Below are 112,456 nucleotides of genomic sequence, written 5' to 3' on the forward strand. Positions count from 1 at the left end.
TGTCGATATGAGCAGCGGCATAGGCCATCATCCGGTCGCGCAAGGCGTCCCAATCCATCTCCTTGGCCGGTGCGCCATAGAAGCGCTGGTCGACATCGGCCAGGATCGCCGCATTCTGATAGGCGGCGCGGCCGAGCATGACGCCATCGACATGCGCGAGATGCGCCTGCGCTTCATCCAGCGTCTGGATGCCGCCATTGATGCCGATGAAGACGCCGGGCCAGCGCTCCTTCATGCGATAGACCATCGAATAGTCGAGCGGCGGGATCTCGCGGTTTTCCTTCGGGCTCAGACCCTTCAGCCAGGCCTTGCGGGCATGGATCCAGATCGCATCGGCGCCGGCATCGAGCACGCGTGTGACGAGATCGGGCAGGGCGGCTTCCGGATCCTGCTCGTCGACGCCGATGCGGCACTTGACGGTAACGGGCACCGAGGACACCGCCTTCATGGCACGCACGCAGTCCGCCACCACTTCGGGCGTCAGCATCAGGCAGGCGCCGAACGTGCCGGATTGCACGCGGTCGGAGGGGCAGCCGACATTGAGATTGATCTCGTCATAGCCATAGGGCGCGGCGATCCTGACGGCCTCGGCGAGCTTTGCCGGATCGGAGCCGCCAAGCTGCAGCGCGATCGGATGTTCGGCGGCATCGAAGGAGAGCAGCCGTTCGCGCGGCCCATGAATGATCGCGTCGGCGACGACCATCTCGGTATAGAGGAGGGCATTGTGGCTGATCTGGCGGTGAAAATAGCGGCAATGACGATCGGTCCAGTCGATCATCGGCGCCACGGCAAAGACAGGCCCATTGGAATAATGCGCCTTGCCTTCAGCCAAAGATGTCCCGCCGCCTTGCGCCGCCATGCCGTCTCGATCCTGTTTCGCTGCCGTCCCGCCACAATCTGGCCCATCAGGGATGGGAAGGCGGGGCGCGAAGCGCAACCGCCGGGAACGAGGGTGCTATACAGAACAAAAGCCCGGAAAGCGAGCGGCAAAATCCGGATGCGACACCGGCCCGCCGTCGCGCTTTCCCCATGAAAATGGCGGCGAGTTCACAATTTCGTCCCGACCGGCGGAATAATGTGGGCCGGCGCGGCCGGGGCTTGATGCAGCCGGGGCAAGCGCGTAGGTCTGAAACAAGGATGCTGCAGGGCGTCACCGGCCGGAGACATCGGCCGGAATAGACGCGCTGCGGGAATGCGAATGCGGAAGAGGTGGGCGGTTTGATCGATCCCTATGTGATGCTCGGAATTGACCGCGATGCAGGCGAGCAGGCGATCCGCAGCGCCTGGCGCAAGGCCGCCAAGACCGCGCATCCCGATGCCGGCGGCGATGCCGAGCATTTCGGCAGGCTGCAGGCCGCCTATGATCTCCTGAAGGACCCGGTGCGCCGCCGCGTCTATGACGATACCGGCTATGATCCGCAGCTCGCCGACCCGAAGGATATTGAGGGCGTGCTGATGCTGGAAAAGCTCGTCAACGACATCATCCTCGACGAGCGCGAACCCGGCAGCTTCGACCCCGTCGCCGCCATCCGCCGCAAACTCTCCGACGACATCGTCAAGAACCGCTTCCACATCCTGGAACTGGAACGCCACCGCAACCGCGTGCGCCAGCATATCGACCGCCTCGGCCGCCGCCCCGAAACCGACGTCCTCGGCTCGATGCTGCGGGCGCGGAGCCAGTCGATCACCGACGCGATCCAGAAGGCGCAGGGTCAGATCGAAGCGATCGAGCATGCGTATCAGATGATCGAGGGGTATAGTTATGAGCTGGAGGCGTTGGTGATGGTGGCGGAGCGGGGGAGTGAGGTTGAGGTGAGGCGGGGGGAGGCTGCGGAGTAGCGGCCGCATGACGATTACACTAAACTGGCCCCTAATTTTGTATCTACTGCCAGCTAGCGGCGCGCCTCCCTCCAAAAACTCATGCGTTCGTCGCTGCTAAGTCTCTATACGCCGAAAGCTTGTCACGATTTATTACTTCCAATATTCTTTCTTTTATATTTGAAACTCTCACCGAGTCGTCCGCCTTGTCCAGACGTACCTTGTCTACGCTGACGATTAGCTCAGCGTCTCTACGTTGCTTGGCAATTAAATCTGGAAATTCGCATACGATTTCACACTCGCCCTCGCAGTCAACGTAGCTGAAAGATGCAACGGCTTGCATACTATATACTTCCAGGTATTCGTGGATTGACTCATCTTTGAGGAATACAGATGCGTGCATCTTGTTGCCTCTGAAATCCATTGCTTTAAAATGCTCCTCCATCCATTTTATATTTTCTGGTAGGCTCAAATCTTCTGCCGGTCTCATTCCTAGTTCTTTTAAGTCAGCAAAAGCTAGTTCTGGGCTGGTGCGTTGTTGTATTATTATTTTTAAGAATTTTATTCTGTTTTTATTTGAGAAGTCGGAAAATTTCATACTTACAACTACCGACTCTTTCGATATGTGATTTTTCCGGAATTAGGTAGCAACTGCCACCAGCTCCCTAGAGCGGGACGCTAGCGCGAGAAGAATCCGATCGACTCTTCGCTACGAGCCTGGTAGGGTCCGCGGCATGTTCAGGCCCATAGACATACGACAACGCTGATTTTCTGCCCGCCGACCCCGGCGGTGCCCTGTCGTATCGCGTAATCACCAAGGGACCGAACATGCCAATCAACCTTCCCGCCACCAGTCCGTCGCAGCCCTCTATCTCCTCTGAACTGGAGGCACTTCGGAGGGTAGAAATATTGGGGCAACCAGCACTTCCTGCTCTCGCCCTATTGCCGCACCTTCACGTTTAAGAACCTCAGGACGTTCGACGAGGAAAAAGCCTACAAGGTCTTTTGCTTCCTCCGGTGGCCGGACAGCCACGGGAAGCCGGAGTGCGTGCGTTGCAGTAACAAGAGCTGCTGGGAGATCCGCCGCAAACGCTTCAAGTGCCAAGCATGCCGCCGGGAATTCTCTGTCACCACCGGGACGGTCTTCGCCTTCCGGAAGATGCCCTTTCTCGACATCCTGACGGCGCTGTGGTTCTCGGTGAACTCGGTCAAGGGCAAGAGCGCTCTGCAGCTCTCTCGCGAGCTGGGCGTCCAGTACAAGACGGCCTGGGTCATTCTCATGAAAATGCGCGAGGCGATCTCGTCGAGGCGCTTGGACATGATGCTCGAGGGCGAGATTCATATCGACGGCAAATACGCGGGCGGCCACATCAAGCCGGAGAACCGAAAGGCAGATCGCGTCGATCGACGACGAGCCGAGAACCAGAACAACAAGCGCCTGACAATCCTGACGATGCGCGAGAAGTCGCCGTTCGGCCGCGGCAGAGAGCAGACGCTGACGCGCGTCATCCGGAGCGAGGATTCCAACGAGGCATGGGAGATGGTCAGGAAGCACGTCCGTAGGGGGTCTCGCCTGCACGCAGACGAGCATTTCAGCTACGATGATCTCGAAGGCCTGCAGGAACTCCACCGGGTCAACCACAGCGAGGAATATCAGGCGAAGGGCGGGGTCAACACGAACCACGTCGAGAGCTTCTTCAGCCGTATCCAGCGCGCCTACGTAGGCATCCATCATCGCTTCTCGGTCAGGTATTTCGACTGGTACGCGGCTGAGATGGCCTGGCGCGAAGACAACCGTCGCGTCGACAACGGCATGCAGCTCTGGGGCATGATCTACAAGGGGCTCTCGAGGCCGACATCAAGAAACCTGTGCGGCTACTGGCAGGGGAACCATCCGCCAGATCTCGTTTGGAAGGGCGGCGAAAGCCCTGATGCGTAGCCGGGTTAGGCCGCGACCTCCCACTGGTAGCGGCGCCCGTCGATCATTCCGGCCCGCCTGATGCGGTTGGCCTTCGCGAGCTGATCAAGAACCTGAGAAAAGCGGCTACCGATCTGGCCCAGTCTGGCATCGTCTTCCGCAAGGCCCGTTTCGGTCGCGAAGACGCGAGCGAAGTCTGCTGTAGACATCGGTCGTTCAGCCGTGCGTAGAGTTCTCAGGACAAAGCTTCGCCGATCAAAGCCCTTGAAGAGCTGGGTAATGCTGTTGGGACTGGGAGTTGCCCGCTTCGAGCGGCGAACTGTGCCTGATGTATCGGGCATGTAGTCGGATTCGTAGGTTCGAATGACGAGATCGAAAGCGATCTGCTGCTGCTCCAGCGCGGCAATCTGGATTCTCAGCTCTTCAATCTGCGCGCCGAGATCTGCCCGCTTTCTCTTCAATTCATCCGCAACAAGAACCATACGCAACCACTCCTTTAGGATCGCGTCGATCCTAAGAGTTCAATGGCAGAGAGTCTGGTGGCAGTTGCTACCTAATTCCGAAAAACTCTGAAGGCATCGACAGGCCGTGCGTCGGTATATTTCTATCGGTGAAATTGTCAGAGTATCTCGTATAATTGAAACTAATGTTGTCGGTAGGGAAAATTCTTTTTGCTGCAGCCAGAGAATTGTATATGAATTGCGCTCTGTTGTTATCCACTACTTGTATGGTTTCAAATTTCAGAGATGATGGAATATTTGCATTAGAAATTTTTGAAATAATATCTTGGTCGGAAGATTTTTCTGACGTAAGCCAAAATAATACTCCAACAAAGGACTCGGAATTGACTTCCTTTGTATCCGTAAGCCCCCGAAGAGATTCTCGATGGGCGTCGGAATTTTTGTAGCACTCGATAGTGTGCGCTAAGTCCGTGATGTAACCCTTGAATGTCGAAGATGGGCTTTTGGGATAGGCCTTCTGACTAAACTTAACTGACATAATCACGTGCTCGGCGCGAAAGTCTTCTAGCTGCTTCTTTTGCGGGAAAAGCAAATCAATGCCATGCGTCTGGCGACCTTTTATCTGGTTTTCTGTCGCGTGTTTCTGAGGCCTCATACACGCGATACTGATATTCTCTAGCGCGCGCTCCCACCCGATCATAGCGAGAAAGTTTCGAATTAACTTCTCACCATCGTCGCCAATCTTCTTTGAAAGTTCACCCATTGAAATGATCCGTCCTAAAAGTATCTCGCGACGGTATCTTTCGTTTCGATTAAGTCAACCTATGCTGGATTTATTTTCATCGTTATCCCGCTCTTGCGACTTGGCGAAGGCGTTTGTCACCGCCCCGGCCGCCCGGTCTTGCCCTTCGTCCGGCTCTTACGCTTCTGCTCGCCCGGATCCTCATAGCTCCCAACCCCCGTCTTGCCGCGCACCAGCGGTCGCGGGTCGTCACGCTCCGGTTGCCCCTCCATCAGCGGCGAGAACCGCTTTGTGCTCTTCGATGCGTCGGGCTTTTCCGGCAGCGTGCCTGATACAGGCTTTTCCGTGCGGCCGACGGTCATTTCGTCGAGGTCGTTGCGGCGGAAGAGGGAGGTCGGAGCAAGATCGCCCCCCTCTGGCCTGCCGGCCATCTCCCCCACGGGTGGGGAGATCGACTCGTTGCGGCCGCTCGCTCCACTTTCCGGCTTTGGTGCCGTCGAACGAAGCCTCGAAGCATCCCGCTTGCCGGCTTCCATCGACTTGGCTTCCTCGCGGGCCATCGGGTCGTCCATGACGGCGAGTTCGGCGGCCTTGAGGCGTTTGATTTCGTCGCGCAGGCGGGCGGCTTTTTCGAAGTCGAGGTCGGCGGCGGCGTCGCGCATGGATTTTTCCAGCGCGTTGAGATGGGCCTGCAGGTTGTTGCCGACGAGGTTGCCGCCGTCGGCGAAGCCCTTGCCATTGACGCCCGAAATGTCGGCGCGGACGTGGTCGCGTTCGTAGACCGAGTCGAGGATGTCGGAGATGCGGGCCTTGACGCTCTCTGGCGTGATGCCGTGTTCGGTATTGTAGGCCATCTGCTTTTCGCGGCGCCGCGCGGTCTCGTCCATGGCGCGCTGCATCGAGCCGGTGATGTTGTCGGCATAGAGGATGACCTTGCCGTCGACGTTACGCGCGGCACGGCCGATGGTCTGGATCAGCGAGGTCTCGGAGCGCAGGAAACCTTCCTTGTCGGCGTCGAGAATGGCGACGAAGCCGCATTCGGGAATGTCGAGGCCTTCGCGCAGCAGGTTGATGCCGACGAGGACATCGAAGGCGCCGAGACGCAGGTCGCGGATGATCTCGATGCGCTCCAGCGTGTCGATATCCGAGTGCATGTAGCGGACGCGCACGCCCTGTTCATGCAGGTATTCGGTCAGGTCCTCGGCCATGCGCTTGGTCAGCACGGTGCAGAGGGTGCGGTAGCCCTTGGCGGCAGTCTCGCGGATTTCGCCGAGCACGTCGTCCACCTGGCTGCGGGCGGAGCGGACTTCGACGGGCGGATCGATGAGGCCGGTCGGGCGGATGACCTGTTCGGCGAAGACGCCGCCGGACTGATCCATCTCCCAGCCGCCTGGCGTCGCCGATACGGCGATCGTATCCGGGCGCATCGCATCCCATTCCTCGAAGCGGAGCGGGCGGTTGTCCATGCAGGAGGGCAGGCGGAAGCCGTATTCGGCCAGCGTCGCCTTGCGGCGGAAGTCGCCGCGGTACATGCCGCCGATCTGCGGCACGGTGACATGGCTTTCGTCGATGAAGACGATGGCGTTGTCAGGGACGTATTCGAACAGCGTCGGCGGCGGATCGCCGGGATCGCGGCCGGTCAGGTAGCGCGAATAGTTCTCGATGCCCTGGCAGGAGCCGGTGGCTTCCAGCATCTCGACATCGTAGCGGGTGCGCTGCTCCAGGCGCTGGGCCTCCAGCAGGCGGCCGGCCTTTTCGAGCTCGACGAGGCGGAGCTTCAGCTCTTCCTTGATCGACTTGATGGCGCCGTTCAGCGTCGGGCGCGGCGTCACATAGTGCGAGTTGGCGTAGATCTTCACCGATTTCAGGTCGCCGGTCTTGGCGCCGGTCAGCGGGTCGAATTCGGTGATGGCGTCGATCTCGTCGCCGAACATCGAGATGCGCCAGGCCGCGTCTTCCAGGTGGGCCGGGAAGATTTCGATCGTGTCGCCGCGGACGCGGAAGGAACCGCGGGTAAAATCCATGTCGCGGCGCTTGTATTGCTGGGCCACGAGGTCGGCCAACAGCTGGCGCTGGTCGAGGCGGTCGCCGACATTCATCTGGAACGTCATCGCCGTATAGGTCTCGACCGAGCCGATACCGTAGATGCAGGAGACCGAGGCGACGATGATGCAGTCGTCGCGCTCCAGCAGCGAGCGCGTCGCCGAGTGGCGCATGCGGTCGATCTGCTCGTTGATCGAGCTTTCCTTCTCGATATAGGTGTCGGAGCGCGGGACGTAGGCCTCCGGCTGGTAATAGTCGTAGTAGGAAACGAAATACTCGACGGCGTTGTCGGGGAAGAAGTTCTTGAACTCCGAATAGAGCTGGGCCGCCAGCGTCTTGTTCGGCGCCAGGATCAGCGCCGGGCGCTGGGTTTCCTCGATCACCTTGGCCATGGTGAAGGTCTTGCCCGAGCCGGTGACGCCGAGCAGCACCTGGCTGCGGTCGCCATTCTCCAGTCCCTCGACGAGATCGCGGATCGCCGTCGGCTGGTCGCCGGCGGGCTTGTATTCGCTGTCCATGCGGATGGTGATGCCGCCTTCGGACTTGTCGGGGCGGGCCGGGCGGTGCGGCGTCCAGATCTTGCCGTTCCTGTGCAGCGGGTTGCCGCTCTCGATCAGCTTGGCGAGCGCATCGACCGTGGCGGTGACGGCGGTGCCGGCCGAAAGCGACGAAGCTTCCTCCAAGCCGACATCGAGGCCGGAGACCGGGTTGAGGCCGGCGGCGGCACGGGTCTTCGGATCGGTCGAGCCACCGATCGAGACGCCGCGCGCGGTCTTGGACACCGTCGCCTTCTTGTTGACGCTGACGGCTTCGCTGTGCTTGCGCGCCTCGTTCTCGACCTTCTTGCGGTGCTTGCCCGCCTTGGAGGCGATTTCGCGCTGGCTTTCGACGCCCGCGGCCTCGGCATCACGCTCCAGCTGCTTCACCCAGTCGGCGACGGACCCTTCGAGCGGGGCGCCTTCGAAAGACGACTGGGGAGCTTCCTCGAAGCCATTCGGGGCGGGAGATTTCTTCGGAGTTTTGGCCATGGCCGGAATATGGAGAGAGTCAGCGCGAAAGTGAAGAGGCAAAGAGTACAAAAGGGAAACGAATGAATCGTTCGGATTTCGCCAATAGTCGGACCGAAATAGAAAACCGGCCGGGTTGCCCCGGCCGGTTCATCAGGCGCTGAGTAGGTCTCAGCCGTTCTTCTTGATGACGCCGTAGACGATGTTGCGGTTCTTGCCGAAGAAGACCTTGGATTCGTAGTTCTGGCCGGCCGTCGCCTCGTGGATGATCTTCCACATGTCGGCTTCCGAACGGAGCAGCAGCGCCCAGTTCATGAAGGTCTCGATGTAGCCGTCGACGAGGATCGGGTAGGAATAGTTGGCGAACAGGAATGTGCCGCCCGGCTTGACCATTTCCAGGCAACGCTGGGTCAGCTTGATGGCGACGCGATCGACCAGGTAGTCGTAGAGGCCGGAGGCATAGACGAGGTCGAAGGTGCCCGGGTTGGAGCGGCGCATCAGCAGTTCGCGCACCGAGCCGTCGATCGCCTCGACCGCCGTGCCCTGGAAATCGCGGGCGATGGTGCCGATGCTCATCGGATCCTGGTCGAGAGCGACCCAGCGCTTCAGCGCCTTCTGCTTCATCGCTTCGGAATAGGCGGCTTCGCGCAGGTGGCCGGCGGCGACGCTGAGGACTTCCGTGCCCGGGCCACGCTCGGCGGCTACTTCGTCGACCTGGCGGGCGAGGATGTCGCGGCGGTCCCAGTTGGCCTGCGAGGAGGGGGCGGTGCTGGTATATTCGAACAGCGCCTTGCCGAGATCGGAGGCGGCGTTGACCTTATCCATCACGCTTTCATGGCGGTAGATGAAGTCGAGCAGGGTGGCATCGCCGGAATAACCGCGCGGCTTGTCCCACGACCACTTGGTCAAGGGATCCTCGAGGAAATAGCTGGTGACGGCGTGGTTCTGGATCAGCGGAACCAGTTCCTGCCAGACGCGCGGGTGAATGCGGGCGCGCATTTCATGCAGCTGCACGGTGACGCTGTCGATGATTTTTGTCGGGTCTTCGGATTTCACGAACTGCTGGCGCGCAAGCTCCAGCATGAGGGCGACTTCACCTTTGCTGATGGCCAGATGCTCTTCGAATCGGTCGCTTTTGGGCGCTTCGAGCTCGTTGGCTATGGCTTTGGGCGTAATAAGGCTATGGCCGTCGAAATCCATCTTAGGCTGGGTCACGCGATACGTCCTCTAATCAATTGGGGTTAAATTACCGGGGCACACCTGTACCGTTTTCGGCGATACCTTGAATTGTATATTAGCGAGAAACTTTTCATTAACCATTGAAATCCATAAACATGATTAACGGCGCCGGTTTCGCTGGAATTTAGCAAGCTTTAATGCAGCCCCTCTATTTTGGTGGGGTCGGATTGCCGGTATTGCCGTGTCTCATCACCTGAAGGGGCTAAGCGAACCGCACGAATGCGTCGGTCAATTCCGTCTGGATCAACAGCGGAAATCTCCGGCGGAGATAGTACGGAGCGGTGGAAGAGTGCATGAAGCACGCGATTGCTTATGCGGCAGAGATTGATCTTGAACCCAAGTTGCTGCGGCCAACGCCGGGCGAACTGCGGGATCTCTATCGCATGGAAGGGGAGACTGAGCGAAAGACGGCGACACGGCAGGGGCTGTGGATCGCGGTTATCGTCTATATCCTGTTTTCCGCCACCGACCTGCTGCTGATCCCCGACGTCGCCACCTATACGATCCTGGCCCGCGTCACCGTCGGCACGCTGGCGCTGCTGATGCTGGAGGCCGAGGTCTATTTCGGCAAGAGCATCCAGTGGCTGGACCGGACCAGTGCCACGGCGCTGGTGCTCGGCTTTGCCGTCTGGTGCTTTCCGGCGGTGCGCACCGTGCATGCCGACAGCCTGTCCTATTACATGATCTTCGGCGCCATCTTCATGATGGGCGCCAACCAGTTCTTCAATTTCCGCTTCGGCCTGTCGGTACTGGCCTCCAGCGCCGTGCTGACGACCTTCCTGGGCTCGCTGTTCTTCTTCTGGCCGACCAGCATCTACGCGATGGCCTTCGGCATGTTCTACGTGTCGTGCTTCGTCTTCACTTCCTATGTGAACTGGAAGCTCAATCACGAGCGCTACCACGTGTTTCTCAATGCGCTGGAAGCCCGGATGCAGCAGAAGGAAGCGACGGAGCGCGGCGAAGCGCTGCTGCGCATGTCGAATACCGATTACCTGACCGGCCTCGAAAATCGCCGCGCCGTCGACCAGCGTCTGCGTGATCACTGGAAGGAATGGCAGCGCAAGGGCGTCGGCTTCACCGCCATCCTCGTCGATGTCGACTTCTTCAAAAAATATAATGACGGCTATGGCCACCAGGAAGGTGACCGCTGCCTCATCCATGTGGCGCGCACCATCAAGGACGCGATCGAGGTCTATGGCGCATCGATCGGCCGTTACGGCGGCGAAGAGTTCATCGTGCTGGCGCAATTTGCCGAGCGCGAGCGTGTCGCCGAACTCGCCGAATGCATCCGCGCGACCGTCGAGCAGATGGGCCTGATCCACGAGGAGCGCCGCGACGGCACCTCTATCGTCACGGTCAGCATCGGCGCGGCCTATACGCGCGACCAGAGCGGCAAGCTCGAAAAGATCATCCATGAGGCCGACCGGGCGCTCTACAGCGCCAAGGCAAGCGGCCGCAACTGCGCCCGCCTGTTCGATCCGAACGATCCGTTCAGCAGCGACGAGAGCGAGAATATCGCCGCACTGCTGCGCATCGCGGTGGCGCAGGATCTGTTGTCGCTGGTCTATCAGCCGATCGAGGATATCCGCACCGGCGGCCGCGACGCTGTCGAGGCGCTGATGCGGCTGAAGACGCTGGACGGCAGCTCGATCCCGCCGAGCCTGTTCATTCCGATCGCCGAGCGCACCGGGATGATCCTGGAACTCGGCCGCTGGGTCATCCAAACCGCCTGCCGCGACGTGCTGCTGCCGAACCTGGCGCAGATCGCCAGCGTCAACGTTTCGCCGATCCAGCTGCGCATGCCCGGCTTTGCCGCCAGCGTCGCCGCGATCCTCTACGAGACCGGCGTCTCCGGCAATCGCCTGGCCTTCGAGATCACCGAAGGGCAGGAGATGGAGATGCATGCCGACGTGCTGAAGTGCATCAGCGACTTGAAGACGCTTGGCATCCGCATCTGGCTCGACGATTTCGGCACGGGCTTTGCCGGCCTGTCCTGGCTGCGCCTGATCGACTTCGATACCGTCAAGATCGACCGCTCCTTCCTGCATGGCAGCGCCACGCCGCGCGGCAAGGCGATGCTCGAGGATATCGTCGGGCTGATCCGCAACCGAGGCCCGAAGATCCTCGTCGAGGGTGTCGAGACCGCCGAGCAGCTGACCCTGCTGCGGCAACTGCGTATCGACTATGCCCAGGGCTACCATCTCGGCCGGCCGGCGCCGGTTCAGGCAATCGACTCCACGCCCTCCAAGCCGCCGCGGCCGACGCTTGTCGCCTCGCGTCCGGCAGGCCGCTGACGCCGCCTGCCAAAATGCCGCAGTCTGGCGGCGGAACAATGTCAGGATCGCTGACGTTCTGAAGTGTCACCTCCTGGTGGCACTTCCGCCCGTTTCTGGGCGCTCTCTCCGACGGCATCCGGAATTGCCCCGCCTCGCCGCCGCTTTCGGACGGAGGAACAGACATGTCCGCATTGGCAAGCCTGCGTGCGCTCTCCCCGCAGCAGCGTAATACCCTTGTTGCCAGCTATCTCGGCTGGACCCTTGATGCCTTCGATTTCTTCATTCTCGTCTTCGTTCTCAAACATATCGCCGAAGAATTTCACACGGATGTTCCGGCCGTCTCGGCAGCGATCTTCCTGACGCTTGCGATGCGCGCCGTCGGTGCGCTGATCTTCGGCCTTGCAGCCGACCGCTTCGGGCGGCGCGTGACGCTTATGGCCGACGTGCTGCTCTATTCGATCTTTGAGTTCCTGACGGGATTTTCGACCGGGCTGACGATGTTCCTGATCCTCCGCGCGCTCTATGGGATTGCCATGGGTGGCGAGTGGGGCGTCGGTGCCTCGCTTGTCATGGAGACCGTGCCGGAGGAATCCCGCGGCATCGTTTCAGGCATCCTGCAGGCGGGTTATCCCTCCGGCTATCTGCTGGCCTCGATCGTCTTCTTCCTGCTGTTCCCGGTCATCGGCTGGCGTGGCATGTTCTGCGTAGGCGCGCTGCCGGCGCTGCTGGTGCTCTATATCCGCCGCAATGTGGAGGAGAGCCCGGCGTTCATCGAGAGGCAGCGGAAGGGGCGCAGGCCGTTCCTAACGATCCTGCGCGAAAACATCCCGTTGTTCATCTGGTCGGTGCTCCTGATGACGGCCTTCAATTTCCTCAGCCACGGCACGCAGGACATCTATCCGACCTTCATGGAAACCCAGCGCGGCTACGACAGCTACACGACCGGCGCGATCGCTATCGTCTATAATATCGGCGCGATGTGCGGCGGGCTGTTTTTCGGGGCGCTGTCGCAGCGCATCGGCCGCAAGAAGGCGATCGTCATTGCCTCGCTGCTGGCGGTCCCGGTGGCGCCACTCTGGGTCTATGCGCCCGGTCCCGTGCTGCTCGCCCTCGGCGCCTTCCTGATGCAGTTCTTCGTCCAGGGCGCCTGGGGCATCGTGCCGGTGCATCTCAACGAGCTGTCGCCGGACGAGGTGCGCGGCACATTCCCGGGCTTTGCCTATCAGCTCGGCAATCTGCTGGCCTCGGGCAATGCGACGATGCAGGCCGGTCTCGCCGCCCACTGGAACGGAGACTATGCGACGGCGCTGCTCGTCGTCGCCGCCGTGGTCGCGGCTGTCGTCGCTCTCCTGGCCGGCTTCGGCTACGAGAAGAAGAATGTGCGCTTCGGCACGGAGGAGGCCGAGGCGCCAAGCGGCGCGTATCGCGCCTGAGCGCGAGGGGCGGGTCACTCCGCCCGCCCTTCGCCAGTTTCCGGCTGTAGCTATTTCTTAACCAGCGTCTCCTAATGTTTGCTTTGCGGTGGTCAGGTATTGCGTTCCACTGCAGCTTGATCTGGCTGGCTCACATGATGGCCGGCATCATGAAGGCGATGAATTTCGCCGTTACGGCTCCCGACGCATCCTTGCTCACCAGCGGAAAAACAGATTCCCTCACCGTGCCGGATTGATTGCCGCCGAGCAGCGTAACCGTCGTCTCGCTCGCGGCGATGACGAAGCCGACATGACCGGGACCGCTTTCCCATTTGGGATCACTGAAGGGGGCATAGCGGCGGACTGCGATCGAGCCGGGTATGGGCTTGGGCAGGGAGATGAACTGCCCCTTCTTGTTCCAGAAGAAGGAGCGGGCGCCCGGATGATCCGTGCCCATGTGACCGCTGGTCACCAGGCAATAGTTGACGAAGGCGGCGCACCAGTCGACTTCATCGCCGCCATCAGCTTCGAACCACGCCGAACACACCTTGAAATAGTTGAGGATGCGCGGGTTTTCACCGGGATCGGGCCATTGGCTGCGTTCGTGTGCGGGCAGGGCCGCCTCGCAGCGAGCGATGTCCATCCAGTCCTGCGTTGCAGACGCCGCCGATGATATGATGGCGCTGGTGGTGGTGGATCGCAGTGCTGCCGGCGCGTTGGCGCGGATCAGTCCTGGTTTCCATCCCTCGATCTCCTGGATCCTCCTGGCGAACTTGCGAAACTCGTCGGCCTTGAGTGTTGAGAGCGGCGTATCAAGCGGGATGCCGGTGCGTTCTGCGAGCGCCGCGGCGTAGGCGGCCGAGTTGTTTTCGCTCGGCGGAGCATAACGAAACACGGCATCGCGGAGTGTCAGGTTGATGTATTTCGAGGTCTTTAGCAGCGCGATGATCGCCGCCGTGCCTGTCTGTTCGTCCGGGAATATGGCGAAGCTGCCGTCGTCGCCGATTGCTCCGGCATTCAGGGAGAAATCGCCTTTGCGGATATTGCCGGGATTGCAGTTGCGCCAGGAGCGCGAGCCACCCTCGCGAATTTCGTCGCGGCCTTCGGCGTCAGTATAGAGAACGGTTTTGTAGGCGATCGAGCGGGCGTGGACGAATGGCCTAGCCGCCCCTGGGGGAGGAAGGTCCGGAAGGTCCATATTGGCGACGGGAGCACTGACCGGGAGCGATGCGCTGAGGCTTTTGAATGCCTGCGATACTTCACTCGCGGCCGATGTGTACGTAGTGGAATAGGTGCCGTCGTCAGCGCGCTCTATCGAGACAACACGCATCTTTGCGCGAGCGATGTCTCCAAGGACGTCGTTCAGCTTCGATTCCGGAATATCGGTCATAGTTTCCATAGCATGCTCCTACCATGGCACGGTCATCGCGCCTGATGTTGAGATCGGCTGAGCGAGGCCATCCGGGCTATCCCGGTAAGGACCGCAATTTTGTCAGCAATGTCCTTCGGCTCTGAGCGTAGCGGCCGTTGTTGAGGAAGCTCACCAAGTTTGTTCCCTCGCGCTTGAGCGCCTCTTCAATCGCTAGTCGGGCAGCGGGGCTGCCACTGTCGTAGAAGGCGCGGATCTCGACGGAGGCTTCGTCGGCCGCATATTTGAAGATTTCAGTGACCTTCTCATCCTCGCTAACGGCGAGGTTCTGCGCAGCCTGTTCATCGATCGTCGCCATGCCTGCAGTGATGGTGCCGGCGGCGGCATACTCGTTGACGTCGATCATCGCGAGCTCAAGCGGATAGCTCAGCGTGCTCTCGCTGAGTTTTGCGATGATTGCAGACCGCACGCGGTTGCGGTTTGCCTGCATCTGTTTCTGCAGAGCCTGGATCGTGCGATCGGCAAGGATGCTCTTGTCGTAGGCGGCCACGCCGCCCTTGATCGCAGTATCGACTGCGGCGAGCGTCGTTTTGGCAGCCTCGGAACCGGTGAGTGCGCCCGCCGTACTGAGCGAGATGCTGGTGACGGTCGCGCCGAAGGGCACGATCTGGCTCTCTTGCGTCAACCGGTTGACGAATTTTGCATATCTCAGGTCGATCGTGCCGATAGCGCCAAGGACGATCGAGTTGCGGAGCGACTGGCGCCGCCCGGGATCGGTGACGGTCTCGTATGTAGCAAGTCTCTGAGTGCTGAATGCGCTGGCGAAATAGCGGTCGCTGACAGCCTGGTACTCTGTCAAGTTCGGTGTACCGGCGACCGACGGCGTGCAGCCGGCAAGCGCCGGCAGCAGCGCAAGCGCCACCACAATCTTAAAAATTCTGCTCATGCCCCATCCCCTAAAACCGGGGATATCAAGTCACATCGCAGAGTGATTTGAAACGAATTGCATGCAATCTGTGATGGCGGAACTGGAGGCCGCGGTAGTGTTCACCGAGGTGCGTATTCGGATGCCCGCCGCTCCGGCACAATTTCCCGCCGCCCATAGACAAACACCGCAATCGCCGCAAGCGCGGCGAGGCCATGCACCCAGTAGGCAAGCCCGTATCCGCCTTCCTTGGTCAGCCATCCCGCAACGATATTGCTCAGCGAGGCACCGATGCCCTGGACGGTCATGACGGCCGCGAGGCCGGCGTTGAAGCGGCCGGTGCCGGAGAGGATGCGTTCGGCGGCGAGCGGTGTCGCGATGCCGATCAGGCCGGCGCCGGCGCCATCAAGGAACTGGACCGGATAGATCGCCGCGAAGCTTTCGAAGCTGCCGGCGATGGCGCCGCGCAGTGGCAGGGCGCAGAGCGCGATGATGAAGATCGAGGCGAGGCCGAAGCGGCGGATCAGATAGGGAGCGGCGAGGGCCATGCCAATCATCGACAGCTGCGAGACGCCGGTGACGATCGCCGTCGTGCGGAAGGGCGTGCCGAGCTGGATCGAGAAATCCTGGGCGATCAGCCGGCTCATCGGCGCATTGCCGAAATGGAAGATCAGCAGCGTCACGGCAAGCAGGATGAGGCCGCGGGAGCCGGCGATGACGGAGTAGCCCGATGGACCCGGGCTGCCGTCGTCATGGGCAAGGCCACGGGCGACCTTGTTGTCGATGCGACGGGGATCGATCGCCAGCGTTGCGGCGATCGTGGCGAGCGCGGTGAGGATCATCAGGCCGATGATACCGTTAAGGCCGAAGAACGAGGAGGCGAGATAGACGCCTGCCAGCGAGACGACATTGCCGGCATGGTTCCAGAATTCGTTGCGCGCCACCTGATCCGGAAAGGCCGCTTCGCCGACGAGGCCGAGTGTCAGGCCCATCAGCGCCGGGCCGATCACGGCGCCGACGATCGCCGTCATCGATTGACCGCCGAAGACCGAGGCGTTGCCGGGGCTGGCGAGCGTCCAAAGCGCGGCTGCCGTCACCAGGATCACCGGCACGATGATCAGCAGCCGCTTATGCGGCGACGCATCGACGAGCGCGCCGAACAGCGGCGTGACGATCAGCCCCAGAATGCCGCCGAGCGTGGCGACCACGCCGAGCGCCATCGGCGTCCATCCATGCGTCGCGAGGAAACCGTCGAGAAACGGCCCCAGTCCGTCGCGGGCGTCGGCGAGGAAGAAATTCAGGGTTGCGAGGGCTGCGAGCGAGCGGCCGGAGAGGCGAGATGGGGGCGAGGCGGTCACGGGGCTTCCTTCGGGACGATGCTTTGTCCTGAAGGTAGATCCGCTTTGCTGCGGGCCGCTTCCGGCGCTCGCCATGAACGGTGGACCCGATCGAAAGTTCCCCGGTTTTGCGGCGTGAGCGGCTATTGCGGTGAAAATCCGTTGCGCCGCCGGAGAGGCCTTGAAGAGCGTGGATTTCGGGATACATGGTGGCGCCAGCAGTCACGCCTCAAGGATTCTCCCATGCCGTTTTCGCTGAGCCCCGCCGCCGTCTGGCCGGTCATCATGCTTTTTGCCTCGAACATCTTCATGACCTTTGCCTGGTACGGGCATCTGAAGCACAAGAGCAGCGCCATCTTCCTGGCGATCATCGCCAGCTGGGGTATCGCCTTCTTCGAATATTGCCTGGCGGTTCCGGCCAACCGCATCGGCTCGGCGGTCTATACGACGGCACAGCTGAAGACGATGCAGGAAGTGATCACGCTGATCGTCTTCGCAGGCTTCTCGATCTTCTGGCTCGGCGAAAACCTCACCTGGAACCACGCCATCGGCTTTGCGCTGATCGCCATCGGCGCATCTTTCATCTTCCGCGGCTGAGGAGTGGCCGCCTGCCTTAGGGCAAAAGCGACAGGCGGCCGGCCCTGCGATAGGGGTGGCTGATCCCAGGGCAGGCGGGTCCGTAGCGGATCGACCGGCGGCGCTCCATCAAATCGGTGCCGTCTTTTCAACGGTGCGTTGCCACTTGCCATTCTCCCTGCCTGCATGGAAACTGCACGGATAGGGGGAGTGGACCATGGCAGAGCGCGGCCGCGAGTTTGCAGATATCGCCTATACTGTCCTCGTCGTCGAAAAGAAGCCCGGGGTCGAGACCGTGGCGGCTACCCTCGGCATGACCTATGCGGTGCTGCATTCGCGGCTGATCAACCGCACCTGCTTTTCCGCCGACGAGATCAATGCGCTGGTGCGGGCGGTGCCGGATGTGCGGCTCGTCAACTACCTACTGAAGGAGACAGGTTTCATTGCGGCCGACCGGCCGTCGCCCGAGACGGCTGATATAGACGGCGCGCCTGTCGACCTGCAGCGCAGCGCGACGCGTGTGGTGGTCAACGCGACGGGCATATTGGAGGTCGTCGATGCGGTGCTTGCCGGTGGCGGGATCGACCACCGGCGCGAGGCGCTGGTGCACCGGGAGATCGACGCAACTGAACGGGCGCTCGCCACGTTGCGGCTCCGGCTCACCGGCGAGTGATCAGAGCGCCGTACTGGCGCGGCGCAGCTTGCAGAGCCATCCGTCGCCTTCGGCCTTGAGCGCCTCCATCTCCGCAGCAATATCTTCATGGCGCTGCTCCAAGAGCTGCTTGCGCGCGGCGGTGCCGCCCTTGCGGAGCTTGGATTCGATGGCGAGCAGCTGGAGCTTGTAGAGATTGAGGGTGCGCACGATGCGCATATATTCACGGAGCGGATCAGGATCAGGCATGACAGGCTTTTGGGCACGTGGTTTCACATGCCAGCCGCGTATCGCGGCTCTGCGGCCCGCGACATCAAAACGGCCCCAGTTTTTCAACGGCTGATAGCATTGCTCTTAACGCGCGGTAACATGGAGTGACCGGCGGATGGGGAACGGGTAAGGGCGGCGCGCGTTGGATTTCCACGAACTGGAGATCACAGATGCAGAAGAACAAGCCGCTCGTCGAAGTCGTCGTATCCACCAGCAAAGGCAAGGTGCCGCTCGGGATCATGAATACCGAACAGGCGCTGGCGCTGCCCGATGAGATCGAAGCCAAGGTTTCGCATCCGGATCACAAGCCGGGCGAGACCGATGTCTATATCCCGCTCGAGGAGCTGGAGCGGCATCCGGTGGTGACCGCGACGGAGCGAAAATCCCAATAATTACAAATAGTCCATGTCCGTCCGCCGCCCGATTGCGGTCGCATTTGGCTGAGACCCTGTCACTATCCGGTGATGACGAGGTGATCGGTCATGAGCGTCTCCTTCCAGACAATGGCGGCAATCCGTTTCGGCTATGGCTTCAGGCCGGGCGAGGCGCAGCCTGAGGACAAGCAGGCCCTGCTGGCTCAACTCAAATTGGGGGTGGAGGCTAAGCCGTCCTTTCCCGATGGTGGCGCCGAGGCCTGCCGCAAGCGTATTGGCGACCTGCAGGATCAGCTGAAGGAAATCCGCCAGGAGGCGGGGGATGACGACGAGCAGCGGCGCAACCGGCGCCGTCAGCTGCAGCGGCAGGTTCAGCGTGGATTTCAGCGCGATGCCAATCAGCGGCTGATGCAAGCGGTGCTGTCGCCCAACGGCTTTTACGAGCGCCTCGCGACCTTTTGGACCAATCATTTCTCGACCAGCGCCAACAAGAGCCTGCCGATGCGGCTGATCGTGCCGCTCTACGAGGCAGAGGCGATCCGCCCGAACATCGGCGGCATGTTCCGCGATCTGCTGCGGGCGGCGACCGAGCATCCGGCAATGCTGATCTATCTCGACCAGGCGCAGTCTCAAGGGCCGGATTCGCCGGGCGGCATGCGCCAGAAGAAGGGGCTGAACGAGAATCTGGGCCGCGAGCTGCTGGAGCTGCACACCCTCGGCGCCGGCAGCGGTTATACGCAGGCCGATGTCCGCTCGGCGGCCATGGTTCTCACCGGGCTGACGATCGATCGCGACGATATGGATGTGGCGTTCCGTCCGCGAATTTCCGAGCCCGGCCAGCATACCGTCCTCGGCGTCAGCTATGGCGGCGACCGGCGCACTCGCAAGGACTATCTCGCGATGCTCGACGATCTCGCCGCGCATCCGAAGACGGCCGAGCATATCTGCCGCAAGCTCTGTATTCATTTCATCGCCGACCAGCCGGCGCCCGAGATGATCTCGGCGATGACCGATGTCTGGAAACGGACGGATGGGGATCTGACTGCCGTCTATGGTGCCATGCTCGATCATCCCGCCGCCTGGCGCGACGAGGGCGCCAAGGCGCGGCAGCCCTTCGATTTCGTGGTGGCGGGGCTGAGGGCGCTGAATGCCGGAAGCTTCATGGAGGCCAATCAGGACAACGACGATGATGCCGATGCGATGATGGCGGCACCCGCCACAGATGCGGACAGCGGCAACGGCATGAATGGCATGGCGCCGCCCGGTCCTGCCGATGAGGACAAGGTCAAGCGGCGCAAGGCGTTTCAGACGGCGCGGGCGCTCGGGCAGGGTGCGTTGCGGCGCATGGGCCAGCCAATCTGGCTGCCGCCGAGCCCGGCCGGTTTCGAGGAGACATTCGACGCCTGGATCACCGCCAGCCAGCTCGCCGAGCGACTTGCCTGGGCGCGCCGTGCCTCGGCGCAGTTCGGCAAGGATCAGGATCCGCGCGAGTTTCTGAAGGCCACGCTGGCGGATGCTGCCCGCGACGAGACGATCCGTGTCGTGTCGCAGGCGCCGAACAAGATCAGCGGCCTGACGCTGGTGCTCGCATCCCCCGAATTCAACCGCCGATAAGGAGCCTCGCGATGACAGAGATTGTACTTTCGCGCCGCGGTTTTCTTGCTTCCGCCTGCTGCCTTGCCGCAGCACCCGTTTTCACGCCGGTGACCTTTGCGGCCATGCCGGGGGATAACAGGTTCGTCACCATCGTGCTGCGCGGCGCCATGGACGGGCTCGATCTGGTGCAGCCCTATGGTGACGCGGGTTTCGCCGGTTTGCGGCCGACACTGGCGCTGACGCCCGATAAGGGGCTTATCGATCTCGACGGTCATTTCGGCCTCAATCCGGCCGGCGCCGATCTGCTGCCGCTGTGGAAGTCGAAGGAGCTGGCCTTCGTTCATGCGGTGTCGACGCCCTACCGCGATCAGCGTAGCCATTTCGATGGGCAGGACATGCTGGAATCCGGCGGCGAGCATGTGGCCGAAGAAAAGACCGGCTGGCTCAACCGGGCGCTCGCCGTCATCCCGCGCTCGGATGCGCGCAAGGCGATCGACGTCAATACGTCCACGGAGCTCATCCTCTCCGGCCCGAACAATGTCGATGTCTGGGCATCCGATTCCAATCTCGGCACGGCGAAGGACGAGATGCAGTTCCTGATGCGGCTCTATGCCGGCGATCCGGCTTTCGCCAAGGCCATGGAGGAGGCGACGCGGGCCAATGGCGCGGCGATGATTGCCGAACCCGATGGCAAGCGGGGCGAGAAGATCGCCGATGTCGCGGCGCTCGCCGGCAATATGCTGAAGGGTGATTATCGCATCGCCAGCTTCTCTATCACCGGCTGGGATACGCATGTCGGGCAGGCCGCCCAGTTCAAGCGGCCCGTTCAGGACCTGGCACAGGCGATCACGACGCTGAAGACGGCGCTTGGCCCGGATATCTGGTCGAAGACGGTCGTGCTCGCCATGACCGAGTTCGGCCGTACCGTCCGCCAGAATGGCTCCGGGGGAACGGATCACGGCACGGGTGGCTGCGCGCTGCTTGCAGGCGGGGCGATCAATGGCGGGCGCATCCTCGGCAAATGGCCGGGCATCGGCGATGCCCAGTTGCTGGAGGACCGCGACCTGATGCCGACGGCCGATGTCCGCGAGATCGCGGCGGCGATGCTTTACCGGCAATTCGACGTCAGCCCTGACGACCTGACCGCGAAGATTTTCCCGGGACTGAGCTTTGACAAGTCATCGCAATTCTTGCGCGCTTGACTTCGATCCCGGATGTCACTCGGTGGGGACAGGCTTGGGTGCGCCGTTCTCATCGAGCGCCACCATGATGAAGGTGCCGGCGGTGACTTTTTCCATCTTGTTGTAGCGGGAGCGGTGCGCCCAGGCCTCGACGATCAGGGTGATCGAGGTGCGGCCGACTCGGTCGATGTCGGTGTAGACCGAGAGCGTGTCGCCGATCTTGACCGGCAGTTCGAAGGCCATTTCCTTGACGGCGGCGGTGACGACGCGGCCACGGGCGCGTTCGGCGGCGCGGATGCCGCTTGCCAAGTCCATTTGCGCCATGACCCAGCCGCCGAAAATATCCCCTGCCGGATTGGCGTCGCCGGGCATGGCGAGCGTGCGGAGGGTGAGTTCACCTTTCGGCTTCGGGCTGTCGTTCATTGTCAAGTCCTTGTCATTTCACGAAGCGTGAAGATGGCAGGCTTGACGGCTGGATGGCAAGGGCAATGACGCGGTTATGCAGGGATGGCCGGCGGCGTTCTTTCAGAGACGGCCGAGCGTGAAGAACAGAGCTGCCCAGAAGAGAGCCGACAACTCGGCTGCCACCAGAAAACCGATCGCGCGTTCCGTCATTGAGCTTCTCCTCGTGGGTTAAAAAGGGGGCTCGCGACCCCAGACGCGAGCCCCAATCCTTTCGTGTCCGCCAAGACGCGTTAGGATGGCGAGCGAAATACTCAAAATGGGGGAGGCGCGGTATCATAAGATCTTGGGATAGGGAGGCTGGAGCAGGGCTCTACGTGCCTCTCGTGCCCGGTCACAGATTATTATGCTTACCAGACCGCAAAAAAATCGCTGAGCTTAAATATAATAGAATTCATATGCTTGGCCGATGAGGTGCCGTTGCAAGAGGTTCCTTTCGTTACGTTATGTGATGCCGAACTAATAATGCTTCACCGGCCAGTAAGACATGCGCTGCAGAATTTGCGCCGATCATGACTGCGTGAATGCGAGGGGACTTCGTGCGCAATACAAAGATTTCGACCCGTCTCTACGGGCTTGTCGGGCTGACGCTGGCGATTTTCGTCGGCGTGATGGCTTTCTTCCTGAACTATTCCTACTCGGAGCTTGAAGCGGAGCGGAAAGCCGGGCTGGCGCAGATGGATGCGACGGCCATCAACATCATGAAGAAATACTACAAGATGGAGCAGGACGGCACGCTGACGCGCGAACAGGCGCAGACGGCGGTCAAGGACGTCATCGCCTCCATGCGCTACGGCGACAGCGGCTATTTCTGGATCAACGACATGCATCCCAACATGGTGATGCATCCGATCAAGCCGGAGCTCAACGGCACCGACCTCACGCAAAACAAGGATCCGAACGGCAAGTTCCTGTTCGTCGAATTCGTCAATACGGTGAAGGCGCACGGCCAGGGCTTCGTCGATTACTACTGGCCGAAGCCGGGTGCCGAGCAGCCGGTTCTGAAATACTCGCATGTTGCCGGCTTCGAGCCCTGGGGCTGGGTTGTCGGTACCGGCGTCTATGGTGACGACCTTGCCGCACTTTACCGGCAGAACGCGCTGTGGGCGGCGCTGCTCTGCGGCCTGGGCGCGATCGTCACCCTGCTCATCGCCTATGCGATCGTCCGCAGTGTCACCGGTCCGGTGGCGCGGATCGGTGCTGCCATGCATGCGATTGCCACCGACGACTCTGCTGCCGCCGTGGTCGACAGCGAGCGCCGCGACGAAATCGGCCATATGGCGAAGGCTCTGCTTGTCCTGCGTGACTCGATGGTCGAACGCAGCGAGATGCGTTCGCGCGAAGATTCCCGCCAGCGCGAGCTGGATGGCGAGCGCCGCAGCAGCGAGCAGCGGATGCGCAGCTCTGCCGAACGCCAGAACCACGCGATGATGACGCTCGGCCAGGGGCTGGAACGGCTTGCCGCCGGTGATCTCACCGTCACGGTCGGCGATCTCGGCGAGGAATATTCCAAGCTGCGCTCCGACTTCAACGCTGCTGCCGGTGCGCTTGCCAGCGTCATCCAGGCGATCTCGGAATCGAGCCATGTCGTCAATGACAGCGCCTCCGATATCAGCGAAGCGACCAGCAACCTGTCGAAGCGGACCGAGCAGCAGGCTGCGGCTCTGGAAGAGACGGCAGCGGCTCTCGATGAGATCACCGCAACCGTTCGCACCGCCTCCGAGCGGGCAACAGAAGCGCGCGAGATGGTGTCCGAGACGAAGACCAGCGCCGGCAAGTCCGGCGAGATCGTCCGCAATGCGGTCGCGGCAATGAGCCGGATCGAGGATTCCTCGAGCCGGATCGGCCAGATCATTGGCGTCATCGACGAAATCGCCTTCCAGACCAATCTTCTGGCGCTGAATGCCGGTGTCGAAGCGGCGCGTGCGGGTGAGGCGGGACGCGGTTTCGCTGTCGTTGCGCAGGAAGTGCGCGAGCTGGCACAGCGCTCGGCGAATGCCGCCAAGGAGATCAAGACGCTGATCAGCAATTCGGCGGCCGAAGTCGAAACCGGCGTGTCGCTGGTTCGCTCGACCGGCGATGCGCTGGTCGAGATCGAGGCTCTGGTCAACAAGGTCAACGACCACGTGAATTCCATCGCGACGGCTGCCCGCGAACAGGCGACCGGACTGCAGGAGATCAATACCTCGGTTAACCACATGGACCAGATGACGCAGCAGAATGCCGCGATGGTGGAAGAGACCACGGCCGCCAGCCAGACGCTCGCCACCGAGAGCAACCAGCTGCGCACGCTGCTTTCCAACTTCCGCCTCGGCCAGGGCGAGGCGACGGCTCAGCGCTCCTATAACCGGGCGGCTTGAAGGTATCAGGAGAAGGCGGGAAACTGCCTTCTCCATCACGGGTAAGCTTTCCTTCACCAGTTTTATTTAAATTTGAGGGGAATTCTTCAGGTTGCAAGCAGGGCTGCGGGGCGATGGAGGGTATTGTGTCTGTCTCTCTTTTGCGGCGTATCGTGCTGACCACGCTGGTTTCCACGGCGCTCACGACCTGTTCCGTCAGTGACGGCCTCGTGCCGCCTGCAAGTGTCGATACAGGCACGAAAGTCAGCTCCATTTCTCCGCCAAGACAGTCGGCCATGCGCATGGCGCCGATGGAAACGGCGCAGTCCTATCCGGGATCGGCGCCCGTCTCGCGCGCCGGTGGATCGGTCGATTATCTCGATACGCCGAACCTTGCAGGCGAGGGCCATGCTGCAGGCGATGCCGCTCCGGCGTCCGGCCACAAGCTGCCGATGATTGATAGTGACGAGGCGCTCGCCCAGCAGCAGGTGCCGCGCTCCCAGAACGCGCCCGGCAACTGGGGCGGCACACAGCAGCTTTCTGTGCCCGACGGCGGCGTCAACATGGATTCCGAGCTCGGCGCCGAACCGGTGGTCGGGCTCGCGCAGGAGCAGCAACAGCAGATCGCCGAGGGCGAGACCGCCGAGCCGGTCGTCGATGGCATCGGCACCGATGCGCCGACGCAGCGCAACGCCATGCCGCGACCCGCCGCACAGGCGCAGATGAGCCAGGCCCGCGTCTGGAACGATGGCAGCGCCGTTGTCGCGCCGCAGCGCGTTCCCGAAGAGGACGAGAGCCAGGAAGTGGCGATGCTGCGGCCCTCGAACCCGATGATGAGCACGCCGGCAATGCCTGCCGATCTCGGCATGATGCCCGCCTCCGAGCGCGCCTGCCGCCAGGAGCTGAAGCGTCTCGGCGTGATCTATTCCGACAAGCCGGCGATCTCCAACGGTCCGGCCTGCCAGGTTCCTTATCCGATTTCGTTGCAGGGCCTTTCCGGCAATATCGGCGTGAAGCCAGCGGTGACGCTGAACTGCCAGGTGACGCTTGCCTTTGCCAAGTGGGTGAAGAACGAGCTGGCGCCCTCGGCGCGCTTCCGCTACTGGTCGGGCATCCAGACCATCGAGCCGCTCGGTGGCTATTCCTGCCGGCGCATGAACAACAGCCGCCAGAAATACAATCCGATGTCCGAGCATGCACATGGCAACGCGATCGATGTCGGCAAGTTCGTGCTGAAGAACGGCCACGAGATCGATATCCGCAAGAAGGGTCTTTTCTCCTTCCGGGAGGGGCGCCTGCTGAAGGCGGTGCGCAGCGATAGCTGCCGCTATTTCAATACCGTGCTTGGCCCGGGCAGCAATCCGGAGCACTGGAATCATTTCCATTTCGATCTCAGAGAGCGCAAGAGCGGCCGGGTCTATTGCAGCTAGGCTGATGGCTTGGCCTCGACAGGGGAATCTGATCTGACGGGCTCTTTCTGAGAGGAGAGTCCGGATGGCCGAACGCAAGCGCCCGAATTTCATCATGCTCATTCTTGTCGTTGTCATTGCTGCCGCCGCCGTGTTCGGCGGGCGTTGGTATGCCTATGTCGCCTATGCGAGCGACCCGTTCGATGAGGTCGGCATCAGCCTCAACACCATGATGCCGGCGCCGATTCGCGACATCGGCTGCGGCATGCTGAAGAGCCGTTTCGAGGGCAAGACGCTGCCGCCCTTCGGCTGCGGCGTGAACGGACAGTGGTGAGCGGACAAAAAGAAAGCCGGCGAAACGCCGGCTCAGACTGACCGGCCTTCAGGGGAGATCGACCGGATATTCAAAGTGTTCGTGCTTACAGCGGCATTTCGATACAAATAGAGACAGCGGAAATAAGGGGCGTAACGAGCGCCCGATGACGGTTCCGCAAAGGGATGGGCGGCGGCGCGGGAACCGTTGCTTGCCTCTGTGGCGGTTATCCCCCGCAAAGATCACCGGTTGATGACAAAGGCAGTGGAAAGACGATTTTCGATGAGCCGCTTTGCTTGGCGCCACTATGGGCTGCCCTCTGAATAGTGTGTTCACGGGCTGCGGGATGTCAAAGTGTCATAAAGGGACTATATAGCGGCACAATAAGAGGAAACGTCCAAAAAATCGCATGGCTCCCATCATTTCCATCCGCAATCTCACCAAGCACTACGCCAACGGCTTCGAGGCCCTGAAGGGCATCGATCTCGATGTGGAGAAGGGCGAGATCCTGGCACTGCTCGGCCCGAACGGCGCCGGCAAGACGACGATGATCTCGATCGTCTGCGGCATCGTCAATCCGAGCGGCGGCGAAGTGCTCGTCGGCGGCCATGACGTCGTGAAGGATTTCCGTGCGACCCGCACGATGATCGGTCTTGTGCCGCAGGAGCTGACGACGGACCAGTTCGAAACGGTCTGGAACACCGTCAGCTTCTCGCGCGGGCTGCATGGCAAGAAGCCGAACCCGGCGCATATCGAGAAAGTGCTGCGCGACCTGTCTCTCTGGGACAAGAAGGACAATACGCTGCGCCAGCTTTCGGGCGGCATGAAGCGGCGCGTGCTGATTGCCAAGGCGCTGAGCCATGAACCGGAGATCCTGTTCCTCGACGAGCCGACCGCCGGTGTCGACGTGACGCTGCGCAAGGACATGTGGCGCGTCGTCGAGCAGCTGCGCGAATCCGGCGTGACGATCATCCTGACCACGCATTATATCGAAGAGGCCGAGGAGATCGCCGATCGCGTCGGCGTCATCAATGGCGGTAAGCTGCTATTGGTCGAAGAGAAGGCGGCGCTGATGGCCAAGCTCGGCCGCAAGCAGCTGATCCTCGAACTCGCCGAGCCGCTCGACAAACTGCCGGAGCATTTTGCCGGAAACGGCCTTTCACTCGAACAGGGCGGTGCGCGGCTGGTCTATAACTTCGACGCGCATAACGAACAGGAAAGCATCGCAGCGCTCCTGACCCGGCTTTCGGCCGACAACATCCATTTCAAGGATCTCTCGACGCGGCAGAGCTCGCTCGAAGATATCTTCGTGGCACTCGTGGGAGGCGCCAAGTGAATATCGAAGCCATCAAGTCCATCTATTTCTTTGAGATGGCCCGCACGCGCCGCACGCTGCTGCAGAGCGTGGTGTCTCCCGTCATATCCACTTCGCTCTATTTCATCGTCTTCGGTGCGGCCGTCGGCTCGCGGATCCAGACGGTGGAGGGCGTCTCCTACGGCGCTTTCATCACGCCCGGCCTGATCATGCTGACGCTGCTCGGCCAGTGCATCAGCAACGGCTCCTTCGGCATTTATTTCCCGAAATTCACCGGGACGATCTACGAAGTGCTGTCGGCGCCGGTGGCAATGACCGAGATCCTGCTCGGCTATGTCGGCGCTGCCGCGACCAAGGGATTGCTGATCGGGCTCATCATTTTGCTGACGGCCAACGCTTTCGTGGAGGTGCGCATCGAGCATCCCTTCATGATGATCCTGTTCTTCCTGCTGACGGCGATCACCTTCAGCCTGTTCGGCTTCATGATCGGCATCTGGGCGGGCAATTTCGAGCAGCTGAACCTGATCCCGATGCTGGTCGTGCCGCCGCTGACCTTCCTCGGCGGCAGCTTCTACTCGATCAACATGCTGCCGCCCTTCTGGCAGGCGGTCAGCCATTTCAATCCGGTCCTCTATCTCGTCAGCGGCTTCCGCTGGAGTTTCTACGGGATCGCCGACGTCAATCCGCTGATCAGCCTGTCGATGATCACGCTGTTCCTGGCGATCTGCCTTGGCACGCTTGGGTGGATGTTCAAGACCGGTTACCGGCTTCGCAACTGAGGTGCAATTGCACGCAGGTGTTGAATTCGTCCATCGGCACGTATCGCCGTGATGTAAATGTGCAATGCATGGCTGTGCAATAGCTGAAATCTCAAGGAAGATTTTACCTATGGTGGCGTGATTTCGCGTTTACGTGTGGAAATCTTGCCTTGTCACGCTTCCGTCACGCGACAACCTTATCGTTAGTGTGCTTAATTAGCTTTGCGAAGCGAGGGGATCGCTAGCGTCTCCTTCACTTCTGTCTTCGGACGGCGGTGAAGATTCTACCGCCACTAGAATACGGACGCCGAGAATGATCAGACTGCAAATTTTGTTCGCTGTCGCGTTCATGGTCGCGATGTGCTCGCTGGCCTTTGCCGTCAGCTACAACCATTCGAAGGTGAGCGACAGCCACACGGGAAGCACCGGCTTCCTCTGGCTTTCGGCCTCGAGCTGATGCTTGCCGCCTGCTAACGTGCATATCTCTCGAGGATCGCGCCACCGAAGGCCGGCAGCAATCCGAAGATCAGAAGCTGCAGCGTGCCTTCGATCACGACAAGCCAGTTCAGCAGGAAGGCTGCCGCAAGACCCGCGGCGCAGCCGATGATGAACCTGCCATATCCCCGCATGTCGCTGTCCTCACCGGCTGCCTGATATAGCCAACAAAACTCAGTTCTGCGTCGGGCGGATATTGCCGACGCCGATTTCGCCTTCGAGCACGCCGCGCTGCAGATCGCTGCGGCCATGCTCGATCTCGATGACGCTGTAGAGCTTGTCGTTGCGGAAGGCGCTGGCATTGATCGTCGTGACATCCTCGGCGGGCGCGGAATCGATCTCCATGAAATCGAGCTCCCGGCTTGCCGCCACGATCCGCGCATCGCCTGCCGTGCGGGCCGCGACGATCACTTCGCCCTGTGACGGCGCGTTCTGCCAGTTGGTGTCGGTGGGGGCTGCGATCGGCACCAGCCGATAGACGTTCAGCTCCTCGTCGCCTGTTGCATGCCCGTGCTCTCGGGCGGCATCTTCCATTTGCGCCTGGCTTTCGACGGATTGTCCGAAATGGGTGCGGCTGACGCCATTGAAGGCATCCTTGCCGCCGGTTCTGACGGTATTCGACATGGTGATCTCCTATTCTTCGCGCTGGCAGCCGCTCACTTGGCGTTGATGGTCGGCAGAAAGAGCTCGACCTGCCTGCGACTATCCGTGTCGAGCGTTTCGACGCGCGCCTTCCAGAAAGCCGCCGCCTCCGGGGTGTCGGCTTCCCAGCTGCGGGTGGATACGATGTTATCGTCCACCACCGCCCAGCGATGCCCGCCGAGACGCATATATTCGTCGGCAATGTCCTTGGTCCGGTTGTCCATGACAGCCTCCTTTCAAGGTTTGAACCCTGTTGGAGCGTGCAAGTTCCATGGATATGCCGATAAAGGCGGGGCTCAATCCCGCAGGCGCAGTTCGTCCGTCTGCATCTGCATCGAGCCCAGCGTCTCCAGGAAGCTCATGCCGAGGAGGCTCTGGTCGAGTTTGCCGTCTTCGGCGACGCTGGCGGCGACGCCGGTGCGGGTGATCGGGCCGATGGAGACGCGGTCGAGGGTGACGGGTGCGGCGCGGGTGCGGCCGTTAGCGGTCATCACGGTCATCGAGTATTCGAGGTTCTCGGGAATGATGCCGATGCGTTCGGCGTCGGCATGTGAGAGTGCCACCATGCTGGCGCCGGTATCGACCAGCATCTGGATGGTCTGGCCGTTGACGGCGACATCGGCTTCGAAATGGCCGTTCAGGAGCTTGTGGAGGATGACCTCGCTGCCGCCCTCGCTGGTGGTGACGACAACGGCGCGGCCGGGCACGAGGCCGGCGAGCAACCGGTTGCCGACGCCCTGCAGATCCTGCCGGTAGAGATAGACGGTGGCGAGCGCCAGGATGATGACCAGCCAGATCATCAGGTTGCGCATCGTTTCACCGATATTGCGCCGGCTTGCCCAGACGCCGGCGGACAGCATCAGCGCGATCGGCAGCAGATAGATCATGCGGCCGAAATCATCGGCTTCCATGCCCATGATCCGGTCATTGCCGTTGTTGAAGAGAAGGATTGCAAGACCGATGCCGATGATCAGCAGGAAGACCGTCAGCCGGGTCATGCAGAGTGCCTCGCGTTGGTATTTTGCCGGCTATCGTTCTGCGTGGGGCCATCGAAGATGCGGGCGGGGAGGATCGCCATGAGCCGCGCGCGCTCCGCATCGGAATAGCTCATCCAACCGCCGATTTCCTGGATCGTGCGGCCGCAGCCCATGCAAAAGCCGGTTGCGGGGTCCATCGAGCATACGTTGATGCAGGGTGTTTGCATGAGCGATATATCGTTGTTTCACAAGGCCATGGCAAGGGCGCAGAAGGCGGCGATCTCGGAAATCTGTTCGGCGGCGCCGAGCGTATCGCCGGTATGGCCGTTCAGCTTGCGGCGGATGTAGAGGGTGAAGACGAGAACCGAAATGCCGGCCGCCAGCAGGCTGCAGACGAGCGGCAGCAGGCCCATGGCCGGCCAGACGATCAGCGCTGCGAACAGGCAGGCTGAGACGACGGCGATATGCATGGCGCTTTCGCCGGGTTTGCCTGAAGATGCGGCGAGCCCGTCCGCCTTCGCCGGGGGCAGGCGGTGCCAATGCCAGACGAGGGCGGATCGCCCAAGGCAGGCGGCGACGGGGATCGCGAGTGCGGCTTCCATAGACGGGACTTCGCGGGCGATGGCGGCGAGTGCGGCGGCGCGGAGTGCCACGGAGAGGATGAGGGCGAGGGCGCCGTAGCTGCCGATCCGGCTGTCCTTCATGATCAGAAGGGCATGATCCCGGTCGCGCCCGCCACCAACACCATCGGCGGTGTCCGCCAGTCCATCCTCGTGGAGCGCGCCGCTGATGATAGCGAGCACGGCGATTGCCACGAGCGCTGCCATCAGGCGGTCGGCGCGCAGGCCGAGCAGCAGCAGAAAGATTGCGGCGGGGACGATGCCGATCAGCAGGCCGGCCAGCGGGAAAGCGCGTGCGGTACGGCTGAGCTTGCCGTCATCGCCTGCGAAGACGAAAGAGGGCATGGGGATGCGGCTCAGGAACGCGACGGCGCGGGCGGTGTCGAGCGCATAGGCCTTGATGATCATGTCCCCACTTCATGCATGGAAGCTGCGGCGCTTTTGGAGTTGTTCGCCTCTGCCGCTGGCTTTAAGAGAGTCGCGACGAAAGAAGCCGATTTGCTGCGAAAAGACAAGTTGGCCCCGGCAAGCCGGGAGAAAACAGAATACAAGGAAGTCCCTTCATGAGCGTTTCAGGCCTGCCGTTCGACGATTTCCGCGCGTTGCTGCGCGATCTGCCGGGTCCGGATGCCCGGGCGCTGGTGGCGGCGCGCGAGCGCGACGCGCAGCTGACCAAGCCGCCGGGCGCGCTCGGCCGCCTGGAAGAAATCGCCTTCTGGCTCGCCGCATGGACGGGCAGGGCGCCCGCTGTCAACCGGCCGCTGGTGGCGATCTTCGCCGGCAATCACGGCGTCGCGCGCCAGGGCATCACGCCCTTCCCGCCGTCGGTGACGCAGCAGATGGTCGAGAATTTCGCGGCCGGTGGTGCGGCGATCAACCAGATCTGCGTGGCCTACGATCTCGGCCTCAAGGTCTTCGATCTGGCGCTCGATTACCCGACCGGTGACATCACCCAGGAAGCGGCGCTTTCCGAGCGTGACTGCGCCGCCACCATGGCCTTCGGCATGGAAGCGATTGCAGGTGGTACGGATCTGCTCTGCATCGGCGAGATGGGCATCGGCAACACGACGATCGCAGCGGCGATCAACTACGCGCTTTACGGCGGTTCGGCACGCGATTGGGTCGGCCCCGGCACGGGCTCGGAAGGCGAGATGCTGGAGCGCAAGGTGGCCGCCGTCGAGCGCGCCGTCGAGCTGCACCGCGATCACCTCAACGATCCGCTCGAAATCATGCGCCGCCTTGGCGGCCGTGAGATCGCGGCAATGGCAGGGGCAATCCTGGCCGCCCGCGTCGAGAAGATCCCCGTTCTCATCGATGGCTATGTGGCGACGGCGGCGGGTGCTATCCTGCAGGCTGCCAATCCGTCGGCGCTCGATCACTGCCTGATCGGCCATGTCTCCGGCGAGCCCGGCCATCTGCGCGCCATCGAGATGCTCGGCAAGACGCCGCTTCTGGCGCTTGGCATGCGCCTCGGCGAGGGCACGGGTGCTGCGCTCGCCGCCGGTATCGTCAAGGCCGCGGCCGCCTGCCATTCGGGCATGGCGACCTTCGCGCAGGCCGGCGTCACCAACAAGCATTGAGCGGACGCGTCGCGTTCAGCTTTGTGACAGGTTGATGACAGACGCTTGCGGCGCGGACCGGGAAACGGTATTCGCATTTTCACTGATGGACGGCGGCAAGACGCCGTCCGCGACCGCAAGACGAGGACGCCTTGGAGAAACCTGCCGTTCGTAAGCTGACAGGCGTCAGCCATTTCTTCGCCGCCGCGAGCTATTCCTGGGCCGGGTTCCAGCGCCTGATCAAGGAATCGGCCTTCCGGCAGGAGCTGCTGTTTGCCGCCGTGTCGCTGATCCTGCTGATATCGGTGGGAGCGACGCTTTCCGAGCTGGTCATCGCCGTCATCCTGTTTCTGGCGCTGTTTGCCGTCGAGGCACTGAACACGGCGATCGAGGAAGTCATCGACCGGATCTCCCCCGAAATTTCGATGGTCGGCAAACATGCCAAGGATCTCGGCTCCTTTGCCGTTCTCTGCATGCTCGGTGCCTGCGGGCTTTTCCTGCTGTTCACGATCGGCAAGCATCTGATCGCGATCGTCTTCGGCTGACCTTAGGCGAAGCTCTTCCGCTTACGGGAGACCGCGTGCGCTTCCTCGACGGCAGGAAGGCTCTGCAGGACGCGCTTGCCCGGCAGGATGGCGATGACTTCGGTGCCTTCGCGGAGCTTTGATTTCAGCACGAACTGACCGTCGTGCTTGGCAAGGATCGCCTGGACGATCGGCAGGCCGAGGCCGGTGCCCTGTTCGGCGCTCTTGATGGCGATGGAGCCCTGGCCGAAGGCGGAAAGCACGATCGGGATTTCCTCTTCGGGAATGCCGGGGCCGTTGTCCTTGATCGAGATGTATTGGCCGCCGCCCGCCGTCCAGCCGACCTTGACGTGGATCTCGCCGCCCTGCGGCGTGAATTTCACGGCGTTGGAGAGCAGGTTCAGGACGACCTGGCGCATCGACTTCTCGTCTGCCCAGACCGAGGGAAGCTCGGGCTCGAACTGCTGGCTGATGGTGATGTTCTTGCCGCTGGCGCGCAGCTGCACCATGCCGATGCAGTCCTCGGAAATATCCAGCAGCGAAATCGCCTCTTCGGCGAGCTCATACTTGCCGGCCTCAATGCGCGAGAGGTCGAGGATCTCGTTGATGAGGTTCAGAAGATGCTGGCCGGAGCGATGGATGTCGCCGGTATATTCCTTGTAGGTCGGGTTGTTCAGCGGCCCCATGACCTCGGCCGACATCACTTCGGAGAAGCCGAGGATGGCATTCAGCGGCGTGCGCAGCTCATGCGACATGGAGGCGAGGAAGCGCGACTTGGCAAGGTTTGCCTCCTCGGCGCGGCGGCGCGCCTCGTCGGACATCGATTTTGCCACTTCCAGCTCGGCGATCAGGTCGTCCTTTTCCGACTGGAAGGACAGGATGCGCAGGTTCTGCTTGAACAGGCGGTCGCTGATATAGCTGAAGAAGATGACGGTCGTGGTGAAGAGCGCCGTGAGGCTGACTTCGAGCACGTCGCGGGAAATGCCGGCCTTGACGGCCAGCGCCAGCACGACGGGGCTGAAGGTGATGAGCACCGACGGCGTCAGCATGAAATTCGACATTGCCGTGACCGACAGGGCAATGAGCAGCGTCGCACCCTTGTAGAGGATGAAGCGGGAGGGCTCGCAGGTGGCGCAGCTCTGCAGCGCGAAGAAGGCCCAGCTGAGGCCGATCAGCAGTTGGCCGATCAACAGAGCGCGGCGCCATTTGCGGGCGGATTCCGCCGTCATTTCCTGCTTGCGGGCGCGGCGGACGAGATAGACGTTGGCGGCATAGGCGACCAGCGTCGCGACCGCCCAGAAGAAAATCTCGGTGTCGCCGGTGAAATAGATGCCGAGGGCGGAAATGATGATGACGAACAGCGGCATCAGGGCTGCGCCCTGCGTGAATGCCGTCATATACATGCGAAGGACGTCGCGATCGAAAGCGGCCGTCGAGGAATGGCCCGACTGCAAGCGCTCGCGTGTCTGCCGAACAGCCTTGGAGACAGGCTTGTTGCGGTGACTGCGGGACTTGTCGACGATAATCTTATCTGTCGATGTGCTTACGCCGTTACTCATCTGCACTTGATACTTGATCCGCGGATGGTTCCACCGTAACCGGCAAATCTTAAGAAGGTGTTTGCCATTTCTCTCAACGGTTTGTTTTTGAAGGAGGCGGAAGCGTGACGCGCGGTTTGAGGACGATTCGCGACAGCGTGACCGCCTTTGCGATGCTGGCGCTGATCTGGCTGATCGCCGCCAAGCTCAACAGCGATGCGGAGACCGTGCATAGCGGCGCATTCCATGCGGCCGATGGCGACAGCCTGACGATCGGCGGCGAACGGATGCGGCTGAAGGGCATCGATGCGCCGGAGCTGGTGCAGAACTGCGAGCGTGGCGGGAAGTCATGGGCCTGCGGGCGGGAGGCGCGCGATGCGCTGCAGCGGCTGGTCTCAAATGCCGCAACGCAATGCGGCGGCACGGAGCGCGATCAATATCAGCGGCTGCTGGTGATCTGCCGCAGCGGCACGCTCGATATTAATGGCGAGATGGTCAGAACGGGCTATGCCCTGTCCTATGGCGACTACCGCCGCGAGGAGGACGAGGCCAGGGGCGTGCGCTCGGGTCTGTGGGCCGGAACGTTCGAACGGCCGCGGGATTTTCGCGATGACGAGCGGCTGCATTCCGGCGGTGGCATCGTCAGGATGATCGGGCAGGCGGTCGGATGGAACTGACGCTCGAAGCCTTGCACGAAGAGATTGCCGCCTGCCGCATCTGCCGGGATGCGCCACTCAATCCGGCAAAGCCCTTGCTACATGAGCCGCGTCCTGTCGTCATCCTGTCGCGCACGGCGCGGGTGCTGATCGCCGGGCAGGCGCCGGGGCTGAGGGTGCATGAGAGCGGCATTCCGTTCAACGATGCTTCGGGAGACCGACTGCGCGACTGGCTGCAGGTCGACCGCGAGACCTTCTACGATGCAAGCCGTCTGGCGATCGCGCCAATGGGCTTCTGTTTTCCGGGCTATGACGACAAGGGCAGCGACCTGCCGCCGCGCAGGGAATGCGCGCCGATCTGGCGGGATAGGGCCATGGCCGTCATGCCGCAGATCGAGCTGATCCTGACCGTCGGCCAATATGCGCAGAGCTGGCATATGGGGGCGGCGGCGAAGGGCAATATGACCGACACGGTCAAGGCATGGCGCGAGACGCTGTTTGCAAACCGCTCACCCGCCGTCCTGCCGCTGCCGCATCCGAGCTGGCGCAATAGCGGCTGGCTGAAACGCAATCCATGGTTTGAGGAAGAGCTGCTGCCGGTCCTTAGAAGCAGAATAAAACTGCTTATAAACTGAAACAAAATTCTTTTCGCGCGCCGGAATCGCGGTATACAGAGAATATAATTCGAAAGGGCTTTCGCATATGGACCGTCTCGACCGTAAGATACTGCGCCTGCTGCAAGAAGATTCGACCCTTGCGGTCGCCGATCTCGCCAAGAAGGTCGGCCTTTCGACAACTCCTTGCTGGCGCCGTATCCAGAAGATGGAAGAAGACGGTGTCATCAAGCGCCGCGTTGCCATCCTCGACCCCGAGAAGGTGAATACCAAGGTCACGGTTTTCGTCTCGATCCGCACGGCGACCCATTCGATCGAGTGGCTGAAGCGCTTCTCGGAAGTCGTCGTGGAATTCCCCGAAGTGGTCGAGTTCTACCGCATGAGTGGCGATGTCGATTATCTGCTGCGTGTTGTCGTGCCCGATATCGCCGCCTATGACGCCTTCTACAAGCGGATGATCGCCAAGATCGAAATCCGCGACGTCTCCTCGGCCTTTGCTATGGAGCAAATCAAGTACTCGACGCAGCTGCCGCTCGACTACATGTTGCTCGACAGCGCTAAGTCCAACGAGGACTGAGCTATTTCAGGCGGGCGATGACCGCATCGCTGGTCAGCTCGCGCACCGCATCCTTGCCGATCCATCTCGCCGTCTTGCCGGAACTCTCCGCAAGGCGGCGAGCGAGTTTCAGGGCAGGCGCATGGCACGCCTTGTTGCGCTTGCCGATATTGCGCAGCGCCCAGTTGACGGCCTTGCGGACGAAGCTCCTCTCGTCGCCAGCGTGAGCCTCGATCAGCGGCAACCAGACGAGAATTGTCTCGTCAGGATCCTTCTTGCGATGCACAGCCATAGCGGCGATCATTGCGAAGGCCGTGCGGCGCACGAATTCCTGCTCATCGGCGGCAAAGCTTTCAATGAGAGCGTCCAGCCGTGCCTCGACGAAGAGGTCGGCGGCGGTATCGACGATTTCCCAGGAATTGAAGTCTTCGGCGAAGGCCTTGGCTTCATCCGCCGTCAGCCGTTTCGGCTCAGACGTCATCAAGGCCAGCAGCCGCGCTTCCCTGATGCCGCTTTGCCAGAGCGCCAGGGCGCGCGGATGATCCTTCCTGGCGAGCCTCGCGATGCTCCGCAGTTGCGGATTGGAAATGCCGAGTGCTTGGCCGGTGACGATCCCGAAGCGGGCCATGCCGGCAATGCCGTCCTCGGAGCGCAGCGTCTGCAGATGCGCGATCAGGTCTGCTGCGCTCGAGGACGGGCCGATCATTTTTCCAGGCGGGCTAGGAGCGAGGACGTGTCCCAGCGATTGCCGCCCATGGCCTGGACGTCGCCATAGAACTGATCGACGAGGGCGGTGACGGGGAGCTTGGCGCCGTTGCGGCGGGCTTCGGTCAGGACGATGTCGAGGTCCTTGCGCATCCAGTCGATGGCGAAGCCGAAATCGTATTTGCCCTGGTTCATCGTCTTGTGGCGGTTTTCCATCTGCCAGGAGCCCGCGGCACCCTTGGAGATGACGTCGACGACCTTCTCGATGTCGAGGCCGGCGCGCTTGCCAAAGTGGATGCCTTCGGCGAGGCCCTGGACGAGACCGGCGATGCAGATCTGGTTGATCATCTTGGTGAGCTGGCCGGCACCGGCCGACCCCATCAGGCCGACCATGCGCGCATAGGCGTCGATCACGGGCTTTGCCTTTTCGAAGACCGCTTCATCGCCGCCGCACATCACGGTCAGCACGCCGTTTTCGGCGCCCGCCTGGCCGCCGGACACCGGTGCATCGATGAAATGGCAGCCCTTGGCCCGGGCGGCTTCGTCGAGTTCGCGAGCCACTTCGGCGCTTGCCGTGGTGTTGTCGATCAGGACGGCACCCTTCTTCATGCCTTCGAGAACGCCACCTTTGCCTGTTGTCACCGAGCGGAGATCGTCGTCATTGCCCACGCAGGTGAAGACGAAATCGGCGTCTGCGGCAGCTTCTGCCGGGGTCGGGGCGGATTTGCCGCCGAACTTTGCCGCCCAATCGGCGGCCTTGGCGGCGGTGCGGTTATAGACCGTGACGTCATGGCCGCCCTTCGTCTTCAAATGGCCCGCCATCGGGAAACCCATGACGCCGAGACCGATAAAAGCGACTTTTGCCATATGCCAGATCCTTCTCCTGATGCTGCGGCATGATTAGCGGAAAGTGGGAAGGCTGGAAAGGCACCGCCGGCTGGCGGCGGTACGCCAACGCGGCACCCGGAGAATAAAATTCTGCGGGAGCCCGGCAATCCGGTCAGGAAAATTTCCGCCGCGCCAAAACTCACAAATATAATTGTCGATCTAATTTATAGAGTTTCTCATTATCAGGTCATCGCAACGCAACGGTGATGCGCTTCGTATCGCCGATAAAGGGGAAAGCCATGATCTCACGCCGTCAGACCCTTGGTCTCTTTGGGGCCGCAGCAGCTGCCGCCGTCCTGCCATCCATCAAGCCGGCGCGGGCGGCTGCTGCCACCGAGTTCCGCATCGGCTGGCAGAAGAACGGCGTGCTGGCGCTCGCCAAGCGGCGCGGCGCGCTGGAGGCGCGGCTTGCGGACAAGGGCATTTCGGTCAGCTGGTCGGAATTCACCTCGGGGCCGCCGCTGCTCGAAGCGCTCGGGGCAGGCGCTCTTGATTTCGGCGCGACCGGTGACGTGCCGCCGCTCTTCGCGCAGGCTGCGGGTGGCCATCTCTATTATGTCGGAACCTATCGCGGCAGCCCGGCGGCGTCGGCGATCCTGGTGCACAAGGATTCTCCGATCCAGAAACTCGAAGACCTGAAGGGTGCCAAGCTAGCCTTCAAGCGCGGCTCCAGCGCCCATAACGTCGCCGTCAAGGCGCTGCGCAAGGGTGGGTTGACTATCGATGACGTCCAGGCGCTCGATCTGGCGCCGCCGGATGCTGCTGCCGCCTTCAAGACCGGCAGCATCGATGCCTGGTCGATCTGGGATCCCTACCTCGCCATCGCCCAAGCCGATCCCGATACCCGGGTGCTGACGACCGCCGAAGGGCTCGTCGATTCCTACAGCTTCTTCCTCGCCAATCAGGACTTCACCGACAACAACGGCCAGGTGGTCGTCGATGTGATCGACGAGCTCGCCAAAGTCGGCAAGTCGGCGCAGGGCAAGCTCGATGAGACCGTCAAGGAGCTTTCCGAGATCACCGGTGTTCCCGCCGATGTGACGCGCATCACCCTCAGCCGCCCGGGCGCCGATCTTGGTGCCGTGACGACGATCACCGATGGCGCAGCCGCCTACCAGCAAGCCTTGGCCGACGAGTTCTACGCGCTTGGTATCGTGCCGAAGAAACTGACGACCGGCGATATCGTCTGGCGCCCGAAGGCCAGCTGAGCCGTATTTCACGAAAGGACAATTTGATGAGTTCCAAACCAATCGATTTTCTCTGGTTCATCCCGACCTCCGGCGACGGCGCCTATCTCGGTTCGTCCGACCAGACGCGTGCGCCTGAGATCGGCTACATGACGCAGATCGCCCAGGCAGCCGATCGCCTCGGCTTTTCCGGCGTGTTGCTGCCGACAGGCGTTGCCTGCGAGGAATCCTTCGTCACGGCGGCCGCACTTTCGCAACATACGGAGAAGCTCAAGTTCCTGGTGGCGATCCGTCCCGGCACGGCGTCTCCAGCCTATTACGCACGTCTGGCGACGACGCTCGACCGTGTCTCGAACGGCCGCGTTCTCCTGAACATCGTCGTCGGCGGCAGCCCGGCCGAACTTGCCGGCGACGGCATCTTCCTGCCGCATGACGAGCGCTACGACCATGCCAACGAGTTCTTCGATGTCTGGGAAGAGCTGCTGGAAAAGGGCGTTGCCAGCATCGATGGCAAGCACATCAAGGCGACCAATGCACGCCTCGGCTTCCCGTCCTACCAGAATCCGCGCCCGCCGCTCTATTTCGGCGGTTCTTCGGATGCCGGCATCGACTTTGCCGTCGGCCGCGTCGACAAGTACCTGACCTGGGGCGAACCGCCGGCGCAGGTCGGCGAAAAGATCGGGCGCGTACGCGCCGCTGCCGCCAAGAAGGGCCGCGAAGTCAGCTTCGGCATCCGCCTGCATTTCATCGTCCGCGAGACGGACGACGAGGCATGGGCGGCCGCCGACCGGCTGATCTCGAAGCTCGACGACGCGACCATCGAGGAAGCGCAGCTTCGCTTTGCCAAGGAGTCCGACTCCGTCGGTCAGGCGCGCATGGCAGCGCTTCACGGCGGGCGCCGTGAAAAGCTGGAAGTGTCTCCGAATCTCTGGGCCGGTGTGGGTCTGGTGCGCGCCGGTGCCGGCACGGCGCTCGTGGGTTCGCCGAAGACGGTCGCGGCGCGGCTGCGCGAATATCAGGAACTCGGCATCGAGACGGTGATCGGCTCTGGCTATCCGCATCTGGAAGAGGCCTATCGCGTTGCCGAACTGCTGTTCCCCGAGCTCGGTCTCGGCCAGCCGGAGCAGCGTCATGGTCTGCGCAACGATTTCGGAAACAAGCAGGTGTTCGGTGGCGGTAGCCATGGCGGTAACTTGAAAGTCGTTTCAGGGTCCTGATCCGCGGAAGCGAGGAGATGAGCATGTCGGTATTCGAAACGCCATTCACACGCGTTGCCTCGGGGCAAGCAAAGCGCAAGCGCCGGGCGTTGCCCCGGCTGCCTGACGGCTCTGCCCTGTTACCTTATCTCCTGCCGGTGACAATCGTCATCTGCTGGCAGATCGCCTCGTCGGCCGGGTTCATCTCCTCGCGGATCATGCCGTCTCCAGCCGATGTCGCCGTCGCCTTCTGGTCGACGACGATCTCCGGCCAGCTGCCGCATGACGTCTTGGTCAGCGCCGGGCGCGCCTTTGCGGGCCTGCTGGTCGGCGGCGCGATCGGCTTCCTGCTCGGCATTGCCAACGGCGTTTCGAAGGTCTCGGAGCAGCTGACCGATACGACGCTGCAGATGCTGCGCACCATTCCGCATCTGGCGATGATCCCGCTGGTTATCCTGTGGTTCGGAATCGGCGAGGAATCGAAACTGTTTCTCACCTCGCTTGGCGTGCTCTTCCCCGTCTATCTCAACACCTATCACGGCGTGCGCAATGTCGATCGCGATCTCATCGAAATGGGCCGCGTTTACGGCATGGGCAGCTGGACGCTGTTCCGCAAGGTGATCTTTCCGGGTGCGCTGCCGTCGATCTTCGTCGGTCTGCGCTATGCGCTGGGTATCATGTGGCTGACGCTGATCGTCTCGGAATCGATCGCGGCATCCTCCGGCATCGGCCATATGGCGAACAACGCGCGTGAATTCATGATGACCGATGTCGTGGTGCTGGCGCTGGTGATCTATGCCGTGCTCGGCAAGCTTGCCGATGTCGTCGCCCGGGCGCTGGAGCGGCGGGCGCTGACGTGGAACCCGATCTATCAGAAGTAGGAGCTGGCGATGAGCGTGATCACCCATGAACGTTTCCACGGCTCCATCGAGCCGGATTATGTGGCGCACGGCGAAAAGCCTGCGACACCGCCAGCCGGGGCGGCATCCATCACCCTGACCGGACTGGAGAAGAGCTTTGGCGGCAACCGCGTACTGCGCGGCATCAATCTGCATATTCCGGCCGGTCAGTTCGTCGCCGTCATCGGCAAGAGCGGCTGCGGCAAGAGCACGCTGCTGCGGGTACTGATGGGCCTCGATCAGCCGAGCGCGGGCAGCATCCGCTTCGAGACCGGGGATAGCGGCGGCGAGCGGCCGAATGCGCGCATCGTCTTTCAGGAGCCGCGGCTTTTGCCCTGGCTCAGCGTGGCGGAGAATGTCGCGGTCGGTCTCGGCGACGGGATCGACAAGCGTCTGGCGCTTGCAGAGGCAGCAGCCGTGCTTTCCGAAGTGCAGCTGGTGGAGAAGGCGAAGGAGTGGCCGTCGCGGCTTTCAGGCGGGCAGCGGCAGCGTGTGGCGCTGGCCCGCGCGCTGGTCAGCAAGCCCGGCGTTCTCGCGCTTGACGAGCCGCTCGGCGCGCTCGATGCGCTGACGCGGATCAGCATGCAGGAACTGATCAACCGCGTCTGGCGCGAGCTCGGTTTCACGACGGTTCTCGTCACCCACGACGTCAGCGAAGCGGTGCATCTGGCGGACCGGGTGATCGTGCTGGAAGAAGGGCGGATCGCGCTTGATCTCGACATTCCCCAGCCGCATCCGCGCCGGCATGGCAATCCGGAACTTGCCGAGCTCGAGGGCCGGCTGCTCGGTGCCATTCTCGGCGCCGGACGCTGAGGATATCAGTGGACGCCGCCGGCCTCGCGCTCGAGGAATGCCTCGAAACTGTCAAGGCCGAGCTCGGTGCCTTGGCGGCGCATTCCGTCATCGGGGTAGCCATCGAGGAAGACGACCTGCTCGGTGAAGAGCATGCGGGTGCCTGCCGCTGACGGCTCGAAGGTGACGGTGGCCAGCGACACGGAAATCCTGGTTTCGCCGAGCCGCATCTCGTAGGCGTAGACGATCCTGATGTCCTCGACGACATCGAGATAGTGGGCGTCATAGGCATGCAGCAGGCCGTCGCCATCGGCCGTGTAATTGCGCTCGCTGCCGCCGGCGCGGAAGTCCAGGCGGTATTCCAGCGTCGTCCAGTCGCCGTGGCAGGCAAACCATTTTTGCTTCGAGGCCGGATCGGCCCAGGCGCGGAAGGCGCGCTTCGGGTCGGCCTTAAGCTGCCGCTCGATGGTGAAGGTCGTGTGGACGGCGGAGCCGGGGCTTGCTGGTGTCACGGTCAAGGCTTGGGTTCCTCTTCGGCAAGAAGCAGGTCGAGACGGTCGAAGGCGGAGTTCCAGCCGGCCTTGCGCTCACCGATCCATCGCTCGAGCTCGGCGAGCCGCTCCTGGCGCAGCTGATAGGTGCGCACACGGCCGGCCTTGGCGGATCGCACAAGGCCGCTCGTCTCAAGCACGTTCAGATGTTTCATCACCGTCGGCAGCGCCATCGGGAAGGGGGCGGCAAGCTCCATCACCGAGGCGGGGCCAAGGCCGAGACGGTCGATCATGCCGCGGCGGCTGCTATCCGACAGCGCGTGGAACATCCGGTCGAGAGAGATGGCATCGATCGTCATTCGGCAGGCATCGCCTTGCGGATCGCCTCAGGCAGCTGGTGCTTGTAGGGATAGTACTTGAAATAGGGCAGTGCTTCCTTCAGCACGCGGGCGAAGGAGGGGCGGTGGACGAGCCGCTCGTAATAGGCCGACAGCTTCGGCCGTTCCGCGCCGAAGGGAACCAGCGTTTCGCTGTAGAACAAGGCGGGGGCTGCGGCGCAATCGGCCATGGTGAAGCTGTCGCCGGTGATCCAGAGGCTGTTTGCCAGCTGCCGCTCGATCATGTCATAGGCCATGGCAAGCGTGGCGCGCGCCTCGCTCTCGCCCTGCGGATCCTTGGCATCGGCGGCGCGCATCTTGTCGGCGACGATCTTCTGCATCGGCGTCTGGATATAGAGATCGAAGAAGCGGTCCCACAGCCGCACCTGCAGGGCGCGGTCCGCATCGAGCGGCAGCAGATGCGCTTCGCCCGGATAATGCCGGTCCAGATATTCGATGATGATGCTGGTTTCCGGAATGGTGCTGTCGCGCGCCTCATCCCGCAGGATCGGCATCTTGCCGACCGGCCAGTAGCGGAACAACTCGGCCCGCGAACCCTCATCCGAGAGATCGACCAGCCGGTCCTCGAACGGCGTGCCGTTCTCATAAAGCGCGATCAGAACCTTGTGGCAGAAGGAAGCGAGCGGATGTCCGTAAAGCACGAGCGGCATGGGGCATGGCCTTTCAGCTGTTGGAAACTTTGCTGAAAGGCTAAGTATCAGGGTGTGGCGTTTGTGGCAAGGGATAGTCTGCTGAATGGGTAACTATTGGGTTGGCTCGTCATCTCGATGCTTGGGCTGCGGGTGTTCTGTCGAATCGAGAGTTTTCGAGGCAGGGCCCAAATCCTTGGACATTGACAGATCGCCCATTGAAAAAGCCCCCGGTTTCCCACCGGGAGCTTCCTGTCATCAGCCGATATTGTCTACTAACGACATAAACTCATAGGTTGTTTTCGAAAGACTCAATCAACCCGCCAGCTTCGCGATCACCAGATGCCCGGGGCTCGGTTCGCCTTCCTGCATGCGCACGTTGATGCCGGTCATTTCCACGAGCTCGAAGCCGGTCGCGGTCAGGCGTTCGCGGATGTAGCTTTCTGCGTGGAGGAAGCGCTGGTGGGGGCCGACGGCGTAGGGGCGGGCGTCGGCTTGCGGCAGGCTTTCGGAGGAGAAGATGAACAGGCCGCCGGGCGTCAGGTTTTCGGCGGCGCCGAAGAACAGCGGCTCGAGGGCGCCGAGATAGGGCAGGACGTCGGTGGCGGTGATCAGGTCGAAGGCGTCCTCGTCGTTGTCGTCGAGGAAGTCCTCGACTTCGGCAACGAACAGCGTCTCGTAAACGTCCTTCTCGTGGGCGATCTCGACCATGTTTTCGGAGATGTCGATGCCGGTCATGTCCTCGCAGAGATCGCGCAGCGTGCCGCCGGTGAGGCCTGTGCCGCAGCCGAGGTCGAGCATGCGCTTGAACGGGCCGAGCTTCAGCTCCTGCAGGCGCTGGCGCACCATCATCGGCACGTGATAGCCGAGCTGCTCGACGAGCACGTCCTCGAAGACCTCTGCATGCTGGTCGAAGAGGGTTTCGACATAGGCGTCGGGGGCGCGCACCGGCGTCTCGCCGCGGCCCATCGAGGCGATGCGGACGGCGGCGCCGCCATGATCCTCGGGGTCGATCGCCAGCACTTCCTCATAGGCCTTCACGGCCGCATCGACGTCGCCAGCCTTTTCCAGCGCAAGCGCGCGGTTATAGGCCTCGGCCAATGCCTCTTCGTCGATCTTCTTTGCCATGCCGGTCCACCTTTTCGCTGTCACGCAAGCCTCTAAGGCGGTGAGGCCGCTTTGGCAATGGCGGGCGTTGCCGGCCGGCCTTTCAGTGAATGACGAATTCGCCGCGCAGCGCGCGCCATTCCGTTGCCGAGATCAGCTTGCGGTGGATGTAGCGGACGGAGTGCAGCGGGCCGTCGAGCTTTTCCTGCCAGAATTTCAGGAAGCCGCGCATTTCGGGGAAATCGGGAGCGAGGTCGTATTCCTGCCAGATATAGGTCTGCAGGATCGCGGGATGATCCGGCATGCGATAGAGGATCTGCGCCGTCGTCAGTCCATAGCCCTGCAGCTGCTTTTCCATGTCCTTGTTCATGTGCATCTCGCTTTCGTTCCCACTGTCGCTTATTAGCGGCAGATAAAATGGAAACACGACGCGGTTAACCGAAGCTTGACATGCAGCGGGCAAAAGAACCATTCATTTTTGTTTGATTTCAATAGTTTGGCAGCATCCCGCAGGGAGTGCTGCCAAACCTGTCAGCGCTGCAGGTGACGCGTCAGGCGCCGCTCGATCCAGTTCCAGAAATGGCGGAGCGCTTCAACCATCGTCAGGTAGAAGATCGCAGCCCACAGATAGGTCTGGTAATCGAAAGTACGCGAGAAGGCGTAGCGGGTTTCGCCCATCAGGTCGAAGACCGTGATGATGGCGACGACGGCCGAGCCCTTGATCAGCAGGATGATCTCGTTGCCGTAGGGACGCAGCGCCACGATCAGCGCCTGCGGCAGGATGATCTTGCGGAAGGCGACGGTCTTGGAAACGCCGAGCGAGTCCGCGGCCTCATGTTGGCCCTTCGGCACGCTCTCGATGGCGCCGCGCAGGATTTCGGCCTGATAGGCGGCGGTGTTGATGGTCATCGAGAACAGGCCGCAATACCAGGCGTCGCGGAAGAACCACCAGAGACCGACGGATTCCAGCTGCGGGCGGAAGCCGCCGAGGCCGTAATAGACGAGGAAGAGCTGCGCCAGAAGCGGCGTGCCGCGGAAGACGTAGACGTAGCAATAGGCGAAGCCACTGAGGAACCTGTTCGTCGACATTCTGGCGAATGCCAGCGGCAGGGACAGGACGGCGCCGCAGATGACCGAGATCGTCACCAGGATGATCGTCGTCATCAGGCCGTGCAGATAGCGCGGTCCGTAACGGGTGAACTTTTCGGGATCCCAGCCGGCGACGACCATGTAGATCAGCGTTGCGGCAAGAGCGAGCCAGATCAGCACGAGAACCGAGCCGGTGACGCGCGCCGCCGAGAGAGGCTTGGCGATATGCTTCGGCGCCGGCTGCGGCGGGATAAGGGTTTCTGCAACGCTCACCGGCGGACCTCCGAGCGCTTGGCCCAGCGTTCGATATAGCTGAGGCCGTAGGAAGAAATGACAGCGAGCACCAGATAGATGATACAGGCGAGCAGATAGAAGAAGAAGGCCTGCTTGGTGACGCGCACGGCGACGGCGGTCTGGCGCAGGATGTCGGCTAAGCCGATGATCGAGACGTAAGACGTATCCTTCAGCAGGATCATCCAGAGATTGGTGAGGCCGGGCAGGGCGATGCGCACCAGCTGCGGCAGGATGATGAGGCGGAGCGTACGGCCGCGGTGAAAGCCGAGCGCGTCTCCGGCCTCGTACTGGCCCTTCGGAATGGCGCGAAATGCCGAGAGCAGCACTTCCGAACAATAGGCGGAGAAGACGACGGCAAGGGCGATCATGCCGGCCACGAAGGCGTTGATCTCGATCCGCTCGTCATAGCCGAAGGAGGCGAGCGCCGACTGAATGAGGATCTGCATGCCGTAATAGATGATGAACAGCGTCAGAAGCTCGGGCAGGCCGCGGAAGATCGTGGTGTAGATGCCGGCGGCGAGCCGCACCGACTTTTCTTCGGATTGCTGGCCGAGTGCCACGAGGAAGCCGATGACCAGGCCGACCGGCAAGGTCAGCAGCGCGACGGCGACGGTGGTTTTCAGGCCGACGGCGATTTCATCGCCCCAGCCGGTATCGCCGCAGGCGAGGATCGTCGACTGGCCGAACCAGGTGAAAAGACCGGCAGGTCCGCATAGCGGATCGAAAACATACCCTATCCAGGCCCAGAGCGAGCCCAGCGCGGAAAATAATCCGCCCATCCAACTTTCCCCTCACGGCTTATGCCGTTTTGATCTTTAGCATGTTGTCAGACAAAAATGGCGGAAGAGCAAGCCTTCCGCCATCATCTTTACAGGTCAGTTACAGTTTTTCTCAATCGCCGTAAACGTTGAAATCGAAGTACTTGTCCTGAATTTCCTTGTACTTGCCGTTGGCGCGGATCGCAGCGATCGCGGTGTTCAGCTTGTCCTTCAGCGGATCGCCCTGGCGGACGGCGATACCGGCGCCAACGCCGTTGATTTCCTTGTCGACCGGCAGGGTCGTGAGGATCTTGCAGCAAGCGCCGGCGTCCGACTTGACCCACTGCGAGAGAACGACGACGTCGTCGATTACGGCGTCGATACGGCCGTTCGAAACGTCGAGCTTGTACTCGTCGGCAGTCGGGTAGAGCTTCAGCTCGGTGTCGGCCAGGTGCTTTTCAGCATAGTTGGCGTGGGTGGTCGACGTCTGGGCGCCGATCGTCTTGCCCTTCAGGCCGGCGACGTCGGTGATCGTCGAATCCTTCGGCACGGCGATTGCCGGCGGGGTGTTGTAGTACTTGTTGGTGAAGTCGACGAGCTTCGAGCGCTCCGGCGTGATCGACATGGACGAAACGATCATGTCGAACTTCTTGGCCTGGAGAGCCGGAATGATGCCATCCCAGTCGTTGCTGACGAAGGAGCATTCAGCCTTCATCTCGGCGCAGAGTGCCTTGGCGATGTCGATGTCGAAGCCCTTGATTTCGCCGCTGGCATCGACGAATTCGAAGGGCGGGTAGGTCGAGTCGGTGCCGATCACATACTTTTCGCCATCGGCCATTGCCGAACCGGCGAAGAGGGACAGCGCTGCAAGCGAAGCTGCGGCGAGGAGGTTGGAGATACGCATGAGGATCCTCTCTGTTGGTGACCGCTGCGTCTTTTTCTTATTCGGCAGCGGCCATAATGCGGCGGGCATCAGCACCGCCTTGGCGCGATAATCAAACCTTTTTTTTGCAAATTGCAACTGGAATCGCGCGCCATTGTTGCGTCGCAAACTATGACCAAGATGAACGAAGGCGGACCGGGACGTTCATAGCGGGTTAATCCAGGCGTTTCTAAAAAATGCATGGAACAAATCCGGGCCTCGGAAATTTCGGTCCCGACCCAACATGCGGGTGTCAAAACTGAACACCCCCAATAGCCAATAGGAACGAGGAAACCCAATGGGCATGAAATCAAGATTGTTTGCCAGCGCTGCTTTTCCGCTGCTGTCGCTGACACTGGCCGTTACGCCGGTGCATGCGTCGGCACTCGGGGGAACGAGCGCGGCATCGTCGCCCCAGGTGGTCAGCGGTTCGTATGAGGTCGCGCAGGATGCACCGTCGGATGAAGAGATCCTGAAGAAGCGCCACAAGCAGCCGCAGGCCGAAGAGCAACAGCAGCAGGAAGCGCAGCCGCAGGCCGAGCAGCAGCAGGAACAGCCGCGCCGCAAGCAGCGCGAAGCTCAGCCGCAGGCAGAAGAGGCGGCTCCGCAGGCCGAGCAGGCTCAGCCTTCCGAAGAACAGCAGCCGCGCCGCAAGAAGCGCGAGGCAGCCCCCGAGCCGGAGCAGGCCGCTCCGCAGGTGGAGCAGGCACAGCCGGCCGAAAACCAGGAACAGCCGCGCCGCAAGAAGCGCGAAGCCGCCCCTGAGCCGCAGCAGCAGGCAGCCCCGCAGGCCGAACCCGCCGAGCAGCCGGCCGAAAAGCCGCGCCGCAAGCGCGACCAGCAGCCTGCCCAGCAGGAGGCTGCGCCCGCCCAGAACGAGGCCCAGCCGCAGGGCGAGCAGGCCGCTCCTCAGGTGGAGCAGGCCAAGCCCCAGACCGAAGAGGCCCAGCCCGAGCAGCAGCGTCCGCGCAAGGGCGACAAAAAGCAGCAGCAGGCAACCGAAGGCGAACAGCAGCAGGAACCTGCCGCCAAGCCCGGCCGCAAGAACGCCCAGCAGCAGGGTGAGCAGCCCGCCGAAGGCAAGACGCCGGTTCCGTCGGAATCGCCGGCTCCCGATCAGGCGCCTGTCCCGGCCGAATCTCCGGCGCCCGCAAAGCCGCCGGTTCCGGCAGAGCCTGACCAGGCACAGAAGCCTGCGCCTGAGGGCGAGCAGCAGCTCAAGCCCGGCCTGCAGCCTGGCGCCAACACTGCCGAGCAGCCTGCAGCCAATGGTCAGCAGCCTGTCGTCGAGCAGGCGATCCCGGCACCTGAGAAGGTAACGCCGCAGGAGATGGAGCGCCGCAAGCAGATCGCCGCGGATCCGAGCAAGAGCACGGAAACCGTGGTTCTGCCGGTCGAAAACGGTGCAGCCGTGCTCGACAGCGACAAGGACGCAGACCGCTCCGGTGGCCGCGATGGCCGGCGCCAGCGCGACCGCCAGCGTGCGGCCGAGACACAGCAGGAGATCTTCGTGCCGAAATCGGATGCCGATGCGCAGCGTGCAGCCGGTGGCGAAGCACGTCCGCCGGTCAAGATCGAGGCTGTCACGGCCGAGGAAGGCCGCCGGCTCGACCGCCGTCCGCAGTTCCAGCGCCCTGACGGTGCGCAGGTCGAAGGACGTGTCGGCGACGATAACCGCGTGATCCTGCAGATCAACAACAACATCGTGGTTCGCAGCGACGACGACCGCCGCTTCATCCGCGATGGCGAACGGCCGATCTACGAGCAGCTGCCGCGCGACCGTTACCGCGAAACGATCGACCGCCCGGATGGCTATCGCATCGTGACGATCCGCAACCGCTATGGCGACATCATCCAGCGGTCGCGCGTCGACAGCCGTGGCCGTGAGTATGTGCTCTATTACTCGCCGGAGCTCTACGACAATCCGGACCAGGATTACTTCGAGGATCCGGGTGCCGATCTGCCGCCGATGCGCCTGCGCATCCCGGTTCGCGACTACATCATCGACACCAGCAGCGACCCGGATCGCGACTACTACGACTTCCTGCGCGAACCGCCGGTCGAGCCCGTCGAGCGCGTCTACTCACTGAACGAGGTAAAGTATTCGGCCCGTATCCGCGACAAGGTGCGCCGTATCGACCTCGATACGATCACCTTCGCTACCGGCAGTGCCGAAATCCCGATGAGCCAGGCGCGCAGCCTGCGCAAGGTCGCGGATGCCTTGAACGAGGTGCTGCAGAAGGATCCGAGCGAAACCTTCCTGATCGAGGGCCATACGGATGCCGTCGGTTCCGACCAGAGCAACCTGGTTCTCTCGGACCAGCGCGCGGAGTCGGTCGCCAACGTGCTCTCCGATGTCTACGGCATCCCGCCTGAAAACATGGCGACGCAGGGCTATGGCGAGCGCTACCTGAAGGTCAACACGGCTGGTCCGAACCAGGAAAACCGCCGCGTTACCATCCGCCGCGTCACGCCGCTCGTGCGTCCGGTCGCCTCCAACAACTGAGGCAGGCAAATCTGAGAACAAGAAAGCCGCCGGGCGACCGGCGGCTTTTTCTATGCCGTGATGGCGGGAAGACCGAGCTTCGCCGCGATGAAATCGGCGATCGCCATCGTGTCGTCGAGATCGAAGACGGGCAGGGTACTCTCTGTCACCGGATGGTCGGCGGCGATGGCGCAGATATGCGGATCGGTTGGCGCCAGCGGTTCGCGCTTGGCGGCCTCCAGGCGGCGGGCCTCGATCTTCGGGATCGGCTCGCGCTTGTAGCCCTCGATCAGCACGAGATCGCAAGGGGCGAGGCGAGAGAGGATGTCCTCGAAGGCGGGTTCGGGTTCGCCGCGCAGCTCGTGCATGATGGCAAAGCGGGTGCCGGAGACGATCGTCACCTCATGGGCGCCGGCCTGCCGGTGGCGGTAGCTGTCGGCCCCGACCTTGTCGATGTCGAAATCGTGGTGCGCGTGCTTGATCGTCGAGATGCGGTAGCCGCGGCGGGTGAACTCCTCGACGAGGCGCACGGCAAGGCCTGTCTTGCCCGAATTCTTCCAGCCGGCAATTCCGAAGACGCGCGGCGTGCTCATGGCGAGAGCGCCCGCAGCCAGCGCTCGGCTTCGACGAGGTCGTCGGGAGTGTTGATGTTGAAGAACGGGTCGAGAAGCGCGGCGCGCGTCGGGTGCAGCGGAAACTGAACTTCCGCAACGTCATGCCGTAACAGGAAGTCGCGGACGCGACGCTTTTCGTCAGTGGCAATCCAGGCTTCGAGGTCTGCAGCGAGCGCCACGGGCCAAAGGCCGAAGACCGGGTGGCTGCGGCCCTCGGAAGCGGCGATCGCGATCTTTTCCGGATGGTCGGCGGCGGCGATGAAGTCGGATACGAGCTCGGCCGGGAAGAAGGGGCTGTCGATCGAGACCGTCACGACATGGCTGACGCCGTCGAGCCTGGCGGCATAGGCCATCGCAGCATGGATGCCCGCCATCGGCCCGGCCTTGCCGGGAATGATATCGGGGATGAAGACGAGGCCGCATTGCGGCTCGCTGCCGGCATTGACGGCGACGGTGGAGACCTGTGGGGAGAGCCGTGCGATCGCATGGTCGAGAAGCGGCCGGCCGCCGAGCATTGCCGCAGCCTTGTCCGTCCCCATGCGCGAGGAGCGGCCACCGGCCAGGATGACGCCCGGGATTGCGGTATTTGCGAGTGAAAAATCTGCCATTGCTTATCTCAGACGGGGCTTCTCGGCTCGGATTCCTGGGCCAGGGGAGCGACGCGGCGCTTGGCCTCACGATAGAAGGTATAGAGGCCGGAAGCTATGACGATCGCCGCACCCGCCAGCGTCCAGGCGTCGGGGACTTCGGCGAAGAAGATGAAGCCGAGCAGGCCCGAGAAGATCAGGCTCGTATAGCGGAAGGGCGCGACGAAGGAGACTTCGCCGGTGCGCATGGCGGTGATCACGGACTGGTAGCCGATCAGCACGAGGACCGATGCCATCAGCAGGTGAGACAGCGCCGTCAGCGACGGTGTATGCCATCCACCGAGCGCTGGCATCAGCAGGGCACCGAAGAAGGCGACGGTGATCGCGGTGACCACGGTCACCATCAGCGAGGGGATTTCAGGATCGATCGAGCGGGTCGCGAGGTCACGGCCGGCTGTCGTCAGCACGCTGGCGACGCAGAGGAGGGCGGCCGGGGTGAAGCCTTCCGGGCCGGGGCGGATGATGATCATCACGCCGATCAGGCCGACAAGGATCGCCGACCAGCGGCGCCAGCCGACCGGCTCACGGAAGAACAGGGCCGCACCGAAGGTGACCACCAGCGGCAGCGACTGCAGGATCGCCGAGGCATTGGCGATCGGCATCATGCCGAGCGCGGTGATGTAGGTGACGGCAGCCAGCATCTCGCAGAGGACGCGCAGGATGATGATCGGCTTCAGGATGATCGTCCAGGAGCGGAGCGCGCCCATCTTACGGGCAATCAGGTAGATCAGGATGCTGGTGAACAGGCCGCGGATGAACATGATCTCGCCAGCGTTCATATCGCCGATGACGGATTTTGAGAGCGCGTCGCTGGCCGAAAAACCGGCCATGGCCATGCTCATGTAGATTGCGCCCTGGGTATTGCGAGACCGCGGCATGCGAAGAGATTCCCGATAGTTCTGAGGCCCTTGTAGAAGGGAACCGGCGGGAATGAAATCGATTGCAAGCCACAGTCTGCATAAATCGATTGCGCAGCGCACAAATTAGCGGCAGCCATTTCAAACTGTTCGAGAACGAACAGATGGGCGTTGCCGGACGGATCTTTTGAACAAACGCGATCGCGTGGCGTTCACCACAGTAAGTAAGCTGCGCCGTGCGCGGCTGGTGAACCCGAAGGGAGATCCCCATGCCGACAGAAATTCCCAATCCCGCCGAAACGCCCCGCGGCCCCACACCTGCTCCCGGTGTTCCCGATCGCGTGCAGGAAAAGCCGCCGCTGACGCCGGCTCAGGACCCTGCAGACAACAAGAACCCCAACGACCCGACACCGCCCGATCCGGCACTATTGCCGATCGGCGATCCGGCCGGTGCGGCCTGAACGGTTGATCTAATTGGAAAGGGAAGTCACCCGCCGGTGACGCTCATATGGCGAGCGACGGCGGGTTTCTTGTGCGTGCGGTCGATGATGAAATCGTGGCCCTTGGGCTTGCGAGTGATGGCTTCGTCGATCGCGGCATAGAGGAGGCCGTCGTCTTCGGTGGCGCGCAGCGCGGAGCGCAGGTCTGCGGCGTCATTCTGGCCGAGGCACATGTAGAGCGTGCCGGTGCAGGTGAGGCGGACGCGGTTGCAGCTCTCGCAGAAATTATGGGTCATCGGGGTGATGAAGCCGAGGCGACCGCCAGTCTCGGCGACCTCGACATAGCGCGCCGGGCCGCCGGTCTTGTAGCCGATATCCTCAAGCGTGAACTGCTTTTCGAGCGAGGCGCGAAGCTCCGACAGGGGCAGATACTGATCGGTGCGGTCTTCATCGATCTCGCCCATCGGCATCGTCTCGATGACGGTCAGGTCCATGCCGCGGCCGTGGGCGAAGCGCAGCATGCCGGGAATCTCGTCCTCGTTGAAGCCTTTCAGCGCCACCGCATTCAGCTTGATCTTCAGCCCCGCCTTCTGCGCGGCATCGATGCCTTCCATGACCTTTGAAAGCTCACCCCAGCGCGTCACCTTGCGGAACTTGTCGGGGTCGAGCGTGTCGAGCGAGACGTTGATGCGGCGTACGCCGCAATCATAGAGCTCTTCGGCATGGCGGGCGAGCTGCGAGCCGTTGGTGGTCAGGGTCAGCTCCTCAAGACCGGTGCCAACCTGTTTTCCGAGCTCGCGGATCAGGAACATGATGTTCTTGCGCACCAGCGGCTCCCCGCCTGTCAGGCGGATCTTGCGCACGCCCTTGGCAATGAAGGCGGAACAGAGCCGGTTCAGCTCTTCCAGCGTCAACAGATCCTTCTTCGGCAGAAAGGTCATGTTTTCGGCCATGCAATAGGTGCAGCGGAAATCGCAGCGATCGGTCACGGAGACGCGCAGATAGGAGACGGCCCGTCCGAACGGGTCGATCATCGGGCTTGCATCCGCCACGAGCGGTGCAGCGCTTCCTATCGTACCGACATTGCTGTTCACGAATACCTCCGCAGTCATGCTAATGTGGTCATATGTGACTGTGCCGTCAAGGTAAACGGCACAGATGCACGGCAAATTGAGCTTGCCAGAAAATGCGGCTTTGCCTACTCAACAAAGGCGAACGGAGAGCATCAATGAGCGACATTTGGCCCACCGAACTCAGGGTTTCCAAAGACCGGCAGCGGCTTGCCGTGACTTTTAACGACGGTCAGAGCTTCGATCTGTCTGCAGAAATGCTGCGCGTGCTCTCGCCTTCGGCCGAAGTGCAGGGGCATGGGCCGGGGCAGAAGGTCACCGTGCCGGGCAAGCGCAACGTCGCGATCATCTCGATGACGCCGACCGGAAACTATGCCGTGCGCATCGGCTTCGACGACATGCATGATACCGGCATCTTCACCTGGACCTATCTGCGGGAACTCGGCGAGCGGGGCGTTGAGCTGTTTGCCGGTTACGAAAAGGAACTGGCCGAGAAGGGCATGAGCAGGGACGTCTCGGCGCAGCCGCGCTGATTGAGCAACAGCCATAGGGGGCATTGATGGCAGGGACGACAGTGAGAAACTGGCTGCGGGCAAAAGGCAGCCCGGGCAGCAGCAAGGTGACCTTCCTCGAGCTGTTCTTCGACCTTGTCTTCGTCTTCTCGATCTCGCAGCTTTCCCATGCGCTCGCCGCTCACTATTCGCTGCTCGGCGCGGCGGAAGCGGCGCTGATGACCTTTGCCGTCTGGTGGATGTGGATATTTACCGCCTGGGTGACCAACTGGCTCGATCCTGAAAAGATGCCGGTTCGCGCCATGCTGATCGTACTGATGCTGCTCGGCCTGGTCCTGTCGTCCTCGATCCCTGAAGCCTTCGGCGACAAGGGGCTGCTGTTTGCCGGCGCTTACGTTCTGATGCAGGTAGGCCGGTCGGTCTTCACCGCCTATGCCGTCCGCCATTCGAGCCATTCGAACTATCTCAACTTCACCCGCATCAGTATCTGGCTCGCCGTAGCCGGTGTGTTCTGGATCGCCGGTGGTCTGCTGGAGCATGAGGCGCGGCTGATTGCCTGGGTGATTGCGCTGGCGATCGAATATGCCGGTCCGGCCTCGGGCTTCTTCGTGCCGGGGCTCGGTAAGTCGTCGACCGCCGACTGGGACGTCTCGGGCGCCCATATGGCAGAGCGTTGTGCGCTGTTCATCATCATCTGCCTCGGGGAGGCAGTGCTGGTGTCCGGCCGGACCTTCTCGGAAATGCCGTTCTCGCCGATGACCGGGCTGGTGCTCGTCACCAGCTTCGCGTCGACGGTGGCGATGTGGTGGCTCTATTTCCGCTTCGGCCACGAGCGGGCCGCTCACCGCATCGAGCACGAGGCGAAGCCGGGCAGTATGGCGCGGCAGGCCTTCACCTACGCGCATATCCCGATCCTGGCCGGTATCATCGTCGATGCCGTTGCCGTCGAGTTCATCTTCTCGCATCCGCATGAGGTCGGCGATCTCGGCATTGCCGCTGTCATCCTCGGCGGATCCGGCCTGTTTCTGGCGGGCAATCTCTGGTTCAAGGGCGCCACCAGCGGCAAGGCGCCGCTCTCGCATCTCGCAGGCATCGTGCTTCTGATCCTGCTGACCTTCCTGGTGCCGGCTGTGGAGATCTATGTCTTGGGTATTCTGGCGGCGCTGGTTCTCGTCATCGTCGTAGCCTGGGAGTACCGGTCGCTCGGTTCTGCGGCACCGGCCCCCACACTGCATTAGCGCCGGTCAGTCCTCGTCCTTCAGGTCATTCTGCAGGAGCGCGATGATGCGCTCCATCGAATCGGCCATCGCCATGCATTGCTCCAGCGGCTCGTCCGTCAGCATGCGGTCGATGAGGCCGGTCTGGATCACCATGGCCTTTTCGGTCAGCACGCGGCCCTCGGCGGTCAGATAGAGCCGCAGTACGCGCTTGTCGCGGTCGTCGCCCCGGCGCTCGATCAGGCCGCGCTTTTCCATCTGCGGCAGCAGCATGCTCATGTTGGAGCGGCCGACCAGCAGCTTACGCGCCAGATCCTGCTGCGTCAGGCCTTCGAAGCGGTAGAGATTGATCAGAATATCGAGATGCGGCGTCTTGATATCGAGCTCTGCAAGCGAGCGACCGAGCGATTGCTGCATCAGCTGACAGGCGCGGGCGACGGCGATCCAGCTGCGAAAACGCGGATGATCCCAGGGTAGGGATTGATTTTTGTTCATCGTTGTACTTTATTGTTCAGTGTTGAACATTATCGGATTCCCACTATGGCAAAGTTTGCGCTTGGCGTCACCCGCCTCGGATTTACCGCGCTGCAGGCACTTTCACCCCGCCTTGCAGGCGAGGCGGCATTCCGCCTCTTCTGCAGGACGCCGCCTCAGCGCCCGCAGGGCGCCAAGGCGAAGGCGGCGCATGCGGTGGGTATGGACTGGCTGAAGAATGCCGAATGGATCGAACTGCCGCTTGCTGGCGGCAAGCGTGCGGCGGTCTTCCGGATCAACGGCGGCGCTCTCGGCAAGCGAAACCGTTACCTCGTGACCCATGGCTGGGGATCCGGCATGGCCTATATGGCCGATCTGATTGCGCATCTCGCGAAGGATGGAGCCGAAGTCATCGGCCTCGACTTCCCGGGACACGGTCTCTCCAGGGGGCGCTTCCTGCATATGGGGCTCGCCGTCGAGGCGATCGCGGCTGCGCAGGAGCGCTTTGGTGCCTTCGACGCGGCGATCGGCCATTCCTTCGGCGGCGCGGCACTGATGGTCTCGGCAACCGGGATCCTGCCGCATATGCGGCCGATCGAGGTGGAGAAAATCGTCACGATCGGTTCGCCGAGCGAAATGGCGTGGCTCTTCACCGATTTCGGCAGGATGATCGGGCTCGGCAAGGCGGCTCAGGCGGTGCTGGAAGGCAAGGTCGGCAGGATCACCGGGCGGCAGCTTGCGGATTTCGATGTCGCGAAACCGGCGGGACGGTTGAGAGCGCAGGTGCTGACGATCCATGCGGAAGACGACAAGGAAGTTGGAGCGCATCATGCACGGCGCTATCAGGCGGCTGGGGACGCGGTCCGGGTCTTCTGGGCCAACGGTTTCGGCCACCGGCGCATCATCGGCGCCAAGCCGGTGCTTGACGAGATCGAGGCTTTCCTCGGCGATCGACAGGGCGAGGGCGCCGAGATTGTTTCCTTTGTCGAGCTTCCTGTCCGGCGCGCGTCATTGTAGCGTCATGTTAGGCGGCTAATTGCCGTCCGGTAGAGATGGCGGGACGATCATGAAAATCATCAGCACGGTGGAAGAGCTCAGCGAAATCTACGCCGGTGGCCTGTCGCAGGCTTCCGTCGCGAAGGTGACGAAGGCGCTGACGCCGCTTTATCGCCAGATGATCGAGGCCTCGCCGTTCATGGCGCTCGCCACCGTCGGCCCCGAAGGGCTCGATTGCTCTCCGCGCGGTGACATCGGCGGCGTTGTCCGGATTATCGACGACAAGACGATCCACCTGCCCGACTGGCGCGGCAACAACCGCGTCGATTCCCTCTTGAATATCGTGCGCGATCCGCGGCTGGCGCTGATGTTCCTGGTGCCGGGATCGAACACGACGATGCGGATCAACGGGCACGGCGTGGTGTCCAACGACGACAGCCTGCTTTCGAGCTTCGAGATGGACGGCAAGCATCCGCGCACCGTCGTCGTCATCACCATCGATGAGGTCTATTTCCAGTGTGCACGGGCGCTGATGCGCTCGCAGCTGTGGAACCCGGAGAATTTCGTCGATCCGGCCAGCCTGCCGACGCCCGGCATGATGTTGAAGGTGGCGACAGAAGATTTCGACCACGAGACATACGACCGCGAATGGGCGGGACGTGCGGCGAAGACGATGTGGTAATGAGCGTCACCAGATGGTGACGCGTCAGGCCTTGTAGATCAGCCAGCTCTTGGTGAAGTCCTTCTGCATGCCATCCTCATAGACGACGCTGCAGTTGCGGCCGGCATGCTTGGCGCCGTAGAGGGCGATGTCAGTCTTGTAATAGAGCTCGCCGGCATCCTCGGCGTGGGACGCCATGCAGACGCCCATCGACACCGTGACCGGGCCATAATTGACCCGCGTGCGGGAGTTCTTGAAGGGGGTTGCTTCCAGCGTCCGGCGGATGCGCTCGGACATGGCGACGACCTCTTCCTGGGTATTGCCGTCAATGATCAGCGCGAATTCCTCGCCGCCGGTGCGCGCGACGAAGACATCGCGGCGGACATTGGCGCGGATGACCGATGCAACGGTCGCCAGGATCTTATCACCAACCGGATGGCCGTAGGTGTCGTTGATCTTCTTGAAGTTATCGATGTCGGCAAGCACCAGGGCAGTCACCGGCTTGAGCGCCGCGTTGTCGAAAACGGCGGCGAGGCGGTCGTCGAAGGCGCGGCGGTTGGAAAGGCGGGTCAGCGAGTCGGTGTTGGCGATGCGCTTGTACTCGTCGAGCTCCTTGCGGACCTGGTCCATTTCCTGCGAGCGCTGGGCGACATTCTCGACGGTGCGTTCGCCGTGGGCCATCGTATCGCCGGTTGCCTGGGTCAGGAGGTTGATGGCGTTTTCGAGGAGGTCGACGCTGGTCGTGTTCTTGGTGTTGATGCGGCGGTAGGTTTCGCCGAGCAGCTTGTTGTAGCTTTCGAGAGAGGTCTGCTCCTGGCGGAGAACCCTCAGCAGGCCCTCGAGTTCGGCGGCGATGCGGGTGTGGACATCATCGAAGACGCGCGCCGGGGAGTGGCAGAAATATTGTGCGCCGAGCTCATCCAGTTCTTCCTGCGTCGCCTGATTGCCGAGCGCTGCGAGGTCGCGGGTGAGGGCGGGATTGGAGCCGATATAGGCTTCGTAGAAGAGTTCGTAATTGCGCGGGATTGGCGCGACGCCCATCGAACGCATGGCAAAAGTGATCTGGCCTGCGACATCCGGGATCTGCGCTTTCTGCGCTGCAGCCGTATTCATCCGGCATACTCCTCAAGGAATTAGAAAAGCAATCTTCTATTGGCTAGCTTAAATTCGTTGGGAAACAATTAAGACGATATATACCAACGATTACATGTGATTATTCTGGTTGTATATTCCGGAAATACTATGGCATTGAAAATGCTAGAAAATCTGAGAAATATTCACACCCATGGGTGTCTTCCGCGTGACGGCGGTTGAAATTTTCGTGGAAAATCTCTGAAAAAATTTGCATAACCGTGTTCTTATTTCATTGACGGCGGCCATCGAAATGGCCGCGCTTCTGTGAACACGGTTCTGCCTAAAGCGTCAGTGACGCGCAGCCATCGGCTTCCGAAGGCGCGTCGGAAGCCGATGATTGGCATTGTCTTAACCCAGATTGAGTTCCTGGAAGAAGTCGTTGCCCTTGTCGTCGATGACGATGAAGGCGGGGAAGTCTTCGACCTCGATCTTCCAGACGGCTTCCATGCCAAGCTCCGGATATTCGAGAACCTCGACCTTCTTGATGCAATCCTGCGCCAGACGGGCGGCCGGGCCGCCGATCGAGCCGAGATAGAAGCCGTTGTGCTTCTTGCAGGCTTCGCGGACGGCGCGCGAGCGGTTGCCCTTGGCGAGCATCACCATCGAGCCGCCGAAGGACTGGAACTGATCGACGTAGGAGTCCATGCGGCCGGCGGTGGTCGGGCCGAAGGAGCCGGAGGCATAGCCTGCCGGGGTCTTTGCCGGGCCGGCGTAATAGACCGGGTGGTTTTTCATGTAATCCGGCATGCCTTCGCCATTTTCCAGGCGTTCGCGGATCTTCGAATGCGCGAGGTCGCGGGCGACGATGATCGTGCCGGTCAGCGACAGCCGGGTCTTGACCGGGTGCTTGGAAAGTTCGGCGAGGATATCGGCCATCGGCTGGTTCAGGTCGATGCGGACCATCGATTCCGACAGCTTGGATTCGTCGATCTCAGGCATGTATTTCGACGGATCGGTTTCGAGCTGCTCGACGAAGATGCCGTCGCGGGTGATCTTGCCCTTCGCCTGGCGGTCGGCGGAACAGGAGACACCGAGGCCGATCGGCAGCGAGGCGCCGTGGCGGGGCAGGCGGATGACGCGCACGTCATGACAGAAATACTTGCCGCCGAACTGGGCGCCGACGCCCATCTGCTGCGTCAGCTTGTGGATTTCCTTTTCCATCTCGATGTCGCGGAAGGCATGGCCGCTTTCGGAGCCTTCGGTCGGCAGGTCGTCGAGATAGCGGGTGGAAGCGAGCTTCACCGTCTTGAGATTCATCTCGGCGGAAGTGCCGCCGATGACGATCGCAAGATGGTAGGGGGGACAGGCTGCCGTACCGAGTGTGAGGATCTTCTCCTTAAGGAAGTCGATCATCCGGTCATGTGTCAGGAGCGAGGGCGTGCCCTGATAAAGGAAGGTCTTGTTCGCCGAGCCGCCACCCTTGGCGACGAACAGGAAGTCGTAGCTGTCGGTGCCTTCCTCGTAGATGTCGATCTGGGCCGGGAGATTGTTCTTGGTGTTCTTTTCCTCGAACATCTTGATCGGCGCCAGCTGCGAATAGCGCAGGTTCTTCTTCTCATAGGCGTCGAGAACACCCCTTGAGAGTGCTGCGGTGTCACCGCCTTCCGTCCAGACGCGGCGGCCCTTCTTGCCCATGATGATCGCCGTGCCGGTATCCTGGCACATCGGCAGGACGCCGCCCGCAGCGATATTGGCGTTCTTCAATAGGTCATAGGCGACGAAGCGGTCGTTGTCGGTCGCCTCAGGGTCGTCGAGGATGGAAGCCAGCTGCTTTAGGTGGCCCGGGCGCAGCAGATGGTTGATATCGGCAAAGGCAGTCTCCGCCAGCAGCCGGATGCCCTCCGGCTCGACCGTCAGGATGTCCTGACCCTTGAAGCTGTCGACAGAGACATGGTCGCTGCTGATCTTGCGGTATTGCGTGGTGTCTTTGCCGAGCGGAAAGAGATCGTCAGCCATCGGAGACCTTTCAAATGGGCTAGTTTGGAAGCGATCTAAATCCGGGCGCATGGAAATGCAATGCGGTCCGGGCGCCCATCGGTTCGGTCGCGGCAAAAAGCCCGCCCGGCAGAGCCGGACGGGCCTCGATCCGAAGGAGTCAGATCAGATTAGAATGCACGCTGCAGGCGGAAGAAGCCCTGGACGAAGTCCGTGTCTTCAGCTGCATCGTGGTCACGCTTGACGTAGGTCGCAGCGAACTTGGACGAGAGGTTTTCTGCGATCTGGTAGTCAATGGTCACGCCAGCGCGCCATTCGTTGCCCGACTCGTACTCGCCATTCACCGCGTCGATGTTCTTCGTGTACTGAACACCGGGGGTGAACGTCAGCTTGTCCGTAGCCTTAACAGCATACTGGGCTGCAACCGACCATTCACCCTTGGTGAAGTAGTTGCTTACACCGCTCGACCAGATGCCAGCGATGCCGAAGGTGCCAGGACCAATCGGGGCGCCGAGCTTGACGCGAACTGCGCCGTCCTTGTTGTCGACATCGTAGCCTGCGAGTACTTCGTAGGTTACGTCGCCAACCTTGCCACCAACTGCGGCGTCGATGCCGAGATTGTTGCCGCCGTGGACGTCGGTTTCACCCGGGTCGTTGAAGTCGCCGTCGCCGTTGAAGTCAACCTGGGTCGTAACCGGGGTAAGTTCTTCGAGAGCGATACCAGCGTAGAAGCTGCCATCTTCGTACTGGTAACGGATCGTGTTGAAGCTCGTCGTGCCCGAGTTGGTCACGTCGAACTCGCCCGAGAAGTCGTTATCCCACCAGTTGAGGATCTTACCGACGCGCAGGCCAGCGATGTCGATATAGGCCTGGTCCATAGACATGGCGTTCTGGGCGCCGCCCAGGCTGGCGCTATCAACGCCGCCGATGCCGTTCGGACGGTAGTTGTACTGGTATACGATGACACCCGTCAGCGTGCCGTACTCGGTGTCGCTCTTGGCGTTGAACTGAACCTGACCGCGGGTACGGACGTTCCAGTCTTCGAGGCCGCCGTTTTCGAAGCCTTCGCCGAAGCCGTAGTTGACGTCGAAACGGATGTAGCCGTTGATCTTGAGGCAGGTTTCGGTGCCCGGGATGTAGAAGTAGCCGGTGCCGTAAGCGTCGCAGACGCGAACGTATTCGACGGCTTCCGGTTCAGCGGCGACGATGGCGTCTGCGGCGTGAGCGCCGGAAACTGCTGCGAGAGCCGCAGCGGAGCCAAGGAGAAGGCTCTTGATGTTCATGGATAACCTCCAATTCAAAGTTTCGATTGGACCGGGATTTTTTGCCAACGGCATTCCCTCTCCCGGACCTTGTTTTTGAGAAGAAGGTGGCATGCCCCCGACTTCGAGGCGGTGGGTACAGGGCAAACCAAACGTCAAAATTACAAGTTTGTCACAAGGCGTTGTAAAGTATCGATGTTGCGTATTTATCACGCGTTCATATATATAAACGTCAACGTACAGTAATATACTTAACTATAGGTGGTATATCATAAGTTTATAATGAATCTTTATGTTGAGTTTGTATTTCGTTATATATTGTTATACTGCGCGAGAATGCGAATCTTAATCTTATTTTTTAAAGTTGGCGCGGTTTTATACATACGTCATGGTGTCGCGTTAGACACGCCGCCGGGCAAACCCAAGGCCCGTTTATGCCGGGAAAAACGGCGAAAGGCTCGCGAAGTGACCTCCGCGAGCCTTTCTTGTCTGGGCGTTCAGCCGTGTTGCTGCGTCAGCGAATCGCGCCTGCGCTTATTTCGGACCGATCATCTGTTCGGGGCGGACGACGGCGTCGTATTGCTCGGCGGTGACCAGGCCGCTGGCGAGAGCCTCCTCCTTTAGCGTCGTGCCGTTCTTGTGGGCGGTCTTGGCGATCTTGGCGGCGTTGTCGTAGCCGATGGTTGGGGCGAGTGCGGTCACCAGCATCAGCGAGCGTTCCAGTCCGGCCTTGATATTGTCTTCGCGCGCCTCGATGCCGACGACGCAATTGTCGGTGAAGGAGACCGCGGCGTCACCGAGCAGCTGAACCGACTGCAGGAAATTATAGGCCATCATCGGATTGTAGACGTTGAGCTCGAAATGGCCCTGGCTGTCGGCGAAGGTCAGTGCCGCGTGATTGCCGAAGACGTGGATGCAGACCTGGGTCAGCGCTTCGCACTGGGTAGGATTGACCTTGCCCGGCATGATCGACGAACCCGGTTCGTTTTCCGGCAGCGCCAGTTCGCCGAGACCGGCGCGCGGGCCGGAACCGAGCAGGCGGATGTCGTTGGCGATCTTGAAGAGTGCGGCGGCAGCGGCGTTGATGGCGCCATGGCTGAAGACCATGCTGTCATGCGAGGCCAGCGCCTCGAACTTGTTCGGCGCGGTCACAAAGGGCAGGTGGGTGATTCCCGCAATTTCCCCGGCCACCTTTTCGGCGAAGCCAACCGGCGCGTTAAGGCCGGTGCCGACGGCAGTGCCGCCCTGGGCGAGTTCGCAGAGGCCAGGAAGGGTCATCTCGATGCGCTTGATCGCCGATCCTACCTGCGCCGCGTAGCCCGAAAATTCCTGGCCGAGCGTCAGCGGGGTCGCGTCCTGCGTATGCGTGCGGCCGATCTTGATGATGTGGTTGAATTCGACGACCTTCATGTCGAGCGCCGCATGAAGGTGCTTCAGCGAGGGCAGCAGATGGTGGGCGATCTGCTCCGCGCAGGCGATGTGCATTGCCGTCGGATAGGTGTCGTTCGATGACTGACTCATATTGACGTGATCGTTCGGATGGACGGGCTTCTTCGAGCCCATCTCGCCGCCGAGCATTTCGATTGCCCGGTTGGAGATCACTTCATTGGCATTCATGTTGGATTGCGTGCCCGAACCGGTCTGCCAGACGACGAGCGGGAAGTGGTCGTTGAGCTTGCCGTCGATAACTTCCTGCGCCGCATCGGTGATCGCCTTGCCGATCGCGGGGTCGAGCTGGCCGAGCTCGACATTGACGCGGGCGGCCGCCTGCTTGACGATGCCGAGCGCCCGGACGATCGACAGCGGCTGCTTTTCCCAGCCGATCTTGAAGTTTCCGAGCGAGCGCTGTGCCTGCGCGCCCCAGTAACGGTCGCTCGCCACTTCGATCGGGCCAAAGGTGTCTGTTTCGGTACGGGTCGCGCTCATGGCTGTCGCCTTCCTCTCGCTGACTTAAGGATGCGCGTCTTATATGCCTGCCAACGGCGCAAGAAAACTGGTTGCGGTGCTAAAACATGAAGGTGTTTTTCATGTTTTAGACCCTTCGTGACGTGGCATTTGGGACACGGCCGGAATTTTATACCAAACGGCGGGAAAAACGGCCTTTGGCGCCGGTGCGAAATTGAGTAAAAAATTAACTAATAATTTCATAATTTTGTGTGAACTGCCTGGCGTCGCTGCTTCGGGTTACGTCACGCAAAGTTGAGTCGTCCGGCGCTGGCGGCGCAGGCCGGATTCTGCCAATGAGCAGATAGCCAGGCGGTACGAATTTGAATGGGCTTTGCCCCGCCAAGACAGCATGACACTGGGACTGGAAAAAGCATGACATCGTTTTTCAAGGGTGCGGTCTCCGCACTGGCACTTTCCTGCGGCTTTGCGGCTCTCGCTGCACCCGCGCATGCCTATACGCTGATGGACATGATCCGTGGCGACCGGCAGCGCACCCAGAGCACGATCATCGATCCTTCCAATCCGGCGCAGATGCCGACGATGCAGCCGCCGGTCAACGCGCCGCTGCCGAAGGTGACCGCACCGACCTATTATACCTATAAGCCGGACCCGATGCGTCTGGTGAACACGGCAAAGTTTGCGGATCCGGTCGTAACCGGTGCCGTCGTCGATGCGTCCGCAACGTCAGGCGACCAGTCGGGCGTTCAGCGGCGCTATCTCGCCGATGCCAAGGTTCGCGCTGACGCCAATGTCGCGAAGTCGCTGGAAACCTATTACGGCGATACCAAGAACCCGCTGGTCTGGGTGACCGGCACCGAAGTCAACGATCGCGCCAAGGCAGCCATGGGCTTCCTGGCAAACGCCGGCACCGTCGGCCTCGACCCGGCCGATTACGCTGTCAACCTTCCGGCTGCCGATCCGGCCAATCCGGACCCGACGGTTCGCGATCACGCGCTGACGCAGTTCGAGCTCGAGCTTTCGTCTAAGGTTCTGGCCTATGTTCAGGACACCGTGCGCGGCCGCATCGATCCGAACAAGCTGTCCGGCTATCACGATTTCAAGCGCAAGGTCGTCAATCTCGATCCGGTACTGAAGCTTGCCCGGATGAGCCCGGATGTCGGCGCCTATCTCGCCAGCCGCAGCCCGGATGGACGCGAGTTCGACATCCTGAAGAAGGAACTTGCCAAGCTGAAGGCTGAAGGCGGCGATCAGGAGCAGATCACCATCTCGCTCAGCGGTCTGCTGCGCCCGGGCGACAGCTCGCCTGAAGTTGCCAACATCGTCAAGGCTGTCGGCAAGCATGGTTCTGAAGCGCTGAAGACCCAGCATGCGGCGATGCTTGCCGCTTACACCGGCGCTCCCGAATATTCGCCCGACGTCGTGTCGCTGGTCGAAGACTTCCAGAAGGAGCATGGCCTGAAGCCTGACGGCGTCATCGGCCAGGCGACCGTCCGCGTCATGACCGGCGGCGACAGCAATACGGCAAAGATCAACAAGCTCGTCGTGGCCATGGAACAGGCCCGCTGGCTGCCGGAAGATCTCGGCCCGCGCTACGTGATGATCAACCAGCCGGCCTTCATGGTCTATTACCACAACGACAACAAGGAACAGCTGTCGATGCGGGTGGTGGTCGGCCAGCCGTCGCACCAGACGTTCTTCTTCGAAGACCAGATCCAGACGGTCGAGTTCAACCCGTTCTGGGGCGTTCCGCAGTCGATCATCATCAACGAGATGCTGCCGAAGCTGCGCGCCGACCCGAACTATCTCGACCGCATGGGCTATGAAGTCGCCGTCAACGGCCGCGCCGTTCCGTCGTCCAGCGTCGACTGGTACGGCTCGACGTCCAACGTTTCCGTGCGCCAGCCACCGAGCGGTGACAATGCTCTCGGCGAACTGAAGATCCTGTTCCCGAACGTCCATGCGATCTACATGCATGACACGCCGCAGCGCAGCTTCTTCAAGCGTGACATGCGCGCGCTCAGCCACGGCTGCGTCCGTCTTGCCGATCCGCGTGCGATGGCGGCTGCCGTGCTGAACACGACGGTCGACGATGTCGCCAAGCAGATCGCCGGCGGCCAGAACAAGGCCGTGTCCGTGCCGCAGCGGATCCCGATCTATATCGCCTACTTCACGGCCTGGCCGAACAAGGACGGCAATGTTGAATATTTCAACGACGTCTATGATCGCGATACCTACACGATGAAGGCCTTCGACATCACCAGCAAAGCGCGTGGCGCTCAGATCTGAGCCGCCAGGTAATTATGAAAAAGGCGGCCGGTGGCCGCCTTTTTTGTTTGCTCTGATCGCCGGCTCAGACAGCCTGTGCAGCCTTGTTGCTTGCCGCGTAATCGCGGATCAACGCGTCGGCGAAATCGGGTGTCAGCTCATCGAAATGCTGGATGATCCGGGTGGGCTCCAGGCTTTCGATCGGCACATCCGAATAACCGAAGGGGACGCCGATCGAGGCGACAGCGGCGTTCTTGGCAACGGCGATGTCGTTGAAGCTGTCGCCGACCATGATGCTGCGCTCGGGCGTGCCGCCGGCCTTTTCGATCGTCCCGAGCAGGTGGCGGGCGTCGGGCTTGCGGACCGGGAAGGTATCGCCGCCGGTGATCGCTGCGAAATAATGCGTGAGGCCGAGCGCGTCGATCAGCGTGCGCGCCAGTGATTCCAGCTTGTTGGTGCAGACGGCGAGCGTGAAGCCGTTTGCCTTAAGAGTGTCCATCGCGGCGATCAGGCCCGGATAGGGTTTGGTGTGGCCGGGCATGGTCGAGCTGTAATGCGCGATGAAGCGCTGCAGCAGCGGCCCGGACTCGTCTTCGGTCAGCGGATGGCCGTGCAGCTTGCAGGCGCGCTCGATCATCACCTTGGCGCCGTGGCCGACGAGATGGGTGAGGTCGTCATAGCTGACCGGCGCAAGGCCGATGGAGGCAATCGTGTGGTTCAGGCTGTTAATGAGATCGGCATGCGTGTCGAGCAGCGTGCCGTCGAGATCGAATACGACAAGGGCAGGGGTCAAAGTCTATTGCCTCTTCATGAAATGCTGATGGTCCGGAGTAGGGTAAGGAGGCCGGAAAAGCAACGCCAAGACTAGCTTTTGGCGGGTGGGCGCGGATGCTTCTGCTTTTCAGTTTGCTACGGTTATTTTGGCTTTCGTTTGGCAAACGAGCCGTGTAAACAGCACATCCAACGAAACAATCGGAGTAAGCGGCGCATGGATGCCCGCGAAATGAAGATCAAGGCCGCCGAGGTGGCGCTGACCCATGTGGAAAGCGGCATGCGCCTCGGAATCGGTACGGGGAGCACTGCGGAGGAATTCGTCCGGCTGCTGGCGGAAAAGGTCGCCGGCGGCTTCAAGGTCGAAGGCGTTCCGACATCCGAACGCACGGCGCGGCTCTGCGTCGAACTCGGCGTTCCCCTGAAATCGCTCGACGAACTGCCGGAGCTCGACCTGACGATCGATGGCGCCGACGAGGTCGATGGTGCCTTGCGGCTTATCAAGGGCGGCGGCGGTGCGCTGCTGCGCGAAAAGATCGTCGCTGCCGCGTCCGGGCGTATGGTCGTCATTGCCGACGAGAGCAAGCTGGTCGAGACGCTCGGTTGCTTCCCGCTGCCGATCGAAGTCAATCCTTTCGGCCTCGTTTCGACGCGCATGGCGATCGAAAAGGTTGCAAGCAAGCTCGGTCTGACGGGTGGTCTGTCGCTGCGCCGTTCCGGCGACGGCGATTTCATGACGGATGGCGGCCATCACATCATCGATGCATCATTTGGCCGTATTCCTGATGCAGAGGCGCTCTCGAGCGAGCTGAACTCGATACCCGGTGTCGTTGAGCACGGGCTTTTTCTCAATATGGCGGCACTTGCGATCATTGCTGGTCCTTCCGGTGCACGCACGCTGCAGGCGAACAGATAACAGGAGCACTGAAACTCATGAAGAAATTTGCAGGTCTTGGCCGTATCGCCGCTGCGACCGTTATTCTCTCCAGCTTCGCTTTCGGTACCGCCGTCAAGGCTCAGGAAGTTACGGACGAGCAGCTGAAGGCAGCGCGCGCGGCAATCGCTGCGATCGGCGCCACCGCTCAGTTCGACAACATCCTGCCGGGCCTCGCCGAACGCCTGAAGGCCGGTCTGATCCAGGATTCGCCGAACTACGAAGACCAGATCTCGCAGACGGTCGATGCGACGGCGCTTGCTCTGGCGCCGCGCCGCGCCGATCTCGAAAAGGAAGCCGCAACCAACTACGCCAAGGCCTTCACGGTTGAAGAGCTGAAGGCAATTGCCGATTTCTACAGCTCCGACGTCGGCAAGAAGCTGCTCAAGGACGGCCCGATCGCTTCGCGCGAAACCAACCGCGCCGCAGACATCTGGGCACAGGGCATTGCCCGCGATCTGCAGAAAAATGCCAGCGACGAGCTGAGCAAGGTCATCAAGGTCGAGCCGGTCCAGCTCGATACGCCGGCTGCAGCACCGGCCGATGCCCCGGCCGCCCAGGCGCCTGCAAAGGCTCCGGCCAAGGCTCCTGCAAAGGCTCCGGCACCGGCCCTGAACCTGCAGACCCCGCAATAAGCATCTTCACAATCCGCATGATGAAAGCCCGGCTCGCGCCGGGCTTTTGTTTTGGCGGCGACCGATACTATATGCAGGGTCATTGTCCCTCCCGATTCCCAAACGGAGCATTCCCCCATGTCCTCATATGATTACGACCTCTTCGTCATTGGTGGCGGTTCGGGAGGCGTAAGAGGCGCGCGCGTCGCCGCCTCGCTCGGCAAGAAGGTGGCGATCGCCGAGGAATATCGCTACGGCGGCACCTGCGTCATCCGCGGCTGCGTGCCGAAGAAGCTGTTCGTCTATGCCTCGCAGTATCATGAGCATTTCGAGGATGCGGCCGGTTTTGGCTGGACGGTCGGCGAGAGCAGCTTCGACTGGAAGAAGCTGATCGCCGCCAAGGACGTCGAGATCGCCCGGCTTGAAGGTCTCTACAAGAAGGGCCTCTCGAATGCGAATGCCGAGATCCTCGAAACGCGCGCCGAACTGATCGATCGCCATACGGTGCGACTCGTCAAGACTGGGCAGACGGTGACGGCGAAGACGATCGTGATTGCGACCGGTGGCCGCCCGAATGAACACAAGGCGCTTCCCGGGTACGAGCTCTGCATTTCCTCCAACGAGGCCTTCCATCTCGAAGAGCTGCCGAAGTCGATCGTCATTGCCGGCGGCGGCTATATCGCTGTCGAATTCGCCAATGTCTTCCATGGCCTCGGCGTCGAGACGACGCTGATCTATCGCGGCGCGGAGATCCTGTCGCGCTTCGACCATGACCTGCGCCGCGGCCTGCATGAGGCGATGGTCGCCAAGGGGATCCGCATTCTCTGCCATGACGTGATCGAGAAGGTTTCGAAGGGCGCCGACGGCCTTGTCGTCGAAACGAAGAACAACGGTACGCTGAATGCCGGCGTGGTGATGCTGGCGCTTGGCCGCGATCCGAACACTGAGGGCCTTGGTCTCGAAGCAGCGGGCGTCAAGACCGATGCGCGCGGCGCCATCGTTGTCGACGAATATTCGCGCACCAGCGTCGACAACATCTACGCGCTCGGCGATGTCACCGACCGGGTACAGCTGACGCCGGTGGCGATCCACGAGGCAATGTGCTTCATCGAGACCGAATACAAGAACAACCCGACCAAGCCGGATCACGAGACGATCGCGACCGCCGTCTTCTCGCAGCCCGAAATCGGCACCGTCGGCCTGACGGAAGAGGCGGCGGCCAAGACCTACAAGGAAATCGAGGTCTACCGCGCGCAGTTCCGGCCGCTGAAGGCGACGTTGTCAGGCCGCGGCGAGAAGATGCTGATGAAGCTGATCGTCGATGCAGCCAGCCGCAAGGTGATCGGGGCGCACATCCTCGGTCACGACGCCGGCGAAATGGCGCAGATCCTCGGTATCACGTTGAAGGCTGGATGCACCAAGGACGATTTCGACCGCACAATGGCGGTTCATCCGACAGCGGCGGAAGAGCTCGTCACCATGTATGCGCCGAGCTACCGCATCGTCGACGGCCAGAAGGTCTGACGGTCAGCTGGTGATCCGCGGCATGCGGATCACCTTCAGGAAAAGCGCGTTCATCGCCTGGGCGATACCATCGGTTGGCGTCACCTCGAAATAGAGGCCGGGCGAGGCGCATTCTGCCATCTTGGTCGGGATCTGGCTCTGGAAGGGCTTGATCCAGCTATTGTACCAGCTGTTGTTCGGCAGGGGCAGGTAGGTGGTGTAGAGCACGGCGATCTTGATGCCCTTGTCCTTCAGCGGCTTGCAGAAGGAAGTGTCGATCGGCTCTTGGCAGCGGCCGCCCGTCGTCGCCTTGGTGCAGGTGCTTGGCTTGTAGCTGTCGCCGACGCCATCGGAAACGAAGAACAGGATCTTCTGCGGCTGGGTCTGCGTGTTGCCATCGCCCTGATCGCCGATGATCGTCTTCATCTGCGTCAGCGCATTGTCGAAGCTGGTCTGCTGGTCGTTGTTGTAGCCCTGGTAGGGGATCGACATCAGGTCGACCGCATTGGTGTAGTTCGCCACTTTGTCGAGATCGGTGATCGGGCTGGAGATCGTCGTCAGGTTGGCGTCCTGGGCGCGCTGGCCGAACGTATAGACACCCATGGAAAACTGATTGTCGCTGACGCGCTGGGTCTTGGCGGTCTGGGTAAGCTGCTGCGTTGCCTGGCGCACGACGTCGATGCGCAGCGTCACGTTGTTCTTCTTGGCGAGATTGTAGTAGCTGTTGGGGTCCTCGACGCCGGCATCGGAGACGACATGGCAGGCGAAGGCGCAGGTATCGGGCGTCTTCTTTTCCATCGTCGCGACATCGGTCGGCGTGGCGCCGACGCCCATCGATGGGGTGTTGTCGAGCAGGATGTAGAAGTTCATGAAGGCGGCGGTCTGGAAGACCGCATTCGCCGTGCCGCTGATGTCGATGGTGTTACGGCCGAAGATCTGCATGAAGGTCGTCGGGACTGAGGCGCTGAAGGTCACCTGCGAGTTCAGCTGATTGGAGACCTTGTTGACCTGGATGTCGACATTGACATTGCTGGCCGTCAGTTCGCCCTGCATCTGCGACATGAAGATGCTGCGGGCATCCGTCTGGCCGACTGTGAGCGTGCCGTCGCCGCTCATGGTCATCGCCTGGGTCACGGCATTGGATTTCTGCGAGATGGCGCCGACGGCGGCGGCGTCTGCAGCGGCGTAGAGCTGCGTGCGCAGGCTCATCGCGTGGCCGTAGTCGATCGCCATGCCGGCCGAGCCAATCAGCGGCACCATGAGCAGCGCCGTCAACATCCCGAAATTGCCAGAGCGATCAGCGAGCAAGCGGCGGGTAAACATGGGGCGCAGCATCCCTCTATAGGCGCGTCGAGGGCCGGCACCGCGCCGGTCCCCTGGATATCGAGGGGTGTTGTAACAGTGAAAGCTAAATCAGCCGCAAAATGATGTGGTATAGTTTGTCTTAACGGCCGGGATTGAAGAGTGGCTGCGGCATTCCTTTATATGCTGCAAAACGTCGTTCTTTGCGCCTGAAACTGTCTGAAACGCCGCTAGGCAAGTCGGACCTAAAGGTTTATAAGCCGCCGTTATTCTCTAGGGACAAAGACGCCGGATGGTGTCCGGCGCAATAAAGGTGAGTAAGATGGCACAGACTTGGACCCCGAGCAGTTGGCGGCAAAAACCGATCCAGCAGGTTCCGGAATATCCGGACGCAGCCGCGTTGGCGGCAACGGAAGCCCAGCTTGCCACCTATCCGCCGCTGGTTTTTGCCGGTGAGGCCCGCCGCCTCAAGAAGCAGCTCGCAAGCGTTGCCAATGGCGATGCGTTCCTGCTGCAGGGCGGCGATTGCGCCGAGAGCTTCGCCGAACACGGCGCCGACAACATCCGCGACTTCTTCCGCGCCTTCCTGCAGATGGCCGTCGTGCTGACCTATGGCGCGCAGCTGCCTGTCGTTAAGGTCGGCCGTATCGCCGGTCAGTTCGCCAAGCCGCGTTCGTCGAACATCGAAACGATGAACGGCGTGTCGCTGCCGAGCTACCGCGGTGACGTCATCAACGGCATCGAATTCACCGAGGAAGCCCGCATTCCGAACCCGGAACGCCAGCTCGACGCCTACCGCCAGTCGGCGGCGACGCTGAACCTGCTGCGCGCCTTCGCGATGGGCGGTTACGCCAATCTCGAAAACGTTCACCAGTGGATGCTCGGCTTCATCAAGGATAGCCCGCAGGCAGACCGCTACCGCAAGCTCGCCGACCGCATTTCCGAAACCATGGACTTCATGAAGGCCATCGGTATCACCGCGGAAAACCAGCCGAGCCTGCGCGAAACGGATTTCTTCACCAGCCACGAAGCGCTGCTGCTTGGCTATGAAGAAGCGCTGACCCGCGTCGACTCCACCTCGGGCGACTGGTACGCGACCTCCGGCCACATGATCTGGATCGGCGACCGCACGCGTCAGCTCGACCATGCGCATGTCGAGTATTTCCGCGGCATCAAGAACCCGATCGGCCTGAAGTGCGGTCCGTCGCTGACGCCTGACAACCTGATCGAGCTCATCGATGCGCTGAACCCGGCCAACGAAGCCGGCCGTCTGACGCTGATCTGCCGTTTCGGCCACGACAAGGTTGCCGACAACCTGCCGAAGCTGATCCGCGCCGTCGAGAAGGAAGGCCGCAAGGTCGTCTGGTCCTGCGACCCGATGCATGGCAACACGATCACGCTCAACCACTACAAGACGCGTCCGTTCGAGCGGATCCTGTCGGAAGTCGAAAGCTTCTTCCAAATTCACCGCGCCGAAGGCACGCATCCGGGTGGCATCCATATCGAGATGACCGGCAAGGACGTCACCGAATGCACCGGCGGCGCCCGCGCCGTGACGGCAGATTCGCTGTCCGACCGCTACCACACGCATTGCGACCCGCGTCTCAATGCCGACCAGGCTCTCGAGCTGGCATTCCTGCTGGCAGAGCGCATGAAGGGCGGCCGCGACGAGAAGCGCATGGCAGCCAGCGCCTGATCTGCTGATATCGTGAATGACGAAAAGCCCGGCTTCGCGCCGGGCTTTTTTATTGCACCAGCACCGATTGCTGGCAGCGGGCGTCGGTGACGCGAATGTCGGCTTCGCCGATCTTGATGCCGAGCATCGACAGCGTGTTGTAGAGCAGCTCATCTAAGGGCTTGGTCAGCCCGGTCAGCGTCTGCGATACCGCCGCTGTCACCGCCTTCGGCGTGCCGAGCGTCAGGGTCAGCAGCTGGACGTCGACTTCAGTATTGCCGAGCAGGCTCTGGACCGTCGAAGTCAGCGTATCCTTGGTCGAGATGTTCTTGATCGCCTTGGCGGCGATATCGGAGGGCTGGAAGGTCAGTTTGCTCTTGTCGAGATTGGTGACGTTGACGTCGGCGATGGCGCTCGCCCTCAGGAGACCGAGGACATCGAGAAGCGTCGCCTTGTTGACGCGCGGCTTGCTGCCGAAATTGGCGAAGGCGCTGGTATCGACGTCGCCGAGGGCGATCTCGGCAACGCCCGGCACCGCCTCGACGCCGACATTGACGTTCTTCGCCCCGCCGCCGAGACACGAGATGCTCGAGAGCCTGGCTTCCGCATAGGCGACCTCGACATAGAGCGGGACGCGCAGTTTCATGCCGCCGATGATGCCGATACCGGGGACGCTGGTTTCGATCGCCAGGCGAATCTGCGGGGTGCGCACGGCCGATCCCGATGTGCCGACCGCATTTGCGGCATAGCCGACGGGCTTTTCGCCGACCGCAAGCGTCAGCTTGACGTTCAGCAGGCCGGGAATGGCGCTGTTGACGTTGGCGGCGACCTGCTTCTTCTGATTGGCCGCGAGCGCCGTTGCGGAGAGGAGCTCCATGACTGTTGCATCGACCTGCAGGTTCGATCCGCTGCCGATTGCCCGTTCGCCGGTACTGCCGAGATTGAGGATATCCTCGAGCTTCACCTTGATCTGCGACGTGCCGAGTGTCTTTTCCAGCGAGCTCAGCGTCTTGTCGATAGCAGCAGGCAGGCCCGGCGTCTTGCCGAGCGTGTTCAGCAGGCGCGGATAGGAGATGTCGGTGGCCAATAGCTCGTCATAGGTGGCGGCGCTGGCATTGATGTTGGTCGCCAGCAGATCGAGGAAGGAGAGCAGGTTGATATCTGTCGATGCGAGGCTTTCGTAGTCGACGGCCTTCAGGCTGATGCTCGTGCCGAGCAGGGCGCCGAGCAGCGCATTGAGAACGCCGTCGTTGATGCTGGCAAGGCGCGAGCCGACGGAAAAGGCGGCGACTTTGGCCGCCGATGCGGTGCCGGCGGCGCTGAGGGTCGGGGCGCTGGCGAAGATATTGGCGAAGGCGAGCTCGCCCTTCTGTGACACTGCAACTTTGACGGCATCGTATGGCTGCTTGCCGGCGACGAAGCGCTGATCGGGTGCAATGGCGAGATCGGCGACGTAGGCGCCGGGCGCATAGCTCACAACAGCCTGGAATTGTGACAGGTCGGCGCCCTTCGGGAGCGTTCCTTTACCGGTCAGGTAGCCGTTCTCGATGGTGACGGCGGCGTCGATGCCGTTGTGCTTAAAATTGGCGAGCAGTTGTTCCGGCGCATGGTTGATATCGGACGCCGCGGCAATGGCGCCGATATCGCTCAACTGCTGCAGGCGGCGCTGCTGCAGCGTCAGCATGCCGTAGTCAATACCCATGCCGAGGGAGTAGACGATCAGGGGCGCGCAGATGGCAGCGCTGATGGCGATGTTGCCGCGGGTGTCGCGGCAAAAGCGCAGGGCATTGAACGGCATTCAGATGCCTCCCATCCGGATGGTCGCGAAGCGCCGGATCATGTGTTCGGGGAGAGGAAAAGTGTAAAGATTCCAGATCGGTAGGTTGTTTGCATCATATTCCGTCGTCACCGTGAACTGGTTGACGTTGCTGGGATCGGTGGTGACGGTGATGTGGATCTTGTCTTTCTGGAGCAGGGGATGATTGAGCGTTGACGAGGTGATGAAATTATCGACCAGCGTTTCGCGCTCCTTCGCCGATAGGCCGGCGACAGCGGTGCGGGCTGCGTCTGCGGTGATCTGCTGAACGGAATGGGCGGCGGTCAAATAGATGGCGTAGGCGATGAGCGTCAGGATGACGAGGAGGAAGATGGGCGCGACAATCGCAAATTCGATGGCGGCGGCGCCTCTTTCATTCGACCGGAAACGGTTGAACACGATCATGTTGGACCTCATGTCAGCTCGGTTGAGCTTCGTCTTATATAAGGCCGCATCTCTTAATTTTAGATTAGCTAATGAACGTGATGCGTGTGTTTTGGCTTTGCGAGCCTGCCCCATTTCGGGAAATGTGCGGCCGGCGGTCAGTTTTCATCTGCAACTTTTGCTGGTTTGTGCGCGACGCTGTCCCGGCGTGGGGCGGGCGCAAGTCATCAATAATGCTGACCTTTTCCATCAAGAGATTGGATTTGACCGGGCGCGCGACTGCAGCCAATTTCCCCTGCAGATGACGGCGGAGGATCGGACGATGGAGAGGGAATATACGGGAGGCTGCGCCTGCGGTGCCGTCCGGTTTCGGAGCAGGAACAAGCCCGGGCCGGTGGTCGCCTGCCATTGCTCGCAGTGCCGGCGCCAGACTGGCCTCTACTTCACCTCAGCCGATGTGCCGCTCGACGGGCTGGTGATCGATGGCCGCGAAACCCTGCACTGGTACCAGTCGAGCGAGGCGGCAGAGCGCGGCTTCTGCCGCAATTGCGGCTCCGCGCTGTTCTGGCAGCGGATCGGCTCCGATGCCGTGTCGATCCTCGCCGGTGCCTTCGACAAGCCGAGCGATCTTGCCATCGGTTATCACATCTATTGCGCCGACAAGGGTGATTTCTACGAGATCAACGACGGCCTGCCGCAATATCCGGGCGCTTGCTAGATTTTCTTGGCTTCCAGGGCGGCGCTGAGGCGGGCGACATCCTCGCGAAGCGCCGTCAGTTCGGTCAGCACCCGCATATCGATCTTCTGGTGCAGCGACAGGACCTCAAGCTCCGACTTCAGATTGACCTCATAGTCCTTGGCGGCCTCGAAGCGGTCGCGTTCGGCCTGGCGGTTCTGCGACATCATGATGATCGGCGCCTGGATGGCGGCCAGCATCGAGAGGATCAGGTTGAGGAAGACAAAGGGGTAGGGGTCGAAGGCACCGGTGGCGAGGATGATGGTGTTGACGACCGTCCAGATGGCCAGGAAGGCGAGGAAAGCGATGATGAAGGACCAGGAGCCGCCGACGCGTGCAATGCCGTCGGCAACCCGCTGGCCGAAGGAGGATTCCGCCGAGAGTGCAGCGTTGACGTCGGTCGAGATGATCCTGCGCTCGTGAGCCTTCGCGAGGACGCGCTTCTCGATATCGCCGAGTTCGTCGGCGCTCTTGCCGAAATGCGTGTGGATGAAATTGGGAAGATTATACATGCCTGGCTCCGAAGCGTTATCGCGTCGGAGCCAGTATTCCCGCCGACCGGCGGAATGCAATGCAAATTAAAGTCTTAGGCTCAGTAGCTGGCTTCGTTGACCATCACGTGCTGCGGGAAGAAGCGGTCGAGCGTCTGCGCCTTGCCGAACATCACGTCATGCTGGAGATAGCGGTAGTCGCGCACCAGCGGGTCGAGCTTCTTGGGGTCGAGAACCCAATCCGGCGTGACTTCGTTCTTGCGGGTCGCCAGCTGGTAGCGGTCGATGATGTCGTACTTCTTCTGAACGCGGCCGAGGAAGCCCGTGTAGTAGGGATGCTCGAAGCCGGCGAATTTCAGCAGGTTATAGGAGATCAGCGACGGGCTGATCGTCCCGACATCCTGCTTCACGCCCTTCTTGCTCGACCAGATGACCAGCGGCGTCTCGTGCTGTTGCTTCATGACGTCGAGCGGCGCCTTGCGGGTGGCCACCTGGTCCGGCATGTAGCCGGCGCTCATGTAGACATTCCCGAGCGGCGGCAGGTGGTCGCCCCAGAGCACGATGATCGTCTCGCGGTCGCGGTGCGAAGCCCAGTCCATCAGCATTTTCAGGCTGTCGTCAGCTTCCTTGACGCCCTGCGTATAGGTGGCGAGCGTGGCGCGGTCGGCTTCCGGGATGTTGCCCTGGATCTCGATCGAGTTGTGCGCGTAGCGATTGGCCTCGTAGGGGCCATGTCCCTGCAGGGTGACAGCGAAGAAGAAGAAGGGTTTGTCGAGGCCGTCGCCCTCGCGCATGATCTCCTTCATCAGCGAGTCATCGGAGGCGAAGATGCCGCGCTTTTCCATCGGCGGAAGGGTTTCCTCGGTGCGGAATTCCTCGAAGCCGAAATCCTTGTAGACCTCGTTGCGGTTCCAGAACCAGCCGCTGAAGGGATGCAGCGCGCGCGCCGCATAGCCTTCGCCGCGGAAGAAGGTGGCGAGCGAGGGAATGTCGCGGCGGATATACTGCTGATAGGGAATGCTGCCATAGGGCAGGAAAGCATTCGAGAAGCCGGTCAGCGCCTCGAACTCGACATTCGCTGTCATGCCGCCGAATTCCGGCGAGAAGACATAGCCGGATTGCGCCGCACGGATCGTCGGCATCGGGTCGGCGCTGAAATTCAGGTTCTTCAGCCGCGTCGGATCCCAGAAGGATTCGCTCATTAGCATGATGACATCAGGCTTTTCGCGCGGGCCGGCGAGATATCCGTAGTTGCGGGCAGGGATCGCATCCAGCGCTTCGGTATTCAGCCCGGCCGGAGCCGCGACATCGGCCATCGGCACGTTGAAGATGAAGGCCAGGATGAAACCGTTGCTGCGGTAGTTTTCCTTCTGGTCCCACATCATCGGCACGACCTGCAGGCGGTCGCGGATATAGGAATATTGCGAATAATCCATCAGCGAGCCGAAGGCGGCGATAACGGGCAGGCCGAGGCAGAGGCGGCGCAGACGCGCCTGGCCCGAGAGCTTCGGGAAGGTGCGCCAGGCATAGCGCCAGCCGAAGACGATGCCGGCACCGAGAAGCGCGATACCGATGACGAGGGCGACCGCGGTGAAGGGCCGGTCACGGACCATCACCGGCAGAAGTTCCATGATCTGGCGGGCAAACAGGATATCCGACGGATAGAACGGGTCGGAGAGATAGTGCTGCTTCTGGTTCGAGACGAAAGCCGGGATCAACACCAGCGGCACGACGATCAGTGCGGATTGATGGCGGCGGCCGAAAGCGGCGTCCAACGTCAGCATCAGGATGGTCAGCATCGCCACCGTGGTCATGCCGGGGCGGGCCGTCGAGGTCAGGAAATCGCCGACATCGGCAAGCGTGCTGCGGGCGATCCATTCGACGGCGATGACGCTGAGCAGCGCGATCGACAAGGTCAGCGCGACGCTGAGGACACCGCGGGCAGCCGGAGAGCGGACATTGGAGCCGAGACCAGTGGAAAGCAGCACCATTCTTCTGGCCTGCGCGGACTTCATGACCGATGCGATCAAGGCGGACTCCAATGTCATTCCCGCCGATTTCGCGGCGTCATAAAAACTTCATCGAACTGTCACATGCCCGCCATGAACGCTAGATGAACCATTAATGTTTCCTTGCTTTTCCCTGGGATTTGAATTTTCCGCGTATCAGACACTGCCGCTTTTCATGGCGGAGCACGTTGCGGGGCGAGGACGCGCGCGCTAAATAAATGACATGACACAGGAAAACGCTCCCTTGAACACGCTCCGTATCGCCGTCGCGCAGCTGAACCCCACCGTAGGCGATGTTGCAGGAAATCTTGCGAAAGCCCGCGAGGCACGCGCCGATGCGGCACGCCAGGGCGCGGACCTTCTGCTTTTGACGGAGCTCTTCATTTCGGGCTATCCGCCAGAAGACCTGGTGCTGAAGCCGGCCTTCCTGAAAGCCTGCCAGAAGGCGGTCGACGATCTTGCTGCCGATACGGCCGATGGCGGCCCGGGCGTCATCGTCGGCTTCCCCCGCCAGGGCGAAACCGGGCGGCACAATTCGGTTGCGGTCATCGATGGCGGCAAGATCCTGGTGCTACGCGACAAGATCGACTTGCCGAATTACGGCGAGTTCGACGAGAAGCGCGTCTTCGACGAAGGCTCGATGCCGGGGCCGGTGAATTTCCGTGGCGTCAGGATCGGCGTGCCGATCTGCGAGGAGATCTGGAACGATCTCGGCGTCTGCGAGACACTGGCCGAAAGCGGCGCTGAAATCCTGCTGGTGCCGAACGGCTCGCCCTATTATCGCGGCAAGGTGGACGTGCGCCACCAGGTGGCGCTGCGCCAGGTCATCGAGACCGGCCTGCCGCTGATCTTCGCAAACCAGCTCGGCGGCCAGGACGAACTGGTCTTCGATGGCGCCAGCTTCGCCTTTAACGGCGACAAGTCGCTAGCCTTCCAGATGAGCCAGTTCGAGCCGGCGCTTGCGGTCACGACCTGGAAGCGCGGCGAGAACGGCTGGCGCTGCAGCGAAGGGCCGATGTCGCATGTTCCGGAGAAGGAAGAGGCCGACTACCGCGCCTGCCTGCTCGGCTTCCGCGACTACGTCAACAAGAACGGCTTCAAGAATGTGGTGCTCGGCCTTTCGGGCGGTATCGACTCGGCGATCTGCGCGGCGATTGCCGTCGATGCGCTCGGCGAGGAGCGGGTGCGCACCGTCATGCTGCCCTACCGCTACACATCGGAGGATTCGCTGAAGGACGCCGCCGATTGCGCCAGGGCGCTCGGCTGCCGCTACGATATCGTGCCCATCGAGGAGCCGGTGAAGGGCTTCACTTCGGCGCTGTCGGACCTCTTCGAAGGCACAGATAGCGGCATCACCGAAGAGAACCTGCAGAGCCGCGCCCGCGGCGTCATCCTGATGGCGATCTCCAACAAGTTCGGCTCGATGGTGGTCACGACAGGCAACAAGTCGGAAATGTCTGTCGGTTACGCCACGCTCTACGGCGACATGAACGGTGGCTTCAATCCGATCAAGGACCTCTACAAGATGCAGGTCTATGCAATCTCGCGCTGGCGCAACGCACATGTGCCGCCGGATGCGCTGGGTCCATCGGGCGTCGTCATCCCGCAGAATATCATCGACAAGGCACCCTCCGCCGAGCTTCGCCCGGACCAGAAGGACCAGGATTCGCTGCCGCCTTATCCAGTGCTCGACGACATCCTCGAATGCCTCGTCGAGAAGGAAATGGGCGTCGACGAGATCGTGGCGCGCGGTCATGACGTCGCTACCGTCCACCGCGTCGAGCATCTGCTCTACCTCGCCGAATACAAGCGCCGCCAGTCGGCGCCGGGCGTGAAGATCACCAAGAAGAATTTCGGCCGTGATCGCCGCTACCCGATTACCAACCGGTTTAGGGATCGCAGTTAGCGATCGTTAACCCGATCAACCGAAAGCTGCTGACTTCCGCATTCTCCCGCGTTTCTATCGTCAGAAACGCGGGAGGTCGTGATCGTGCGTGATACGAAAGTCGCCGTCTTCATCGATACCGAAAACCTGCCGGCGCGCTCGGCGGGTGAGATCATCGACATAGCCTCGGGCTACGGGCGCCTGATCGAGCGGCGCGCCTATGGCGACTTCACGCGGGAGGCTGCGCAGCCGTGGGTCGCGGCCGCCGGAAAGCATGCGCTCAGTCTACAGACGGCGGTCAGCTCCCAGTCGGGCAAGAACGGCGCGGATATCCTGCTTGCCGTCGATGCGATGGAATATCTAGGAGCTTCGGCAATCGATCTTTTCTGCATCGCCAGCAGTGATCGTGACATCGGCCATCTGGCGACGCGTATCCGAATGCGCGGCAAGCAGGCGATTGGGCTTGGTGCGCCGAATGCTTCCAGGCTGCTGCGCGAGTCGTTCGACGATTTTTTCGAGCTGCGTCTGCTAGAGGCGCCGGCGAACCTTCCGGCTCTGGCCAAGGTCGTGGCGCTGCAGCCATCGCCCAGCATCCGGCCCTATATCGCGCAGGCGCTGCAGACTGCCAAGCTGAGGGAGGAAGGCTGGCTCGATATCGCCGAGCTCGGCACCCTGCTGCGGCAGGTCTATCCCGACTTCAAGGCGCAGCATTTCGGCGCTCCGAACCTCAGTTCGCTTTTGAAGCGATGCGACTTTATCGAGACACAGATGCATGGCACAAACCGCATGCAAATCAGAATGAAGCGGAACGGCGGATAGCCGGACCGCCGTACAATGCGGGAGGCATGCATGCGCAGTTCGGTCGAGATCTACAATATCCGCACTGGCCAGAGCCGGGTGGTTTTCCAGACGGAGCAGCTGATCGAGGCACCGAACTTTTCGCCTGACGGGCGCTATCTGCTGCTGAACGGCGACGGGTTGCTCTACCGCTTGTCACCGGATGGTGAGGGCGGGCTGAAGCAGGTCGACACCGGCTTTGCCGCCGCCTGCAACAACGATCACGGCATTTCGCCCGATGGAAAGCGGTATGTGATTTCCGATAAGACGGAATACGGCAAATCCTGCATCTATACGCTTCCAGCGGAAGGCGGGGCGCCGAAGCAGGTGACCACCAATCTTCCGTCCTACTGGCACGGCTGGTCGCCCGACGGCAAGGAATTGGCCTATTGCGGTATCCGCGACGATATCTTCGACATCTACACGATAGCGGTCGATGGCGGCGCGGAGCGGCGGTTGACGCATGGCGAGGGGCGCAATGACGGGCCGGACTATTCCTTCGACGGGCAGTGGATCTATTTCAATTCCAGCCGCACCGGGCTGATGCAGATCTGGCGCATCCATCCTGACGGTACCGGGCTGGAGCAGGTGACCCACGACAATTACGGCAACTGGTTTGCGCATCCGGCACCTGCTAACGACAAGGTGCTGATCCTCTCCTACGATCCAGATGTCTTCGATCACCCGCGCGACCTGCATGTCAGGCTGCGGCTGATGGACATGGATGGCGGCAACCTGACGACGCTGTTCGAACTGTTCGGCGGGCAGGGCACGATCAATGTTCCCTGCTGGTCACCGGATGGTGATGAGTTTGCCTATGTGCGCTATTTCCCGGCCTCTTGATAGGCTGCTGAAAAGCGGGCATGACGGTCGTGTCAGGTGCCCGCCATGGCGGGAGAATCGGGAATCCGGTGGAAGACCGGAACGTGCCCAACGCTGTAAGGCTGACGCCTGCCGCATCATGCCACTGGGTGATCCCGGGAAGGCTGCGGCGGGCGGATGACGCCAAGTCAGAAGACCGGCCTGGCATCATAGACTGATCCCGCGCGGACGGCGGGTCGGTTGCGTTGTTGGGGATTTGACGATGCGACCCTTGAGCGGGGATGCGCTGCAGCGCGCATCCGCTTTTTCCGGTGACGAGCGCGATGCCGTCTACCGGGCGATCAAGACCAGGCGCGATGTGCGCGACCAGTTTTTGCCGGATCCGGTACCCGAGGATGTGCTGATGCGGCTGCTTTCGGCCGCGCATCACGCGCCGTCGGTCGGCTTCATGCAGCCGTGGAATTTCATCGTCGTCGACGATGCCGCTGTGAGGCGGCGGGTGTGGGAGGCGTTCGATCGGGCCAACCATGAGGCGGCCGGGATGTTCGATGGCGAGCGGCAGGCGACCTACCGGTCGCTGAAGCTCGAAGGCATCCTCAAGGCGCCGCTCGGCCTCTGCATCACCTGCGATCCGACGCGCAGCGGCGAGGTGGTGCTGGGGCGTACGCATAATCCGCGGATGGACAGCTATTCGACCGTTTGCGCAGTGCAGAACCTGTGGCTCGCAGCGCGGGCCGAAGGCGTCGGCGTCGGCTGGGTCAGCATCTTCCATGAGAACGAACTCAAGGAGATCCTCGGCGTGCCCGCGCATATCGAGATCGTTGCCTGGCTCTGCGTCGGCTATGTCGACGAGCTCTACCGGGAGCCGGAACTCGCCGTCAAAGGCTGGCGGCAGCGGCTGCCGCTCGAGGAGCTGGTCTTCCGCGATGGCTGGGGCCGCCGCTAGGACCGGTCGACGTTCAGTCTATGCCGGTTAGTTCTGCTGTTGCTGCTGCGGCTGTGGGCCTGATGTTGCCGGGTTCTTCAGATCGATGCTGCCTTGGTCGCCTGCGAGGAATTGCGGGCCGACCTGGCGGACCTTGCTATTTTGCGGCTCATAGGGCCGGTCGGGGACCTGCACCTGTGGCGCGGCGGGCGCAGGAGCCGCCGTTGCCGGCGGTTTGGTGGTGATCGTCGTGATCGAGCCCTTCGGCGGCGGCGCGCTGGCGGTCTGGTTTTTGCGCATCTGCTCGTAATAGGCAGTCAGATTGCAAGTGCAGGACGACTTTTCGCCGGGAGCGCGGTTCTTGTAGGCGAAGGCGTTCGGCATGGCGCCGTAGCGGGCGCCCGTTGCGGCCGAGACCATGTTGGCGGCGTCGGTGTTCGAAACGTCCTGATAGAAAAGCTCGGTCTCGATGCCGGGGCACATTTTCGAGCAGGTCGAGGCATCGCGGCTGAAATCGATCGAGGTGGCGTTGGTGCTGATCGGGAAGAAGCCGCCGTCGCAGGTGCGCACGCACATGGTGCTGACATGCGACATCATCTCGCCGCGCGGCACGCCATATTGCGTGTTGCCTTCCTCGCCATTGCCGAGCGGGATGAAGGTATCGCCGCGCATCGCCTGTTCTTCAGTGCTTGGCGCCGGTTCATAGGCGCGCTCGTCCGGTTGATAGCCCGGATCGTCGTTGCAGCCGTTGTCGTCGAGGGCGGCCATCAGCTGGCGGCGTTCGTTGATATCGCTGCCGCCGGATTCGCGCAGCTGGTTGCGGCGGTCCTGGAGGTAGTGGATGTTGTCGATCATCCGCGCTTCGGATTCCTGCAGGTCGCTGCAGTAGCCGGCATTCTCGCCGCCGATGACGACCATGCTGTCGACGGTGCAGCCGTTGCTGCGCAGGTCGTTGCGCAGCTTGCGAAGCTCAAGGTTCTGCTCGGCTATGGCGCTTGCATATTGGCGGATTTCCGGGCCGTTGCCGATCACCTGCGGCAGGTCGGCAAGACGGCCGCGCAGATCCTCGCAGATCGCACTCGTTTGGGCCGCCGCGGGCGCGGCAGCCGCAAGGAAAAGGGCAAGGGTCAGGCTTCGGCGTTTCACGGTATCATCCCGCAGCATAGTCAAACCGGAAGCGGCAGGGCATTTGCCGCATCCATCCTGTCTAGCTGCCTTCCGTTAACAAGCTAACGAAGGAATTCTAACGCATTTTTCCGATCGACCGCAAATTCACGCCGGCTGCTGTGCCTCGACGACGGCCAGAGCCGCCATGTTGACGACGCCGCGCGAGGTGACCGAAGGCGCCAGGATATGAGCCGGGAGCGCCGTGCCGAGCAGGATCGGGCCGACATGTAGGCCGTCGGTCATCGACTTGACGACGCCGAGTGTGATGTTGGCCGCATCGAGGTTCGGGAAGACCAGAAGATTGGCTTCGCCGTGCAATGTCGTGGATGGCATGACGCGCTTGCGGATCTCATCGGCAATCGCGCTTTCGCCATGCATTTCGCCATCGACTTCGAGATCAGGCGCTGCATCGCGGATCAGCTGCAGGGCGCCGCGCATCTTCGTGGCGCTCTCGCTTTCGCGCGAGCCGAAGTTGGAATGCGAGACGAGGGCGGCGCGCGGCGTGATGCCGAAGCGCTTGATTTCCTCGGCGGCAAGAACCGCCGATTCCGCCACTTCTTCGGCGCTCGGATTGAACGTCACGTAGGTGTCGGTGAAGAACGTCGCGCCGCGCTGCGAGATCAGCAGGCTGAGCGCCGAGAAATCACGGACATCCTTGCGCTTGCCGATGATCTGGCGAACGTCGCGCAGATGCTTCTCGTAGCGTCCCTCAAGACCGCAGATCAGCGCATCGGCCTCGCCGCGGCGAAGCGCCAGCGCACCGATGACGGTGGTGTTGGTACGCACGATGGTGCGCGCCGCTTCCGGAATGACGCCGCGGCGGCCGACCAGCGACAGATAGAGATCGACATATTCGCGGAAGCGCGGATCGTCTTCCGGGTTGATGACGGCGAAATCGGCGAGCGGACGGATACGCAGACCGTAGCGCTGCAGACGGGTCTCGATGACCTGCGGACGGCCGATCAGGATCGGTTCGGCAATGCCTTCTTCGATCAGCACCTGGGCGGCGCGCAGCACGCGCTCGTCTTCACCTTCCGAGAAGATGACCCGCTTTTTCTCGGCAGCCTTGGCGGCGGTGAAGATCGGCTTCATGACGAAGCCGGAGCGGAAGACGAAGCGGTTCAGCTGGTCGAGATAGGCGTCGAAATCGGTGATCGGACGGCGCGCGACGCCGCTTTCGGCCGCAGCCTTGGCGACGGCGGGCGCAATGCGCAGGATAAGGCGCGGATCGAAGGGCGACGGGATCAGGTAGTTCGGCCCGAAGACCGGCGTCTCGCCGGAATAGGCGCGGGCGGCGACATCCGACGGCTCTTCGCGGGCGAGACCGGCGATGGCGCGCACGGCTGCCATCTTCATGGCTTCGTTGATCTCCTCGGCGCCGCAATCCAGCGCGCCGCGGAAGATGAAGGGGAAGCAGAGAACGTTGTTGACCTGGTTCGGGAAGTCCGAACGTCCGGTGCAGATCATCGCGTCCGGGCGGGCGGCGCGGGCGAGTTCCGGCATGATCTCCGGTGTCGGGTTGGCGAGCGCCATGATCAGCGGCTTTTCTGCCATCTGCTCCAGCAGTTCCGGCTTCAGGACGCCGGCGGCGGAGAGGCCCAGGAAGACATCGGCGCCGCCGATATTTTCGGCGAGCGTGCGGGTGTCGCTCTTCTGCGCATAGACGGCCTTCCACTGGTCCATCAGGACATTGCGGTCCTGATAGACGAGGCCTTCGATGTCGTGGACCCAGATGTTCTCGCGCTTGGCGCCGAGTTCGACCAGGAGGTTGAGACAGGCAAGGGCGGCGGCACCGGCGCCCGACGTGACGATCTTGACGTTGCTGATCGACTTGCCGGCCAGTTCCAGGCCGTTCAGGATCGCGGCGGCGACGATGATCGCGGTGCCGTGCTGGTCGTCATGAAAGACAGGGATGCGCATCTTCGCGCGCAGCTGCTGCTCGATCTCGAAACATTCAGGCGCCTTGATGTCTTCGAGGTTGATGCCGCCGAAGGTCGGCTCCAGCGAGGCGACGGTCGAGACCATCTGCTCGACGGTCGAGGCATCGACCTCGATATCGAAGACGTCGATATTGGCGAATTTCTTGAAGAGGACGGCCTTGCCTTCCATGACCGGCTTGGACGCGAGCGGGCCGATATTGCCGAGGCCAAGGACGGCGGTGCCGTTGGAAATGACGGCGACCAGATTGGCGCGCGACGTATAGTCGGCAGCGGTTTCCGGATCATCGCGGATTGCCAGGCAGGGGGCGGCGACGCCCGGCGAATAGGCGAGCGCCAGGTCGCGCTGGTTGCCGAGCGGCTTGGTTGCCTGGATTTCGAGCTTGCCGGGGCGGGGATAGCGGTGGAAGAACAGCGCCTGTTCGTCGAGAGTTCCGCCTGTCAGGTTCTTCTCCGTCTTGGATTTGTCCTGATTATCCATTGCCTTCTCCAATGCCGCAGTCATGTCGTTTGAAGACTTCTCCATACAACAATCGGCGTGGCTGGACAGTGAGAATTTGAGCTCAAAAGCGGAAAACTCTTATGCCCGCGCCATGCGTCAAACAACCGCGCTGTCATCTTCCTGAAACACGAGTCTGGTTTTGGAAGGCCAGATGAACGATGGGGCATGGGCAGGAAGCCTGTGAAGGATAATATGGATACGCGCCACTTCCGTACGCTCTTCATTTCCGATGTGCATCTTGGTTCGAAGGCTGCCAAGGCCGATTTTCTGATCGATTTTCTGCGTTACCACGAGGCCGATACGATCGTGCTCGTCGGCGATATCGTTGATGGCTGGCGGCTCAAGCGCAGCTGGTACTGGCCGCAGGTCTGCAACGACGTGGTCCAGAAGCTGCTGCGCCAGGCGCGCAAGGGCACGCGTGTGGTCTATATCCCCGGCAATCATGACGAGTTCCTGCGCGACTTCCCCGGCATGCATTTCGGCGGCATCGAAGTCGCCGAGCGGATCATGCATGAAGGCGCCGACAGCAAGAAATATCTGGTGCTGCATGGCGACGAATTCGACGTCGTCGTGCGTAATGCCCGCCTGCTCGCCTATCTCGGCGATTGGGCCTACGACATGGCGATCCGCATCAACATCGTGCTGGCCGCCATCCGCCGCCGCATGGGCATGCCCTACTGGTCGTTCTCGGCCTGGGCGAAGCTGCAGGTCAAGCACGCCGTCAATTTCATCGGCGAGTTCCAGCGTGTCGTCGCCGACGAGGCCCGCAAGTGCGGCGCCGATGGCGTCATCTGCGGCCACATCCACCATGCCGTCATCGAAGAGATGGACGGCGTGCGCTACATCAATACCGGCGACTGGGTCGAGAGCTGCACGGCGATTGCCGAGCATGAAGACGGTACTTTCGAGCTGATCACCTGGAATGCCATTGCCAGCACCGAGCCCGTCACGCTGAAGCTGACGCACCAGCCCGAGCGCGCTCCGCAGGCTGCCTGATTTTCAACCCGCCATATTGCAAGACCTTTAGCCGTTGCCTCCGGGCAACGGCCCTATTTATTTTTTAAAACGTTTCAAATGGGCTATTTCTCGCCATAGTCGCCCCTAGGTTGATGTGTTAGGCAACGCACAGTTTCCTGCAGGTCCACCATGATTCCCGCCCAGAATGCCTCTGTCGATGAGGGGGCTCCGCCGCGTTTCCGGCTGCTCAGCGCCCTATCTTACTGCGCCCCGCTGATCGTCAACGGTGTGGCTCTTCCGTTCTTCCCCGTCTGGCTTGCGGTTCACAAATTCACCGATCACGAGATCGGCGTCATCCTTGCCGTGCCGATGGTGGTGCGCGTGCTCGTGGCGCCCATCGTTGCCATGTACGCCGACCGGATGGAGGAGCGCGCCGACGTTCTCCTGTGGTCGGGCGGGCTGTCGCTGCTGACGGCGATTGCGCTCTACTGGACGACGACATTCTGGCCGGTCCTGATCGTCTACAGCATCCAGGGCGCCACCTTCGCGCCCTATGTGCCGATCGTCGAATCGATCGTCATCTCCGGTGTCCGGCGCTGGGGACTGGATTATGGGTCTATGCGCGTATGGGGCTCGATCGCCTTCATCGTCTCGACGATGATCGGCGGCGAGATGATCGGTGTCTGGGGCGGCAACATGGTGCTGCCTGTGATGATCTTCGGCTTTGGGACGACGATGGCGATGGCGATCTATTGTCCGCGCATCGGCCCGACGCGGCGGCGCAACGTGCCCGTCGATCTGCAGCAGGCGACGGGGAGTTCGCTCCGCCAGCCGCATCTTCTCGTGCTGCTCTGGGGCGTGGCGATCCAGCAGTCCAGCCACGCGCTGCTCTATGCCTTCGCCTCGATCTACTGGCACCAGCTCGGCTTTTCGGGGACGCAGGTCGGCATTCTCTGGAGTGCCGGCGTTGCCTCCGAGGTGATGGTGTTCTTCATCTCCAAGCACCTGAACCGCCGCTTCAATGCCTGGACGCTGATCCGCATCGGCTGCGCCATGTGCATCTGCCGCTGGGTGCTGTTTCCTATGCATTGGAGTTTCGCAGGCTTCTTCTTCCTGCAGTGTTTCCATTCCTGCACCTATGCCTTCGTCCATACCGGCGTGCAGCGGCGGATCGTTGCCTCGGTGCAAGCAACGCAGGAATCCTCGGCGCAGGGCGCCTATTTCTTCTATAACGGCATGTTCATGGGCCTGATGACGCTGGCATCAGGCTATCTCTATGCCTGGCTCGGCCTTGCCAGCTACTACGTGATGGCGCTGGTGGCCGCGATCGGTATGACGCTGGTCTTCGTTGCCTATTACCTTCAGCCCCAGAGCTCTCTTTCCGGCGGGAAGACAAGGGAAGCTTCGTAACGCAGGCCGGGTTCCCGGTCTCTGGCGAGCAGGAGCGGGCCGTCGAGATCGACGAATTCGGCATCCTGCGCCAGCAGAACGGCGGGTGCCATCGCCAGCGAGGTGCCGACCATGCAGCCGAGCATGATCTGGAAGCCCAGCCGTTGTGCCTCGCGCTTCATCGCCAGCGCCTCCGTCAGGCCACCGGTCTTGTCGAGCTTGATGTTGATCGCGTCGTAGCGGTCGCGCAGGCTGGCGAGATCGCCGGTGTGGTGGACGCTTTCGTCGGCGCAGACGATGACCGGGCGATTGATCACGGCCAGCATCTCGTCCTTGCCCGCCGGCAGCGGCTGCTCGACGAGGGCGATGTTCATTTCGGCTGAGATTTTCAGGTGATACTCGAGTGCCGCCTCCGGCCAGCCCTCATTGGCGTCGAGGATGATCGCCGCATTGGGGGCTGCGGCACGCACGGCGCGGATGCGGCTTTCATCGTCGCCGGTGCCGACCTTGACCTTCAGCAGTGCGCGTCCGGCATGTTCGCCGGCCTGCGCCGCCATCACGTCGGGCTCGCCGAGCGAGATCGTGTAGGCAGTGGTGAGGGGCTTCGGCGCCGTCAGGCCGATGCGGCTTGCGACGCTGGTGCCCGAGAGTTTCGATTCGAGATCCCAGAGCGCGCAATCGACGGCGTTGCGGGCGGCACCCGGGGCCATCGCCGAGAGCAGGTCTTCGCGAGAAATTCCTGATTCGATCAGCGGCCGGGCGGCTTCGATCTGTGCCTGGACGCTTTCCATCGTCTCGCCGTAGCGGCGGTAGGGTACGCATTCGCCCCATCCTTGCCCGCCATTTTCGCGCAATGTCACCGAGATCACCTCGGCGGAGGTTTTTGCACCGCGCGAGATGGTGAAGGTGCCCGCGATCGGGAATGAATTCATTTGGATTTCGAGGGACCGTGGCATATTTGCAATCCTGCAAGCATGGAAATTCTGTGGGTCTTGGGTATATTAACCCGCCGGGCGTGAGCGATGCTTCGCGAGTCGGCAATGTCGCCGCAAGCCCTGAAAGACACAAGCATTTTGAAGCCCGAGCCCAGCAAAGCCGCCTCACTCCACGTGGACGACCAAGCCAATGGCAACGGGCGGATGGTCCGTCTGGAAGGCAATTGGCGCAGCGCCAATATTCATACCGTCATCAAGGATTTCGACAAGCTGCCGCAGAATGACGGCGACCTGACGCTCGACCTTTCCGATGTCACCGATATCGATACGGCGGGTGTCTGGCTGCTGGTGCGCCTGAAGATGCAGGAGGAAGCGGCCGGGCGGCAGGTGCATTTCGAGGGCACCAATCAGCATATCGACGAGATGATCGAAGAATTCTCCCGCAAGCCGGAGAAGCAAGAGACCGAGACGCCGAAGCAGAAGCCGTTGCTGGAGCGCGTCTTCGCGCCCGTCGGCAAGATGACCTTCGATCTCTGGGATAATTTTTCCGCCGCCATGTACATCCTGGGCTCTGCCGTGCGCGGTGCGCAGATGAAGTTTGGCCGCGGTTCCGGTGTGTCGCCGGCGTCTATCGTCAACCAGATCGATCACATGGGCGTCCGCGCGACGCCGATCATCCTGCTGATGTCCTTCCTGATTGGCGCGATCATCGCGCAGCAGGGCGCTTTCCAGCTTCGCTATTTCGGCGCGGAAGTCTTCGTCGTCGATCTTGTCGGCATTCTGCAGCTTCGTGAAATCGGCGTGCTGCTGACCGCGATCATGATCGCCGGCCGTTCGGGCAGCGCCATCACCGCCGAAATCGGCTCGATGAAGATGCGCGAGGAAGTGGACGCGCTGAAGGTCATGGGGCTGAACCCGGTCGGCGTGCTGATCTTTCCGCGGCTGGTGGCGCTGACTGTGGCGCTGCCGCTTCTGACTGTACTTGCCAATTTCGCTTCGCTGCTGGGCGCCGCAACCGTTGCCTGGGCCTATTCCGGCATCACCTTCGCGACCTTCCTGTCGCGCCTGCATGAGGCGGTGACGCTGTCGACCGTGCTTGCCGGCATGATCAAGGCGCCGTTCATGGCTCTCGTCATCGGGATTGTCGCGGCCGTGGAAGGGCTTAAGGTCGGCGGTAGTGCCGAATCGCTCGGCCAGCACGTGACGGCCGCAGTCGTGAAGGCGATCTTCGTTGTCATCCTCATGGACGGCATGTTTGCCATCTTCTATGCGGCCATCAATTTCTAGGGTTTGAGCGTGAACGGTCAGGAAAACGAAACGAGTAGTGAGAAGGAGCGGGACATCGTGCTTTCGGCGCGCGACGTCACCGTCGGCTTCGGCTCGAAGATCGTGCTCGACAATCTCAATCTCGATATCTACCGCGGCGAGATCCTCGGTTTCGTAGGTGCCTCCGGTACGGGCAAGTCGGTGCTGATGCGCACGATCCTGCGCCTGTTGCCGCGCCAGTCGGGCACCATCGAAATCCTCGGCCAGAATTTCGACGAACTGAACGAGAGCGAGCGCAACTCGCTCGACATGCGCCTCGGCGTTCTCTTCCAGCAAGGCGCGCTGTTTTCGTCGCTGACCGTCAAGGAAAACATCCAGGTGCCGATGCGCGAATATCTGGATCTGCCGAAATCGCTGATGGACGAGCTCGCACATCTGAAGATCAAGCTCGTCGGCCTCGCGGCCGATGCGGCCGACAAATATCCCTCGGAGCTTTCGGGCGGCATGATCAAGCGCGCGGCACTTGCCCGCGCCCTGGCGCTCGATCCCGATCTCGTCTTCCTGGACGAGCCGACATCGGGCCTCGACCCGATTGGTGCGGCCGAATTCGACGACCTCATTGCCAGGCTGCGCGATACGCTGGGCCTCACCGTCTACATGGTGACCCACGATCTCGACAGCCTGTTTTCCGTCTGTGACCGTATTGCCGTGCTCGGAAAGAAGCGGGTAATGGTGGAAGGGACGATCGACGACATGCTGGCCTACGACGATCCGTGGGTTCAGTCCTATTTCAAGGGCAAGCGCGCACGCTCGATCGTGCCGCAGGAAGAGACCGCCGCCGCTCGCGCCGGCAGTCACGACAGCCGCGGGAAGTGACCGGAGACGATGGAAACCAAAGCGAACTACACGATTGTCGGCATCTTCACCGTTCTGGTGATCGCAGCGGCGTTCGGCTTCGTCTACTGGATGGCGGAATACGGCCGCAGCGGCCCGATGGCCGAGCTTGTCGTGCGCATTCCGGGATCGGCAAACGGCCTCAGCGTCGGCTCGCCGGTCCGCTTCAACGGTATCCAGGTCGGCTCCGTCAAGTCGCTGTCGATCGATGCGGACGATCCGCAATATTCGCTGGCCTTCACCGAAGTGCGCGTCGATGCGCCGATCTATCCCTCGACCAAGGCGATCCTTGAAATCCAGGGCCTGACGGGTGCTGCCTATATCGAAATGTCGGGCGGCAAGGTCGGCGAGGAGAACATCCTGCAGAAGTCGATCGACAGCGGCAAGCGCGCCGTCATCGTCGCCGATCAGTCGAGCGTGACGAACCTTCTGGCGACCGCCGACAAGATCCTCGACCGTGCCAACGATGCGGTCGGGCAGGTGCAGGGCTTCGTGCAGGACGCGCGCGGACCGCTGACCAAGACGCTGCAGAATGCCGAGACTTTCTCGGATGCGCTCGCCAAGAATTCCGGCAATATCGACAGCTTCCTGCAGAGTGTCGGGCAGCTTTCCGAGACCGTCCGCAACGTCTCCGGCAAGGTGGATTCGACGCTTGCCGCCGTCGAGGCGCTGGTCAAGGCCGTCGATGCCAAGAAGATCGATACGATCCTCGCCAACGCCGAAAAGGTCAGCAAGGACGTTGCCGACGCCTCGGGCGGCCTGAAGGGCGCGATCGACAAGTTCGACCAGACGGCAACGACCTTCAACGATGTCGGCAAGAAGGCGCAGGTGGCGCTAGACCGCGTCGACACGCTGGTGGCGCAGATCGATCCGCAGAAGCTGAAAGGCACCGTCGACGACATCTCGCAGGCGACCAAGGACGCGCGCGTTGCCGTCGCCTCGATCCGCGACGTTGCCAATACGGTTTCGTCGCATCAGAAGGACATCAACCAGACGATCCAGGACGTCTCGCAGATGGCGAACAAGCTGAACTCGGCTTCGACGCGTGTCGACGGCATCCTGATCAAGCTCGATGCGCTGCTCGGCACCGACAATTCGCAGTCGCTGTTTGCCGAGGCGCGCGACACGCTGGAATCCTTCAAGAAGGTCGCCGACAACCTGAATGCCCGCATCGGGCCGATCGCCGACAATCTGCAGAAATTCTCGAGCGGTGGTCTGCGTGACGTGCAGTCGCTGGTCAACGATACGCGCAGCACGGTGCAGAACCTCAACGACGCGATCAGCAATTTCGACAAGAACCCGCAGCGCCTGATCTTCGGTGGCGATACGGTGAAGCAATATGACGGCCGGACACGCCGTTGATCTGGGGAAAGCAGGGGAAGCGTAATATGGCCGTATCGCATCTGTTGGCGCGCCGTTCATTGCTGGCGAGAGCAGCCTTCACGTTGCCGCTGGTGGCGCTGACCCTTGCCGGCTGCGGCACGGGCGCCAAGAACGACACCTATGATCTCTCGGCTGCGATGGCCGATGGAGCCGGCCCGGCCGCCAAGCGCAGCCAGATCCTGGTGCCGGAGCCGACGGCGCTGCAGGCGCTGAACAGCGAACAGATCGTGGTGCGCGTTTCGCCCTCCGAAATCCAGTATCTGGCCCGCTCGCAGTGGAGCGACAAGCTGCCCCGCATGGTGCAGTCGAAGCTGGTCGAAGCCTATGAGAATTCCGGCAAGCTCGGCGGCGTCGGCAAGCCCGGACAGGGGCTGGCGATCGACTATCAGGTCGTGACCGATATCCGCGCTTTCGAGATCGACAGCAGCAAGGGCAGCCAGGCCGTCGTCGAGATCTCTGCGAAGATCATCAACGACCGCAACGGCACGGTGCGTGCGCAGAAGGTATTCCGCGCCGCGGTGCCGGCCGGTGGCGGAGCGGCCGATGGCATGGTCAAGGCGCTCGACCGGTCGTTCTCCTCAGTCACGACGCAGATTGTCGACTGGACGCTGCAGTCCATCTGATACCGGATATCGGCGGCGAACAAGAAAAATTGGCTGCCGATGTCGGAACATGAAGTGCCGGGACGTCCTTTGCTAAACCGATAGCAAGGAGACAGAGAATGACCGGCCTCGTCCTCACCACTTTCGACTGGGTTCCCGATCTGCCGCGCGGCTATGTGCGCGACATCCGCGTGCGCTGGGCGCTGGAGGAGGCGGGATTGCCCTATCGCGTCGCGGGCATACCCTTTGCCAAGCGTGACGCGCAGCATTTCGCGCACCAGCCGTTCGGTCAGGTGCCGTGGCTGACGGACGGCGAACTCTCGATCTTCGAAAGCGGCGCGATCCTGCTCCATCTCGGCAACAAGAGCGAGGCGCTGATGCCGCGCGACGACAAGGGCCGCAGCGAGGCGCTGGAATGGCTGTTTGCGGCGCTGAATTCGGTCGAGGCGGCAAGCCTGCCCTGGACGATCATGATCTTCTCCGGGCAGGATGGCGATACACCGGCCTGGAAGAGCCTGGATTCCTTCCTGAAGGCGAGGCTCAAACATATGGAGCCGGTGCTTGCAGCGCGCGAGTGGATGGCCGGACGGTTCTCCGTCGCCGATATCCTGATGGCGGACGTGCTGCGCCTCGTCGATCGCTTCGATGGATTGTCAGCTTTTCCGGCCTGCCGTGCCTATGTGAAGCGGGCGACGGCAAGACCGGCTTTCGCGAAGGCCCATGCGGACCAGCTGGCGCATTTCGCGGCTGCCGATGTGAAGCAGCCGGCGTAGCGATCAGTTGGCCGGAACGGCGGCGGTGGCGGCCGACGGGTCGGCGGCAGCCGTTGCGGCCGTGGGAGCGCCGATCAGCGCGGCGTCCAGCATGGCGGCCATCTTGTCGTCGCGGATTGCCGCGGTCTTCTCGCCCATGACGACGCCGACGACATGGCGGCCGTCCTTGTTGACCGAGGTTACGACGTTATAGCCGGATGCATCCGTGTAGCCGGTCTTGATGCCATCGGCGCCCTGATAGCGGTACATGACATTGTTGTGGCCGCGCAGTTTCATGCCGCGGAACTGGAAACCGCGCATGGAGAACATCTTGAACTCTTCCGGATAGTCACGGATCAGTGATGCTCCGAGGGTCGCCATGTCGCGCGCCGTCGTCACCTGCTCGGGATCGGGAAGACCCGACGGGTTCTTGAAGACGGTATTGGTCATGCCGAGCTGATGGGCCTTTGCGGTCATCAGCTTGCCGAAGGTATCTTCGGAGCCGCCGAGCTGTTCGGCGATCGCGACAGCGGCGTCATTGGCCGAGAGAACGATGATGCCTTCGACCGCTTCGCGCACGGTGACCTTGCGGCCGGCGCCGACGGCGAGCTTGAAGGGCTCCTTGCTCTCGGCATTTTCCGACATGGTCAGCTTCTGGTCCCAGCTGAGGCGGCCGGCATGCATGGCCTCGAAAGCCAGGTAGAGCGTCATCATCTTGGTCAGCGATGCCGGGTAGTTGAGATCGTCCTGATTGGCGCTCGCCAGGACCTGGCCCGTCTGCGCGTCCATCAGGAAGCTTGCCTGTCCGGCCGAGGATGTGGAGGCCAGTCCGAGGAACAGGGAAGCGGAGAACGCTGCGGAGAGAAGCAGCGGCATGGTCTTTGGCATCGAATGTGATCTCTTCAAAACGGCGGCAGCACGCTGGCAACCTGCATAGGGTCGTGACGGAGTGACGTTGTCTGGCCCGCCGGGTTGAGCAAATCTACGGCATTATGACAAGCGTGTCTTGCTGATAAGCCCGGATTTACGGCGGCCGTTTGTCTCACTTTGCCGTGAGGCGCTTTCGATACCGCATTGCTGAAACGGAAAAGGGCCGCGGATGAAGCGGCCCTTTTCTTGTACTTAACTGCGATTTCGCTTCCGTTAGGTCAGGCGGCCCGCTGCGTGGGCCAGCATGGTGTAGACCTTGCCGGTATCCGACGTCAGGTAGGACTGGGTGATCGTCCGGTCGCGGTCGCTGCGGGCAACGTCGGCGAGCAGTTTTTCGAAATCGGCGATGTAGCGGTCGACAGCGGTGCGGAATTCCGGCTCGCGGTCATACTTGCGCTTGATCTCGTCAAAGGTCTGCTGGCCCTTCAGCGTGTAGAGGCGGCGCGTGAAGACGTCGCGCTCGCCGCGCTGGTAACGGCGCCAGAGATCGACAGAGGCATCGTGATCGATGGCGCGGGCGATATCGACGGAAAGCGAGTTCAGCGATTCCACCACGTGGCGCGGGTTGCGGCTGTCGGCGGCGCGCTGCTGCGCCGGGGCGGCTGCTTCGGCGCGCGGTGCTGCCGGACGGGCCGGGGCCTCTTCGGCATCTTCGTCACGCGAGGCGCCGCGCAGCAGATCGCTGATCCAACCGCCGGATTCCTGGCGGGCCGGTGTTGCGGCGGCGGGAGCCGGGGCAACCGGTGCGCGCTGGGGAGCCGCGGCCTGAGGCGGAGCGATGGTGCCGCGAAGCGCGAAGCCATCCTCGATCTGCGGGCGGGGAGCCGTAGCGGGCTGCGGGGCCGGCTGGGCGGCCACAACAGGCGCTGCCACCGGAGCCGGTGCCGGCGGAGCCTGGCGGGGCGCAGGAGCCGGGGCAGGCTGTGCTGCGCGCGGAGCCGGTTCGGAAACTTCGAACTGCTGAACCGAGCGGCCGACGATATGCGAGATATCCTGCAGCGCCTTGATCTGTTCGGCAACGGCGCGGCGCATGGCGGCAGCGCTTTCCTTGGCTTCCTCGGGAAGATCGAAGGCACCGCGCTTCAGTTCGCTGCGGGTCATATCGAGTTCCTTGCGGATATCGCCAGCCGAGCGGCGGATCTCTTCGGTGGCGCCGGAGAAGCGGGCGACCGCTTCCTCGACTGCTTCGCGCAGCGATTCACGCAGCTGCTGGGCAGCGCCGTCGGAGGCGCGGCCGGCTTCGCCGAGCATGCGCTCGACATCCGACAGCGACGCCGTCAGGCCACCGCGCAGGCGGTTGGCAAGCTCGCTCGAGCGGCGCTCGGCATTGCCGAAGGTGCCGTCGATCGTGGCATTGGCTTCTTCGCCGGCCTTGACGATCGAGCTGCGCATTGCTTCGGCAGCTTCTTCGGCGCGCTTCTCGGTATCGGAGAGAACGCGGCCGATATCGGCAAACGACGTCTGCACGCTCTGGCGCAGATTACCGCTGACCTGGTTGGACCGCTGTTCGGCACGTTCGAAGGCGCCTTCGACCATGCTGCCGAGCGAGCGCATCGTCTTTTCGATTTCTTCCGAGCGCTGCACGAGGCCGAGCGACAGGTTCTGCAACGCGCCTTCGCGTTCTTCCAGCGTCGATACCAGGTTCGACTGGGCGGCGGCGAGCAGGCCGGAGGCCTGGGTGAGCACCTTCGAATGTTCGTCGAAGCGGCCGATGATCGAGCCGACCTGGGCGAGCGTCTGGCCGGAGATATCAGAGAGACGATCGACCTTGCCTTCGAGCAGGCGGGTCGAGGCGGAGACCATTTCAGCGGCCTTGGCGGCAGAGTCCGTGAAGCGCGAGGTCGTGTCGCCGAGGCGGCCGTCGACATCGGTCAGGTCCTGAGCGGCGCGGTTCATCATCAGCGCCATCGAGGCGCTGTTGTCGGAGAGGCGCTCGATCAGCGAGTTGACGTTGGCAAGCAGGCTGGTCTCGATGGCGTTGACGGCCGTCGAGGCGCTTTCCGTGCGGGCAGCGATTGCGTTGGCAAGCGCAGCGTTTTCGGCACGCAGGCGGTCGGCGCTCTGCTCGGCGGCAGCCGCGATACGGGCCGCTGCTTCCTGGCCGGTTTCGGCGTAGCGCTCGATCATCGGGCGGGCGGTCTCGTCGATCAGGCGCGACAGTTCCGAAGAACGGCCTGCCAGCATCGAGTTGAGCTCGCGGGTGCGCTCGTCCAGCGTTGCGCGGATCGAGCTGCCGCGGGCTTCGAGAGCCTTGTCGACATCGGTCAGTGAAGCATCGAGTTCGCGGGCACGGTCTTCGAGGCCGGTGCGGATTGCCGTGCCGCGTGCTTCGAGCGTGCGGTCGACATCGGACATGGTGCTGGCGATCGTCTCGCTGGCGGTGGCGATCGTCGTGCGGATAGCGTCACCGCGGGTCTCCAGCGACGACTGGGCGTCGGAGAGAGCCTGCGAGATGGCGCTAACCTGGCCGCTGACCAGCGTTTCGGCTTCGGCGACCTTGTTGACGATGGCGTTGCCAGCTTCCGAGAAAGTCTGGGCGACGGCGGCAGCCTGGCCGGCGAGGCGGTTCTGTGCCTCGGAGACGCGGCCGACGATCTGTTCGGAGCGCTCGTCCATCGAGCGGGCGAATTCGCCGCTCTTGGCATCGAGCGTTTCGGTGAACTGCTGGCCGGTGCGGCCCATCAGGTCGGCGGTGCGCTGTGCTTCGGCGTCCATGCCCTGGGCAGCGTCGGCAACGGCGTTGCGCAGAGTCGAGGCGAGACCGGCGGCCTTGCCTTCGATCGTCTGGTTGACGGCTTCCAGGCCCATGGTGAGCGCGCGGTCCATGGTGGAGAGGCGCTCGCCGAGACGCTCGCCGCCACGATCCATGGTGTCGCCGAGATTGGAGGTGCGCTCGTCGATCGACGACGAGAGCGTAGCGGTGCGCTCATCGAGCGAAGACGTCAGGCGCGCCGTGCGGTCGTCGAGCGACGAGGAGAGACGGGCGGTGCGCTCATCGAGCGCGGAGGAGAGATGGGTGGTGCGCTCATCCAGTGCAGTGGTCAGGTTGGCGGAGCTCGCTTCGAGCGAGGCGTTCATCTGCGAAGCGCGGACGTCGAGGCTGGCTGCGAGGCTGGAGGCCTGTGCGTCGATCGAGGACGACAGGCTGCGGGCACGCTCTTCGAGCGTCGAGGCGAGGCTTGCGGTGCGATCGTCGATGGCGCCGGTCAGCGTATCGCTGGTGCTTTCGAGAACGGTGGTGACACGGAAGGCGGCGTCGTCGCCGAGTTCGCGCAGTTGGTTGATGCTGTCGGAGAGCGTCTCGGAGAGACGTGCGCCAGCTGCGTCCACCTGCTCGGCAACGCCGCCGACACCATCGCGGATGCGGTTTTCAAGCGTCGTCAGGCCGGCCTCGACGCGCGAGCCGGTTTCGGCGAAGCGCTCGGTCATGCCGCTGACGGAATGGTCGAGATGGGTCGAGAAGGTCTCGGCCGTGCGGGAGATTTCGGCTGCTGCGCCCTGGAAGCGTTCGGCGATCTGGCCGGCGCCTTCGCGCAGGCGCTCGTCGAGGGCGCGGGAGCTGTTGTCGATCGTCTGGCGCAGAGATGCCTCGTGATCTTCGAGCGACATTTCCAGCATGCTGGTGCTGGCGGCGACCGAAGCGCTGATCGTCGTTGCCTGTTCGGAGAGCGTGTCGCTGATCTGCGCATGGGCTTCGCCGAGCGCCAGACTGATGGCGTTGGTACGGTCTTCGAGTGTCGAGCGGATGCGGTCATGCGCCGAGGCGAGGCCGCCTTCGATGCGTTCCGCAGCGTCGCCCGTGAGGGCCTGGAAGCGTGCTGCTGCGTCGCCGGTTGCCGCTTCGATGCGGTCGGCGGCTTCGCCTGCGAGCGACTGCATGCGGGTCGCTGCACCACCGGTGACGGCTTCGATGCGATCGGCTGCGTCGCCGGTCAGCGTCTGCAGGCGGCTTGCGGCATCACCGGTCACAGCCTCGATACGGTCTGCAGCCTCGCCGGTCAGCGACTGGAAGCGTGCGGCGGCGTCGCCGGTAACGGCTTCGATGCGGTCGCTGTTGCTCGAGAGCGAGGAGTGCAGAGCGGCTGCATGTTCGTTCAGCAAGCGCTCCAGGCGATCCTGGCTGTCGATATAGGCGCTGCGGATCGCTTCCGACTTGTCGGCGAAGGCGCCGGCAACGCGGGCTTCGGCACCGGCAACGGTGTCGAGCATTGCGTTGGCGCGGGCTTCCAGCGCGCTGTCGAAGCGGCTCTGGCTGTCGTCGAGCGAAATGGCGAGCGCCATGGTCTTCTCGTCGAGAGCGTCGGAGAGACGATCGTGATTGGCGGAGAGCGTATCGGACAGGCGGGCGTGGTTTGCCGAAAGCGCGTCGTTCAGCGCATTGGCGCGGTCGGACATGGTGCCTTCGAGGCGCTCCTGGGCGGCGTCAAGCGAAATGGCGAGCGCCATGGTGCGTTCGTCGAGCGCGTCGGCTACGCGGTCGTGGTGGCTCGATAGCGTGTTTGCGAGAGCATTGCTGCGCTCGGCCATGGCGCTGTCGATGCGCTCATGCGCGGAGTCGAGCGCCGTGGTGATCGCAGCAGCGCGCTCGGAAATGACGGTGTTGAGATCGTCGGCGCGGCCGAAGGCGGAGCTGATCTGGTCGGCACCGGCGGAAACGGCAGCAGTCAGTTCCGAGGTCGTCGTCAGCAGCGTGTCGCGGAATTCGGTCGAGCGGGCCGAGAGATTGTTATGCAGCTCGGACGTGCCGGCGGCGAGCGCCAGCGAGATTTCGCCGGTGGCGCTGTGCAGGGCCGAGGAGAGGTTTGCTGTATGCTCGGCAAGACCGGCCTGGAGACCGGATGTGCCGGCTGCCAGCGCCTGCGAGATCTCGCCCGTGGCGTTCTGCAGCGTGGTGGTAAACTCGCTGGTGCGGCCGGTGAGGTTGCCGTGGAAATCGGCCATGCCGGCGGCCAGCGCGTCGTTGACGTCGCTGGAAGCGGACTTGAGGGTCTGGTTGATTTCCTTGGTGCGGGCGGCGAGGGCCTCGGAAATTTCCTCGACCTTGCTGCCGAGCGAGCTTTCCAGCACTTCCTGGCCGGTGCCAAGTGCGGTTGCCAGCGCGAAGGACTGGTCGGTCATCGAGGCGCCAAGACGCTCGATGCTGGAATTCAGGATGCCGTCGATCGATTCCGAACCGCCTGCCAGCGTTTCGTTGATGCGGGCGAGGCTTTCCATGAGCTTGGTATCGAGCGAGCCAGCGCGCTTGTCGAAGGCGGTCGCGAATTCGGCGACGCGCTCGTCGAAGGCCGTGGACATCTGCGCGACAGTGCTCTGCAGGCGCTCTTCGAAGAAGCCCGAACGCAGGTCGAGGTCCATGATCGCGTCGTCGGCGCTGGACTGCAGGCTCTGGCGGAAGCTCGCGCCACGCTCGTCGAGCGCGCTGTTGAGCTTGGCGAGAACGCCGTCGAGCGAGCCGGTGATCTCGCGTTCGCTGCCGGTCAGCGTCTCGTTGATCTCGCGGGTACGGGCGATCAGGATTTCGTTCAGCTGGCGGGCGCGGTCGTTGAGGGCAGCGTTCAGCTTCTCGGCGCTGCTGTCCATGGTGGAGGCGCGCGTCTCGAACTGGCTGAGCAGATTTTCGCCGCGTTCGCTGAGGCTCGACGTCAGGGTGTCGAGGCGGGTGTCGAATTCATGCGCCAGCGCAAAACCGGAGGAGGTCAGCGTCTGCAGCAGCGAATCCGTCTTGGCGGCGAGTAGCGTGCCAAGCGACTGGATGGCGGCTTCCGACTTTTCCGTCAGCGTCGCAGCGCGCGTATCGATCATCGAGGCGAAGGCTTCGCCAGAGGTCGAGAGGCGGACGGCGATTTCTTCGGTCGCCAGCGACAGGTCTTCCTTCAGCTGGTCGTGTACGCCGACGATCGAGCTGCGGATGCGCTCGGCGTGATTGACGATCGCTTCGCGTTCGGAACCGAGTTCGTGAACGAGACCGCGCACGCGCAGTTCGTTATCGGCATAGCTGCGCTCGAGCGCATTGACTTCGGAATGAACCAGCGTTTCCAGCTCGGAGGCGCGCGCGATGGTGCGCTCGATGCCTTCATTCATCGCCGAGACTTCACGGCGCACGGCCTGGCCGACCGTCATGATGCGTTCGGAGGCAATGGTTTCCGGCTCGGCAAGGCGCAGGGCGACCTCGGCCATCGAGCGGGCAGCGTTGCGCATGTCCTGCGCACGGGAAATCATGATGGCGAAAGCGTAGAAGAGCAGGACCGGCACGATGATGCCGATGATGCCGGCGATCACGCCGGGAAGCGCCACCAGATCGGCGATCGAACGGATCTGCCAGATCTGCGGCGAATAGAGCAGGGACATCAGGCCGATGCCGCCAACGATCCACAGGAGCGAGAAGAGCGTGGCGTTGCGGATGGCCGTGCGCGTCGAGCCACCATCGAGCGACTTCAGAAGCGTTGCCGGCGTATTGCGATTGGCGTCGTTGGCCGGCGCGAAGGCCGGGGCGCGGGGGGCGGGCTGTTCTGCAGTCTTTGCGCGGCCGCGGCGGCGCTGGCTGTCGTCCTGTTCCTGCTGATTACGCGCAGATGGGTTCTCAGACACATTGGCCTCCGGGGCGTCGGGCGTTTTGCCGCTGCGAGACGGCGCTTTCTGCTGGCTGAAGTCGATCTGGAGCGCCTCGTCCAATGCCTTGAACGCCTTGTCCTCGATCGACTCGTTGTACTTGTTGTTCGCCATTCCGTTACGCCTCGTTACATCTCAGCCGGTTCAGCCGCTGATCCGGGCATCGCCGCGCCCGGACGTCAACCTTTTGCTCTGACCTTACCATCCGAGACGACGGACGGATAAGCATGTCATTTCAGAGTGGATAGCCGCTTTTTCAAACGGACGGTATCAAAACATTACCATTATCCACTTGGCCCGCAAAGGCGCGTAGCACAAACCCACTGTACCAGTATCGTAGTGACACATCCGGGCTTCGGAGACAATTAACGAAGGCTTGCTAATCACTCGCCGTTAAAGGGTTGTTAACATGATTTAACGGCAGAGCCTGTTGAAAAACCAATAATTTAGCGATGTTTAACGGATATTAACCATAGCGGGAGAATCCCGCCCTCAATGTGCCGGAATTTAACGCGATCGCCACGCTCCAACCGCAGTGTAGAGTTCAACCGCGGGGATAAAGACGGGAGTTTGGCACATGGCAGCAGTCAGTATCGCGTTCGAAGCGCCGGATAATTCGAAGGGGCCGTGCCCCTCCAAGGTCCGTCCAATCGACCTGGTGCATCTTGCAAAGCAGACGATGGGCGACAAGGCCCTCGAAATCGAAGTGCTTCAGATGTTTGCGCGCCAGGCGCGCGCGTGTCTCGGAGAAATCGCCTCCGGCGAGGCGAAGAAGATCGTCGCAGCCGCCCATCGCCTGAAGGGCGCGGCAAGCGCCGTCGGCGCCTTCCGGGTCTCCGAGGCGGCTGAAATGCTCGAAGAGAATGCCGGCGATGCGGCATCGATGGCCGCCGTCGGCGCCGCCGTCGTCGAGGCGGAAAATTTCATCCTGAAGCTCAGCCGCTAAGAGCAGAGCATCGGTCTACAAAGCTGGACCCGCTGCGCCATTCCGAAACAGCAAGTCTGTTCGCGTGAACAGCAAGTCTGTTTTAGGGCACAGCGGGTCTTTTTGTGACCAGCGGCATGACGCAATCAAGAAAGCCTGTCGCTTTTAAGTATGGGATGAAGAGCGCGAGACGGCCGATGTTGACTGGCTCGCAGATTTGTTGGAAGAAAAATTCTGATCCTCCCTCATTAAGTTACCGGAAATCAAAATGCCCAAACTGACCATTGTCGCCTTTGACGGCACGCGCTTTGACCTCGACGTCGATCAGGGTTCCACCGTCATGGAAAATGCCGTGCGCAATTCCGTCCCGGGCATCGAAGCCGAATGCGGCGGCGCCTGCGCCTGCGCGACCTGTCATGTCTATGTCGATGAGGAGTGGGTAGAGCGCGTCGGCCCGCCGGAAGCGATGGAAGAAGACATGCTCGACTTCGCCTTCGACGTCCGCCCGAATTCGCGTCTTTCCTGTCAGATCCGCATGAAGGCCGTGCTCGACGGCCTGACGGTGCACGTTCCGGAACGCCAGGCGTAATCGACGCTACTACTGAAAGTTCACTTCCATTCGGCTATATATGTGCACAATAGGCGCCGTGCCCGGCACGGCGTCTGCAGGCTGCGAGAACGCAGCATAGGCAGAATCGGCCCGGGCGTTTGCCGGGCGGGAGAAGTGACGGCATGAAGCATGTATCCATTTTCGTGCGCGCCGATTGGGATGACGAGGCCGGCGTATGGGTTGCGACCAGCAACGATATCGACGGCCTTGCAGTCGAGGCCGAGACGCTTGAGGCGCTGAGCCCCAAGGTTCTCGCGGCGATCTCCGATCTCCTGGAACTTAACGGCATCTCGTCTGATCTCGCCGAAATCCCGGTCCACATCATGGCTGAGCAACTCGCTCGCGTTCCCAATCCGAATTTCTGACGATGGTTGGCTACCTTCGGGAACTGAAGGAGCTATTGCGCAAGGCTGGCTGCGACTATGTGCGGCCGGGCAAGGGCGATCACGAAATCTGGTATAGTCCGGTTCCCAAGCGGCATTTCACCGTCGATCACGGAACCAAGTCCCGACATACGGCAAACGAGACCTTGAAACAGGCCGGTCTTCCGAAAGCTTTCTGAGAGAGGAAGTGCGCTCCAAAAAAAGCCTCGCGCGCCGGATGACGAGCGAGGCGAGGCGGGCGCATAACCATCGGACGAGGGAGGACCGTCCGCGGCTTGGAACGCGCCAGGAGAACCCAGAGACAAAAGATCAGGTCGTTCACACCTGAACTTTCGAATGTGTTCATATTAGCGCGCCTCAGTTGAGTCGCCTATCGCAAATTTTTACCATTGAGAGGCTGGGGAGGGCGCAAGTTTCGCACAGGTTTCGTTGTGCAGCTAACGATCAAACATCGTCTTTCGCCTGGAAATGCGCTAGTTTTTGCCGCCCGATGCACCGATTCGGTTGTTCAACAAACGTAGCATCCGGTTTTGAAAGTTGACCGCCTCGACCTTGTCGAAACGCGCCTGAAGCCGGTCGTGCTCATCTATACCGCGAGCTGATACATCCGATACCAACTCCTGCATGGTCTCGCAGCTGCGCTGGGCGGGCAGGGCCAGGATCTGGCGCTCCATGACGCGGGCCTGATTTCGGGCGATTTCGGCGTGGCGCTCCTCGTGGCGCTTGATGTCGCTCGAGAGTGCATCCCAGATCATCGACAGCTCCTTCGACGCGCCCTTTCGACTACGCCAGCGCGGCAGGATGATCTGCGTATGCACGGTCACCTTGGCGCTGCCGACGCGGCAGCGGCCGTCATGCTGGACATAGGTCGCTTCGCCGCCGAAGCGGATCTTGGTGGCGCCGGGATGGCGGGCGGATGAGCCGTTGGCAGTCGGACCGCGGGTGCTGAGCTGCTGATCGAGCTCGTCTGCGGTTTTGCCGCGGATATCGAAATAGGAATAGCTTTTCGTCGCGACCACGGCCGCCTGGGCGGAAGTGCAAAGGGCAATCGTCATGGAAAAAGCAAGGACGAGACGCATATTACGCGATGCGGAAGGCATTCTAGACGATAACCCGTGTTGAAAGTTGGCGGAGCTTGGGGCATAGCCACCGCGAGCGCAATAGAGCGCGCCGGAATTTTTGTTTTCAATGGGATAAACGCTCATGGACGAGCTTCGGAGCAGTCGCTGGCGCCTCGCGCATGGCCGCGAATTGGAGCTCGGCGGCAAGAGCGTCATCATGGCGATCGTCAATGTGACGCCGGATTCCTTTTCCGACGGCGGACGCTATGACAGCACTGAAGCGGCGGTCGAACATGCGCTGGCTGCGGTCGCCCATGGCGCCGAGATTATCGATGTCGGCGGCGAGTCGACGCGGCCGGGTGCGGCGAAGGTCGATGCTGCGGAAGAGCAGCAGCGGGTGCTGCCTGTCATCGAGGCGCTTCGCGGCAGGTCCGATGCACTGATTTCCATCGATACCTACCGGGCCGAGACAGCGCGGCTGGCGCTGGAAGCGGGCGCTCATATCGTCAACGACGTCTTCGGCCTGCAGAAGGAACCGGAGATCGCAGGCGTGATCGCCAGCGCAAAAGCTGGCGTCTGCATCATGCATACGGGGCGGGAGCGCGAGAAGCTTGCCGATATGATTGCGGATCAGGCGCTGTTCCTCGATCAGTCGCTCGAGCTTGCGCGGCAGGCGGGGATCGGCAGCGAGCAGATCGTGCTCGATCCGGGCTTCGGTTTTGCCAAGGAGACGGCGGAAGAGAATTTCGAGCTGATGGCGCGGTTTGCCGAGCTTCAGCGTTTCGGGCTGCCGCTGCTGGCCGGAACCTCGCGCAAGCGGTTCATCGGCGCGGTCACCGGTCGCGATGCGGCTGACCGGGACGTCGCGACGGCGGCGAGCAGCGCGCTGCTGAGATTGGCGGGCGCTGCGGTTTTCCGCGTCCACAATGTCGCAATCAACAGGGATGCGCTGTGCGTTGCCGATGCTATGCTGGTGGCACGCCGTAATTACGAAGGACGCCGGGGCCAATGAGCACGAAATATACCATCCTGATGCAGAACTGTGCGTTCTTCGCCCGTCATGGCGTCCATGACGAGGAGGAGTTCCTCGGGCAGCGCTTCTTCGTCGACGCAGAGCTCGACGTCATCGCCGGCAAGGCGCTGGAAAGCGACTCGATCGAGGACACCGTCAATTACGGCATCGCCTTCACCGTCATCGAGGAGATCGTCGTCGGCAAGCGGCGCTATCTCATCGAGGCGCTGGCGCTCGATATCGCCAAGGGGCTCTGCGAGCGCTTCCATCAGATCACCCGTGCCAAGATCACGGTGCGCAAGCCGAGTGCGCCGGTTCCGGGCGTGTTGGATTTCGTTCAGGTGAGCGTCGAACATTTTGCCCAGTGATCATTTCAGACCGGCGACGCTCGGGCTCGGCGGCAATGTCGGCGAGCCCGTCGCCTCGATGGTGGCGGCCCTGCAGGCGCTCGATGCCCGCGCCGATACGCGCGTGACCGCGGTGTCGCGGCTCTATCGCACGCCGCCATGGGGCAAGACGGATCAATCCTTCTTCTTCAACGCCTGCGCCGCTGTAGAAACGCGGCTGACGCCAGAGGCGCTTCTCGATGTCTGCCTCGATATCGAGCGGGAGATGAAGCGCGAGCGGATCGAGCGCTGGGGACCGCGCACGCTCGATATCGACGTGCTGACTTTCGACAATGTGGAGCAGGCTGCGCCGCGGCTGGAGCTGCCGCATCCGCGGATGACGGAGCGGGGATTCGTGCTGATGCCGCTCGCGGATTTTGCCGCGGATCTCGCCGTGAAAGGCCGCAGCGTAGGGGAATGGCTGAAGGATGCCGATGTGCAGGGCATCGAGATTGCCGATGCTTCCCGCGACTGGTGGGCGAAGTCCTGAAACGCAAAGCGGCGGAAAATCCGCCGCCTGGTGTGTCTGCGTGATCGGCTAGAGCCTACTGAACCGAGCCGACCGTCATTTCGTCGAGCTGGCGGGTCAGCGTCAGGCCGATGACCGGGATCATCCGGTCTTCCACCTTGACCGAAACCGTGACGTTCATCGTCTTGTCGTCACGGATGCGGGCGATCATGGCGCCGTTGAGCTTGGAGCGGTTGAGGCCGACGACGACGGTATCGGGCGTCACCGTGCCCGAAATGACGTCCAGGCCCTTGCCGGCTGCGCCATCCAGGAACTGGCCCTTGTAGCTGTTGCCTGATTGCGTGATCGTCGCGGTCATCGGCTGCTTGAAGACGCCGACGCGGCAGGAGCCGTCGAGCTTGATGCCCGTACCGTCGGTGACCGAAGAGCCGACGAGATTGCAGGTGAACTTCGTGCCCTTGTATTTGCCGGCGACGATTTCACCCGGGCCTCTCCAGGAGCCGGCGACCGACTCGAAGAAGGCTTTGTCGCGTGTTGCGGCGGTTGCTGCCGGCGTGATTTCGGCGACCGGCGACAGGGCCACGGCGGCGAGGCCGCAGACGATAAGAAGCTTGCGCGAATACATGGAATTTCCTTGGCACACCTACCCGTTACTGCCTCGGAGTTTTGCCGAATAATGGTTAATGGTTGGTTTCCGGCCTGCCGAAATGCACTGGAGAATCGGGATTTCCGGAGCTGCTCGCATGGTGATTTCATGCCGCTACAGGCATGAAAACTATGCGTTTCCGGGCCGCTTCCGTTACGTCAGGCTCGCACGCTGAGAAAAACGCCTTGCACCTACTTCTGCTGGTCGCGGCCGGTCATGGACGGCGTGAGATCGCCGATGAAGTCGCCGATTCCCGGGCGTTTGAACGCGCGGAAGGCGAGTGGACGGCAAAGGTCCATCGCAGCGATTCCGATGCGCGCCGTCATCAGGCCGTTGATAACGCCTTCGCCGAGACGGGCCGAGAGTTTCGAGGCGAGGCCGTGGCCGAGCACCTGCTGGACAAGGCTGTCGCCGACGGCGATCGAGCCTGTCACCGCGAGGTGAGCAAGGACGTCGCGCATCAGCCGGATCATGCCGAGCGTGCCGGGACGTCCGCCATAGAGCTCGGCCATGGCGCGGATCAGCCGAGAGGCCTCGTAGAGCACGTAGAGAAGATCGACAATGGCGCGGGGGCTGACGGCTGTGACGATCGAGACGCGCTTCGACGAATTGACGATCAGCGCCCGGGCCTGGCGGTCGAGCGGGCCGAGCAATTCGCGTTCGGCAAGTGCGACGAGATGCGGCGCGTCGATGATGTCGTTTTCGGAGGCTTTCAGCGTGGCGCGGCCCTTGGCGGTCTCGGGCTTGGCCGAGAGCATGGAGGCCAGCCGGTTGACCAGCGTGCGCGCCTTGGCGGGCCTGGTTTCCAGGATTGCGGCTTCGGCCTCCGCCTTGATCGTCTGCACTGCCGTCAGCCGCATCATCCCGGCGGTCTCGCGAATGACGATCCCGACGACAGCGAGGATGCCGACGGCAAGCGCTGTGAGCGCGGCGTAGCCGAGCCAATCGGCGCGGGAGAACAGGTCACGGATCAGGCTGTCGGTCCAGAGGCCGAAGGCGAGCGACAGCAGGATGCCGAAGGCGGCGCCGGCGATCTTGGCGAAGGAGAGGCGGCGCTTGCGCGGCACGGCGACCGGAAGCGGGGCGCTGTCCTTTTCCGGATTGAGGAAGGGATCGTCCTCATCCGGCGTCAGGATGACATCAGCTTCGAATGCCGAGGGTCTGCGGCGCTCCGGCGGCAGCGATGTCTCGACCGGACGCGGATCGTCCTCATAGACGAAGGCGGCGGGGGCGCGGGTCTTGCGGCCGGGATCTTCTGGAGCGGACTTGCTCATGCGAGACGGTCTCCAAACAGGAACTGCATGGCGCGATCGAGCCGGATATGCGGTACCGAGAGCTTGATACCTCCACCGGTCTCCTCGAGCTGCGGCGGGCGGAAGCGCACGACGTTCACGTCAGGCAATTGGATATCGCGGTCTCCCGATTCAATGGCGGCAAACAGGGTTTCGGGGTCGGTGGGAAGGTCGCCCGGGAAGATCGCTGTCTTGCGCAACCCGTCGAAACGCTCGCCGCCGATGGTCTCTCCCTCGATCGGCGTGCCGACGATGACCGGCAGATCGTGGCCGTCGCGCTTGACCGTCGCTTCGCGGGTGGCGCGCACCGAGGCGAGCGCCATGACGTCGATCCCGGCACCGGCCATGCCGATGCGGTGAATGGCGCGCTCGACAAGGCGGCGCGTCAGGGCATCCAGCCGGTCGTGGCTTTCATGATGCAGGTGATCGGCCTTGGTGGCGGCGACGAGCACGCGGTCGATGCGGCGGCCGAGCAGCGAGGAGAGCAGCGAATTGGTGCCGGGACGGAAGCAGGCGAGAACGTCGCTCAGCGCCCGTTCCAGATCCTGGACGGCTTCCGGGCCGCGATTGATCGCCTGCAGCGCGTCGACGAGGACGATCTGGCGGTCGAGGCGGGCGAAATGCTCGCGGAAGAAGGGTTTGACGACCACGGACTTATAGGCCTCGTAGCGGCGCTCCATCATTGCCCAGAGAGAGCCTTTTTCCGGCTTGCCATCGGCAGGCAGGTGCAGGGGTGCGAAGGTGAGGGCGGGTGAACCGTCGAGATCGCCGGGCAGCAGGAAACGGCCGGGTGGCAGGGTCGAGAGCGACCGCTCGTCGGCCTTGCAGGCCTTCAGGTAGGCGGCGAAGGAGGAGGCGAGGTCGCGCGCCGTCATCTCGTTGGCTGCGGCGTGAATATCGGTCTGATCGGTCAGTTCCAGCCAGGTGCGGGAGAGCTCGGCGCGGATGCCGGTGCGGGCCAATGCCAGCGTATCCTCGCTGAAGGCACGAAAGTCCTTGGCGAGCAGCGGCAGGTCGAGCAGCCATTCGCCGGGGTAATCGACGATATCGATCGACAGGCGGCCCGGCGAGAACATCCGGCTCCAGCCGCTGGCGCTCTGGTAGTCGATGGTGACGCGCAATTCGGAGATGGCGCGGGTCGAATCCGGCCAGACGCGGTCCTTCACCAGTGCCCGAATGTGATCCTCGTATTGAAAACGCGGTACACCGTCGTCGGGCTGTTCCTCGAGACGGACAGCCGAGACGCGGCCGGATTGCACCGGCTCGAACAGCGGGAGGCGGCCGCCATGCAGCAGATTGTGAACCAGCGAGGAAATGAAGACGGTCTTGCCGGAACGGGAAAGGCCCGTCACGCCGAGGCGGATCGTCGGGTGAACCAGACCGCTGGCGCGGTCGGTCAGATTGTCGAAGGCGATGCGGGCATCGTCGGCGAGGGATGTCAGGCTTGGCGGCAAGGCGGGTTCCCTGATGTCATTGCTCACCCATATAGGATGGCTTGGCCGCCGGAAAAAGGATGTACGTCAGGCGACGAGAAACTCGCGCAGTTTCCAGGCCGCCGCGGCGGCATCGAAATCGAGGACGGCAAGACCGCCGGCGGGAAAGCCGTTCGGCAGCGTACGTAGCAGGGCATCGTGGCCGATCAGCGTTTCGAGCGTCTGCTCGATCGTCGGATTATGGCCGACCAGCATGACGGCGGTTGCCGTCTGCGTGCGCAGGATTTCGAGATAGACGTCAGGCGTCGTGTTGTAGAGCTCGTCGACATAGCGCAGGTCGACCGAGAGGCCCATGGCGCGATGGACGGCATCGGCCGTCTCGCGGCAGCGCCGCGCGGTCGAACTCAGGATGATGTCCGGCCGGTAACCCTTGTCGGCCGCATGGTCGGCGACGATCTCGGCATCGCCATATCCCTTCTCACTCAGATCGCGGTCGAAATCGCCCTGACCGGGCTGCGGCCAGACGGCTTCAGCGTGCCGAAGCAGGTAGATTCGTGAAGGCGAAGGCAAGGTTGCGGCCATAGAAAAATCCACGTGCGAAGGAGCCTTTTCAGTAGCTGCCGGGTATTGCCGGCGTCAACCGGTGACGTGCCGGAGCGGTGCAAAAGCGCTGCACCAACACGGCTTGTTGAAGGCGGGGTGAAAAGGCGGAATCGGAATAATGATGAGAAAATAGACTGTTAGCTCAAAAATGTGACAGATTTAAAAATCTGTTTACATGTCGTATTTGGCTTGAATCGATATTAGCGCATGGGATATACACCCCGCCACATGAGATGTTCTTCAGGAGAATCGCGTTGAGTGAGAAGATCGATCTTAGCAATTACGTTCCCTCGGAAGACGAGGAGTTCATGAACGTAAACCAGCGAGCATATTTCCGGGCAAAGCTGGTCGCATGGAAAAACGACATCCTTAGAGAAGCGCGCGAGACCCTAGATCATCTCGCTGAAGAAAGCGCCAACCATCCCGACCTCGCGGACCGGGCATCTTCCGAAACAGACCGGGCCATCGAACTTCGCGCCCGCGACCGTCAGAGAAAACTGATCTCCAAGATCGACGCCGCGCTGCAGCGTATCGATGACGGCACCTACGGTTACTGCGAAGAAACCGGCGAGCCGATCGGCCTCAAGCGTCTCGACGCCCGCCCGATCGCCACGCTGTCGATCGAGGCACAGGAGCGCCACGAGCGCCGCGAAAAAGTCTACCGCGACGAATAAGCGCCTCACGGCAGAGCAAAAAATAAAGGCACCGCTTGCCGGCGGTGCCTTTTTCGTTTCGGGCCCATGTTTCAGAGCTATTTGTCGCGATTGACGCTCATTTCGCCGAAGATACGGGCCACTTCCTTCTGCAGTTCGGCATCGGCGCCCGTGACCGGCGCCATCTCCGGGTCGCGGCGCGGCAGGTTGGCCGGCTGCGGCGGGATAACGGGACGGACCGGCATACTCTGCGCCGGCAGGATCGTCGGCACCGGCTGAACGACGCGTTCGGCGGTGAAGTTGGTGTTCATTTCCTCTTCGAGGATCCGCTGGAAATCACCCTTCGGCTGCTGCGGCGGCGCGCCGGCATCGGCGGTCACGACGGGCGTCCCCTCGGAAACGGTCGGCAGGCTCTGGGCGGCCGGTGTCGAAACCTGCGGCTCGATGCGGACCTGCTGCGGCAGCACACGGGCGCGGGCGGCGTCGAGAATATCGGCGGCATTGCTCGCGGTTTCCGGGGCGTGCGTGATCTCGGCGCGTTCGGCCGGGCGGATCGAAATCGGCGGCTGGACGCGGGTTTCAGGGGCCGGAATGACCGGCGGCACGATAATTGCCGGGGCCGGGGCGGGCTCGGCTGCGGGAGCAGGCGCTGCTACAGGAGCGACGGCAACCGGTGCGATCGGCTGCGGGCGGCGCGGCTCGATCACCGGTGCGGGTGCCGGAACGTAAGGCTCGGGTTCAGCCTCTTCCTCTTCGAAGATTGCTACCGGCTCGGGCTTCTGTTCCGCTTTCGGCTCGATTTTCGGTTCCGGACGCGGCTCAGGCCTGGGGTCGGGAACGGCGCGCAGCTGCGGGCGCTCGGCAACCGGCTGCGGCCGGAACTCGGCAATGGGAGCGGCCGGTGCTGCCGGGGCAGCAGGGCGCGGCGCGGCAACAGGCTTCGGCTCTTCGGCGCTTTCCGGCAGGATCCGGCTTTCGATGACGACGTCGCTCGGGCCGCCGATCATGATCAGGTGCTCGACATTGTCGCGGCGCACCAGCACCAGGCGACGGCGGGCATCGACGGCGGCGGCGTCCAGCACCTGCAGACGCGGCTGGCGGTTCTTGCCGCCGCGCACGAAAGGCGACGGTGCGCGGGTGCGCATCAGCCA

The 112,456-nt window shown here is 62.1% G+C and carries 109 protein-coding genes and 1 riboswitch (2 of these 110 only partly in view); of the genes, 55 read left to right on the forward strand and 54 right to left on the reverse strand.

Annotation, left to right across the window (positions count from 1 at the left end; all coding sequences use genetic code 11):
- Window positions 1-778, reverse strand: the 5' portion of a protein-coding gene (gene dusA, locus F2982_RS18360; RefSeq protein WP_246777568.1) for a tRNA dihydrouridine(20/20a) synthase DusA. It extends 188 nt beyond the left edge of the window; 778 of the gene's 966 nt are visible here — the first part of the coding sequence; its start codon is at window positions 776-778; its stop codon lies beyond the left edge, outside the window.
- Between the two features lie 458 nt (window positions 779-1,236).
- Between dusA and F2982_RS18365 the strand changes: the two genes are divergently transcribed.
- Window positions 1,237-1,839: a J domain-containing protein gene (locus F2982_RS18365; RefSeq protein WP_203430121.1), complete on the forward strand. Its 603-nt coding sequence runs from the start codon at window positions 1,237-1,239 to the stop codon at window positions 1,837-1,839.
- 79 nt (window positions 1,840-1,918) lie between these two features.
- On the opposite strand, the gene F2982_RS18370 is transcribed toward F2982_RS18365, so the two are convergent.
- The gene (locus F2982_RS18370) at window positions 1,919-2,416 is read right to left on the reverse strand and encodes a hypothetical protein (RefSeq protein ID WP_203428691.1); all 498 of its coding nucleotides are present in this window, start codon (window positions 2,414-2,416) and stop codon (window positions 1,919-1,921) included.
- Window positions 2,417-2,977: 561 nt separating this feature from the next.
- Here F2982_RS18370 and F2982_RS18380 point away from each other — a divergent pair.
- Window positions 2,978-3,757: an IS1595 family transposase gene (locus F2982_RS18380; RefSeq protein ID WP_203428692.1), complete on the forward strand. Its 780-nt coding sequence runs from the start codon at window positions 2,978-2,980 to the stop codon at window positions 3,755-3,757.
- 5 nt (window positions 3,758-3,762) lie between these two features.
- Here F2982_RS18380 and F2982_RS18385 read toward each other — a convergent pair whose 3' ends face one another.
- The 4 genes from F2982_RS18385 to F2982_RS18400 all read right to left on the reverse strand — a co-directional run bounded on the left by F2982_RS18385 (window position 3,763) and on the right by F2982_RS18400 (window position 9,204).
- A complete protein-coding gene (locus F2982_RS18385; RefSeq protein ID WP_203428693.1) occupies window positions 3,763-4,218 on the reverse strand; it encodes a hypothetical protein in 456 nt (151 codons plus the stop codon).
- A 67-nt stretch (window positions 4,219-4,285) separates the two neighbouring features.
- Window positions 4,286-4,960 carry a hypothetical protein gene (locus tag F2982_RS18390; protein ID WP_203428694.1) on the reverse strand — a complete coding sequence of 225 codons (675 nt, stop codon included), beginning with the start codon at window positions 4,958-4,960 and terminating at the stop codon, window positions 4,286-4,288.
- Window positions 4,961-5,076: 116 nt separating this feature from the next.
- Complete coding sequence (gene uvrB / locus F2982_RS18395; protein ID WP_203428695.1) at window positions 5,077-8,010, reverse strand: excinuclease ABC subunit UvrB; 2,934 nt, start codon at window positions 8,008-8,010, stop codon at window positions 5,077-5,079.
- Between the two features lie 150 nt (window positions 8,011-8,160).
- The gene (locus F2982_RS18400; protein ID WP_112716821.1) at window positions 8,161-9,204 is read right to left on the reverse strand and encodes a class I SAM-dependent methyltransferase; all 1,044 of its coding nucleotides are present in this window, start codon (window positions 9,202-9,204) and stop codon (window positions 8,161-8,163) included.
- Between the two features lie 317 nt (window positions 9,205-9,521).
- On the opposite strand from F2982_RS18400, the gene F2982_RS18405 reads away from it, so the two are divergent.
- Window positions 9,522-11,522, forward strand: coding sequence for an EAL domain-containing protein (locus tag F2982_RS18405; RefSeq protein WP_112716819.1), 2,001 nt, complete (start codon window positions 9,522-9,524; stop codon window positions 11,520-11,522).
- Window positions 11,523-11,686: 164 nt separating this feature from the next.
- Complete coding sequence (locus F2982_RS18410; protein WP_203428696.1) at window positions 11,687-12,937, forward strand: MFS transporter; 1,251 nt, start codon at window positions 11,687-11,689, stop codon at window positions 12,935-12,937.
- Between the two features lie 130 nt (window positions 12,938-13,067).
- On the opposite strand, the gene F2982_RS18415 is transcribed toward F2982_RS18410, so the two are convergent.
- From F2982_RS18415 to F2982_RS18425, 3 genes are all read right to left on the reverse strand, one after another.
- The gene (locus tag F2982_RS18415; protein ID WP_203428697.1) at window positions 13,068-14,315 is read right to left on the reverse strand and encodes a conjugal transfer protein; all 1,248 of its coding nucleotides are present in this window, start codon (window positions 14,313-14,315) and stop codon (window positions 13,068-13,070) included.
- A gap of 67 nt (window positions 14,316-14,382) precedes the next feature.
- On the reverse strand, window positions 14,383-15,231 hold the full coding sequence (locus tag F2982_RS18420; protein WP_203428698.1) for a hypothetical protein: 849 nt from the start codon (window positions 15,229-15,231) through the stop codon (window positions 14,383-14,385).
- Window positions 15,232-15,332: 101 nt separating this feature from the next.
- Window positions 15,333-16,568, reverse strand: coding sequence for an MFS transporter (locus F2982_RS18425; RefSeq protein WP_203428699.1), 1,236 nt, complete (start codon window positions 16,566-16,568; stop codon window positions 15,333-15,335).
- Window positions 16,569-16,790: 222 nt separating this feature from the next.
- Here F2982_RS18425 and F2982_RS18430 point away from each other — a divergent pair, with 222 nt between their 5' ends.
- Both F2982_RS18430 and F2982_RS18435 read left to right on the forward strand, forming a co-directional pair.
- Window positions 16,791-17,144: a DMT family protein gene (locus F2982_RS18430; protein ID WP_112716806.1), complete on the forward strand. Its 354-nt coding sequence runs from the start codon at window positions 16,791-16,793 to the stop codon at window positions 17,142-17,144.
- 196 nt (window positions 17,145-17,340) lie between these two features.
- A complete protein-coding gene (locus F2982_RS18435) occupies window positions 17,341-17,796 on the forward strand; it encodes a phage regulatory CII family protein (RefSeq protein WP_199629474.1) in 456 nt (151 codons plus the stop codon).
- Here F2982_RS18435 and F2982_RS18440 read toward each other — a convergent pair whose 3' ends face one another.
- Window positions 17,797-18,024, reverse strand: coding sequence for a hypothetical protein (locus F2982_RS18440; RefSeq protein WP_203428700.1), 228 nt, complete (start codon window positions 18,022-18,024; stop codon window positions 17,797-17,799).
- 191 nt (window positions 18,025-18,215) lie between these two features.
- Here F2982_RS18440 and F2982_RS18445 point away from each other — a divergent pair, with 191 nt between their 5' ends.
- The 3 genes from F2982_RS18445 (at window position 18,216) to F2982_RS18455 (ending at window position 21,217) form a co-directional block, all read left to right on the forward strand.
- Window positions 18,216-18,437: a hypothetical protein gene (locus F2982_RS18445; protein ID WP_203428701.1), complete on the forward strand. Its 222-nt coding sequence runs from the start codon at window positions 18,216-18,218 to the stop codon at window positions 18,435-18,437.
- Window positions 18,438-18,527: 90 nt separating this feature from the next.
- Window positions 18,528-20,033 (forward strand): DUF1800 domain-containing protein, encoded by a 1,506-nt coding sequence (locus tag F2982_RS18450; protein WP_203428702.1) that lies wholly within the window; start codon window positions 18,528-18,530, stop codon window positions 20,031-20,033.
- 11 nt (window positions 20,034-20,044) lie between these two features.
- Entirely contained in the window at window positions 20,045-21,217 is a 1,173-nt protein-coding gene (locus F2982_RS18455; RefSeq protein WP_199629478.1) for a DUF1501 domain-containing protein, read from the forward strand.
- A gap of 15 nt (window positions 21,218-21,232) precedes the next feature.
- On the opposite strand, the gene F2982_RS18460 is transcribed toward F2982_RS18455, so the two are convergent.
- On the reverse strand, window positions 21,233-21,619 hold the full coding sequence (locus F2982_RS18460; RefSeq protein ID WP_203428703.1) for an acyl-CoA thioesterase: 387 nt from the start codon (window positions 21,617-21,619) through the stop codon (window positions 21,233-21,235).
- Between the two features lie 578 nt (window positions 21,620-22,197).
- Here F2982_RS18460 and F2982_RS18465 point away from each other — a divergent pair.
- The 6 genes from F2982_RS18465 to F2982_RS18490 all read left to right on the forward strand — a co-directional run bounded on the left by F2982_RS18465 (window position 22,198) and on the right by F2982_RS18490 (window position 28,249).
- Window positions 22,198-24,018 carry a methyl-accepting chemotaxis protein gene (locus tag F2982_RS18465; protein WP_203428704.1) on the forward strand — a complete coding sequence of 607 codons (1,821 nt, stop codon included), beginning with the start codon at window positions 22,198-22,200 and terminating at the stop codon, window positions 24,016-24,018.
- 122 nt (window positions 24,019-24,140) lie between these two features.
- Window positions 24,141-25,427: an extensin family protein gene (locus tag F2982_RS18470; protein WP_203430122.1), complete on the forward strand. Its 1,287-nt coding sequence runs from the start codon at window positions 24,141-24,143 to the stop codon at window positions 25,425-25,427.
- 64 nt (window positions 25,428-25,491) lie between these two features.
- The gene (locus F2982_RS18475; RefSeq protein WP_203428705.1) at window positions 25,492-25,740 is read left to right on the forward strand and encodes a hypothetical protein; all 249 of its coding nucleotides are present in this window, start codon (window positions 25,492-25,494) and stop codon (window positions 25,738-25,740) included.
- A 388-nt stretch (window positions 25,741-26,128) separates the two neighbouring features.
- On the forward strand, window positions 26,129-27,055 hold the full coding sequence (locus F2982_RS18480) for an ABC transporter ATP-binding protein (RefSeq protein ID WP_112716693.1): 927 nt from the start codon (window positions 26,129-26,131) through the stop codon (window positions 27,053-27,055).
- Window positions 27,052-27,813, forward strand: coding sequence for an ABC transporter permease (locus F2982_RS18485; protein WP_112716691.1), 762 nt, complete (start codon window positions 27,052-27,054; stop codon window positions 27,811-27,813). Before F2982_RS18480 ends, F2982_RS18485 begins: the two co-directional genes overlap by 4 nt.
- 292 nt (window positions 27,814-28,105) lie before the next feature.
- A complete protein-coding gene (locus F2982_RS18490; RefSeq protein WP_162708682.1) occupies window positions 28,106-28,249 on the forward strand; it encodes a hypothetical protein in 144 nt (47 codons plus the stop codon).
- Between the two features lie 13 nt (window positions 28,250-28,262).
- On the opposite strand, the gene F2982_RS18495 is transcribed toward F2982_RS18490, so the two are convergent.
- The 6 genes from F2982_RS18495 to F2982_RS18520 all read right to left on the reverse strand — a co-directional run bounded on the left by F2982_RS18495 (window position 28,263) and on the right by F2982_RS18520 (window position 30,934).
- Complete coding sequence (locus F2982_RS18495; RefSeq protein ID WP_165402593.1) at window positions 28,263-28,421, reverse strand: hypothetical protein; 159 nt, start codon at window positions 28,419-28,421, stop codon at window positions 28,263-28,265.
- 40 nt (window positions 28,422-28,461) lie between these two features.
- Complete coding sequence (locus tag F2982_RS18500; protein WP_112716689.1) at window positions 28,462-28,911, reverse strand: hypothetical protein; 450 nt, start codon at window positions 28,909-28,911, stop codon at window positions 28,462-28,464.
- A gap of 32 nt (window positions 28,912-28,943) precedes the next feature.
- On the reverse strand, window positions 28,944-29,153 hold the full coding sequence (locus F2982_RS18505) for a hypothetical protein (protein ID WP_203428706.1): 210 nt from the start codon (window positions 29,151-29,153) through the stop codon (window positions 28,944-28,946).
- A gap of 72 nt (window positions 29,154-29,225) precedes the next feature.
- Window positions 29,226-29,927, reverse strand: a complete 702-nt coding sequence (locus tag F2982_RS18510) for a TIGR02281 family clan AA aspartic protease (protein ID WP_112716685.1) — start codon at window positions 29,925-29,927, stop codon at window positions 29,226-29,228.
- On the reverse strand, window positions 29,924-30,133 hold the full coding sequence (locus tag F2982_RS18515) for a DUF1289 domain-containing protein (RefSeq protein WP_203428707.1): 210 nt from the start codon (window positions 30,131-30,133) through the stop codon (window positions 29,924-29,926). Before F2982_RS18515 ends, F2982_RS18510 begins: the two co-directional genes overlap by 4 nt.
- A gap of 18 nt (window positions 30,134-30,151) precedes the next feature.
- Window positions 30,152-30,934: an adenosylcobinamide-GDP ribazoletransferase gene (locus F2982_RS18520; RefSeq protein ID WP_203428708.1), complete on the reverse strand. Its 783-nt coding sequence runs from the start codon at window positions 30,932-30,934 to the stop codon at window positions 30,152-30,154.
- Between the two features lie 155 nt (window positions 30,935-31,089).
- Between F2982_RS18520 and cobT the strand changes: the two genes are divergently transcribed.
- The gene (cobT, locus tag F2982_RS18525) at window positions 31,090-32,106 is read left to right on the forward strand and encodes a nicotinate-nucleotide--dimethylbenzimidazole phosphoribosyltransferase (RefSeq protein ID WP_130278146.1); all 1,017 of its coding nucleotides are present in this window, start codon (window positions 31,090-31,092) and stop codon (window positions 32,104-32,106) included.
- Window positions 32,107-32,237: 131 nt separating this feature from the next.
- Window positions 32,238-32,630, forward strand: a complete 393-nt coding sequence (locus F2982_RS18530) for a diacylglycerol kinase (protein ID WP_203428709.1) — start codon at window positions 32,238-32,240, stop codon at window positions 32,628-32,630.
- A 2-nt stretch (window positions 32,631-32,632) separates the two neighbouring features.
- Here F2982_RS18530 and F2982_RS18535 read toward each other — a convergent pair whose 3' ends face one another.
- A complete protein-coding gene (locus F2982_RS18535) occupies window positions 32,633-34,168 on the reverse strand; it encodes a HAMP domain-containing sensor histidine kinase (protein ID WP_203428710.1) in 1,536 nt (511 codons plus the stop codon).
- A gap of 104 nt (window positions 34,169-34,272) precedes the next feature.
- On the opposite strand from F2982_RS18535, the gene F2982_RS18540 reads away from it, so the two are divergent.
- From F2982_RS18540 to F2982_RS18550, 3 genes are all read left to right on the forward strand, one after another.
- On the forward strand, window positions 34,273-34,824 hold the full coding sequence (locus tag F2982_RS18540; RefSeq protein WP_203428711.1) for a thermonuclease family protein: 552 nt from the start codon (window positions 34,273-34,275) through the stop codon (window positions 34,822-34,824).
- Entirely contained in the window at window positions 34,815-35,438 is a 624-nt protein-coding gene (locus tag F2982_RS18545; RefSeq protein WP_203428712.1) for a uracil-DNA glycosylase family protein, read from the forward strand. The genes F2982_RS18540 and F2982_RS18545 overlap by 10 nt, the downstream gene beginning before the upstream one ends.
- Before the next feature lie 67 nt (window positions 35,439-35,505).
- Window positions 35,506-35,994 carry an Lrp/AsnC family transcriptional regulator gene (locus tag F2982_RS18550; RefSeq protein WP_112387170.1) on the forward strand — a complete coding sequence of 163 codons (489 nt, stop codon included), beginning with the start codon at window positions 35,506-35,508 and terminating at the stop codon, window positions 35,992-35,994.
- 1 nt (window position 35,995) lies between these two features.
- Here F2982_RS18550 and F2982_RS18555 read toward each other — a convergent pair whose 3' ends face one another.
- Window positions 35,996-36,679 carry a DNA alkylation repair protein gene (locus F2982_RS18555; RefSeq protein WP_203428713.1) on the reverse strand — a complete coding sequence of 228 codons (684 nt, stop codon included), beginning with the start codon at window positions 36,677-36,679 and terminating at the stop codon, window positions 35,996-35,998.
- Window positions 36,676-37,545 (reverse strand): NAD(P)-dependent oxidoreductase, encoded by an 870-nt coding sequence (locus F2982_RS18560; protein ID WP_203428714.1) that lies wholly within the window; start codon window positions 37,543-37,545, stop codon window positions 36,676-36,678. Before F2982_RS18560 ends, F2982_RS18555 begins: the two co-directional genes overlap by 4 nt.
- Window positions 37,546-37,805: 260 nt before the next feature.
- Between F2982_RS18560 and F2982_RS18565 the strand changes: the two genes are divergently transcribed.
- From F2982_RS18565 to F2982_RS18580, 4 genes are read left to right on the forward strand one after another with little or no spacing between them, the layout of a single operon-like run.
- Window positions 37,806-38,774: an aliphatic sulfonate ABC transporter substrate-binding protein gene (locus F2982_RS18565; protein ID WP_203428715.1), complete on the forward strand. Its 969-nt coding sequence runs from the start codon at window positions 37,806-37,808 to the stop codon at window positions 38,772-38,774.
- A 26-nt stretch (window positions 38,775-38,800) separates the two neighbouring features.
- A complete protein-coding gene (gene ssuD, locus F2982_RS18570) occupies window positions 38,801-39,970 on the forward strand; it encodes an FMNH2-dependent alkanesulfonate monooxygenase (RefSeq protein WP_203428716.1) in 1,170 nt (389 codons plus the stop codon).
- A 23-nt stretch (window positions 39,971-39,993) separates the two neighbouring features.
- Window positions 39,994-40,830: an ABC transporter permease subunit gene (locus F2982_RS18575; protein ID WP_199629492.1), complete on the forward strand. Its 837-nt coding sequence runs from the start codon at window positions 39,994-39,996 to the stop codon at window positions 40,828-40,830.
- Between the two features lie 9 nt (window positions 40,831-40,839).
- Entirely contained in the window at window positions 40,840-41,661 is an 822-nt protein-coding gene (locus F2982_RS18580; protein WP_203428717.1) for an ATP-binding cassette domain-containing protein, read from the forward strand.
- 5 nt (window positions 41,662-41,666) lie between these two features.
- Here the strand turns inward: F2982_RS18580 and F2982_RS18585 are convergent, their stop codons facing one another.
- The 8 genes from F2982_RS18585 to F2982_RS18620 form a co-directional block, all read right to left on the reverse strand.
- On the reverse strand, window positions 41,667-42,158 hold the full coding sequence (locus F2982_RS18585) for an SRPBCC family protein (RefSeq protein WP_246777478.1): 492 nt from the start codon (window positions 42,156-42,158) through the stop codon (window positions 41,667-41,669).
- Window positions 42,155-42,490 (reverse strand): metalloregulator ArsR/SmtB family transcription factor, encoded by a 336-nt coding sequence (locus F2982_RS18590; RefSeq protein ID WP_203428718.1) that lies wholly within the window; start codon window positions 42,488-42,490, stop codon window positions 42,155-42,157. Before F2982_RS18590 ends, F2982_RS18585 begins: the two co-directional genes overlap by 4 nt.
- Complete coding sequence (locus F2982_RS18595) at window positions 42,487-43,179, reverse strand: glutathione S-transferase family protein (RefSeq protein WP_203428719.1); 693 nt, start codon at window positions 43,177-43,179, stop codon at window positions 42,487-42,489. Before F2982_RS18595 ends, F2982_RS18590 begins: the two co-directional genes overlap by 4 nt.
- Before the next feature lie 294 nt (window positions 43,180-43,473).
- A complete protein-coding gene (locus F2982_RS18600) occupies window positions 43,474-44,286 on the reverse strand; it encodes a methyltransferase (protein WP_203428720.1) in 813 nt (270 codons plus the stop codon).
- 82 nt (window positions 44,287-44,368) lie between these two features.
- Window positions 44,369-44,635, reverse strand: a complete 267-nt coding sequence (locus F2982_RS18605; protein WP_112716649.1) for an usg protein — start codon at window positions 44,633-44,635, stop codon at window positions 44,369-44,371.
- Window positions 44,636-44,796: 161 nt separating this feature from the next.
- On the reverse strand, window positions 44,797-45,627 hold the full coding sequence (locus F2982_RS18610) for an ABC transporter permease (protein ID WP_130278160.1): 831 nt from the start codon (window positions 45,625-45,627) through the stop codon (window positions 44,797-44,799).
- Window positions 45,624-46,427 (reverse strand): ABC transporter permease, encoded by an 804-nt coding sequence (locus tag F2982_RS18615; RefSeq protein ID WP_199629497.1) that lies wholly within the window; start codon window positions 46,425-46,427, stop codon window positions 45,624-45,626. Before F2982_RS18615 ends, F2982_RS18610 begins: the two co-directional genes overlap by 4 nt.
- Window positions 46,428-46,539: 112 nt before the next feature.
- Window positions 46,540-47,310: an ABC transporter substrate-binding protein gene (locus tag F2982_RS18620; RefSeq protein ID WP_130278161.1), complete on the reverse strand. Its 771-nt coding sequence runs from the start codon at window positions 47,308-47,310 to the stop codon at window positions 46,540-46,542.
- A gap of 316 nt (window positions 47,311-47,626) precedes the next feature.
- Here F2982_RS18620 and F2982_RS18625 point away from each other — a divergent pair, with 316 nt between their 5' ends.
- Window positions 47,627-49,834, forward strand: a complete 2,208-nt coding sequence (locus F2982_RS18625; RefSeq protein WP_203428721.1) for an OmpA family protein — start codon at window positions 47,627-47,629, stop codon at window positions 49,832-49,834.
- Between the two features lie 50 nt (window positions 49,835-49,884).
- Here F2982_RS18625 and mobB read toward each other — a convergent pair whose 3' ends face one another.
- The 3 genes from mobB to F2982_RS18640 are packed head-to-tail and all read right to left on the reverse strand — an operon-like array spanning window position 49,885 to window position 51,952.
- On the reverse strand, window positions 49,885-50,406 hold the full coding sequence (gene mobB, locus F2982_RS18630) for a molybdopterin-guanine dinucleotide biosynthesis protein B (protein ID WP_203428722.1): 522 nt from the start codon (window positions 50,404-50,406) through the stop codon (window positions 49,885-49,887).
- The gene (gene mobA / locus F2982_RS18635) at window positions 50,403-51,035 is read right to left on the reverse strand and encodes a molybdenum cofactor guanylyltransferase MobA (protein ID WP_203428723.1); all 633 of its coding nucleotides are present in this window, start codon (window positions 51,033-51,035) and stop codon (window positions 50,403-50,405) included. Before mobA ends, mobB begins: the two co-directional genes overlap by 4 nt.
- An 8-nt stretch (window positions 51,036-51,043) precedes the next feature.
- On the reverse strand, window positions 51,044-51,952 hold the full coding sequence (locus tag F2982_RS18640; RefSeq protein ID WP_130278165.1) for a DMT family transporter: 909 nt from the start codon (window positions 51,950-51,952) through the stop codon (window positions 51,044-51,046).
- A gap of 248 nt (window positions 51,953-52,200) precedes the next feature.
- Between F2982_RS18640 and F2982_RS18645 the strand changes: the two genes are divergently transcribed.
- The gene (locus F2982_RS18645) at window positions 52,201-52,392 is read left to right on the forward strand and encodes a hypothetical protein (protein WP_130278166.1); all 192 of its coding nucleotides are present in this window, start codon (window positions 52,201-52,203) and stop codon (window positions 52,390-52,392) included.
- A 26-nt stretch (window positions 52,393-52,418) separates the two neighbouring features.
- On the opposite strand, the gene moaA is transcribed toward F2982_RS18645, so the two are convergent.
- On the reverse strand, window positions 52,419-53,465 hold the full coding sequence (gene moaA / locus F2982_RS18650; protein ID WP_203428724.1) for a GTP 3',8-cyclase MoaA: 1,047 nt from the start codon (window positions 53,463-53,465) through the stop codon (window positions 52,419-52,421).
- Between the two features lie 134 nt (window positions 53,466-53,599).
- On the opposite strand from moaA, the gene F2982_RS18655 reads away from it, so the two are divergent.
- Both F2982_RS18655 and F2982_RS18660 read left to right on the forward strand, forming a co-directional pair.
- Window positions 53,600-53,974, forward strand: coding sequence for a DUF971 domain-containing protein (locus tag F2982_RS18655; RefSeq protein ID WP_203428725.1), 375 nt, complete (start codon window positions 53,600-53,602; stop codon window positions 53,972-53,974).
- Between the two features lie 26 nt (window positions 53,975-54,000).
- Window positions 54,001-55,191, forward strand: a complete 1,191-nt coding sequence (locus F2982_RS18660) for a low temperature requirement protein A (RefSeq protein ID WP_203428726.1) — start codon at window positions 54,001-54,003, stop codon at window positions 55,189-55,191.
- A 6-nt stretch (window positions 55,192-55,197) separates the two neighbouring features.
- Here F2982_RS18660 and F2982_RS18665 read toward each other — a convergent pair whose 3' ends face one another.
- Complete coding sequence (locus F2982_RS18665; protein WP_203428727.1) at window positions 55,198-55,665, reverse strand: MarR family transcriptional regulator; 468 nt, start codon at window positions 55,663-55,665, stop codon at window positions 55,198-55,200.
- 45 nt (window positions 55,666-55,710) lie between these two features.
- Here F2982_RS18665 and F2982_RS18670 point away from each other — a divergent pair, with 45 nt between their 5' ends.
- Both F2982_RS18670 and F2982_RS18675 read left to right on the forward strand, forming a co-directional pair.
- Window positions 55,711-56,661, forward strand: a complete 951-nt coding sequence (locus tag F2982_RS18670) for an alpha/beta fold hydrolase (RefSeq protein WP_203428728.1) — start codon at window positions 55,711-55,713, stop codon at window positions 56,659-56,661.
- A gap of 49 nt (window positions 56,662-56,710) precedes the next feature.
- Entirely contained in the window at window positions 56,711-57,322 is a 612-nt protein-coding gene (locus F2982_RS18675; RefSeq protein ID WP_203428729.1) for a pyridoxamine 5'-phosphate oxidase family protein, read from the forward strand.
- A 24-nt stretch (window positions 57,323-57,346) separates the two neighbouring features.
- On the opposite strand, the gene F2982_RS18680 is transcribed toward F2982_RS18675, so the two are convergent.
- The 4 genes from F2982_RS18680 to fumC form a co-directional block, all read right to left on the reverse strand.
- Window positions 57,347-58,414 carry a diguanylate cyclase gene (locus F2982_RS18680; protein WP_130278173.1) on the reverse strand — a complete coding sequence of 356 codons (1,068 nt, stop codon included), beginning with the start codon at window positions 58,412-58,414 and terminating at the stop codon, window positions 57,347-57,349.
- Window positions 58,415-58,783: 369 nt separating this feature from the next.
- The gene (locus F2982_RS18685) at window positions 58,784-60,391 is read right to left on the reverse strand and encodes a fumarate hydratase (protein ID WP_203428730.1); all 1,608 of its coding nucleotides are present in this window, start codon (window positions 60,389-60,391) and stop codon (window positions 58,784-58,786) included.
- A 149-nt stretch (window positions 60,392-60,540) separates the two neighbouring features.
- Window positions 60,541-61,653: a porin gene (locus F2982_RS18690; protein WP_203428731.1), complete on the reverse strand. Its 1,113-nt coding sequence runs from the start codon at window positions 61,651-61,653 to the stop codon at window positions 60,541-60,543.
- 513 nt (window positions 61,654-62,166) lie between these two features.
- A complete protein-coding gene (fumC, locus tag F2982_RS18695; RefSeq protein ID WP_203428732.1) occupies window positions 62,167-63,558 on the reverse strand; it encodes a class II fumarate hydratase in 1,392 nt (463 codons plus the stop codon).
- Between the two features lie 393 nt (window positions 63,559-63,951).
- On the opposite strand from fumC, the gene F2982_RS18700 reads away from it, so the two are divergent.
- Window positions 63,952-65,826 (forward strand): L,D-transpeptidase family protein, encoded by a 1,875-nt coding sequence (locus F2982_RS18700; RefSeq protein WP_112716611.1) that lies wholly within the window; start codon window positions 63,952-63,954, stop codon window positions 65,824-65,826.
- A gap of 64 nt (window positions 65,827-65,890) precedes the next feature.
- Here F2982_RS18700 and F2982_RS18705 read toward each other — a convergent pair whose 3' ends face one another.
- Entirely contained in the window at window positions 65,891-66,598 is a 708-nt protein-coding gene (locus F2982_RS18705) for an HAD family hydrolase (protein WP_203428733.1), read from the reverse strand.
- 195 nt (window positions 66,599-66,793) lie between these two features.
- On the opposite strand from F2982_RS18705, the gene rpiA reads away from it, so the two are divergent.
- The 3 genes from rpiA to gor all read left to right on the forward strand — a co-directional run bounded on the left by rpiA (window position 66,794) and on the right by gor (window position 69,648).
- Complete coding sequence (gene rpiA, locus F2982_RS18710; protein WP_203428734.1) at window positions 66,794-67,492, forward strand: ribose-5-phosphate isomerase RpiA; 699 nt, start codon at window positions 66,794-66,796, stop codon at window positions 67,490-67,492.
- A 17-nt stretch (window positions 67,493-67,509) separates the two neighbouring features.
- The gene (locus tag F2982_RS18715; RefSeq protein ID WP_112716605.1) at window positions 67,510-68,145 is read left to right on the forward strand and encodes a DUF2059 domain-containing protein; all 636 of its coding nucleotides are present in this window, start codon (window positions 67,510-67,512) and stop codon (window positions 68,143-68,145) included.
- Between the two features lie 117 nt (window positions 68,146-68,262).
- Window positions 68,263-69,648, forward strand: a complete 1,386-nt coding sequence (gor, locus tag F2982_RS18720; protein WP_203428735.1) for a glutathione-disulfide reductase — start codon at window positions 68,263-68,265, stop codon at window positions 69,646-69,648.
- A gap of 3 nt (window positions 69,649-69,651) precedes the next feature.
- Here gor and F2982_RS18725 read toward each other — a convergent pair whose 3' ends face one another.
- Window positions 69,652-70,950: a TadE/TadG family type IV pilus assembly protein gene (locus F2982_RS18725; protein ID WP_246777479.1), complete on the reverse strand. Its 1,299-nt coding sequence runs from the start codon at window positions 70,948-70,950 to the stop codon at window positions 69,652-69,654.
- A gap of 301 nt (window positions 70,951-71,251) precedes the next feature.
- Between F2982_RS18725 and F2982_RS18730 the strand changes: the two genes are divergently transcribed.
- Window positions 71,252-72,625 carry a 3-deoxy-7-phosphoheptulonate synthase class II gene (locus tag F2982_RS18730; RefSeq protein ID WP_112716599.1) on the forward strand — a complete coding sequence of 458 codons (1,374 nt, stop codon included), beginning with the start codon at window positions 71,252-71,254 and terminating at the stop codon, window positions 72,623-72,625.
- Between the two features lie 49 nt (window positions 72,626-72,674).
- Here F2982_RS18730 and F2982_RS18735 read toward each other — a convergent pair whose 3' ends face one another.
- Window positions 72,675-74,402, reverse strand: coding sequence for a pilus assembly protein TadG-related protein (locus F2982_RS18735; RefSeq protein WP_203428736.1), 1,728 nt, complete (start codon window positions 74,400-74,402; stop codon window positions 72,675-72,677).
- On the reverse strand, window positions 74,403-74,825 hold the full coding sequence (locus F2982_RS18740; protein ID WP_112716595.1) for a TadE/TadG family type IV pilus assembly protein: 423 nt from the start codon (window positions 74,823-74,825) through the stop codon (window positions 74,403-74,405). It lies immediately after the preceding gene.
- A gap of 301 nt (window positions 74,826-75,126) precedes the next feature.
- On the opposite strand from F2982_RS18740, the gene F2982_RS18745 reads away from it, so the two are divergent.
- On the forward strand, window positions 75,127-75,522 hold the full coding sequence (locus F2982_RS18745; protein WP_203428737.1) for a GFA family protein: 396 nt from the start codon (window positions 75,127-75,129) through the stop codon (window positions 75,520-75,522).
- Here F2982_RS18745 and F2982_RS18750 read toward each other — a convergent pair.
- Together F2982_RS18750 and F2982_RS18755 are read right to left on the reverse strand one after the other, a co-directional pair.
- Window positions 75,519-76,052 carry a DUF1003 domain-containing protein gene (locus tag F2982_RS18750; protein WP_130278182.1) on the reverse strand — a complete coding sequence of 178 codons (534 nt, stop codon included), beginning with the start codon at window positions 76,050-76,052 and terminating at the stop codon, window positions 75,519-75,521. The genes F2982_RS18745 and F2982_RS18750 overlap by 4 nt on opposite strands.
- A gap of 80 nt (window positions 76,053-76,132) precedes the next feature.
- Window positions 76,133-78,061, reverse strand: coding sequence for an LTA synthase family protein (locus tag F2982_RS18755; RefSeq protein WP_246777480.1), 1,929 nt, complete (start codon window positions 78,059-78,061; stop codon window positions 76,133-76,135).
- Between the two features lie 202 nt (window positions 78,062-78,263).
- Here F2982_RS18755 and F2982_RS18760 point away from each other — a divergent pair, with 202 nt between their 5' ends.
- The 4 genes from F2982_RS18760 (at window position 78,264) to bluB (ending at window position 82,530) form a co-directional block, all read left to right on the forward strand.
- Window positions 78,264-79,946, forward strand: a complete 1,683-nt coding sequence (locus F2982_RS18760; RefSeq protein ID WP_203428739.1) for an NAD+ synthase — start codon at window positions 78,264-78,266, stop codon at window positions 79,944-79,946.
- Window positions 79,947-80,030: 84 nt separating this feature from the next.
- Entirely contained in the window at window positions 80,031-80,744 is a 714-nt protein-coding gene (locus F2982_RS18765; RefSeq protein WP_203428740.1) for an NYN domain-containing protein, read from the forward strand.
- Window positions 80,745-80,774: 30 nt separating this feature from the next.
- Complete coding sequence (locus F2982_RS18770; protein WP_203428741.1) at window positions 80,775-81,605, forward strand: PD40 domain-containing protein; 831 nt, start codon at window positions 80,775-80,777, stop codon at window positions 81,603-81,605.
- A 17-nt stretch (window positions 81,606-81,622) separates the two neighbouring features.
- A riboswitch (cobalamin riboswitch) is annotated at window positions 81,623-81,804 on the forward strand.
- Between the two features lie 42 nt (window positions 81,805-81,846).
- Window positions 81,847-82,530 (forward strand): 5,6-dimethylbenzimidazole synthase, encoded by a 684-nt coding sequence (gene bluB / locus F2982_RS18775; RefSeq protein WP_203428742.1) that lies wholly within the window; start codon window positions 81,847-81,849, stop codon window positions 82,528-82,530.
- Window positions 82,531-82,557: 27 nt separating this feature from the next.
- On the opposite strand, the gene F2982_RS18780 is transcribed toward bluB, so the two are convergent.
- Together F2982_RS18780 and F2982_RS18785 are read right to left on the reverse strand one after the other, a co-directional pair.
- On the reverse strand, window positions 82,558-83,655 hold the full coding sequence (locus F2982_RS18780; RefSeq protein ID WP_203428743.1) for a DUF2865 domain-containing protein: 1,098 nt from the start codon (window positions 83,653-83,655) through the stop codon (window positions 82,558-82,560).
- Between the two features lie 126 nt (window positions 83,656-83,781).
- Complete coding sequence (locus F2982_RS18785) at window positions 83,782-86,094, reverse strand: NADP-dependent malic enzyme (protein WP_112716575.1); 2,313 nt, start codon at window positions 86,092-86,094, stop codon at window positions 83,782-83,784.
- A gap of 213 nt (window positions 86,095-86,307) precedes the next feature.
- On the opposite strand from F2982_RS18785, the gene F2982_RS18790 reads away from it, so the two are divergent.
- Window positions 86,308-87,111 carry a UDP-2,3-diacylglucosamine diphosphatase gene (locus F2982_RS18790; protein WP_203428744.1) on the forward strand — a complete coding sequence of 268 codons (804 nt, stop codon included), beginning with the start codon at window positions 86,308-86,310 and terminating at the stop codon, window positions 87,109-87,111.
- A 150-nt stretch (window positions 87,112-87,261) separates the two neighbouring features.
- Complete coding sequence (locus tag F2982_RS18795) at window positions 87,262-88,482, forward strand: MFS transporter (RefSeq protein ID WP_203428745.1); 1,221 nt, start codon at window positions 87,262-87,264, stop codon at window positions 88,480-88,482.
- On the opposite strand, the gene dgcA is transcribed toward F2982_RS18795, so the two are convergent.
- Window positions 88,434-89,417 carry an N-acetyl-D-Glu racemase DgcA gene (dgcA, locus tag F2982_RS18800; protein WP_203428746.1) on the reverse strand — a complete coding sequence of 328 codons (984 nt, stop codon included), beginning with the start codon at window positions 89,415-89,417 and terminating at the stop codon, window positions 88,434-88,436. The genes F2982_RS18795 and dgcA overlap by 49 nt on opposite strands.
- Before the next feature lie 99 nt (window positions 89,418-89,516).
- Here dgcA and F2982_RS18805 point away from each other — a divergent pair, with 99 nt between their 5' ends.
- The 5 genes from F2982_RS18805 (at window position 89,517) to F2982_RS18825 (ending at window position 94,314) form a co-directional block, all read left to right on the forward strand.
- Window positions 89,517-90,683, forward strand: a complete 1,167-nt coding sequence (locus tag F2982_RS18805; RefSeq protein ID WP_246777569.1) for an MlaE family lipid ABC transporter permease subunit — start codon at window positions 89,517-89,519, stop codon at window positions 90,681-90,683.
- Between the two features lie 9 nt (window positions 90,684-90,692).
- Window positions 90,693-91,538 (forward strand): ABC transporter ATP-binding protein, encoded by an 846-nt coding sequence (locus F2982_RS18810; protein ID WP_203428747.1) that lies wholly within the window; start codon window positions 90,693-90,695, stop codon window positions 91,536-91,538.
- 9 nt (window positions 91,539-91,547) lie between these two features.
- Window positions 91,548-92,918, forward strand: coding sequence for an MlaD family protein (locus F2982_RS18815; RefSeq protein ID WP_203428748.1), 1,371 nt, complete (start codon window positions 91,548-91,550; stop codon window positions 92,916-92,918).
- 26 nt (window positions 92,919-92,944) lie between these two features.
- Window positions 92,945-93,562 (forward strand): ABC-type transport auxiliary lipoprotein family protein, encoded by a 618-nt coding sequence (locus F2982_RS18820; protein WP_203428749.1) that lies wholly within the window; start codon window positions 92,945-92,947, stop codon window positions 93,560-93,562.
- A 98-nt stretch (window positions 93,563-93,660) separates the two neighbouring features.
- Window positions 93,661-94,314, forward strand: a complete 654-nt coding sequence (locus F2982_RS18825) for a glutathione S-transferase family protein (protein WP_203428750.1) — start codon at window positions 93,661-93,663, stop codon at window positions 94,312-94,314.
- Between the two features lie 3 nt (window positions 94,315-94,317).
- Here F2982_RS18825 and F2982_RS18830 read toward each other — a convergent pair whose 3' ends face one another.
- On the reverse strand, window positions 94,318-95,181 hold the full coding sequence (locus tag F2982_RS18830; RefSeq protein ID WP_203428751.1) for a D-alanyl-D-alanine carboxypeptidase family protein: 864 nt from the start codon (window positions 95,179-95,181) through the stop codon (window positions 94,318-94,320).
- Between the two features lie 255 nt (window positions 95,182-95,436).
- On the reverse strand, window positions 95,437-101,946 hold the full coding sequence (locus F2982_RS18835; RefSeq protein WP_203428752.1) for a hypothetical protein: 6,510 nt from the start codon (window positions 101,944-101,946) through the stop codon (window positions 95,437-95,439).
- A gap of 463 nt (window positions 101,947-102,409) precedes the next feature.
- Between F2982_RS18835 and F2982_RS18840 the strand changes: the two genes are divergently transcribed.
- From F2982_RS18840 to F2982_RS18855, 4 genes are all read left to right on the forward strand, one after another.
- Window positions 102,410-102,778, forward strand: coding sequence for an Hpt domain-containing protein (locus F2982_RS18840; RefSeq protein WP_203428753.1), 369 nt, complete (start codon window positions 102,410-102,412; stop codon window positions 102,776-102,778).
- A 247-nt stretch (window positions 102,779-103,025) separates the two neighbouring features.
- Window positions 103,026-103,346, forward strand: a complete 321-nt coding sequence (locus F2982_RS18845; protein WP_112716553.1) for a 2Fe-2S iron-sulfur cluster-binding protein — start codon at window positions 103,026-103,028, stop codon at window positions 103,344-103,346.
- A gap of 143 nt (window positions 103,347-103,489) precedes the next feature.
- The gene (locus F2982_RS18850; RefSeq protein ID WP_203428754.1) at window positions 103,490-103,732 is read left to right on the forward strand and encodes a DUF1902 domain-containing protein; all 243 of its coding nucleotides are present in this window, start codon (window positions 103,490-103,492) and stop codon (window positions 103,730-103,732) included.
- Window positions 103,733-103,734: 2 nt separating this feature from the next.
- A complete protein-coding gene (locus F2982_RS18855; protein WP_203428755.1) occupies window positions 103,735-103,929 on the forward strand; it encodes a type II toxin-antitoxin system HicA family toxin in 195 nt (64 codons plus the stop codon).
- A gap of 294 nt (window positions 103,930-104,223) precedes the next feature.
- Here F2982_RS18855 and F2982_RS18860 read toward each other — a convergent pair whose 3' ends face one another.
- Window positions 104,224-104,850: a DUF922 domain-containing protein gene (locus tag F2982_RS18860; protein WP_203428756.1), complete on the reverse strand. Its 627-nt coding sequence runs from the start codon at window positions 104,848-104,850 to the stop codon at window positions 104,224-104,226.
- 103 nt (window positions 104,851-104,953) lie between these two features.
- On the opposite strand from F2982_RS18860, the gene folP reads away from it, so the two are divergent.
- Genes folP through folK form a run of 3 tightly spaced genes read left to right on the forward strand, consistent with a single transcriptional unit; the run spans window position 104,954 to window position 106,699 of the window.
- The gene (folP, locus tag F2982_RS18865) at window positions 104,954-105,823 is read left to right on the forward strand and encodes a dihydropteroate synthase (protein WP_203428757.1); all 870 of its coding nucleotides are present in this window, start codon (window positions 104,954-104,956) and stop codon (window positions 105,821-105,823) included.
- Window positions 105,820-106,191 (forward strand): dihydroneopterin aldolase, encoded by a 372-nt coding sequence (gene folB / locus F2982_RS18870; protein WP_130278201.1) that lies wholly within the window; start codon window positions 105,820-105,822, stop codon window positions 106,189-106,191. Before folP ends, folB begins: the two co-directional genes overlap by 4 nt.
- Window positions 106,192-106,249: 58 nt before the next feature.
- Window positions 106,250-106,699 (forward strand): 2-amino-4-hydroxy-6-hydroxymethyldihydropteridine diphosphokinase, encoded by a 450-nt coding sequence (folK, locus tag F2982_RS18875; RefSeq protein WP_246777570.1) that lies wholly within the window; start codon window positions 106,250-106,252, stop codon window positions 106,697-106,699.
- Window positions 106,700-106,754: 55 nt separating this feature from the next.
- Here the strand turns inward: folK and F2982_RS18880 are convergent, their stop codons facing one another.
- The 4 genes from F2982_RS18880 to F2982_RS18895 form a co-directional block, all read right to left on the reverse strand.
- Window positions 106,755-107,303 (reverse strand): hypothetical protein, encoded by a 549-nt coding sequence (locus tag F2982_RS18880; protein WP_112716539.1) that lies wholly within the window; start codon window positions 107,301-107,303, stop codon window positions 106,755-106,757.
- 212 nt (window positions 107,304-107,515) lie between these two features.
- Entirely contained in the window at window positions 107,516-108,598 is a 1,083-nt protein-coding gene (locus F2982_RS18885; RefSeq protein WP_203428759.1) for a TIGR01620 family protein, read from the reverse strand.
- Entirely contained in the window at window positions 108,595-110,070 is a 1,476-nt protein-coding gene (locus tag F2982_RS18890; RefSeq protein WP_203428760.1) for a YcjX family protein, read from the reverse strand. The genes F2982_RS18885 and F2982_RS18890 overlap by 4 nt, the downstream gene beginning before the upstream one ends.
- 66 nt (window positions 110,071-110,136) lie before the next feature.
- On the reverse strand, window positions 110,137-110,631 hold the full coding sequence (locus F2982_RS18895; RefSeq protein WP_130278206.1) for a histidine phosphatase family protein: 495 nt from the start codon (window positions 110,629-110,631) through the stop codon (window positions 110,137-110,139).
- Window positions 110,632-110,906: 275 nt separating this feature from the next.
- On the opposite strand from F2982_RS18895, the gene dksA reads away from it, so the two are divergent.
- Window positions 110,907-111,326, forward strand: coding sequence for an RNA polymerase-binding protein DksA (gene dksA / locus F2982_RS18900; RefSeq protein ID WP_112716531.1), 420 nt, complete (start codon window positions 110,907-110,909; stop codon window positions 111,324-111,326).
- A 77-nt stretch (window positions 111,327-111,403) separates the two neighbouring features.
- Here the strand turns inward: dksA and F2982_RS18905 are convergent, their stop codons facing one another.
- Window positions 111,404-112,456: the 3' portion of a flagellar biosynthetic protein FliO gene (locus tag F2982_RS18905; protein WP_203428761.1), read on the reverse strand. Its footprint extends 93 nt past the window's final position; only the last 1,053 of its 1,146 coding nucleotides appear in the window; its start codon lies off the right edge, out of view; its stop codon occupies window positions 111,404-111,406.

This window comes from Rhizobium sp. BG4, assembly GCF_016864575.1.
Taxonomy (GTDB): Bacteria; Pseudomonadota; Alphaproteobacteria; order Rhizobiales; family Rhizobiaceae; genus Rhizobium.

Excerpts from the sequence above, each read along its gene's own strand:
- F2982_RS18365 (WP_203430121.1), top strand. The coding sequence starts at position 1,237 with ATGCTCGGAATTGACCGCGATGCAGGCGAGCAGGCGATCCGCAGCGCC.
- F2982_RS18370 (WP_203428691.1), bottom strand. The coding sequence starts at position 2,416 with ATGAAATTTTCCGACTTCTCAAATAAAAACAGAATAAAATTCTTAAAA.
- F2982_RS18380 (WP_203428692.1), top strand. The coding sequence starts at position 2,978 with ATGCCCTTTCTCGACATCCTGACGGCGCTGTGGTTCTCGGTGAACTCG.
- F2982_RS18385 (WP_203428693.1), bottom strand. The coding sequence starts at position 4,218 with ATGGTTCTTGTTGCGGATGAATTGAAGAGAAAGCGGGCAGATCTCGGC.
- F2982_RS18390 (WP_203428694.1), bottom strand. The coding sequence starts at position 4,960 with ATGGGTGAACTTTCAAAGAAGATTGGCGACGATGGTGAGAAGTTAATT.
- uvrB (WP_203428695.1), bottom strand. The coding sequence starts at position 8,010 with ATGGCCAAAACTCCGAAGAAATCTCCCGCCCCGAATGGCTTCGAGGAA.
- F2982_RS18405 (WP_112716819.1), top strand. The coding sequence starts at position 9,522 with ATGAAGCACGCGATTGCTTATGCGGCAGAGATTGATCTTGAACCCAAG.
- F2982_RS18410 (WP_203428696.1), top strand. The coding sequence starts at position 11,687 with ATGTCCGCATTGGCAAGCCTGCGTGCGCTCTCCCCGCAGCAGCGTAAT.
- F2982_RS18415 (WP_203428697.1), bottom strand. The coding sequence starts at position 14,315 with ATGGAAACTATGACCGATATTCCGGAATCGAAGCTGAACGACGTCCTT.
- F2982_RS18420 (WP_203428698.1), bottom strand. The coding sequence starts at position 15,231 with ATGAGCAGAATTTTTAAGATTGTGGTGGCGCTTGCGCTGCTGCCGGCG.
- F2982_RS18430 (WP_112716806.1), top strand. The coding sequence starts at position 16,791 with ATGCCGTTTTCGCTGAGCCCCGCCGCCGTCTGGCCGGTCATCATGCTT.
- F2982_RS18435 (WP_199629474.1), top strand. The coding sequence starts at position 17,341 with ATGGCAGAGCGCGGCCGCGAGTTTGCAGATATCGCCTATACTGTCCTC.
- F2982_RS18440 (WP_203428700.1), bottom strand. The coding sequence starts at position 18,024 with ATGCCTGATCCTGATCCGCTCCGTGAATATATGCGCATCGTGCGCACC.
- F2982_RS18445 (WP_203428701.1), top strand. The coding sequence starts at position 18,216 with ATGCAGAAGAACAAGCCGCTCGTCGAAGTCGTCGTATCCACCAGCAAA.
- F2982_RS18450 (WP_203428702.1), top strand. The coding sequence starts at position 18,528 with ATGAGCGTCTCCTTCCAGACAATGGCGGCAATCCGTTTCGGCTATGGC.
- F2982_RS18455 (WP_199629478.1), top strand. The coding sequence starts at position 20,045 with ATGACAGAGATTGTACTTTCGCGCCGCGGTTTTCTTGCTTCCGCCTGC.
- F2982_RS18460 (WP_203428703.1), bottom strand. The coding sequence starts at position 21,619 with ATGAACGACAGCCCGAAGCCGAAAGGTGAACTCACCCTCCGCACGCTC.
- F2982_RS18475 (WP_203428705.1), top strand. The coding sequence starts at position 25,492 with ATGGCCGAACGCAAGCGCCCGAATTTCATCATGCTCATTCTTGTCGTT.
- F2982_RS18480 (WP_112716693.1), top strand. The coding sequence starts at position 26,129 with ATGGCTCCCATCATTTCCATCCGCAATCTCACCAAGCACTACGCCAAC.
- F2982_RS18490 (WP_162708682.1), top strand. The coding sequence starts at position 28,106 with ATGATCAGACTGCAAATTTTGTTCGCTGTCGCGTTCATGGTCGCGATG.
- F2982_RS18495 (WP_165402593.1), bottom strand. The coding sequence starts at position 28,421 with ATGCGGGGATATGGCAGGTTCATCATCGGCTGCGCCGCGGGTCTTGCG.
- F2982_RS18500 (WP_112716689.1), bottom strand. The coding sequence starts at position 28,911 with ATGTCGAATACCGTCAGAACCGGCGGCAAGGATGCCTTCAATGGCGTC.
- F2982_RS18505 (WP_203428706.1), bottom strand. The coding sequence starts at position 29,153 with ATGGACAACCGGACCAAGGACATTGCCGACGAATATATGCGTCTCGGC.
- F2982_RS18510 (WP_112716685.1), bottom strand. The coding sequence starts at position 29,927 with ATGACCCGGCTGACGGTCTTCCTGCTGATCATCGGCATCGGTCTTGCA.
- F2982_RS18515 (WP_203428707.1), bottom strand. The coding sequence starts at position 30,133 with ATGCAAACACCCTGCATCAACGTATGCTCGATGGACCCCGCAACCGGC.
- F2982_RS18520 (WP_203428708.1), bottom strand. The coding sequence starts at position 30,934 with ATGATCATCAAGGCCTATGCGCTCGACACCGCCCGCGCCGTCGCGTTC.
- cobT (WP_130278146.1), top strand. The coding sequence starts at position 31,090 with ATGAGCGTTTCAGGCCTGCCGTTCGACGATTTCCGCGCGTTGCTGCGC.
- F2982_RS18535 (WP_203428710.1), bottom strand. The coding sequence starts at position 34,168 with ATGAGTAACGGCGTAAGCACATCGACAGATAAGATTATCGTCGACAAG.
- F2982_RS18545 (WP_203428712.1), top strand. The coding sequence starts at position 34,815 with ATGGAACTGACGCTCGAAGCCTTGCACGAAGAGATTGCCGCCTGCCGC.
- F2982_RS18550 (WP_112387170.1), top strand. The coding sequence starts at position 35,506 with ATGGACCGTCTCGACCGTAAGATACTGCGCCTGCTGCAAGAAGATTCG.
- F2982_RS18555 (WP_203428713.1), bottom strand. The coding sequence starts at position 36,679 with ATGATCGGCCCGTCCTCGAGCGCAGCAGACCTGATCGCGCATCTGCAG.
- F2982_RS18560 (WP_203428714.1), bottom strand. The coding sequence starts at position 37,545 with ATGGCAAAAGTCGCTTTTATCGGTCTCGGCGTCATGGGTTTCCCGATG.
- F2982_RS18565 (WP_203428715.1), top strand. The coding sequence starts at position 37,806 with ATGATCTCACGCCGTCAGACCCTTGGTCTCTTTGGGGCCGCAGCAGCT.
- ssuD (WP_203428716.1), top strand. The coding sequence starts at position 38,801 with ATGAGTTCCAAACCAATCGATTTTCTCTGGTTCATCCCGACCTCCGGC.
- F2982_RS18575 (WP_199629492.1), top strand. The coding sequence starts at position 39,994 with ATGTCGGTATTCGAAACGCCATTCACACGCGTTGCCTCGGGGCAAGCA.
- F2982_RS18580 (WP_203428717.1), top strand. The coding sequence starts at position 40,840 with ATGAGCGTGATCACCCATGAACGTTTCCACGGCTCCATCGAGCCGGAT.
- F2982_RS18590 (WP_203428718.1), bottom strand. The coding sequence starts at position 42,490 with ATGACGATCGATGCCATCTCTCTCGACCGGATGTTCCACGCGCTGTCG.
- F2982_RS18595 (WP_203428719.1), bottom strand. The coding sequence starts at position 43,179 with ATGCCGCTCGTGCTTTACGGACATCCGCTCGCTTCCTTCTGCCACAAG.
- F2982_RS18600 (WP_203428720.1), bottom strand. The coding sequence starts at position 44,286 with ATGGCAAAGAAGATCGACGAAGAGGCATTGGCCGAGGCCTATAACCGC.
- F2982_RS18605 (WP_112716649.1), bottom strand. The coding sequence starts at position 44,635 with ATGAACAAGGACATGGAAAAGCAGCTGCAGGGCTATGGACTGACGACG.
- F2982_RS18615 (WP_199629497.1), bottom strand. The coding sequence starts at position 46,427 with ATGGGCGGATTATTTTCCGCGCTGGGCTCGCTCTGGGCCTGGATAGGG.
- F2982_RS18620 (WP_130278161.1), bottom strand. The coding sequence starts at position 47,310 with ATGCGTATCTCCAACCTCCTCGCCGCAGCTTCGCTTGCAGCGCTGTCC.
- F2982_RS18625 (WP_203428721.1), top strand. The coding sequence starts at position 47,627 with ATGGGCATGAAATCAAGATTGTTTGCCAGCGCTGCTTTTCCGCTGCTG.
- mobB (WP_203428722.1), bottom strand. The coding sequence starts at position 50,406 with ATGAGCACGCCGCGCGTCTTCGGAATTGCCGGCTGGAAGAATTCGGGC.
- mobA (WP_203428723.1), bottom strand. The coding sequence starts at position 51,035 with ATGGCAGATTTTTCACTCGCAAATACCGCAATCCCGGGCGTCATCCTG.
- F2982_RS18640 (WP_130278165.1), bottom strand. The coding sequence starts at position 51,952 with ATGCCGCGGTCTCGCAATACCCAGGGCGCAATCTACATGAGCATGGCC.
- F2982_RS18645 (WP_130278166.1), top strand. The coding sequence starts at position 52,201 with ATGCCGACAGAAATTCCCAATCCCGCCGAAACGCCCCGCGGCCCCACA.
- F2982_RS18655 (WP_203428725.1), top strand. The coding sequence starts at position 53,600 with ATGAGCGACATTTGGCCCACCGAACTCAGGGTTTCCAAAGACCGGCAG.
- F2982_RS18660 (WP_203428726.1), top strand. The coding sequence starts at position 54,001 with ATGGCAGGGACGACAGTGAGAAACTGGCTGCGGGCAAAAGGCAGCCCG.
- F2982_RS18665 (WP_203428727.1), bottom strand. The coding sequence starts at position 55,665 with ATGAACAAAAATCAATCCCTACCCTGGGATCATCCGCGTTTTCGCAGC.
- F2982_RS18670 (WP_203428728.1), top strand. The coding sequence starts at position 55,711 with ATGGCAAAGTTTGCGCTTGGCGTCACCCGCCTCGGATTTACCGCGCTG.
- F2982_RS18675 (WP_203428729.1), top strand. The coding sequence starts at position 56,711 with ATGAAAATCATCAGCACGGTGGAAGAGCTCAGCGAAATCTACGCCGGT.
- F2982_RS18680 (WP_130278173.1), bottom strand. The coding sequence starts at position 58,414 with ATGAATACGGCTGCAGCGCAGAAAGCGCAGATCCCGGATGTCGCAGGC.
- F2982_RS18685 (WP_203428730.1), bottom strand. The coding sequence starts at position 60,391 with ATGGCTGACGATCTCTTTCCGCTCGGCAAAGACACCACGCAATACCGC.
- F2982_RS18690 (WP_203428731.1), bottom strand. The coding sequence starts at position 61,653 with ATGAACATCAAGAGCCTTCTCCTTGGCTCCGCTGCGGCTCTCGCAGCA.
- fumC (WP_203428732.1), bottom strand. The coding sequence starts at position 63,558 with ATGAGCGCGACCCGTACCGAAACAGACACCTTTGGCCCGATCGAAGTG.
- F2982_RS18700 (WP_112716611.1), top strand. The coding sequence starts at position 63,952 with ATGACATCGTTTTTCAAGGGTGCGGTCTCCGCACTGGCACTTTCCTGC.
- rpiA (WP_203428734.1), top strand. The coding sequence starts at position 66,794 with ATGGATGCCCGCGAAATGAAGATCAAGGCCGCCGAGGTGGCGCTGACC.
- F2982_RS18715 (WP_112716605.1), top strand. The coding sequence starts at position 67,510 with ATGAAGAAATTTGCAGGTCTTGGCCGTATCGCCGCTGCGACCGTTATT.
- gor (WP_203428735.1), top strand. The coding sequence starts at position 68,263 with ATGTCCTCATATGATTACGACCTCTTCGTCATTGGTGGCGGTTCGGGA.
- F2982_RS18725 (WP_246777479.1), bottom strand. The coding sequence starts at position 70,950 with ATGTTTACCCGCCGCTTGCTCGCTGATCGCTCTGGCAATTTCGGGATG.
- F2982_RS18730 (WP_112716599.1), top strand. The coding sequence starts at position 71,252 with ATGGCACAGACTTGGACCCCGAGCAGTTGGCGGCAAAAACCGATCCAG.
- F2982_RS18735 (WP_203428736.1), bottom strand. The coding sequence starts at position 74,402 with ATGCCGTTCAATGCCCTGCGCTTTTGCCGCGACACCCGCGGCAACATC.
- F2982_RS18740 (WP_112716595.1), bottom strand. The coding sequence starts at position 74,825 with ATGATCGTGTTCAACCGTTTCCGGTCGAATGAAAGAGGCGCCGCCGCC.
- F2982_RS18745 (WP_203428737.1), top strand. The coding sequence starts at position 75,127 with ATGGAGAGGGAATATACGGGAGGCTGCGCCTGCGGTGCCGTCCGGTTT.
- F2982_RS18750 (WP_130278182.1), bottom strand. The coding sequence starts at position 76,052 with ATGTATAATCTTCCCAATTTCATCCACACGCATTTCGGCAAGAGCGCC.
- F2982_RS18760 (WP_203428739.1), top strand. The coding sequence starts at position 78,264 with ATGACACAGGAAAACGCTCCCTTGAACACGCTCCGTATCGCCGTCGCG.
- F2982_RS18770 (WP_203428741.1), top strand. The coding sequence starts at position 80,775 with ATGCGCAGTTCGGTCGAGATCTACAATATCCGCACTGGCCAGAGCCGG.
- bluB (WP_203428742.1), top strand. The coding sequence starts at position 81,847 with ATGCGACCCTTGAGCGGGGATGCGCTGCAGCGCGCATCCGCTTTTTCC.
- F2982_RS18785 (WP_112716575.1), bottom strand. The coding sequence starts at position 86,094 with ATGGATAATCAGGACAAATCCAAGACGGAGAAGAACCTGACAGGCGGA.
- F2982_RS18790 (WP_203428744.1), top strand. The coding sequence starts at position 86,308 with ATGGATACGCGCCACTTCCGTACGCTCTTCATTTCCGATGTGCATCTT.
- F2982_RS18795 (WP_203428745.1), top strand. The coding sequence starts at position 87,262 with ATGATTCCCGCCCAGAATGCCTCTGTCGATGAGGGGGCTCCGCCGCGT.
- dgcA (WP_203428746.1), bottom strand. The coding sequence starts at position 89,417 with ATGCCACGGTCCCTCGAAATCCAAATGAATTCATTCCCGATCGCGGGC.
- F2982_RS18815 (WP_203428748.1), top strand. The coding sequence starts at position 91,548 with ATGGAAACCAAAGCGAACTACACGATTGTCGGCATCTTCACCGTTCTG.
- F2982_RS18820 (WP_203428749.1), top strand. The coding sequence starts at position 92,945 with ATGGCCGTATCGCATCTGTTGGCGCGCCGTTCATTGCTGGCGAGAGCA.
- F2982_RS18825 (WP_203428750.1), top strand. The coding sequence starts at position 93,661 with ATGACCGGCCTCGTCCTCACCACTTTCGACTGGGTTCCCGATCTGCCG.
- F2982_RS18830 (WP_203428751.1), bottom strand. The coding sequence starts at position 95,181 with ATGCCAAAGACCATGCCGCTGCTTCTCTCCGCAGCGTTCTCCGCTTCC.
- F2982_RS18835 (WP_203428752.1), bottom strand. The coding sequence starts at position 101,946 with ATGGCGAACAACAAGTACAACGAGTCGATCGAGGACAAGGCGTTCAAG.
- F2982_RS18840 (WP_203428753.1), top strand. The coding sequence starts at position 102,410 with ATGGCAGCAGTCAGTATCGCGTTCGAAGCGCCGGATAATTCGAAGGGG.
- F2982_RS18845 (WP_112716553.1), top strand. The coding sequence starts at position 103,026 with ATGCCCAAACTGACCATTGTCGCCTTTGACGGCACGCGCTTTGACCTC.
- F2982_RS18850 (WP_203428754.1), top strand. The coding sequence starts at position 103,490 with ATGAAGCATGTATCCATTTTCGTGCGCGCCGATTGGGATGACGAGGCC.
- F2982_RS18855 (WP_203428755.1), top strand. The coding sequence starts at position 103,735 with ATGGTTGGCTACCTTCGGGAACTGAAGGAGCTATTGCGCAAGGCTGGC.
- F2982_RS18860 (WP_203428756.1), bottom strand. The coding sequence starts at position 104,850 with ATGCCTTCCGCATCGCGTAATATGCGTCTCGTCCTTGCTTTTTCCATG.
- folP (WP_203428757.1), top strand. The coding sequence starts at position 104,954 with ATGGACGAGCTTCGGAGCAGTCGCTGGCGCCTCGCGCATGGCCGCGAA.
- folB (WP_130278201.1), top strand. The coding sequence starts at position 105,820 with ATGAGCACGAAATATACCATCCTGATGCAGAACTGTGCGTTCTTCGCC.
- folK (WP_246777570.1), top strand. The coding sequence starts at position 106,250 with ATGGTGGCGGCCCTGCAGGCGCTCGATGCCCGCGCCGATACGCGCGTG.
- F2982_RS18880 (WP_112716539.1), bottom strand. The coding sequence starts at position 107,303 with ATGTATTCGCGCAAGCTTCTTATCGTCTGCGGCCTCGCCGCCGTGGCC.
- F2982_RS18885 (WP_203428759.1), bottom strand. The coding sequence starts at position 108,598 with ATGAGCAAGTCCGCTCCAGAAGATCCCGGCCGCAAGACCCGCGCCCCC.
- F2982_RS18895 (WP_130278206.1), bottom strand. The coding sequence starts at position 110,631 with ATGGCCGCAACCTTGCCTTCGCCTTCACGAATCTACCTGCTTCGGCAC.